This is a genomic window from Noviherbaspirillum autotrophicum (assembly GCF_000818395.1).
GTDB lineage: Bacteria > Pseudomonadota > Gammaproteobacteria > Burkholderiales > Burkholderiaceae_D > Noviherbaspirillum > Noviherbaspirillum autotrophicum.
Map to the genome: position 1 here is coordinate 4,257,918 of NZ_JWJG01000028.1, position 112,502 is coordinate 4,370,419.

General features: G+C 62.6%; 105 protein-coding genes (1 of these 105 only partly in view). 56 read left to right on the forward strand and 49 right to left on the reverse strand.

Annotated features, from left to right (window positions below):
• Positions 1-1,458: response regulator (locus tag TSA66_RS21025; RefSeq protein ID WP_040042824.1), on the forward strand; the 1,458-nt coding region annotated here is incomplete at its 5' end.
• 176 nt (positions 1,459-1,634) lie between these two features.
• Positions 1,635-2,765, forward strand: coding sequence for a hypothetical protein (locus tag TSA66_RS21030; RefSeq protein WP_040041387.1), 1,131 nt, complete (start codon positions 1,635-1,637; stop codon positions 2,763-2,765).
• A 66-nt stretch (positions 2,766-2,831) separates the two neighbouring features.
• On the opposite strand, the gene TSA66_RS21035 is transcribed toward TSA66_RS21030, so the two are convergent.
• Entirely contained in the window at positions 2,832-4,166 is a 1,335-nt protein-coding gene (locus TSA66_RS21035) for a diguanylate cyclase domain-containing protein (protein ID WP_040041388.1), read from the reverse strand.
• A 48-nt stretch (positions 4,167-4,214) separates the two neighbouring features.
• Positions 4,215-5,189: a LysR family transcriptional regulator gene (locus tag TSA66_RS21040; protein ID WP_040041389.1), complete on the reverse strand. Its 975-nt coding sequence runs from the start codon at positions 5,187-5,189 to the stop codon at positions 4,215-4,217.
• 147 nt (positions 5,190-5,336) lie between these two features.
• Here TSA66_RS21040 and TSA66_RS21045 point away from each other — a divergent pair, with 147 nt between their 5' ends.
• Together TSA66_RS21045 and TSA66_RS21050 are read left to right on the forward strand one after the other, a co-directional pair.
• Positions 5,337-5,657, forward strand: coding sequence for a hypothetical protein (locus TSA66_RS21045; RefSeq protein WP_040041390.1), 321 nt, complete (start codon positions 5,337-5,339; stop codon positions 5,655-5,657).
• 16 nt (positions 5,658-5,673) lie between these two features.
• Positions 5,674-5,955, forward strand: a complete 282-nt coding sequence (locus TSA66_RS21050) for a DUF2798 domain-containing protein (protein ID WP_052452485.1) — start codon at positions 5,674-5,676, stop codon at positions 5,953-5,955.
• 77 nt (positions 5,956-6,032) lie between these two features.
• On the opposite strand, the gene trpS is transcribed toward TSA66_RS21050, so the two are convergent.
• A complete protein-coding gene (trpS, locus tag TSA66_RS21055) occupies positions 6,033-7,040 on the reverse strand; it encodes a tryptophan--tRNA ligase (protein ID WP_040041391.1) in 1,008 nt (335 codons plus the stop codon).
• Between the two features lie 225 nt (positions 7,041-7,265).
• Positions 7,266-7,694, reverse strand: a complete 429-nt coding sequence (locus TSA66_RS21060; protein WP_040041392.1) for a hypothetical protein — start codon at positions 7,692-7,694, stop codon at positions 7,266-7,268.
• Between the two features lie 180 nt (positions 7,695-7,874).
• On the opposite strand from TSA66_RS21060, the gene TSA66_RS21065 reads away from it, so the two are divergent.
• Positions 7,875-8,462, forward strand: a complete 588-nt coding sequence (locus tag TSA66_RS21065; protein ID WP_040041393.1) for a LysE family translocator — start codon at positions 7,875-7,877, stop codon at positions 8,460-8,462.
• A 14-nt stretch (positions 8,463-8,476) separates the two neighbouring features.
• Here the strand turns inward: TSA66_RS21065 and TSA66_RS21070 are convergent, their stop codons facing one another.
• Entirely contained in the window at positions 8,477-9,298 is an 822-nt protein-coding gene (locus TSA66_RS21070) for an AraC family transcriptional regulator (protein ID WP_040041394.1), read from the reverse strand.
• Positions 9,299-9,564: 266 nt separating this feature from the next.
• Here TSA66_RS21070 and TSA66_RS21075 point away from each other — a divergent pair, with 266 nt between their 5' ends.
• Together TSA66_RS21075 and TSA66_RS21080 are read left to right on the forward strand one after the other, a co-directional pair.
• Positions 9,565-12,042 (forward strand): penicillin-binding protein 1A, encoded by a 2,478-nt coding sequence (locus TSA66_RS21075; RefSeq protein ID WP_084200053.1) that lies wholly within the window; start codon positions 9,565-9,567, stop codon positions 12,040-12,042.
• 122 nt (positions 12,043-12,164) lie between these two features.
• Positions 12,165-12,638 (forward strand): Dps family protein, encoded by a 474-nt coding sequence (locus TSA66_RS21080; protein ID WP_040041395.1) that lies wholly within the window; start codon positions 12,165-12,167, stop codon positions 12,636-12,638.
• Here the strand turns inward: TSA66_RS21080 and TSA66_RS21085 are convergent, their stop codons facing one another.
• On the reverse strand, positions 12,639-12,875 hold the full coding sequence (locus TSA66_RS21085) for a DUF2061 domain-containing protein (protein WP_040041396.1): 237 nt from the start codon (positions 12,873-12,875) through the stop codon (positions 12,639-12,641).
• Between the two features lie 176 nt (positions 12,876-13,051).
• Positions 13,052-13,723: a hypothetical protein gene (locus tag TSA66_RS21090; RefSeq protein ID WP_408639491.1), complete on the reverse strand. Its 672-nt coding sequence runs from the start codon at positions 13,721-13,723 to the stop codon at positions 13,052-13,054.
• A 263-nt stretch (positions 13,724-13,986) separates the two neighbouring features.
• Between TSA66_RS21090 and TSA66_RS21095 the strand changes: the two genes are divergently transcribed.
• The 4 genes from TSA66_RS21095 (at position 13,987) to TSA66_RS21110 (ending at position 16,289) form a co-directional block, all read left to right on the forward strand.
• Positions 13,987-15,204 carry a lipase family alpha/beta hydrolase gene (locus TSA66_RS21095; protein WP_052452487.1) on the forward strand — a complete coding sequence of 406 codons (1,218 nt, stop codon included), beginning with the start codon at positions 13,987-13,989 and terminating at the stop codon, positions 15,202-15,204.
• Between the two features lie 70 nt (positions 15,205-15,274).
• Entirely contained in the window at positions 15,275-15,694 is a 420-nt protein-coding gene (locus TSA66_RS21100; RefSeq protein WP_232429508.1) for a VOC family protein, read from the forward strand.
• Positions 15,691-15,969: a DUF1294 domain-containing protein gene (locus tag TSA66_RS21105; protein WP_040041398.1), complete on the forward strand. Its 279-nt coding sequence runs from the start codon at positions 15,691-15,693 to the stop codon at positions 15,967-15,969. Before TSA66_RS21100 ends, TSA66_RS21105 begins: the two co-directional genes overlap by 4 nt.
• Positions 15,966-16,289: a 2Fe-2S iron-sulfur cluster-binding protein gene (locus TSA66_RS21110; protein WP_040041399.1), complete on the forward strand. Its 324-nt coding sequence runs from the start codon at positions 15,966-15,968 to the stop codon at positions 16,287-16,289. The genes TSA66_RS21105 and TSA66_RS21110 overlap by 4 nt, the downstream gene beginning before the upstream one ends.
• Here TSA66_RS21110 and TSA66_RS21115 read toward each other — a convergent pair.
• The 5 genes from TSA66_RS21115 to TSA66_RS21135 form a co-directional block, all read right to left on the reverse strand.
• The gene (locus tag TSA66_RS21115; RefSeq protein WP_040041400.1) at positions 16,234-16,836 is read right to left on the reverse strand and encodes a hypothetical protein; all 603 of its coding nucleotides are present in this window, start codon (positions 16,834-16,836) and stop codon (positions 16,234-16,236) included. The genes TSA66_RS21110 and TSA66_RS21115 overlap by 56 nt on opposite strands.
• The gene (locus tag TSA66_RS21120; RefSeq protein ID WP_157691740.1) at positions 16,833-18,773 is read right to left on the reverse strand and encodes a hypothetical protein; all 1,941 of its coding nucleotides are present in this window, start codon (positions 18,771-18,773) and stop codon (positions 16,833-16,835) included. Before TSA66_RS21120 ends, TSA66_RS21115 begins: the two co-directional genes overlap by 4 nt.
• Before the next feature lie 124 nt (positions 18,774-18,897).
• Positions 18,898-19,782: an AraC family transcriptional regulator gene (locus TSA66_RS21125; RefSeq protein ID WP_040041401.1), complete on the reverse strand. Its 885-nt coding sequence runs from the start codon at positions 19,780-19,782 to the stop codon at positions 18,898-18,900.
• 76 nt (positions 19,783-19,858) lie between these two features.
• Complete coding sequence (locus TSA66_RS21130; protein WP_040041402.1) at positions 19,859-20,683, reverse strand: metallophosphoesterase family protein; 825 nt, start codon at positions 20,681-20,683, stop codon at positions 19,859-19,861.
• A complete protein-coding gene (locus TSA66_RS21135; protein WP_052452489.1) occupies positions 20,680-21,657 on the reverse strand; it encodes a diacylglycerol/lipid kinase family protein in 978 nt (325 codons plus the stop codon). Before TSA66_RS21135 ends, TSA66_RS21130 begins: the two co-directional genes overlap by 4 nt.
• 201 nt (positions 21,658-21,858) lie before the next feature.
• Between TSA66_RS21135 and TSA66_RS21140 the strand changes: the two genes are divergently transcribed.
• The 3 genes from TSA66_RS21140 to TSA66_RS21150 are packed head-to-tail and all read left to right on the forward strand — an operon-like array spanning position 21,859 to position 23,458.
• Entirely contained in the window at positions 21,859-22,266 is a 408-nt protein-coding gene (locus TSA66_RS21140; RefSeq protein ID WP_232429509.1) for a MerR family transcriptional regulator, read from the forward strand.
• A 4-nt stretch (positions 22,267-22,270) separates the two neighbouring features.
• Entirely contained in the window at positions 22,271-22,690 is a 420-nt protein-coding gene (locus tag TSA66_RS21145; RefSeq protein ID WP_040041404.1) for a carboxymuconolactone decarboxylase family protein, read from the forward strand.
• A gap of 24 nt (positions 22,691-22,714) precedes the next feature.
• Positions 22,715-23,458: an alpha/beta fold hydrolase gene (locus TSA66_RS21150; RefSeq protein ID WP_040041405.1), complete on the forward strand. Its 744-nt coding sequence runs from the start codon at positions 22,715-22,717 to the stop codon at positions 23,456-23,458.
• 99 nt (positions 23,459-23,557) lie between these two features.
• On the opposite strand, the gene TSA66_RS27150 is transcribed toward TSA66_RS21150, so the two are convergent.
• Positions 23,558-23,722: a hypothetical protein gene (locus tag TSA66_RS27150; RefSeq protein WP_157691741.1), complete on the reverse strand. Its 165-nt coding sequence runs from the start codon at positions 23,720-23,722 to the stop codon at positions 23,558-23,560.
• Between the two features lie 144 nt (positions 23,723-23,866).
• On the opposite strand from TSA66_RS27150, the gene TSA66_RS21155 reads away from it, so the two are divergent.
• From TSA66_RS21155 to TSA66_RS21170, 4 genes are all read left to right on the forward strand, one after another.
• Positions 23,867-24,283: a DUF1924 domain-containing protein gene (locus tag TSA66_RS21155; protein WP_040041406.1), complete on the forward strand. Its 417-nt coding sequence runs from the start codon at positions 23,867-23,869 to the stop codon at positions 24,281-24,283.
• Between the two features lie 35 nt (positions 24,284-24,318).
• A complete protein-coding gene (locus TSA66_RS21160) occupies positions 24,319-24,792 on the forward strand; it encodes a diheme cytochrome c (RefSeq protein WP_040041407.1) in 474 nt (157 codons plus the stop codon).
• Positions 24,764-25,510, forward strand: coding sequence for a cytochrome b/b6 domain-containing protein (locus tag TSA66_RS21165; RefSeq protein ID WP_040041408.1), 747 nt, complete (start codon positions 24,764-24,766; stop codon positions 25,508-25,510). Before TSA66_RS21160 ends, TSA66_RS21165 begins: the two co-directional genes overlap by 29 nt.
• Before the next feature lie 160 nt (positions 25,511-25,670).
• The gene (locus tag TSA66_RS21170; protein ID WP_198358859.1) at positions 25,671-26,906 is read left to right on the forward strand and encodes an MgtC/SapB family protein; all 1,236 of its coding nucleotides are present in this window, start codon (positions 25,671-25,673) and stop codon (positions 26,904-26,906) included.
• A gap of 79 nt (positions 26,907-26,985) precedes the next feature.
• Here TSA66_RS21170 and TSA66_RS21175 read toward each other — a convergent pair whose 3' ends face one another.
• The 3 genes from TSA66_RS21175 to TSA66_RS21185 all read right to left on the reverse strand — a co-directional run bounded on the left by TSA66_RS21175 (position 26,986) and on the right by TSA66_RS21185 (position 30,700).
• Positions 26,986-27,903 (reverse strand): hypothetical protein, encoded by a 918-nt coding sequence (locus TSA66_RS21175; protein ID WP_040041409.1) that lies wholly within the window; start codon positions 27,901-27,903, stop codon positions 26,986-26,988.
• Between the two features lie 439 nt (positions 27,904-28,342).
• On the reverse strand, positions 28,343-29,485 hold the full coding sequence (locus tag TSA66_RS21180; RefSeq protein ID WP_040041410.1) for an acyl-CoA dehydrogenase family protein: 1,143 nt from the start codon (positions 29,483-29,485) through the stop codon (positions 28,343-28,345).
• Positions 29,486-29,521: 36 nt separating this feature from the next.
• Positions 29,522-30,700 (reverse strand): lipid-transfer protein, encoded by a 1,179-nt coding sequence (locus TSA66_RS21185; RefSeq protein ID WP_040041411.1) that lies wholly within the window; start codon positions 30,698-30,700, stop codon positions 29,522-29,524.
• A 131-nt stretch (positions 30,701-30,831) separates the two neighbouring features.
• Here TSA66_RS21185 and TSA66_RS21190 point away from each other — a divergent pair, with 131 nt between their 5' ends.
• Together TSA66_RS21190 and TSA66_RS21195 are read left to right on the forward strand one after the other, a co-directional pair.
• A complete protein-coding gene (locus TSA66_RS21190) occupies positions 30,832-31,467 on the forward strand; it encodes a TetR/AcrR family transcriptional regulator (RefSeq protein WP_040041412.1) in 636 nt (211 codons plus the stop codon).
• A gap of 126 nt (positions 31,468-31,593) precedes the next feature.
• Positions 31,594-32,616, forward strand: a complete 1,023-nt coding sequence (locus TSA66_RS21195) for a DUF2804 domain-containing protein (protein WP_052452492.1) — start codon at positions 31,594-31,596, stop codon at positions 32,614-32,616.
• Between the two features lie 6 nt (positions 32,617-32,622).
• Here TSA66_RS21195 and TSA66_RS21200 read toward each other — a convergent pair whose 3' ends face one another.
• Entirely contained in the window at positions 32,623-32,823 is a 201-nt protein-coding gene (locus TSA66_RS21200) for a DUF2905 domain-containing protein (protein WP_040041413.1), read from the reverse strand.
• A 164-nt stretch (positions 32,824-32,987) separates the two neighbouring features.
• On the opposite strand from TSA66_RS21200, the gene ftsH reads away from it, so the two are divergent.
• From ftsH to TSA66_RS21225, 5 genes are all read left to right on the forward strand, one after another.
• The gene (ftsH, locus tag TSA66_RS21205) at positions 32,988-34,811 is read left to right on the forward strand and encodes an ATP-dependent zinc metalloprotease FtsH (protein WP_040041414.1); all 1,824 of its coding nucleotides are present in this window, start codon (positions 32,988-32,990) and stop codon (positions 34,809-34,811) included.
• A 142-nt stretch (positions 34,812-34,953) separates the two neighbouring features.
• Complete coding sequence (locus TSA66_RS21210) at positions 34,954-35,316, forward strand: hypothetical protein (RefSeq protein WP_157691742.1); 363 nt, start codon at positions 34,954-34,956, stop codon at positions 35,314-35,316.
• 62 nt (positions 35,317-35,378) lie between these two features.
• Positions 35,379-35,768, forward strand: coding sequence for a hypothetical protein (locus TSA66_RS21215; protein ID WP_040041416.1), 390 nt, complete (start codon positions 35,379-35,381; stop codon positions 35,766-35,768).
• Positions 35,769-35,953: 185 nt separating this feature from the next.
• Entirely contained in the window at positions 35,954-37,546 is a 1,593-nt protein-coding gene (ctaD, locus tag TSA66_RS21220) for a cytochrome c oxidase subunit I (RefSeq protein WP_052452493.1), read from the forward strand.
• 24 nt (positions 37,547-37,570) lie between these two features.
• Positions 37,571-38,032 carry a DUF2244 domain-containing protein gene (locus TSA66_RS21225; RefSeq protein WP_040041417.1) on the forward strand — a complete coding sequence of 154 codons (462 nt, stop codon included), beginning with the start codon at positions 37,571-37,573 and terminating at the stop codon, positions 38,030-38,032.
• Positions 38,033-38,124: 92 nt separating this feature from the next.
• Here the strand turns inward: TSA66_RS21225 and TSA66_RS21230 are convergent, their stop codons facing one another.
• From TSA66_RS21230 to TSA66_RS21240, 3 genes are all read right to left on the reverse strand, one after another.
• Positions 38,125-39,441 carry an MFS family transporter gene (locus tag TSA66_RS21230; RefSeq protein WP_040041418.1) on the reverse strand — a complete coding sequence of 439 codons (1,317 nt, stop codon included), beginning with the start codon at positions 39,439-39,441 and terminating at the stop codon, positions 38,125-38,127.
• A gap of 34 nt (positions 39,442-39,475) precedes the next feature.
• Positions 39,476-40,153, reverse strand: a complete 678-nt coding sequence (locus tag TSA66_RS21235; protein ID WP_040041419.1) for a peroxiredoxin — start codon at positions 40,151-40,153, stop codon at positions 39,476-39,478.
• 223 nt (positions 40,154-40,376) lie between these two features.
• Positions 40,377-41,078: a glutathione S-transferase N-terminal domain-containing protein gene (locus TSA66_RS21240; protein ID WP_040041420.1), complete on the reverse strand. Its 702-nt coding sequence runs from the start codon at positions 41,076-41,078 to the stop codon at positions 40,377-40,379.
• Positions 41,079-41,404: 326 nt separating this feature from the next.
• On the opposite strand from TSA66_RS21240, the gene TSA66_RS21245 reads away from it, so the two are divergent.
• The 4 genes from TSA66_RS21245 (at position 41,405) to TSA66_RS21260 (ending at position 46,665) form a co-directional block, all read left to right on the forward strand.
• Positions 41,405-42,544, forward strand: a complete 1,140-nt coding sequence (locus TSA66_RS21245) for an acyl-CoA dehydrogenase family protein (protein WP_040041421.1) — start codon at positions 41,405-41,407, stop codon at positions 42,542-42,544.
• Between the two features lie 8 nt (positions 42,545-42,552).
• Positions 42,553-43,698, forward strand: coding sequence for a CaiB/BaiF CoA transferase family protein (locus TSA66_RS21250; RefSeq protein ID WP_040041422.1), 1,146 nt, complete (start codon positions 42,553-42,555; stop codon positions 43,696-43,698).
• A 46-nt stretch (positions 43,699-43,744) separates the two neighbouring features.
• Positions 43,745-45,394, forward strand: a complete 1,650-nt coding sequence (locus TSA66_RS21255) for an AMP-binding protein (protein ID WP_040041423.1) — start codon at positions 43,745-43,747, stop codon at positions 45,392-45,394.
• 149 nt (positions 45,395-45,543) lie between these two features.
• On the forward strand, positions 45,544-46,665 hold the full coding sequence (locus TSA66_RS21260) for a beta-ketoacyl-ACP synthase III (protein WP_040041424.1): 1,122 nt from the start codon (positions 45,544-45,546) through the stop codon (positions 46,663-46,665).
• A 76-nt stretch (positions 46,666-46,741) separates the two neighbouring features.
• Here the strand turns inward: TSA66_RS21260 and TSA66_RS21265 are convergent, their stop codons facing one another.
• Complete coding sequence (locus TSA66_RS21265) at positions 46,742-48,874, reverse strand: 3-hydroxyacyl-CoA dehydrogenase NAD-binding domain-containing protein (RefSeq protein WP_052452494.1); 2,133 nt, start codon at positions 48,872-48,874, stop codon at positions 46,742-46,744.
• Positions 48,875-48,896: 22 nt separating this feature from the next.
• Positions 48,897-50,102 (reverse strand): acetyl-CoA C-acetyltransferase, encoded by a 1,206-nt coding sequence (locus TSA66_RS21270; protein WP_040041426.1) that lies wholly within the window; start codon positions 50,100-50,102, stop codon positions 48,897-48,899.
• A 175-nt stretch (positions 50,103-50,277) separates the two neighbouring features.
• Between TSA66_RS21270 and TSA66_RS21275 the strand changes: the two genes are divergently transcribed.
• Both TSA66_RS21275 and TSA66_RS27155 read left to right on the forward strand, forming a co-directional pair.
• On the forward strand, positions 50,278-50,895 hold the full coding sequence (locus TSA66_RS21275; protein ID WP_232429510.1) for a TetR/AcrR family transcriptional regulator: 618 nt from the start codon (positions 50,278-50,280) through the stop codon (positions 50,893-50,895).
• A 76-nt stretch (positions 50,896-50,971) separates the two neighbouring features.
• Complete coding sequence (locus TSA66_RS27155; protein ID WP_157691743.1) at positions 50,972-51,133, forward strand: hypothetical protein; 162 nt, start codon at positions 50,972-50,974, stop codon at positions 51,131-51,133.
• 59 nt (positions 51,134-51,192) lie between these two features.
• On the opposite strand, the gene TSA66_RS21280 is transcribed toward TSA66_RS27155, so the two are convergent.
• On the reverse strand, positions 51,193-51,987 hold the full coding sequence (locus TSA66_RS21280; RefSeq protein ID WP_052452495.1) for an alpha/beta hydrolase family protein: 795 nt from the start codon (positions 51,985-51,987) through the stop codon (positions 51,193-51,195).
• Positions 51,974-53,134 (reverse strand): DUF3182 family protein, encoded by a 1,161-nt coding sequence (locus TSA66_RS21285; protein ID WP_052452496.1) that lies wholly within the window; start codon positions 53,132-53,134, stop codon positions 51,974-51,976. The genes TSA66_RS21280 and TSA66_RS21285 overlap by 14 nt, the downstream gene beginning before the upstream one ends.
• Before the next feature lie 248 nt (positions 53,135-53,382).
• Here TSA66_RS21285 and TSA66_RS21290 point away from each other — a divergent pair, with 248 nt between their 5' ends.
• From TSA66_RS21290 to TSA66_RS21315, 6 genes are all read left to right on the forward strand, one after another.
• A complete protein-coding gene (locus tag TSA66_RS21290) occupies positions 53,383-54,342 on the forward strand; it encodes a CBASS cGAMP-activated phospholipase (protein ID WP_052452689.1) in 960 nt (319 codons plus the stop codon).
• 89 nt (positions 54,343-54,431) lie between these two features.
• Positions 54,432-55,124, forward strand: coding sequence for an MgtC/SapB family protein (locus TSA66_RS21295; protein WP_040041427.1), 693 nt, complete (start codon positions 54,432-54,434; stop codon positions 55,122-55,124).
• Between the two features lie 141 nt (positions 55,125-55,265).
• The gene (locus TSA66_RS21300; protein ID WP_040042838.1) at positions 55,266-57,233 is read left to right on the forward strand and encodes a helicase-related protein; all 1,968 of its coding nucleotides are present in this window, start codon (positions 55,266-55,268) and stop codon (positions 57,231-57,233) included.
• A 142-nt stretch (positions 57,234-57,375) separates the two neighbouring features.
• Entirely contained in the window at positions 57,376-57,939 is a 564-nt protein-coding gene (ahpC, locus tag TSA66_RS21305) for an alkyl hydroperoxide reductase subunit C (RefSeq protein WP_040041428.1), read from the forward strand.
• 172 nt (positions 57,940-58,111) lie between these two features.
• The gene (ahpF, locus tag TSA66_RS21310; RefSeq protein ID WP_040041429.1) at positions 58,112-59,689 is read left to right on the forward strand and encodes an alkyl hydroperoxide reductase subunit F; all 1,578 of its coding nucleotides are present in this window, start codon (positions 58,112-58,114) and stop codon (positions 59,687-59,689) included.
• A gap of 215 nt (positions 59,690-59,904) precedes the next feature.
• Complete coding sequence (locus TSA66_RS21315; protein WP_040041430.1) at positions 59,905-60,234, forward strand: DUF3135 domain-containing protein; 330 nt, start codon at positions 59,905-59,907, stop codon at positions 60,232-60,234.
• Positions 60,235-60,294: 60 nt separating this feature from the next.
• On the opposite strand, the gene TSA66_RS21320 is transcribed toward TSA66_RS21315, so the two are convergent.
• Positions 60,295-61,593: an NRAMP family divalent metal transporter gene (locus TSA66_RS21320; RefSeq protein WP_040041431.1), complete on the reverse strand. Its 1,299-nt coding sequence runs from the start codon at positions 61,591-61,593 to the stop codon at positions 60,295-60,297.
• 177 nt (positions 61,594-61,770) lie between these two features.
• On the opposite strand from TSA66_RS21320, the gene TSA66_RS21325 reads away from it, so the two are divergent.
• Complete coding sequence (locus tag TSA66_RS21325; RefSeq protein WP_052452497.1) at positions 61,771-62,016, forward strand: SHOCT domain-containing protein; 246 nt, start codon at positions 61,771-61,773, stop codon at positions 62,014-62,016.
• A 28-nt stretch (positions 62,017-62,044) separates the two neighbouring features.
• Here the strand turns inward: TSA66_RS21325 and TSA66_RS21330 are convergent, their stop codons facing one another.
• From TSA66_RS21330 to TSA66_RS21350, 5 genes are all read right to left on the reverse strand, one after another.
• Positions 62,045-63,658: a GGDEF domain-containing response regulator gene (locus TSA66_RS21330; protein WP_040041432.1), complete on the reverse strand. Its 1,614-nt coding sequence runs from the start codon at positions 63,656-63,658 to the stop codon at positions 62,045-62,047.
• Positions 63,659-63,746: 88 nt separating this feature from the next.
• The gene (locus TSA66_RS21335; RefSeq protein ID WP_408639492.1) at positions 63,747-63,995 is read right to left on the reverse strand and encodes a hypothetical protein; all 249 of its coding nucleotides are present in this window, start codon (positions 63,993-63,995) and stop codon (positions 63,747-63,749) included.
• Positions 63,996-64,053: 58 nt separating this feature from the next.
• Positions 64,054-64,917 (reverse strand): acyl-CoA thioesterase, encoded by an 864-nt coding sequence (locus tag TSA66_RS21340; protein WP_040041433.1) that lies wholly within the window; start codon positions 64,915-64,917, stop codon positions 64,054-64,056.
• 21 nt (positions 64,918-64,938) lie between these two features.
• Positions 64,939-66,513: a class I adenylate-forming enzyme family protein gene (locus TSA66_RS21345; RefSeq protein ID WP_040041434.1), complete on the reverse strand. Its 1,575-nt coding sequence runs from the start codon at positions 66,511-66,513 to the stop codon at positions 64,939-64,941.
• A 162-nt stretch (positions 66,514-66,675) separates the two neighbouring features.
• Complete coding sequence (locus TSA66_RS21350; protein ID WP_052452498.1) at positions 66,676-67,443, reverse strand: substrate-binding periplasmic protein; 768 nt, start codon at positions 67,441-67,443, stop codon at positions 66,676-66,678.
• 308 nt (positions 67,444-67,751) lie between these two features.
• On the opposite strand from TSA66_RS21350, the gene TSA66_RS21355 reads away from it, so the two are divergent.
• The gene (locus TSA66_RS21355) at positions 67,752-69,878 is read left to right on the forward strand and encodes a putative bifunctional diguanylate cyclase/phosphodiesterase (RefSeq protein WP_094299018.1); all 2,127 of its coding nucleotides are present in this window, start codon (positions 67,752-67,754) and stop codon (positions 69,876-69,878) included.
• Positions 69,879-69,949: 71 nt separating this feature from the next.
• Here TSA66_RS21355 and TSA66_RS21360 read toward each other — a convergent pair whose 3' ends face one another.
• A complete protein-coding gene (locus TSA66_RS21360) occupies positions 69,950-71,116 on the reverse strand; it encodes a mandelate racemase/muconate lactonizing enzyme family protein (RefSeq protein ID WP_040041435.1) in 1,167 nt (388 codons plus the stop codon).
• A 110-nt stretch (positions 71,117-71,226) separates the two neighbouring features.
• Between TSA66_RS21360 and TSA66_RS21365 the strand changes: the two genes are divergently transcribed.
• Positions 71,227-72,123, forward strand: coding sequence for a LysR substrate-binding domain-containing protein (locus TSA66_RS21365; RefSeq protein WP_040041436.1), 897 nt, complete (start codon positions 71,227-71,229; stop codon positions 72,121-72,123).
• Between the two features lie 12 nt (positions 72,124-72,135).
• Here the strand turns inward: TSA66_RS21365 and TSA66_RS21370 are convergent, their stop codons facing one another.
• Positions 72,136-72,702 carry an NnrU family protein gene (locus TSA66_RS21370; RefSeq protein ID WP_040041437.1) on the reverse strand — a complete coding sequence of 189 codons (567 nt, stop codon included), beginning with the start codon at positions 72,700-72,702 and terminating at the stop codon, positions 72,136-72,138.
• A 225-nt stretch (positions 72,703-72,927) separates the two neighbouring features.
• Entirely contained in the window at positions 72,928-73,116 is a 189-nt protein-coding gene (locus tag TSA66_RS27450) for a hypothetical protein (RefSeq protein ID WP_198358862.1), read from the reverse strand.
• Between the two features lie 132 nt (positions 73,117-73,248).
• Here TSA66_RS27450 and TSA66_RS21375 point away from each other — a divergent pair, with 132 nt between their 5' ends.
• Complete coding sequence (locus TSA66_RS21375) at positions 73,249-73,440, forward strand: hypothetical protein (RefSeq protein ID WP_040041438.1); 192 nt, start codon at positions 73,249-73,251, stop codon at positions 73,438-73,440.
• A gap of 180 nt (positions 73,441-73,620) precedes the next feature.
• On the forward strand, positions 73,621-74,265 hold the full coding sequence (locus TSA66_RS21380; RefSeq protein ID WP_040041439.1) for a 1-acyl-sn-glycerol-3-phosphate acyltransferase: 645 nt from the start codon (positions 73,621-73,623) through the stop codon (positions 74,263-74,265).
• A gap of 36 nt (positions 74,266-74,301) precedes the next feature.
• Here TSA66_RS21380 and TSA66_RS21385 read toward each other — a convergent pair whose 3' ends face one another.
• From TSA66_RS21385 to TSA66_RS21400, 4 genes are all read right to left on the reverse strand, one after another.
• On the reverse strand, positions 74,302-76,449 hold the full coding sequence (locus TSA66_RS21385) for a DUF1631 family protein (protein ID WP_052452499.1): 2,148 nt from the start codon (positions 76,447-76,449) through the stop codon (positions 74,302-74,304).
• Positions 76,450-76,642: 193 nt separating this feature from the next.
• A complete protein-coding gene (locus tag TSA66_RS21390; protein WP_157691744.1) occupies positions 76,643-77,764 on the reverse strand; it encodes a hypothetical protein in 1,122 nt (373 codons plus the stop codon).
• A 63-nt stretch (positions 77,765-77,827) separates the two neighbouring features.
• Entirely contained in the window at positions 77,828-80,224 is a 2,397-nt protein-coding gene (locus tag TSA66_RS21395; protein ID WP_157691745.1) for a hypothetical protein, read from the reverse strand.
• Positions 80,225-80,529: 305 nt separating this feature from the next.
• Complete coding sequence (locus TSA66_RS21400) at positions 80,530-82,386, reverse strand: phosphoenolpyruvate carboxykinase (GTP) (protein ID WP_040041442.1); 1,857 nt, start codon at positions 82,384-82,386, stop codon at positions 80,530-80,532.
• A 374-nt stretch (positions 82,387-82,760) separates the two neighbouring features.
• Here TSA66_RS21400 and TSA66_RS21405 point away from each other — a divergent pair, with 374 nt between their 5' ends.
• From TSA66_RS21405 to TSA66_RS21415, 3 genes are all read left to right on the forward strand, one after another.
• Positions 82,761-83,750 (forward strand): D-2-hydroxyacid dehydrogenase family protein, encoded by a 990-nt coding sequence (locus TSA66_RS21405; protein WP_040041443.1) that lies wholly within the window; start codon positions 82,761-82,763, stop codon positions 83,748-83,750.
• Between the two features lie 61 nt (positions 83,751-83,811).
• The gene (locus TSA66_RS21410) at positions 83,812-84,984 is read left to right on the forward strand and encodes an MFS transporter (RefSeq protein WP_040041444.1); all 1,173 of its coding nucleotides are present in this window, start codon (positions 83,812-83,814) and stop codon (positions 84,982-84,984) included.
• Positions 84,972-85,562: an MOSC domain-containing protein gene (locus TSA66_RS21415; protein ID WP_040041445.1), complete on the forward strand. Its 591-nt coding sequence runs from the start codon at positions 84,972-84,974 to the stop codon at positions 85,560-85,562. The genes TSA66_RS21410 and TSA66_RS21415 overlap by 13 nt, the downstream gene beginning before the upstream one ends.
• Here TSA66_RS21415 and TSA66_RS21420 read toward each other — a convergent pair.
• The 4 genes from TSA66_RS21420 to TSA66_RS21435 form a co-directional block, all read right to left on the reverse strand.
• Positions 85,519-86,277, reverse strand: coding sequence for a hypothetical protein (locus TSA66_RS21420; RefSeq protein ID WP_040041446.1), 759 nt, complete (start codon positions 86,275-86,277; stop codon positions 85,519-85,521). The two genes, TSA66_RS21415 and TSA66_RS21420, sit on opposite strands and share 44 nt — an antisense overlap.
• A 128-nt stretch (positions 86,278-86,405) precedes the next feature.
• Positions 86,406-87,776, reverse strand: coding sequence for an ATP-binding protein (locus TSA66_RS21425; protein ID WP_040041447.1), 1,371 nt, complete (start codon positions 87,774-87,776; stop codon positions 86,406-86,408).
• Positions 87,773-88,438 (reverse strand): response regulator, encoded by a 666-nt coding sequence (locus TSA66_RS21430; RefSeq protein WP_040041448.1) that lies wholly within the window; start codon positions 88,436-88,438, stop codon positions 87,773-87,775. The genes TSA66_RS21425 and TSA66_RS21430 overlap by 4 nt, the downstream gene beginning before the upstream one ends.
• Positions 88,439-88,593: 155 nt before the next feature.
• On the reverse strand, positions 88,594-89,037 hold the full coding sequence (locus tag TSA66_RS21435; protein WP_052452690.1) for an RrF2 family transcriptional regulator: 444 nt from the start codon (positions 89,035-89,037) through the stop codon (positions 88,594-88,596).
• A 130-nt stretch (positions 89,038-89,167) separates the two neighbouring features.
• On the opposite strand from TSA66_RS21435, the gene TSA66_RS27160 reads away from it, so the two are divergent.
• From TSA66_RS27160 to TSA66_RS21470, 8 genes are all read left to right on the forward strand, one after another.
• A complete protein-coding gene (locus TSA66_RS27160) occupies positions 89,168-89,563 on the forward strand; it encodes a hypothetical protein (protein WP_157691746.1) in 396 nt (131 codons plus the stop codon).
• A 160-nt stretch (positions 89,564-89,723) separates the two neighbouring features.
• Positions 89,724-90,689, forward strand: coding sequence for a lipoprotein (locus tag TSA66_RS21440; protein ID WP_040041449.1), 966 nt, complete (start codon positions 89,724-89,726; stop codon positions 90,687-90,689).
• An 84-nt stretch (positions 90,690-90,773) separates the two neighbouring features.
• Complete coding sequence (locus tag TSA66_RS25820; RefSeq protein WP_052452500.1) at positions 90,774-94,985, forward strand: PAS domain S-box protein; 4,212 nt, start codon at positions 90,774-90,776, stop codon at positions 94,983-94,985.
• Positions 94,986-95,000: 15 nt separating this feature from the next.
• Positions 95,001-96,116: a response regulator gene (locus tag TSA66_RS21450; RefSeq protein WP_040042845.1), complete on the forward strand. Its 1,116-nt coding sequence runs from the start codon at positions 95,001-95,003 to the stop codon at positions 96,114-96,116.
• A gap of 40 nt (positions 96,117-96,156) precedes the next feature.
• A complete protein-coding gene (locus TSA66_RS21455; RefSeq protein WP_084199803.1) occupies positions 96,157-96,612 on the forward strand; it encodes a response regulator in 456 nt (151 codons plus the stop codon).
• Positions 96,613-96,798: 186 nt separating this feature from the next.
• On the forward strand, positions 96,799-97,020 hold the full coding sequence (locus TSA66_RS21460; protein WP_040041450.1) for a hypothetical protein: 222 nt from the start codon (positions 96,799-96,801) through the stop codon (positions 97,018-97,020).
• 624 nt (positions 97,021-97,644) lie between these two features.
• The gene (locus TSA66_RS21465; RefSeq protein WP_040041451.1) at positions 97,645-97,851 is read left to right on the forward strand and encodes a hypothetical protein; all 207 of its coding nucleotides are present in this window, start codon (positions 97,645-97,647) and stop codon (positions 97,849-97,851) included.
• A 108-nt stretch (positions 97,852-97,959) separates the two neighbouring features.
• Positions 97,960-98,226 carry a hypothetical protein gene (locus TSA66_RS21470; protein WP_040041452.1) on the forward strand — a complete coding sequence of 89 codons (267 nt, stop codon included), beginning with the start codon at positions 97,960-97,962 and terminating at the stop codon, positions 98,224-98,226.
• An 11-nt stretch (positions 98,227-98,237) separates the two neighbouring features.
• Here the strand turns inward: TSA66_RS21470 and mnmE are convergent, their stop codons facing one another.
• From mnmE to rpmH, 5 genes are all read right to left on the reverse strand, one after another.
• Entirely contained in the window at positions 98,238-99,620 is a 1,383-nt protein-coding gene (mnmE, locus tag TSA66_RS21475) for a tRNA uridine-5-carboxymethylaminomethyl(34) synthesis GTPase MnmE (protein ID WP_040042847.1), read from the reverse strand.
• 142 nt (positions 99,621-99,762) lie between these two features.
• Positions 99,763-101,412: a membrane protein insertase YidC gene (gene yidC / locus TSA66_RS21480; protein ID WP_040041453.1), complete on the reverse strand. Its 1,650-nt coding sequence runs from the start codon at positions 101,410-101,412 to the stop codon at positions 99,763-99,765.
• Positions 101,413-101,442: 30 nt separating this feature from the next.
• On the reverse strand, positions 101,443-101,697 hold the full coding sequence (gene yidD, locus TSA66_RS21485; protein ID WP_040041454.1) for a membrane protein insertion efficiency factor YidD: 255 nt from the start codon (positions 101,695-101,697) through the stop codon (positions 101,443-101,445).
• Entirely contained in the window at positions 101,694-102,068 is a 375-nt protein-coding gene (rnpA, locus tag TSA66_RS21490; RefSeq protein ID WP_040041455.1) for a ribonuclease P protein component, read from the reverse strand. The genes yidD and rnpA overlap by 4 nt, the downstream gene beginning before the upstream one ends.
• Before the next feature lie 30 nt (positions 102,069-102,098).
• Positions 102,099-102,233 carry a 50S ribosomal protein L34 gene (rpmH, locus tag TSA66_RS21495; protein ID WP_040041456.1) on the reverse strand — a complete coding sequence of 45 codons (135 nt, stop codon included), beginning with the start codon at positions 102,231-102,233 and terminating at the stop codon, positions 102,099-102,101.
• A 489-nt stretch (positions 102,234-102,722) separates the two neighbouring features.
• On the opposite strand from rpmH, the gene dnaA reads away from it, so the two are divergent.
• The 3 genes from dnaA (at position 102,723) to gyrB (ending at position 108,211) form a co-directional block, all read left to right on the forward strand.
• On the forward strand, positions 102,723-104,105 hold the full coding sequence (dnaA, locus tag TSA66_RS21500; protein ID WP_040041457.1) for a chromosomal replication initiator protein DnaA: 1,383 nt from the start codon (positions 102,723-102,725) through the stop codon (positions 104,103-104,105).
• Positions 104,106-104,421: 316 nt separating this feature from the next.
• Entirely contained in the window at positions 104,422-105,528 is a 1,107-nt protein-coding gene (gene dnaN / locus TSA66_RS21505; protein ID WP_040042848.1) for a DNA polymerase III subunit beta, read from the forward strand.
• A gap of 187 nt (positions 105,529-105,715) precedes the next feature.
• Positions 105,716-108,211, forward strand: a complete 2,496-nt coding sequence (gene gyrB / locus TSA66_RS21510; RefSeq protein WP_040041458.1) for a DNA topoisomerase (ATP-hydrolyzing) subunit B — start codon at positions 105,716-105,718, stop codon at positions 108,209-108,211.
• Positions 108,212-108,582: 371 nt separating this feature from the next.
• Here the strand turns inward: gyrB and TSA66_RS21515 are convergent, their stop codons facing one another.
• From TSA66_RS21515 to TSA66_RS21525, 3 genes are all read right to left on the reverse strand, one after another.
• The gene (locus tag TSA66_RS21515; protein ID WP_040041459.1) at positions 108,583-110,787 is read right to left on the reverse strand and encodes an OsmC domain/YcaO domain-containing protein; all 2,205 of its coding nucleotides are present in this window, start codon (positions 110,785-110,787) and stop codon (positions 108,583-108,585) included.
• 306 nt (positions 110,788-111,093) lie between these two features.
• On the reverse strand, positions 111,094-111,831 hold the full coding sequence (locus tag TSA66_RS21520) for a hypothetical protein (protein ID WP_040041460.1): 738 nt from the start codon (positions 111,829-111,831) through the stop codon (positions 111,094-111,096).
• 382 nt (positions 111,832-112,213) lie between these two features.
• Positions 112,214-112,502, reverse strand: the 3' portion of a protein-coding gene (locus tag TSA66_RS21525) for a ComEA family DNA-binding protein (RefSeq protein ID WP_040041461.1). It continues 179 nt past the right edge of the window; only the last 289 of its 468 coding nucleotides appear in the window; its start codon lies beyond the right edge, outside the window — the gene reads right to left on this strand; the stop codon is at positions 112,214-112,216.

Consider the following 112,502-nt stretch of genomic DNA (forward strand, 5'->3'; position numbering starts at 1 on the left):
CTGGCGCGCCTGCTGCGCGGCGAGATCCGCGTCGAAAGCGAGATCGGCGTCGGCAGCATCTTCACGCTGTACCTGCCGTACAGCCGCGAAGGGCTGGTGTGCTCCGACCTGTCGGTGCAGCCGCTCCTGCGGGTGGCGTACGGCAGCCGCGACGGGGAAGCGGCCGCGCCGCAGGTGGAGGCGATTGATGTCGTGCCCTCGCTGCCGGCCGTGCCGGTGGTAGCCGTGTCCGCCGATGCCGACGTGCCGGCCGACGACCGCGCGCTGGTGGCGCCGGGCGACCCCACCGTCCTGATCGTGGAAGACGACCAGCAGTATGCGAAGTCGCTGCTCAACCAGGCGCGCGAACACAACTTCAAGGGCATCGTCGCGCCGCAGCCGGAATCGGCGCTGGCCTTGACGCGCGACTACCTGCCGACGGCGATCCTGCTCGACATCGACCAGCCCGACGCCAATGGCTTGACCGTGCTGGAGCGCCTCAAGCGCGACCCGGCGACGCGCCACATCCCGGTATGCGTGATGTCCGGTCACGACGAGCGCGAACGCGTCTTGCGCCGCGGCGCCATCTCGTATCTGGACAAGCCGCTGAGCCCGGCGCGCCTGCAGGATGAATTCGCGCGCATCCAGCGCTTCAGCACCGGCGGCAAGCGGCGACTCCTGGTACTGGAAGACAATCCGGCGCAACGGCAAGCCATCGTCGACCTGATCGGCTTTGGCGACGTGCATATCGATGCGGTGGGCACCGGGCGCGAGGCGCTGGCGCTGCTGCAGACGGCGCATTTCGACTGCATGGTGCTCGACCTGACCCTGCCCGACATCAGCGGGTTCGATCTGCTCGAGCGGATCGGCGCCGAGCCGCGCCTGGCCGCATTGCCGATCGTGGTCTATACCGCCGCCGAGCTGTCCGGGCCGGATGTCGCGCGCGTGCAGCGCGTTGCCAAGAGCCTCGTCGTCAAGGATGCGCGCGCGCCGGAAAAGCTGCTGGCCGAAACCGCGCTATTCCTGCACCGCTCGCACGACAGCCTGCCGGAACCGCAGCGCCGCATGCTGGAAGAGGCGCAGGCGGCCGACACCGGGCTGGCCGGGCGCAAGGTGCTGGTGGTGGACGACGACTTGCGCAATATCTTTGCCCTGAGCTCGGCGCTGGAACGGCAGGACATGAAGGTGCTGTACGCGGAAAACGGCCGCAACGGCATCGAAGTGCTGCAGTCGGACCCGTCCATCGAGATCGTGCTGATGGATATCATGATGCCGGAGATGGATGGCTACGACACGATGCGCGCGATCCGCAGCATCCCGCAATTCAAGTCGCTGCCCATCATTACCCTGACCGCCAAGGCGATGAAGGGCGACCGCGACAAGTGCATCGCCGCCGGCGCCTCGGACTACATCACCAAGCCGGTCGATATCGGCCAGCTGCTGTCATTGCTGCGGGTGTGGCTGCATAAGAGCCAGTAAGCCCGGCCGCGCTCGTGCGTCGTCCCCGCGCAAGCGGGACGACGGCGATCGCCCGGCATCTCTTCCGATATTGAACTCCGGCAAGTTTTCCCAGACTAACACCACTCGACAGCTTCCGCCCGCCGTGCCCACAGCGCGGGCGGCATGGCAATCGTTCAATTCAACTGGGAAGATCAATGAAAGTAAGACATGTTTTCGCCGCGCTCCTGCTTGCCTGCAGCGTCGGCCAATCGGCGCTGGCACAGGAAGAGACAGCATCGGAGTCCAAGCCGGAAGCATCCGCGGCGCCGGCTTCAGCCGCGCAGGAGCGCAAGCCGCACTCCCACCGTTCGCACCGCACGCGCAAGCATGCTGCGAAAACATCAACCCAGGAACAGGAATCCGGCACGTCCGGCACATCGGGCACCGTCGCCGACGCGCCCGCCAAGGCGGAAAGCGCACCGGCCGAGAAGACCGAGCCAGTCAACGCCGCGCCGGAAAAGAGCGTGGCAGCGAGCCCGGAACAGCGCGCCGCCGTCAGCCCGCCGCCCGCCGGGAATGCGGCTGTGGAAAAGACGGCCGCGCCCGCCGCATCCGCGCAGGACGTGCAGCCGGTCAAGGCTGCCGCCGAGCCGGTGCCGCCCGGGGCGCAGCCGCAGCCGGGATGGCTCGACCACTTCCTGTACCAGATCAAGGCCACCGACGTGCTCCTTGCCCTGTTCGCCGGCTTGCTGGTGATGATCGCGCGCGCCCAGTCGCGCCGCCTGGAGCAGACCGCCCAAGCCACCAGCGACACTGCGCAGGCCGCGCAAAAGACGGCGCGCACCGCGGAAAATGCCCTGGTCGCAGGGCAGCGCTCCTTCATGTTCCTGCGCGAATTCAAGACGTTCCTGCATCTCGACGACGCCACCGGCCAGTACCGCTGGACGCTGCACCCGGTCTGGGAAAACAGCGGCAACACGCCGACCAAGGGATTGGAGATCACCACCACGTATCGCCTGCTCGATGAGCCGCTGCCGCCGAATTATGATTTTCCGAGCAAGCAGCAAGACATGGTGGCCGCCATTGCCGGGCCGCGTGCGCTGGTCGAAGGCGCGCCCGGCAGCATCAGCGCCGAAGAGCTGGCGGCGGTGCAGCAGGGAACAAAGTACTTCTACATCTGGGGCAAGGCCGAGTACCACGACATCTTCGACGGCACCGGCAAGCATGCCACCCGCTTCTGCAACCAGCTCATGCAGGTGATCGGCGACCCGTGCGCGCCGATTGGCGAGCACAACATGGTGCAGATGATGTTCGGCTTTCACGGCGAGAACAACAGCGCGGATTGACGTGGGTTGAAGTAGGCTGAAGCGGAAACGCCCGGGATCTTCCGGGCGTTTTTCATGCGCGGCGCGCTATTTGAAGGTGCGGGCCTTGAATTTTTTATCCAGGTACATCGCCTTGTCGGCTTGCTTGAGGAGCTCTTCCGCCTCCATGCCATGCTCGGGATAGAGCGCCGTGCCGATGCTGGTGCGCGTCTTCAGGGCGAAGCCGTCGACGTGGATCGGCTGCCGAATGGCGTGGCGGATCTTGTCTGCAACAAGCATCACGTCGTCCGCCGTGCGCACGTCCTCCAGCAGCACGACGAACTCGTCGCCGCCCAGCCGGGCGACCGTGTCTTCCTCGCGCACGCAATGCGTTATGCGCTGCGCGACTTCCTGCAGCAACACGTCGCCGGCCGCATGACCGAGACTGTCGTTGACTTGCTTGAAATCGTCGATGTCGAGGTAAAGCAGCGCGATGCGGCCTTGCTTGCGCTTGCAGCGCGCGAGCGCCGACGCCATCCGGTCCTGGAACAGGCGGCGATTCGGCAAGCCAGTCAATTCGTCGTGCCGCGCGGCGCGCAGCAGTTCAACGCTTAAGCGCTTGCGTTCCATCGCTGTCGCCACTTGCGCCGAGACGAACTGCAGCAACCCCTTTTCCTTGTCGGAGTACGTCGTTCCCGGCAAGCTTTTCAGAATCAGGGCGCCGATGGTCTCGTTTTGCGTGATGAGCGGCATCACCAGCCAGGCCCCGCCGGCCGGCATGCTAGTGTCGCCGCCGGGCGTGGCCAGCACGGCATCAGTCAGCAGCATGGGCTGTCCGCTGCAGATCACCTCGATGCAATACTGGCGCGTGGTTGGTTCCTGGATGATCGGCGAGTTGCCATACAAGTCCATTTGGTACGGGAAACCGAGCTGCTTGGTCTTGGGATCGCAGGTGGCGACGGCAAACCCGGCCAGCGGCACCAGGTTGGCGACGATCCGGTGAATTTCCCGGTACATGGCGCCCAGGTCGGTCGCTGCGTGCGCCGCTTCCGACACGGCATAGGTTGCGGCCTGCATTTCTTGCGCGTGCTTGCGTTCAGTGATGTCGCGCGCCACGCCGATGCGCAGCTGGTTTTCTGGCGACCAGCGCGCCGACCACATGACGTGCACCTGGCGGCCGTCTTTTCGGATATAGCGGTTTTCGAATCCGATTCGCGGCCGCCCGGCCATGACTTGCATGGCTTCGTTCCACGTGCGCGCGCGGTCTTCCGGCGCGACGAAATCAATCATGGATCTGCCGATCAACTCGTCCGGCGTGTAGCCGAAAATGCGTTCGCATGCCGCATTGACGTACACCACACGACCGTGAACATCGACCAGGAAGACTGCGTCGAGCAAGAGATCGGCGATATTGGGCAGCAGGGCATGCGCGTTGGGGTCCATATGTTAAGAATATCCCAATATCGCCGGGTGGCACATCGGCACTGATGATTAGGCTACCGGCACGATCCCTGCTTTTGCCATCGTGTCCTTGGTCGTGCCGCTCAGGTGGGCGCGCAGCCACTTGTGCGCCGGGCTGCGCGTATCGCGCTCGTGCCACAGCAAGTCGATATGCATATTCGGCATCGCAAACGGTAATTCCTTCATGACCAGCGAGCCGCCGGGCATGCCGGTCGAGGCGATCAGGTGTTGCGGCAGCACCATGATCAGGTCGGACGTGGCGACGACGCGCCCAGCCGTGAAGAATTGGTTAACCGTCAGCAAGATGCGCCGTTCGCGCCCCAGTTGCGCCAGCGCTTCGTCGACCAAGCCGTGGGCGCGGCCGGAAAAGCTCACCAGCACATGGTTGGCTTCGCAGTAGGAATCGACCGTCAATTCGCGGTTGGCCAGCGGATGGTTCTTGCGCATGACGCATACGTAGCGGCCCGAATACAGCTGTTCATGCCGGATCGGCGAGACCGATACGTTTTGCTGGCCGCCGGCGAGCTGGGCGACCACGCCGGGGAAAAAGCCGACCGCCAAGTCGATGTCGCCTCGCAACAACATCGGACGCGGTTCGCGCGTCGTCAGCGGCACCATGCGCACCATGATACCTGGCGCTTCGCGTTCGATCGAACGGACCAGGGAAGGCAGCCAGAGCGCGGCAGTCGCATCGGCCATTGCCATACGGAATGTTGTTTTGGCGGTAGCGATATCGAAGGTTTGTTCCGGCTCGATCGCTTCTTCCAGTTCCGACAGCGCGCGCCGCACGGATGGCCACAGGTTTTCGGCGCGCGGCGTGGGCTTGACGCCATGAGCAGTGCGGATCAGCAACTCGTCGCCGAGCGCGTCGCGCAGGCGGCGCAAGGCGTTCGAGACAGCGGGTTGCGTCATTGCAAGACGGCTTGCGGCACGCGTCAAGTTTTGTTCGGTCATGACCGCGTCAAACACGCGCAGCAGATTCAGATCCAATGTCAGAAAGCTCATGGCGGCGCAAATGATTGATTATAAAAAGAAAACAAATTTTAAGTTATTCACGAAGATTATAGCTGATATGCGGATTTGGAATTGGATATATAACTTTCGTCTGTCTATAGTGCAATGCAGCAAAGAAAAAGTTGATTGGAGTAAATCATGACTATCCTGACTATCGCCTTCCCCGTCCAAGCCGCCCTGCCGGCCGCCGAAGCGCTTGCCGGCACCGCCATCAGCGTCGCCCGCCCGCTGCTCGGTTTTTCCGTGCTGGCCGCCTTGCTCGTGATGTTCAAGCCGCTGCTGGTGGGCTTGCTGCGCGCCGCGCTGCTGGTCGTCAAGCCGCGCCGTACGCTGGAAGAGCGTAACGCACGCCGCACCATGAAAGGCGTCCTGATGCTCAACCGCCTGGCGCGTGACTATGAAGGAACGCAGCCGGCCCTGGCCGCCGAATTGCGCGCCATCGCCGCACGCGGCAATTGAGTGAGCACGTAGCACCATGACCACGCTGCTGCAGGTATCTGTTGCTCCGACCCAACTGTTGCGCCGTTCGCGCGCATTGGCGTCGATGTTGCCGGCATTGCTGTTGAGCGGTGCGGTCATGCTGGTGACGAGCGCCGTGCTGCGCCTGATGTGGATCGGCGCCGGCAATGATTTCTTCGGCGACTGGATGGAAGCCTGGCTGACGTCCTGGCCGATCGCCTTTCCGCTGACCTATGTGTTGGGTCCGGTCATGCGCAAGCTCGCACGCAACCTGAAGCAGGATCCCTGCGCCACGTAGTACAAAGTGTCTCCTCCTCCCTTCATCGGGTGGATTGAACCCCGCAGGCACGCGCCTCGCGGGGTTTTTTTATGCCGTCAAAAGTAGCGCAGGCCGAGTACCGCCTTGACTTCATCGAGCGTCCTGGCCGCCGCTTCGCGCGCGCGCTCGGTGCCTTGCCTGAGCACTTGCAGGATATGGCCGCGGTCTTGCGCGAGCTGCTGGCGGCGTTCGCGGATCGGCGCCAGCGACTCCTGCAAGCAGGCTTCCAGGCGGCGCTTGACCAGGCTGTCGGCCACTCCTCCGCGCACGTAGTGCGCCTTCAGTTCGGCCAGGCCCGCCTGGTCGGGATCGAAGGCATCCAGATAGGTGAAGGCGACGTTTCCTTCGAGGTGGCCCGGATCCTCGACTCGCAAATGCAGCGGGTCGGTATAGATTTTCTTGACCGCGGCGCGGATCTCGTCGGGCGATGCGCCCAGGTTGATGGTGTTGCCGAGCGACTTGCTCATCTTCGCCTTGCCGTCGATGCCCGGCAGGCGGCCCACCGGCGGCACCAGCGCCGTGGCTTCGACCAGCACGTCGCGTCCGGCGATGCGATTGAAGCGACGCACGATTTCATTGGTTTGCTCGATCATCGGAATCTGGTCTTCTCCCACCGGCACCAGCGTCGCCTTGAAAGCGGTGATGTCGGCCGCCTGGCTCGCCGGATAGCACAGGAAGCCGGCCGGGATGTCGCGCTCGAAGCCGCGCAGGCGGATTTCTTCCTTGACCGTCGGATTGCGCTCCAGCCGGGCGACCGTGACCAGGTTCAGGTAATAGAAAGTCAGTTCGGCCAGCTCCGGCAGCTGCGACTGGATGAACACGGTCGAGCGCGCCGGGTCGACGCCCACGGCCAGGTAATCCAGGGCGACTTCGATGACGTTGCGATGGACCTTGGCGGGGTCGTCCATGTTGTCGGTCAGCGCCTGGGCATCGGCCAGCATGATGAATTGCCGGTAGTCGTGCTGATAGGCCACGCGGTTGCGCAGGCTGCCGACGAAATGGCCGAGGTGCAAGGGACCGGTCGGACGGTCGCCGGTCAGGATGGTGGTATGGGTGGGTGGCATGGAGGCTCCTTAGCTTGCCTCCATCAGATGCGCAACAACAAAAACGCCGCCCGACAGAGGCGGCGTTCATCGAAAATTACGTTGAGAAAATCACATCGCAATCCAACAGCCGCGCTCGATCAGCGCGGCCACCAATGCAATCGGCAGTGTGACGTGAATAATGACATGCGTTAATCCTCGCAGCGCGGCGCCGGCTTGTCAAGCCGCGCTCGCTGGACCGCCCAGCTACAGCGCGCCGATCAGCATCTGGGTATCGATCACGCGCACGCTGCCGCGCGCCAGCACGCCCTCTTCCTGAAACCAGCGCTGGGCGACATAGGGGGCGTAACCGGTTTCTTCGCGAATGGCGAACTGGAAGATGGCATCCCATTCCATATCGCGCGGCATGACCCATACCACTTGCCGCCCGTTGCAGGCGCGGATGCCGGCGTGCCGCAAGTGGGCGCGCATGCGTTCGGCGCGCTGCTCGCGGCTTTTCGCATAGACGCCATGTTCGTCGGGTAAGGGCAACACGGCCGGCACGCGCTTTTGCTCCAGGTCGGCGGCGCCCGTCTTGAACCTGGCCCAGGGACCGATCAGCGTCTGTCTGACGAAGTGCATTTCTTCCTCGTTCAGCGGTTCGTCCAGGTAATAGCAGGGCAGGATCAAGGCCATCGCAATCGCATCCCTTCGGAAAAAGCAGCGTAGCTTGATTTAAACACTTTTGGGTGCGCTTGTGCAGGTTCTGGCCAAGTGTTCAACCTGCGGCAAGGGTAATTTTCTTCAATACGCGACACGCGCTCCTGGATAAGCTTCGGCGCTGGTATTTCAGGATAACGGACGCGAGGTCAACGGATGAGCGGCATTCTTTCCATGGCAGCATTTGCGCTGGCATCATCGATTTCCCCCGGCCCGGTCAATCTCGTTGCGCTCGGCGCCGGCGCCCGCTACGGCTTGGGCCCCAGCATGCAGCATGTGACGGGCGCGACGCTGGGCTTTACGCTGCTGCTCTTGCTGACCGGCCTGGGCTTGTACGAACTGATGCGCCAGTGGCCGCAATTGACCGATGCGGTTCGCTGGGCCGGCATTGCCTTCCTCTTCTTCATGGCCTACAAGCTGGTGAGCGATGACGGAACGCTGGATGCGGGCGGGCCGGCGCAAAGCCCCTCGTTCATGTACGGTGCAGCGATGCAATGGCTCAATCCGAAGGCATGGCTGGCTGCGCTGGCCGGCATGGGCGCGTATGCCATTGATGGAAACCGCATGCTGGTCTGGCAGTTCACGGCGATCTATTTCGTGATTTGCTACGGATCGATCGCGTGCTGGGCCTTGGCCGGTAGCATGCTGCGCAAGTACTTGCATGAGCCCCGGCATGTCCGCTTGCTGAACCGCCTGATGGCCGCATTCATCGCCGTGAGCGCAGCCGGCCTGCTTGCGGCGTAAGACGCCGCGCCCGCTTATCCCCGATACTGGCCGGGCGTGGCTGCCACCAGCCGCTTGAATGCGCGCTGGAAATGCGCCTGGTCGGCAAACCCCGCCTCCAGTGCCAGGTCGGCAATCGCGTGGCCGCGCCGCAGCCGGGCGCGGCAGAACTGGATGCGGCGGTTGAGCAGATATTCATGCGGCGTCATGCCGTAGCGCTGCTTGAATGCGCGGATCAGGTAGGACGCGGAAAGATCGGCCGCCGTGCAAATTTCATCCAGCTTCAAGGCGCGCGTGCAATGCGCGTCGATGTATTCGGCGGCGCGCGCCAGTTTATGGTTCGCTTCGGCCGGCACGCCGGGCGCGGGGTCGAGCTGTCGCTGCACTTCGGCGAAGAAGCTGATGGCAGCGCTATGCTTGTGCAACTGTTCTGCGCGCTCGTCGTTCAATACCGCGCACAGCTGGTTCAGGCCGGCGTACAGGCCGGGGCTGTACGTCACGCGCGTTGAGAATGTCCGCAAGCCCCGGTTCTTGCTGAAGCCCAGTTCATGCTGCAGGCGATTGAGCCAGAGCGCATCCACATAGAGCATGCGATATGACCATGGCTGGTGGCCGAGCGGATTGCAGGCATGGGCATCGCCCGGATTCATCACGACGACGGCGCCGGCTGCAATGCGTTCCCGAACCTTGCCATTGACATAGATGCTCTGCCCGCCAGTGACCGTCCCAATCGAGAACGTTTCGTGCGCATGCCGCGCATAGCAGACGGCGCGGCCGTCGTGAATAGCGCGGGCTTCTAGAAACGGCAGCGCCTCATCGCGCCAGAACTGGTGATTAGGGGGGACAGGAGGGGACACGTCGCTGGTCTTGGTCGGTGGGTATGGTCGATGTGTTGCGCTCACTATAACGCCACTCAAGCCCGCCCGCCAACCGCGGCGAATGTGCAGACAGGTGTCTCGGAGCAATACCGCTGCCGCCCACTAATCGTATCTGTTGCGCAACGCGTCTGCATGCGCCTGGTCGAGTTTCTGTTTCAGCCATAAAACCAAACCTTGCTGCCCTTGTCCAAATTCCCATTAAAAAATCAACAAGGTTATCCAAAGTGGACAGCGAGAATCCGCACATGCCAGATCCCTCCCCTGTTTTCGGAGAAGACAAGCCGCGCGGCAAAACAATCCTGCGCCACATCGCCCACCATCTCGTCAGCCTGTTCGGCGCGCTGTTCATCCTCGGCTTTGCCGCCATCATTGTCGCGGTCGCCTATCTCGCCAAGATCGCGCCGACCACGCCCAGCGTCGCCGCCCTGCTGGCCGCGCGCACGGCCGAGCCCAGCATCCTGCTGTCGGCGTCCGGCACCCAGCTGGCCACCTTTTCGCGCGGCCAGCAGGAGCGCGTCACGCTGGACCGGATTTCGCCCTACGTGGTCCAGGCCCTGATCGCCACCGAGGACCATCGCTTCTACGCGCACCGCGGCGTGGACTTTTCGCGCACGCTGTCGGCTGTCGTGCACACGCTGCAGGGCGACCAGCAGGGTGGCTCGACCATCACGCAGCAACTGGTGCGCAACATGTTTCCGGAAGAGATAGGACGCTCGCGCACGATCGACCGCAAGCTGCGCGAGATCATTACCGCGCTCAAGATCGAACAGGCATATACCAAGGAGCAAATCCTTGAAACCTACCTCAACACCGTGCCCTTCCTGTACAACGTGGTCGGCATTGAAATGGCGGCGCGCACCTATTACGACAAGCCGGCCGCCGAGCTCGACGCGCTCGAAAGCGCGACCCTGATCGGCATGCTGAAGGGCACCAGCTACTACAATCCGATCATCAATCCCGATCGCGCATTAAAGCGCCGCAACGTGGTGCTGTCGCAGATGGTCAAGCGCAACGTGCTGAGCGCGGCGCAGTTCGACGCCATGCGCGACCAGCCGCTGCAGGTCAAGCTCACCCGCCAGCCCGACCCGCTCGGCGTGGCGCCGCACTTCGCCGCCTACGTGCGGCGCTTCTTGATCGAGTGGGCCGACCAGCACGACTACAACCTCTACACCGACGGCCTGGTGGTGGAAAGCACCATCGACGACCGCCTGCAGGACGCCGCCGCCGAAGCCGTCGCGCGCCAGTCGCAAGTGCTGCAGAACATCGCCGATGTCGAATGGGGCCAGAGCGCCGAGCGCGTCGCGTCCCATGCGCCCAGCACCTACGCATCGCTGCGCAAGCGGATCGAGCCGTTCAAGCATTTCTGGCATGCGCGGCGCGACTTGCTCGACACCTTCATCCGCGAGACGCCCGAATACCGCACGGCGCTCGCGCGCGGCCACAAGGATGCGGCGGCGCTGGCGCGCCTGAAAGCCAGCCCGCGCTTCATGGCGCGCCTGCGCGAAGCCAAGACGCGGCTGGAAGCGGGCTTCGTCGCGGTGGAGCCGTTTTCCGGCGAGATCAAGGCCTGGGTCGGCAGCCGCGATTTCGATGTCGACCAGTTCGACCATGTGGCGCAGGCCGAGCGCCAGCCCGGCTCCACCTTCAAGCCGCTGGTGTATGGCGCTGCGCTGGAACAGGGCTTGAGCCCGGAGCGCGCCTACGTCGACCGCACGCTGGAGTTTCGCGCGCCGGACGGCTCGCTGTGGCGGCCCACCGACATGAGCGGCGCGTCGGGCCGGCTCATGAGCATGCGCGAGGGCTTGATCTATTCCAAGAACACCATCACCGCGCAAGTGATGCAGGACGCCGGCATCCCCTCCATCATCACCCTGGCGCGCGCGGCCGGCATCAAGCAAAGCCGGCTCGACCCGGTGCCGTCGCTGGCGCTTGGGACCAGCGCGGTGACACTGTTGGAAATGGTGACGTCCTATGCCACCATCGCGCAGGTCGGCGAGTACCGCAAGCCGGTGTTCATCAAGCGCATCAAGGACCGCGACGGCAACGTGCTGGCCGATTTTCATACCGAAGGCACGCAGGCCATGTCGGAAGACACGGCTGTCGAGCTGATCGACATGATGCGCGGCGTCATCAAGCGCGGCACCGGTACCCTGGTCAGGGAGCGTTTCGGCATCGTCGCCGACATCGCCGGCAAGACCGGCACCACGCAAAACAATACCGATGGCTGGTTCATCCTGATGCATCCGAACCTGGTCGCCGGCGCCTGGGTCGGCTTCAACGATTCGCGCGTGACCATGCGCAGCGACTACTGGGGGCAAGGCGGGCACAACGCGGCGCTGCTGGTGGGCGACTTCTTCCGCGACATGCTCAAACACAAGCTCATCGATACCAAGGCCAAGTTCCCGCAGCCGAAGCGCCCGCCGCCGCTGATCGTCGCCGCTCCGCCCGAGGATGCGGTCGGGACCGGCGTTGCCGCATCGAGCGGCGACAGCGGCGCGGACGACCCAGCGCCGCTCGATACGGCGGCGTTGCCGCCGGGTTACGGCGTGGTCACCACGCGCGACGGCAGCACGACGCTCGTCATCGGCCCGGGCGGCATCGAAGCAGTGCGCCGGCGCGACGAGCAGTCACCCAGTGATGCGCTGGGCAATTTCCTGAGCAAGCTGGGGCGCGGTGGTGCTGGCGGGCAGGCATTGCCGGAATCGGGCACGCCGGTGCGCTAAGGCACTATCCGTGTTGCCCGCTGGTCTGTCCGTCAGGGCGGACATTAAACACATGACATCATCGAACGCGCCGCATCCCGTGCTGTCGTATTGATTATCTTGAACGCACATGGAGTTTGCACATGCAAATCGATATCGGAATTTCCGATCATCATCGGCGTGAAATCGTCGACGGCTTATCGCGCTTGCTGGCTGACACCTACACGGTTTATCTGAAGACGCACAATTTCCACTGGAATGTCACCGGGCCAATGTTCCAGACCCTGCACCTGATGTTCGAGACGCAATACACCGAACTGGCGCAGGCGGTCGACGTGATTGCGGAAAGGATACGCGCGCTCGGCAGCCCGGCACCCGGCACGTATTCGATGTTTGCTGCGCTGACGAGCATTCAGGAGCCGGACGGCGTGCCGACTGCGCAGGAAATGATCCGGCAGCTGGTGCAGGATCAGGAAACGGTGGCGCGCAATGCGCGCGCGATGTTCAAGGCGGTCGACCTGGCCGGCGACGAGCCAACTGCCGACTTGCTCACGCAGCGCATGCAGGTGCATGAAAAGACGGCGTGGATGCTGCGCTCGCTGCTGGAAGAAACCTAGTCAGGCCGGCTGCGCCGAGATCTCACTACCTGGCGCGGCGCGGCGGCGCGCTTCGATCCGTTCGCGGATGTGTTCCCACAGCTTGTCGTGCAAGGGCATCACGATCACATTGCACACCGGTTCAAGGATGGCGGCCAGGCCGCCGAATGCGACCGAGCCGGTGACGAGGTACAAGGTGGCGAATGCCACGCCCATATGAACGGCGATTGTGCTGGTTGTTTTTGCTGCAGTGACCATGCCGGTTTTCCTTCCGTATCTGACTGTGCGCTGACTGAGAACGTCGTAGGCGCGATCCATGTGTCAGATGATAGGTATTCTCATTTGGTCCGGCCAATTGTCTTATTCAACAATTCGGATAGGTCGATCCTATGAGCAATCCCCCGTAATGGACGGCTCCCCTATCGGCTTCATCGTCAGAATTTATAGCTGACGCCGACGCGCAGTACCGGGTAGACCTTGAAGCGGCTGACTTCGTCGGACAGGCGCGCATTTTCCTTTGCTACGTCGGTCGCGAGCTGGTTGCACGCGGCCGCGCCGGCGGTACAGCCTGAACTGCTCAGCGAGGTGTGCGGCGAGCCCTGAAACAGCATGCCGACATCGGTCGAAAACGACCAGCCCTTTTCCGATGCCTTGCTCCAGCCGACGCCGAGATAGGGCGCGACCTTGCCGAAGTCGACCTGGCCGGTGATCTTGCCGGCGGCCGCCGCGCTATAGCTATTGCCGTTGACGGTGTAGTTGCCACCCGAATTCGGGCGCGCCTGGGCATCGATCTTGTTGCCGTTGTAAGCCAGGCCGCCAGTCACATGGAACGAACTATGCTCTCTGGGATACCAGTCGAGCAGCGCGTCATAGGTGCGGGCTTTCATCGACAGGTCGTAATTCATATCGCGCGTGCTGCCGCTGTACGAATAAGTGAGATAGCCCATGCCGAGGCGTGCATTCATGTTCTTGCGTAGCGGAATTACTACGTGTCCGCCGACACCGGTGGTGCCCACTTCCCCGACCAGGCCCACCTCTGCATAAGCCGTATTTGCCAATCCTGCTACCAGAGCCATCATTGCTAATGTTTTCTTCACTGTCTCCATCCTGTCTCGAGTCGCGAATTAACCGCAGCAAATTTTGTAACCAGGAAAAATTGCGTACGGTACAGGGGCTTCTGACTCGGGCAGGCATGCGCGGTTCCAACTATTTTTCCGGTGGTAAAAATCATATGCCGACAAGACATGCCGATGCCGCATCAAAGCATCATTGTTCAAACTCAAGCGACGCTCCTTGCAAACTCTGCTAAGGTGCGCGAGAACCATGGCGAAGGATCATGCCTAATAGCAAGTTAACAGGCAGAAATATCATGAAAAAGACAAGTCATATCCGTCCCGCCGATGTCCGTGCGCTGGCACGGCTGGCGACCGACGCCACGCTCGGCGTCGTCGATCTGGTGGAAGACGTGCATCACCATGTCCTGCATCCGGAGCGCGCCCTGAGGCAAGCGCCGCGTCGCGCGCGCGGCATCAGCAGCTTCGTGTACAGCGCCGTGCGCGGCGTGACGCGCGTCGTCGGCGACGGCGCCGACCGTGCATTGGCGCGCTTTCTGCCGATGTTCGGCGAGCATGCCTCGTCGCCGCAGCGCGAAGCGGTGCTGGCCATCCTGAACGGCATCCTCGGCGACCACATGCTCAAGACCGGCAACTCGCTGGCGCTCCGGATGCAGCTGCGGCGCAACGGCCAGCCATTGAAGCTCGAGCGCGAGGCGCTGAACAACACCATCCCCCAGGCGAGCGGCAAGATCGTGGTGCTGCTGCACGGGTTGTGCATGAACGACCTGCAGTGGCAGCGCCAGGGCCACAACCACGGCACGGCGCTGGAGCACGATTTCGGCTATACCCCGCTCTACCTGCACTACAACAGCGGCCTGCACGTGTCGTCCAACGGGCGCGCGTTTTCCGCGCTGCTCGAGCAGCTGGTCGAACAATGGCCGCAGCCGGTCGAGGAGCTGATGCTGGTGTGCCACAGCATGGGCGGCCTGGTGGCGCGCAGCGCCTGCCATTACGCAGCCGAAGAACAGCTGGCGTGGCTGCCGCGCCTGTCGCGCCTGGTGTGCCTGGGCACGCCGCATCACGGCTCGCCGCTGGAGCGCATCGGCAACTGGGTCGACACCATCTTGCAGGCCCTTCCCTATGCCGCGCCGTTCGCGCGCCTGGGCATGCTGCGCAGCGCCGGCATCACCGACCTGCGGTACGGCAATCTGCTCGACAGCGACTGGGAAGGACGCAACCGTTTCACGCGGGCGGCGGATGGGCGCAGTTTCGTGCCGCTGCCGGCCGGCGTGCACAGCTATGCGCTTGCCGCCATGCGGGGCAAGGATAGCGGCGATATCAGCAAGTTCCTGATCGGAGACGGCCTGGTGCCGCTCGATAGCGCGCTCGGGCGCCACGCCGACCCGGAACGCACCCTGCCGTTTCCCGCGTCGAACCTGTCGATCGTCTACGAGACCGGGCACCTCGACTTGCTCAGCAGCCCGCGCGTGTACGAGAAGCTGCGCGAGTGGATCGGCACGCCTGCCAATTAATGCCGACGCGGCGGCCATCTCCGCCGCGCTACAATCCATCGTGTTACGGAATTGATGCGAGGCGCAGCGCATGCTGCGCCCGCTGACCGACAAGCTTGCCACAACCATGAAGATCGACCGAATCGACCATATCGTCCTCACCGTGCGCAGCATCGATGCGACATGCGCGTTCTATGCCGAGGTGCTCGGCATGGATGTGGTGAGCTTTGGACAGGGTAGGAAGGCGCTTGCCTTCGGCGCCCAGAAAATCAACCTGCACCAGCACGGCGCCGAGTTCGAACCGAAGGCCTTGAAGCCCACGCCCGGCTCGGCCGACCTGTGCCTGATCACCTCGGTGCGGCTGGACGACGTGCTGGCGCACCTTGCGCGCTGCGGCGTGGCGATCGAGGATGGCCCGGTCGAGCGCACGGGGGCGACCGGCCCGATTCGTTCCGTCTATTTCCGCGATCCGGACCAGAACCTGATCGAGGTGTCGAACTACCGCGCATGATCGTACTCGCCTACTACCTCGCCGCCAGCATCGCCACCTTCGCGTTCTATGCGCACGACAAGGCGGCGGCGAGAAAGTCGCAATGGCGCACGCCGGAACTCACCCTGCATGCGCTGGGGCTGCTCGGCGGCTGGCCGGGGGCGCTCGCGGCGCAGCGCCTGCTGCGCCACAAGTCGGCCAAGCGCTCGTTTCTGGCCGTGTTCTGGCTCACCGTCGCGCTGCATTGCGCGGCGGCCGGTGCGCTGTTGTGGACCCAGCGCGCGGTGGCGGCATGAGTGGCGGGGAGCGGTCCTTTTCGGTGCGTATTGCGCCGGCGGGATGGACGTTCGAGGCGCCGCGCGCCATGACGCTGCTCGAGGCTGCCGCGCGCGCCGGGGTGCGCCTGGCCAGCTCCTGCCGCAACGGCACTTGCCGCGCCTGCATGTGCCGCCTGGCGAGCGGGAACGTGAGCTACCGTATCGAATGGCCGGGCTTGCTGCCGGAAGAAAAGGCACAGGGCTTCATCCTGCCGTGCGTGGCGATGGCCGCATCGGACCTCGTCATCGAGGCGCCGCAGGCGGTACGAAACAGCGCTTCTGAGGCGCATCGAGCCTGACGGCGGCCCACGCCGCGCGCGCTTCCTGTTCCTGCGCCAGGCCCGGCTGCGGCCGGGGAACGGCATCGTCGAGCAGGTAGACGCACCAGCGCGCTTGACCAACTCGCACGGATGCGGGCGCACTCGGGCTCAGGACGATGCGCTGCTTGCCGTGCGCGACGCTCCATCCGCGCAACGAACGCTGCAGCCGCCATGGGCCGACGACGGCGGCCGACGGCTGCGCGCCGGCGCCGATTTCCAGCCATGCCGGCTGGTCCGCGCCCCGGCGCAGCGAGATGCGGTCGATCGGGCCGGCCGGATGCGGCTGGCGCGTCGCCATGACCGATTGCGGGCCGAACCGTTGCGGCAGGTAGGCGGGCCAGGGCGCGACGGTGATTGTCTGTTCCGGTGCCACGTCAATGCGCAGCACGCCATTTGCCACCGCCGGTGTGACCCGCTCGGCGGCGACCGGCTCGACGGCGGACAAGCCGGTGATCTGCCATGCCTGCGCCGGCGCCGCTACGGTCCCCATGCAGCAGACGAGCAGGCAGGCAAGGCGTGTCGTCATTGCCAGCGCCTGTCGCAGGCCGCGACGATGTCGCGCAGTTCCGCATGCAGGCTCGCCGGCAGCGGCTCTTCGACGACGTGGTGCAACGGGCGCTGGTTCATCGGATTGGGGCGTGCCTGCTCGACAGCCGAGTCGAGCGCCGCGCCGGAATTGCTGCCGGCATAGACGCGCGCGAACGGCAGCGTCAGGTTGCCCCATTCGTTGTAATCCTTCAGCACGCCCTTGGTAGAACCATCCTGCGCGTTGAGGTTGCGCGCGACGGTCGCGGCGGTGAGCGCATTGTTGTTGTCCCAGTCGGCATACGCGCCGCCGCTGCTGCCGCGGCCGATGTTGGCCGCTTCCGACAGCGCGCGCTCGTCCAGGTCGGCGCCGCTGCCGTCGGAATAGCCGATGATGAAGTCGCTTGAGCACGGCGAGTTGTCGGACAGATTGCAGTAGGTCTTGCCCTTCAAGCCGTTGGCCAGGTAATAGCGTTCCGCCGCGGTGGCGGAGTCGGGCGCAGCGCTCAGGCCGGCGAACTGGTACATGTAGTTCATGACGCTGTAGTGGTTCGGCTTGTAGTTGGCGTCCTCGTTGCCGCCGTGCCGCAGGCCGAGGTTATGGCCGAATTCATGCATTAGCGTGCCGGCCTGCAGGTTGATCAGCATGTTCTGGCTGGCTGCGCTGCTGCCGCCGAGGTTGTAGCCGCCGAGCGTGACGATCACGTCATTGCCCAGCAATTCGGCCACGCCCGACGAGCCGGCGCTGCCGTCGAGATTTTGTGAACTGGCAAACAGCGCGTAGTGAAATGCCAGCCGGCGCCGCACGTCGAAGTGCGCGCTCTTGTAGTCGTAGAACGAGGTGCAGCCGGTGCGCGCGCCGGCGGCTCCCACGTCGAGCTCGATGCACTTGGCAAACTCCACCGCTTCGCCGCCGCCCAGGTTGAAGCGCTGCGCATCGATGGCGTCGCTGTAGAGCTTGCCGGTGTCGACGTGCAGCGCGATGTTTTTCGCGGCGAAGGCGTCGACCACCTTTTGCAATGCCTCGAAGCGCGGCGTGAGCGCCGGATCGCTGCCCTGCATGTAGTCGATTTCCATGAACAGGTCGCGCCGGCCGGCGCGCGCGCCCATCGCGTACAGGTCGATTCCCGCATAGGTGGCGCCGGGCGCCTTGGCGCTGTCGGGAATGCCGTCATGATCGGAATCGACCACGCCGGCGGGCACGTCGTTCGTGCCGGCCGGCGTGGCGAAATTCACCAGGGTCCAGTCGGCGGCGCTGTTGGTGTCTGCCATGCGGTTCGCCGCCAGGCGCACGATGGACTTGCCGTGCTCGTTCGCGCCGGACGGCAGCGCCGCCACGCTCGGGCCCGCCCATTCCGAGGCCGTCGCCGGTGCCGCGCTCGAGTTGCCGAAGCGCACGAAATCGACAGTCCTGCCTTGCGCGGTCAGCTCCAGGGAACCGCTGCCGTTCCAGTACGGCAGCCGCGTGCCGCTCTTGACATACACCATCTGGCTACTGTCCCTGAGCTTGTCATGGACTTTCGACGCCACCACCAGATAACCATGCGGCGGCACGCTCGCGCCCGGCAGCGCGAACGGCGCGGGCGCCAGCGCGCTGGCGCCGGTGGCGGTGTCGAGATAGGAACTGTTCAAGGTATAGTCGGACAGCAGCACCGGCGTGGCATTCGGGTTGTAGACCTCGAACCATGCTACATCGTCACTGTAGTAGTTGCTTGCCACTTCGGAAATCAGCAGCGATGGCGGCGTACCCGCCCCGACGGCGGCATTGGGCGCGGCCGTCGTCAGCGCGGTGTTCGGCTGCGACTGCGGGTCGGCATAGCTGCTCGCCGTCCCGTCGCCGCCCCCGCCGCAGCCGGCCAGCCCGGCAAGGAAAAGGAAAAGCGCATAAGAGGCCGCACGCAAAAGGCCGGTTGGCGTTGCCCGTGTCAAGGAAGTCATTCAAGGTCGACGGAAAGTGCGAATAGTTCCTATCGACAATTGAATGACGGAAAAGTTTCTCCAAGAAAATTAAAATGCGCCGGTCTTGTCAGCGGTGCATGTCATTGCCGCAAGCTGCCGGCTGTTAGCGCAGTGGCAAAAACACATCGGTCACCGCTTCATGCTCCGGCACGTCCGGGAAGAAGCGAATGCGCTGCACATAGACGGGAAAGTCGCGCAGCGCTTCGCCGCTGTGCGGCAGCCATTGCGCATACAGGTAGCGAATGGTTTGCCCCAGCGTTTCGTCGGCGCCGATGTGGCGCAGTACCGCGCAACGTCCGCCGGGGATCACGGCGCCGGTCACACCATATACATTGTCGGCCACGTCGCCGTCGACGGCGGCGCACAGATCGAGGCGAAACTCGTGCGGCGCGACCTGCTGCGGATCGTCATGCAGGATGTTGAAGGTGGCGCTGACGGACGGCGGCAAGCGATGCTGCCGGCGCCAGGCGATAAAGCGGCGCACCGTGTCGCCGATTCGTTGCGGGTCGCCGCGATGAGCCAGCAGCGCCACGCGGATGTCGGCGACGTCGACGATACGCACTTGTGCGGCTTGATGGTCGGGTGTCATGTGATCGGTCCTCAGTTCGCGCAACGGTTGAAAAGCGGCGTGCCACGCTTCCCACTGCGGCTGCTTCCTGAACGCGGACGGCGATTGCCCGACGCTTTTCCGGAACGCGCGCGCAAACGCTTCCGGCGCCTCGTAGCCGGCAGCCAGCGCGACATCGATGACTTGGCTGCCGCTGCGAAAGGCGAGCCGGAACGATGCGCGCTTGAGGCGGCATAGCTGGACGTACTTGTACACGCCGATGCCGAACAGCGCGCAGAACTGCCGGTGAAAGTGGTATTTCGAGCAGGCGGCGACCGCGCCCAGCGTTTCCACGCTCAAGTCCTCGTCCAGATGGGCATCGATGTACGCGAGCACGGCGCGCAGCCGGGCGCGATAGGCTTGTGCGGTGTGTGGATGCAATGGCGTGTCCTCCTTGATCGGTCACAGCATAGCGCGCGTCGGCCGGCAAAGCCTGACCGAAGTTGCTCTCTATGGGCTATGGGCGCGGCGCGGAATCGAGGGTCCAGCCGGTTGCGGAAAAAGCGGCCTGCCGCACGCTGGCGCAGGCGAAGGCTTGCTCATGCGCATTGTAGTCGCGCTGTTCGATGATCATGCGCCGGCTGTCGCGCGGCTCGAAACGCACCAGGTTGAAGGAGTTGGCCTGGCCGCCGCGGCGGCGCGTCGACACGGCCGTGCCGGCCTGCAGGATCACGGCCTTGCGCGATGCCGGGCCGGCCAGGATGCAGTATGGCAAGTGAATGTGGCCGCCGAGGATGAGGTCTGCGCCGGCGTCGATCCACGCGGCCAGCGCATCGTCGGCGCCCCTGGCGCGGTTGCCCGCATCGCCGGCCTCGATGACGGCCAGCGGATGATGCAGCGCCACCACCTTGAAGGCTTGCGGCAGCTCCGCGATCTGCTGCGCCACCTGCCGCACCAGCGCGGCGGATAGCACGCCGTTCTTGTGGCGCAGCACGCGGGTCGAATTGACCCCGACCACGGCCAGCGCCGCTCCTTGCCAGCGCGGCGCCAGCGTGGGGCAGATATGGCGCAGGTAACGCCGGTACGGCCCCGTGAAGCGGGAAAACAGGTCGAACAGCGGCAAGTCGTGATTGCCGGGCAGCGTCAGCACCGGAAGCGGCGCCAGGCTGTCGAGAAAAGCGCGCGCGGCGCGAAATTGCGCGCGCCGCGCGCGCTGCGTGATGTCGCCCGACAGCACCACCAGGTCCGGCGCCGCCTGCAGCAACGCTTGCCGCAGCGCTAGGCACACCGGCGCGTCCTCGGTGCCGAAATGGGTGTCCGAGATATGCGCGATGCACGTCATTGGCGCACCTCTGGCTGCGCCGGGACGATGACTTGCAGCGCATCGGGCACTGACTCGACCACCAGCGGCAGCGTGCAGTCGATCGCTTCGCCGTCGATCGCCACCCGGATACGGCGCGCCGCGCCATCGAGCCAGTCCAGATGCACCCGCTGCGCACAGTACTGCCGCAAGTCCGGCGCGTTTTCCAGGCGCGCGGCGGCGCCGCGCAGGATCAGACCGAGCAGGTCGAGCCGGCTGGCGGGCGGCAGGGCCAGCACGGCCAGCTCGCCGCGCGCCACGCATACCGCCTCGTCCAGGCCGAGCTGTTCCATCTGCAGCGCATTGCGCCCGAAAAACACGGTCAGCGCCGGCAGCGTCATCGGCTGGCCATCGATATCCAGGCGCAGCCGGTACGTCCTGTGCTCGCGCAGCAGGGTGACCAGCGCCGACGCCAGCGCCACCAGGCGGTGGCGCCCGAAGCGATTCTTGTGCACTTCCCGGTGTTCGAGCAGCTTGCGGTACAGGCCGATGCTGGCATTGTTCAGGAACAGCCGACCGTTGACGAGCCCGACCGGCACCCGGCGCAGACGGCCTTCGGTGACGACGCGCGTGGCGGCTGCGGCGTCGAGCGGAATGCCCAGATCGCGCGCAAAGTAATTGAAGGTGCCAAGGGGAATGACGGCAAACGGCAGCGCCCGCGCATGCGCCACCGACGCCACGGTGTTCAAGGTGCCGTCGCCGCCGGCCGCCACCAGGATGCCCGGCCGGGTATCGGCCGCCTGCCTGACCAGCGCCGACAATTCGCGCGGGCGCCGCGCCACAAGCACTTGCACGTCGCGGCCCGACGCCTTCAAGGCCTCGTCGATGGCGCTGCGCGCATCGAACTTATCCTTGCTGCCGGAACGCGCATTCATCAGCACCGTAATCGGCAAGCGCTCGACAGCGATGACCGGCGGCGCCGGTGCGACGGGGGCAGGCGAAGTGTCGGATATCACGGTTTCCTCCGGTATCGGGGCGGCATCGATACAGGGTACTCCGTAACGCGCGAATCGGTTTTGCAAAAAATCTGCCTTGCGGCAGGAATTCTTGCTTGTTCAACACCCGCCTCCTGCTGCGATGCGTGGGCGTGATGGGAGGGCGGCGTCTTTGCTATGCTGCTTGACTTCGACTGCACTCTAAGTCTTAGCATGGGAACCGTGACCAGCAATTTCATTTCCATCGGCGAATTGTCCGGCTTGACGGGCCTGTCCGCGCACACGCTGCGCTTTTACGAAAAAGCCGGCATCCTGCGCCCGGTCGGACGTGCCGCGAACGGACACCGGCGTTATCGCAGCGACGACGTGCTGTGGCTCGAGTTCGTGTTGCGGCTCAAGCATACCGGCATGTCACTGGCCGATATCCGGCGCTATGCGCAATTGCGCGTGCGCGGAGAGGAGACTTTGCCCGCGCGGCTTGCGATGTTGCAGCTCCATCAAGAGCGCCTGGTCGCCAGAATGGCTGAGCTGGAAAACTGTTCTTCTGCACTCGACGACAAGATACGGGCTTACCGGAAAATGATCGCCGCCGCCAGGAAGACAAAGAAACGAGAACCAGGAGAAAGGTGAGCCAATGACATCCGATACAGTCCATGCACAGCAACCCGGCACCCGCTATGCGCGCGGCCTGGAAAAATTGCGCGAGATCGACGGCCGCGCCGGCGAGCGCGTCATCGAGGCGCTCGCCGACATCGCGCCCGACTTCGCGCGCTACCTGATCGAGTTTCCGTTCGGCGATATCTACGCGCGACCGCAGCTCGATCTGCGCTCCAGGGAAATCGTGGTGGTGGCCGCGCTCACGGCGCTCGGCAACGCGGCGCCGCAACTGAAGGTCCATATTCATGGTGCGCTCAATGTCGGCTGCAGCCGCGAAGAAGTGGTCGAGGTCATCATGCAGATGGCCGTGTATGCCGGCTTTCCCTCCGCGCTGAATGGCTTGTTCGCGGCCAAGGAAGTCTTTGCCGAGCGCGCCGCCGTGCCGCCGGCAGAGTGAGCGATTGCCAGTGTCAGGACGAACATGCCTTACGCACACAACGACGGTATCGACATTTATTACGAGACGCATGGCGAAGGGCCGCCGCTGGTGCTGCTGCACGGCTTCACCGCGCAATCGGCGCAATGGCAAGCCTACGGCTATGTCGATGAGCTGCGGCAATCGCACCGCTTGATCCTGATCGACGCGCGCGGCCATGGCAACAGCGCCAAGCCGCATGAGCGCAGCGCCTACCGGCTGGAGCAGCGGTTAGGCGATATCGTCGCGGTGCTCGATGCGCTGGGCATCGCGTGCGCGCACTTCTGCGGCTATTCGATGGGCGGCTGGCTGGCGTTCGGCATGGCCTGCCATCATCCGCAGCGGGTCGCGTCGCTCATCGTCGGCGGCGCCCATCCGTACCAGGAGACTTTCGATACCTTCGAGGGCGTCGACGGCGCCGACCCGGATGCCTTCATCGCGGCGCTGGAAGGCTTCATCGGCGAGCGCATCGGCGCGCGGGCGCGTGCCGTCATTCTCGACAACGACCTGGCGGCGCTCTGCGCGGCAGCCGTCGACCGCGCCAGCTTTGCGGCATGGCTGCCGTCGCTGGCCGTGCCGCTGCTGATGTTTGTCGGCGAACGCGACCAGCGGCTGGCACCCGTGCGGCGCGCCGCCGCCGAACTCGATGCGGCGCTGGTCGTGCTGCCCCACTATGGCCATGGGGGCGCACTGGCGGCGCGCGCAGCCCTCATGCCGCACTTCAGGGCATTCCTGCAGGCGCGGACATGACAGCATGCTCAGTGCCGGGCAAGAACGAATGGTTTGCGGGAGATTCGTGTTCCGCTGGAGGCGGCAGCATCGCGCGCCGGGCTGGAGGAACGCCTGCCGTCACGTCAAATGCCGCTCCACCGCCATCGCGGCCACGCGCGGCTCGCCGGGATTGCCGCCAAGATTGATCGGCACGGTCACAAACGTTGCCAGCACGACCGGCGCCAGTGCTACGGCCACGACGGCGAGGTATTGGTGAATAAAAAGACGAAGAACAGGATGCATCGTGTATTCATTTCATGCAGTGGATCGATGAGCGCATCCTCGGCGCTGGAGCTTAAGAGATGCTTAAGACGGGCAGGCCGCACCGCTTAAGCTCGCCTTAAGATTCGCGCCAGATCATGGCAACTCGTCTACCAAGGAGTTGTCATGAATCCGAATTCCCTGCATCGATCCCGGCTGCTGTCGTGCGCCGCGCTGGCGCTGGCATGCAGTCTGTCTGCCGCCGCGCAGGCGGCGACCCCGGCCGAGCTGCTGGCCGGCTACACGGCCAAGGCCGGGGCGCCCGCGTCGCCCGAGCGCGGCCAGCAGTTTTTCACGAACCGCCATGGCCATGAATGGAGCTGCGCCTCCTGTCATGGCGAAGCCCCCACCCAGACCGGAAAGCATGCGGCAACCGGCAAGCCGATCCGCCCGATGGCGCCGGCCTTCAATCCCGAACGCTTCAGCGATGCGGCCAAGACCGAGAAATGGTTCCGCCGCAATTGCAACGACGTCGTCGGCCGTGAATGCACGCCGGCCGAAAAGGCCGATGTGCTGAGCTGGCTGATGACGCTCAAGCCTTGAGCGTTCCTTCTCTACCCTCTCTCGGAGAACCGATCATGCCATTTCAACTTCGCTGCTTCACCCTGCTGGCCGCCGCGTCCATCGGCAGCGCCAGCGTCGCGCTGGCCGACGACGGGCACCGTGCGCGCGTGCCGCTGCTGCCCACCTATCAGCAGGAATGCGCCTCCTGCCACGTGGCTTACCCGCCCGGCATGCTGCCTGCCGTATCCTGGCAGCGCCTAATGAACAACCTGCCGCACCATTTCGGCACCGACGCATCGCTGGACGCCGCCACCGTGCAGCAACTGTCCGCCTGGCTGACGGCCAATGCCGGCAGCGACCGGCGCGTGCGCGAAGCGCCGCCGCAAGACCGTATTACCCGTTCCGCATGGTTCGTGCGCAAGCACGACGAGGTGCCGCCTGCCGTCTGGAAGCGGGCGGCGGTGAAGAGCCCGTCCAACTGCGCTGCCTGCCATACCCGAGCCGACCAAGGAGATTTCGATGAAGACTACGTCCGTATCCCGCGCTAATGCGTCTGCATCCGCGCCCGCAGCAGTATCCGATCCACAAGCCCGCCGCATCCTGGTGTGGGACGCGCCGGTGCGGGTGTTCCACTGGCTGATGGTGCTGTCGTTCGCCGGCGCCTATCTGACCGCCGAGAGCGAACGCTGGCGGCTGGTGCACGTGAGCCTGGGCTACACCATGGCCGGACTGGTCGTCTTTCGCATTCTGTGGGGACTGATCGGCACCCGCTACGCGCGCTTCTCGGATTTCGTGCGCGGTCCGGGGGCCGTCATGCACTACCTGGGTTCGCTGGTGCGCGGCCGGCCCGAGCACCATACCGGGCACAATCCGGCCGGCGCGCTGGCCATCGTCGCGCTGCTGGCGCTGACGGTGGCGGTGACGGCGGCGGGCTGGGCCACCTACAGCGAAATCGGCGGTGATTGGCTCGAAGAAGTACACGAGGCCGCCGCCAACGTCATGCTGGCCATCGTCGGCGTGCATGTCGCCGCGGTCATCGTCAGCAGCCGCCTGCACCGAGAAAACCTGGTGCGCGCCATGATCACCGGCCGCAAGCAGGGCCGTCCGGAAGAAGGCATCCGCAGTGCCTGGCGTGGCGTGGCCGCGCTGCTGCTGGCTGCCGTGCTGGGCTTCTGGTGGCTGCAGTGGCAGGGCGCGCCCGCTGCCGACGGCAGTGCGGCTGCCGTGTCGTCCCAGGCAGCAGGCCGCGCGTACGACGACGACTGAGCCCGTTGTCCTTCGGAGCTGCTACACTCCGGCACGGTCGCATTTGCGGCCGTGCCGTTTTTGCTGCATGGGGCAATGTGTAGCGTGCGGCGATGACCAGGACAACAACCGAGGTCGGGGGCAAGCCGAGACTGGCGCTCCGGCCGTAATGATTCAGCCCGTGCAAATCACCCCTTCACTGCTTGCCGCATTTGCCGCCGCCCTCGGCGGCGGTCTGCTCGTCGGGATCGAACGCGAGCGCAGCAAAGGCAGCGGGCCGGGCCGCGCGGTGGCAGGCATCCGCAGCTTCGCGCTGGCGGCCGCCGCCGGCGCTGCCGCGCAAGCGGTCGGCCAGCCCTGGCTGGTGGCCGCCGGCGCCGCCCTGATCGCCGCGCTGACCGGCATTACCTACTGGCGCCAGCGTACCGACGACCCCGGCGTGACCACCGAACTGGCCCTGTTCCTGACCTATGTGCTGGGCGTGGCCGCCGTGGGCGATGCGCAGCTGGCCGCCGCCGGTTTCGTCGTGGTAGCGGTTCTGCTGGCAAGCAAGACGCGCCTGCACCGCTTTGCAACCGAGGTGTTGAGCGGCAGCGAAATCCGCGACGGCCTGATCCTGGCCGCAGCCGCGCTGGTGTTCTGGCCCCTGATTCCCGACCAGCCGGTGGCTCTGCTGGCCGGCACCAATCCGCATCATCTGTGGCGCCTGGTGGTGCTACTGATGGCCCTGCAGGCGATTGGCTATATCGCGGTGCGCAGCGTCAGCGCCAGGATCGGCATCGTGCTGGCCGGGCTGGCGTCGGGACTGGTGTCGAGCACGTCGACCGTCGCCGCCATGGGAGCTCGCGCGCGGCGCCAGCCGCAGCTGGCCGCCGCCTGCGCTGCCGGCGCGCTGAGCTCCAATACCTCCTCGATGCTGCTGGTCTTTTCGGTGGCGACCGCGATCCACGCCCCGGTGCTGGCGGTGATCTGGCCGGCGCTGTTGGCCGGCATGGCGGCTTGCCTGGCCGCCGTCGCGATCAATGCGCGCGGGCCGGCCGACGAAGGCGGCGCATCGGCGTCGCCGGGCCCGGTATTCAACATCGGCCAGACCGTCGGCTTCGCGCTGTTTCTGACAGCGCTAACAGGCATCGTCGCGCTCGTGACGCAACGTTACGGCACCACGGTGGCGGGCGCCGTGGCGGCGCTGACGGCGACCGTGGACATGCAAGCCTCGATCGGCGCGTTGTTTTCGCTGGCCGCGCACGGCGAGCTGGGCGACGGCGCGATCATGCAGCCCCTGCTGGCGGTGCTGTCCGCCAACATGGGCTGCAAGGTCCTCATTGCCTGGGTCACCGGGGGCCGCGCGTTCGGCTTGCGCATGGCGGCCGGCCTGCTGGGGACGCTGGCCGCGATGTGGGCAACGCTGCTGCTGTAGCAGCGAAGCTTGCGCCCGCAACGGCCATCGCGCCCTGCGCGAAAGGAAAACCCGGCGCAGGGCGCGATGGCCGCGCTGCTTACTTGGTGGTGAAGTTGGTCAGCCACTGCAGGTTGGTATCAAGCTCCCAGCTGACGGTGCCCGATTGCCAGCCGCTGTCGTTGCTGCTTTGGCTGCCCAGGCAATCGCCGGACTTGCGCATGTAGCAGTGGTCGGCCGAGCCGTCCTGCACTTGCGTGTTCTTGACGATGATCCAGCCGCTGTTGTTGCTGGTCAGGCAGGCGTAGGAGCCGCTCTTGCAAGTCATGCCGGTCACGTTCTGCAGCGACGACTGCACCGCCGATTGCGAACCGCCGGCAAAATTGTCGCGCTCGCCGTCGACCGCGCGCAGACGGTCGCTCTGCAGGGTGCGGTTGCCGTTGGAAACGCAGGAGGACAAGTCGTAGGTCGAGTAGACGTTGCTCATGCCCATGCCGTATGCCGCCTGTACCCGCGCATCGTAATTCTTCGCCAGCAGTGCCAGGACCGATCCTTGGCTGAAGCCGGCCACCACGATGCCCTTGCTGCAGTCGGCCTTGGCGCGCGAGCACAGCTGCGCCACGGCGCTGACGCTGCTGTTGGGCGAGAAGATGCAGCTCGACTTGGAGGACAGGACCGAGCAGTTGCCGAACTGGGACGTGGCGTAATCGACGGTCGCGGCGACATAGCCCTTGTTGGCCATGTTGTTGACGGCGGCCATGGCGGCGGCATTGTTGTACGACTCGCTGGTGCCGACCATGTAGATGAACACCGGGTAGGTGCCGGTCGCCGACGGTTCGACGCCGGAAATATTGTAGGTGCTGCCGCACGAGCCGCCGTACACGCTGGCGCCGTTGTAGCTTGCCGCAAACGTCGTGGTCTGGGCCGCAGCCTGGCCGGCGGATGCCGCGCCGGCCAGCAGGGTGCCGGCGACCGCCAGCATGTGGAAGATGTTGTTGCGCGACGAAGTGTTCCTCATTGGTGTCTCCATGAATGGCAATTGGTTTTTTATGTGATGCACCGCCCTTACCGGCTGGGAAAACGCCAGCGGATACGGCTTGGTTTGACGCATGCAGGGTCGCTGCATGCGGGACGAGGGGCGCGGCGTATGGCGCATGGCGCCGCCTCCCCTCAATGGAGAGCCGAGGGCTGAGTGGGTAAACACACCCTCTTCATGATTCTGCTATGCAGAATCATTTTCTGCATCTTGTGACGGTTTCTGCGCAGGCAAGTTGCACGAGCGCGGTTCTTTTCATTGTTCTTTTATTAAACCGCAAATCGTTACTGCACTGCAGTACTCTCTCTTACTGCCAATATAGGGCGGATTTTGCTTGATGTAAAGCAAGTGGTACAGGTTTAGGCAGACATCGCGAGCCAGACCCAGTGGCCGGCCAGTCATGGCCGGCGTTGCCTGTCCGCTACAGCGAGCGCGCGATGATTTCCTTCATGATTTCATTTGCCCCGCCGTAGATGCGCTGCACGCGCGCATCCGCATACATTTGCGCAATCGGATATTCGAGCATGTAGCCGTAGCCGCCAAACAGTTGCAGGCAGCGGTCGACCACCGTGCATTGCAAGTCCGAGATCCAGTACTTCGCCATCGATGCCAGCACGGTATCCATGCGGCCCTCGACCATGTCGACGATGCAGCGGTCGATGAAGGTGCGCGCCACCGTCGCCTCGGTCTTGATTTCGGCCAGCACGAAGCGCGTGTTCTGCATGTCGAGCAAGGCCTGGCCGAAGGCGCGCCGCTCGCGCGCGTGCTCGACCGTCAGCTGCAGCGCGCGCTCGATCGAGGCCACGCCGGACACGCCGAGGATGGTGCGCTCGTACGGCAGCTCGTTCATCAGCTGCGCGAAACCGCGGCCCTCGACGCCGCCCAGCACGTTCTGCAGCGGCACGCGCACATTGTCGAAGAACAGCTCGCAGGTATCCTGGCCCTTCTGCCCCAGCTTGTCGAGGATGCGCCCGACCTTGAAGCCGGCGCAGTCGCGGGTTTCCAGCAGCAGCAGCGACACGCCCTTGGCCCCGGCTTGCGGCTCGGTTTTGGCGACCATCAGGATCAGGTCGGCCAGGTAGCCGTTCGAAATGAAGATCTTCGAACCGTTGAGCACATAGCTGTCACCCTCCCGCAGCGCGGTGGTGCGGATGCCTTTCAGGTCGGAGCCCGCGCCCGGCTCGCTCATGGCAATCGCCGCCACCATCTCGCCCGACGCCAGCTTCGGCAGATATGTCTGCTTTTGTTCTTCCGTGCCCTGGTTGAGCAGGTAGTGCGCCACGATGGCATGCACGTGGATGCCGAACGCGGTGTCGCCGGCATACGCCAGCTCCTCGAACACGACCGACTGGTGCGCAAAGCTGCCGCCCGAGCCGCCGTAAGCATCGGGGATGTCAGCCAGCAGGATGCCGAGCTCGCCGGCACGGCGCCACAGCGCGCGGTCCACATGCTGCTGCTTGCGCCAGGTGTCCTGGTGCGGCGCGATTTCGGTGGCGACGAAGCGGCGCACCGCGTCTCGGAAGCCGTCCAGCTCCGGCGTCATCCAGGGGGAGGTGTAGGTCATGTCTTGTCTCCGGTTTGATTTATGGAATGGAGGCGCCTATTGCGCGCAATACATCGTCACCACGCAGGCGCCGCCCAGACCGAGGTTGTGCTGCAGCGCGACGCGCGCGCCGGCCACCTGCCGCTCCTGCGCCGTGCCGCGCAGCTGGTGCGTCAGCTCATAACATTGCGCCAGCCCGGTCGCGCCCAGCGGATGGCCCTTCGACAGCAGCCCGCCGGACGGATTGGTCACCACCTTGCCGCCATAGGTGTTGTCGCCGTCGCACACGAATTTTTCCGCGCCACCCTCCGGGCACAGCCCGAGCGCCTCGTAAGTGATCAGCTCGTTCTGCGCGAAGCAGTCGTGCAGCTCCACCACGTCGATGCCGTCCGGGCCGATGCCCGCTTCCCGGTACACCTTGTCGGCCGCCTCTTTCGCCATGTCGAAGCCGACCAGCCGCATCATGTCGCCCGAGTCGAATGTGCCGGGGCGGTCGGTCGTCATCGCCTGCGCAACGATGTGCACGCCGGCCTTCAAGTCGCGCTGTTGCGCGAAGCGCTCGGACACCAGCACGGCCGCAGCGCCCCCGCAGGTCGGCGGGCACGCCATCAGGCGCGTCATCACGCCCGGCCAGATCATCGGTGCGTTCATCACGTCTTCCTCGCTCACCACCTTGCGAAACAGCGCCAGCGGATTATTGGCCGCATGGCGGCTCGCCTTGGCGCGGATCTTGGCGAAGGTCTCGAGCTTCGTGCCGTACTTCTTCATGTGGGACAAGCCGGCGCCGCCGAAATAGCGCAGCGCCAGCGGAACGTCCGGCATGCCGACCAGGCGGTCGGTGACCGCGTCGAAGTCGTCGAACGGCGCCGGCCGGTCGCGAAACACGGAACCGAGCGCGCCCGGGCTCATCTGCTCGAATCCGAGCGCCAGCACGCAGTCGGCCGCGCCAGAGGCGATCGCCTGGCGCGCCAGGAACAGCGCGGTCGACCCGGTCGAGCAGTTATTGTTGACATTGACGATGGGGATGCCGGTCATGCCGACCTGATAGAGCGCCTTCTGGCCGCACGTCGAGTCGCCGTACACGTAGCCGACGTAGGCTTGCTGGATCTCTTCATAAGCGAGGCCGGCATCCTCCAGCGCCAGGCGCGCCGCAGCGGCGCCCATCTCATGGTAGCTGGCGCTCGCTCCCGGCTTGGCGAACGGGATCATGCCCACGCCCGACACACATACCTTCATATCCTGCCTCCATCCTTGAGTGAATTTGCAATAATAGGTCGGACGACCTAAAGCGTTTTATTATAGGTCAGTTGTATGGGTTTGCAACGGGCGTGGGATAATCGCGCCTGCCTTGAACCTGCCGCGCCACCATGACTTCTGCCCTGAAAAGCTCGCTCCAACGGAAAACCTCCAGCACCACCGAAAAGGGGTACGAGCGCGCGCGCGACATCCTGCAGGCGGCGCGTGAAATCTTCGCGGCGGAAGGCTACGGCGGCCTGTCGATGCGGCGCGTGGCCGTCCAGGCCGGCATCAGCCTGTCCAACGTGCAGCACTACTACCACAGCAAGGATGCGCTGGTGGAAGCGGTGCTGCTGGACTCGCTCAACCAGTTCCAGGAAAAGATCGACGGCATCACCGCGTCGATGGCGGGCGCCTCGCGCGTGGACCAGTTCCTGTCGACGGTCGACATGTTCCTCGAAGAGCTGGGCGCGCCGCTCATGCGCGGCATGTTTTTCGAATTCTGGGCGCTGGCCACGCGCAACACGTTTGCGTCGACCCTGATGGAACGCATGCAGGCGCGCGAGAGAAAGGCAATCTTCAACCTGATCCGCGGCATGTCGCCCGCCATCTCCGACCAGGAATACATGGTGCGCGCCGCGCTGATCGTGGCGCAGATCGAGGGCTTGATGCTGTTTCGCGTACGCAACCGGCCCAAGCGCCCGGAGCTCGAAGGCCTGGAGCAGGCGGCGCGCGACGCGGTGCTGCGGCTGGCGACGCAGCCGTAGCGCCGATTACGCACCGCCGATTCCGCGCCGCTGCTTGAGATTTCTCGGCGCGCCGCCCAGGACAATCTGCGATGCTTTTGCTCGCATGCATCAAATTGATTGATTCACCGCCGGAGCTGACCCGCCATGCCCCTCTCGACACCGCTTGCGCCCGCCGCCGACCAATCGCTGCCGCCGGCGCCGACCGCCATTCCTGACCCCGACGGGCATCCGCGCTTCGGCCGATTCGCCGGCGCCACGGCCGCCATCGACTGGACGCGCCTGGCCGCGCCTTACGCCCGCAGCGCGCCGTGGCGCCATTTCCACCACAAGCGCTGGCAGTATGTCGCGCTCGCCACCGAGGAAGTGTTCTGCGGGATCGCGATTGTCGACCTGGGCTGGACCAGCACCGCGTTTGCCTATGCCTTCGACCGCGTCCTGCGCGCGGAAGTCGCGGGCTATTCGCAGAACGGCTTGCCGGGGATGGGCGCGCGGGTGGCTTCGCATGCGAACGGCGACAGCGCCTTCCGCTGGCCGGGCAGCCGCATTCACTATGGCGCGGTTGATGGTCAATACCGGCTGGCCCTGCGCTGCTGCGGCTTCGAGATCGATGCCGCGTTCGCCGCCACGGACGCCCCGCTCTTGCTGGCCGTCGGCCCGGTCGCCGGCGGCGCGGTGCACGCCACCCAGAAGTCGCCCGGCATGCCGCTGGCCGGCGAGGTGCGCTGCGCGGGCCGGCGCTACCGCCTCGACGGCGGCGTGGCCAGCTTCGATTATTCCAACGGCTTGCTTGCGCGCGACACCGCCTGGCAGTGGGCCTCCGCGCACAGCCTGGCGCTCGGCTTCAATCTGCAGGCCGGTTACTTCGGCGAGCACGAAAACGCGCTGTGGCTGGACGGGCGCCTGATCCCGCTCGGGGCGGCGCGTTTCGACTATGATCGCGCCCGCCCGCTCGCGCCCTGGCATGTCCACACCGACGACGGCTTGCTCGACCTGCAGTTCACGCCGGAAGGCGCGCGGCGCGAAGACAAGAACCTGCTGGTGGCGGCATCGCGCTACATCCAGCCGATCGGCCATTTTTCCGGTTGGGTGAAAGCTGCGCCCGGCGCCGCGCCGCGCAGGGTCGAGCGGCTTGCCGGCGTCACCGAAGACCATTATTCGCGCTGGTAAGCCCGATCAGCGCCGGAAAATCCACAGCAGCAGCGACACCAGCACCGACACCACGATGCTGGTCACCACGGGGAAGTGGAAGCTGAATCCTTCCCGCACGATATGGATATCCCCCGGCAGGCGGCCCAGCGGCAGCTTCGACAGCCACGGCCAGGCCAGCCCGGCGATCAGCAAAACCAGTCCGGTAACGATAAGAAAGCGTTGCATGAGAAAAGAATGATCACGACAAGCCAGTTCGGTGGACACCGGGTTGGATACGGCGCGGCATCAATCATTCCCGCAAGGCTGCACTTGCGTCAAGGATTTGCACTGCGGACAATGGAATACTGCGTACCTATCTTGAAAGTCGTGCCCGCCGCACAGGAGTCGTCATGGAGCGTCAAACAAAACTCAATCTCTGGTATCTCGCCTTCGCCCTGATGGGCGTATTGCTGCTGCGTGACGTATGGCTGATGACGCGCGAAGTCGAGCCGCTGCCCTACAGCCAGTTCATCCAGGAATTGAAAGCCGGTAACGTCGACGAAATCGCGGTCGATCCCAATTTCATTCGCGGCACCCTGCGCCGGCCGCTGAAGGGCGGCGGTCCCACGGAATTCGTCACGACCCGCGTGGAAACCGATCTGGCGCGCGACTTGTCGCAGTACAACGTCAAGTTCGCCGGCGTAGTGCAAAACACGTTGCTGCGCGACGTGCTCGGCTGGGTGGTGCCGGTGGCGATCTTTTTCGGGCTGTGGATGCTGGTCATCCGCAAGATGGCTGACAAGAACGGATTCGGCGGCGGCTTGCTCTCCATCGGCAAGAGCAAGGCCAAGATTTATGTCGAAACCGACGTGCGCATCAGCTTCGACGACGTCGCCGGCGTCGATGAGGCGAAGGAGGAGTTGCGCGAAGTCGTCAACTTCCTGAAAGACCCGCAGCGCTACGGCCGCCTGGGCGCGCGCATCCCCAAGGGCGTGCTGCTGGTGGGCCCGCCCGGCACCGGCAAGACCATGCTCGCGCGCGCCGTGGCAGGCCAGGCCGGCGTGCCGTTCTTCTCGATTTCCGGTTCGGAATTCGTCGAGATGTTCGTCGGCGTGGGCGCGGCGCGCGTGCGCGACCTGTTCGAGCAGGCGCGCCAGAAGGCGCCCGCCATCATCTTCATCGACGAGCTCGATGCGCTCGGGCGCGCCCGCAATTCCTACGGCGTGGGCGGCCACGACGAAAAGGAGCAGACCCTGAACCAGCTGCTGGCCGAGCTCGACGGCTTCGATCCCTCCTCCGGCCTGGTACTGCTGGCCGCCACCAACCGCCCGGAAATCCTCGACCCGGCCCTGCTGCGCGCCGGCCGCTTCGACCGCCAGATCCTGGTCGACCGCCCGGACAAGCCGGGGCGGCTGGCGATCCTGAATGTGCATATCCGCAAGATCAAGACGGCTCCCGACGTGAACCGGGAACAGATTGCCGCCCTGACTCCCGGCTTTTCCGGCGCCGACATTGCCAACCTGGTCAACGAGGCGGCGCTGCTGGCCACGCGGCGCGAGCGCGACGCCGTGACGATGGACGACTTCAACGGCGCCATCGAGCGCATCGTCGCCGGCCTGGAAAAGAAGAACCGCCTGCTTAATCCGCAGGAACGCAACATCGTCGCGCACCACGAGATGGGGCATGCCCTGGTCGCGATGTCGCTGCCCGGCACCGACCCGGTGCACAAGGTTTCCATCATTCCGCGCGGCGTGGGCGCGCTCGGCTACACCCTGCAGCGCCCCACCGAGGATCGTTTCCTGATGACGCGCGAGGAACTGGAGCGCAAGATGGCGGTGCTCTTGGGCGGCCGCGCCGCCGAGCAGATCGTGTTCAGCCACCTGTCGACCGGCGCGGCCGATGACCTGGTGAAAGTCACCGATATTGCGCGCAGCATGGTCACCCGCTACGGCATGGACAAGCAGCTCGGCAATCTCGCCTACGAGGAAGAGCGCCACGCGTTTCTCGGCGTGGAGCAGATCGAGCGGCGCGAGCGCAACTACTCCGAACAGACTGCGCGCGAGATCGATTGCGCGGTGCGCGAGATCGTGGAAAAGGCGTATGCGAACGCGCTCGATATTCTCGGCCGACGCCGTCACGTGCTGGAGCAGGCCGCCGCCCGCCTGATGGAAAAGGAAACGCTGGACGAGGAAGATCTGGCAAGCTTGCGCAGCGCGCTGCCGGCGGCGTCCTAAGCCCGGTACTGCGCCGCGCCTGCCCAAGGATGCCGAACAGGGGGGCGCACGTTCCCGTCATCGAAAAGCGCGTAACGGAATACAATATCCATCCTGCCGGCCACTTCGGTGCTCCGGAACCCATCCTGCCTGGTAAGGAACCATGAACAAATCGTTAATGCTGGCCGCGACTTTCTTCAGCGCGGCATATGCATGCAATCCAGTTATGGCCGCGGAAAGCATGGCCAAAGTCCATCCGCAGCAAATCATCCGGTTCAAGACGGAGAGCTATGGCTGCATGAGCAAGGAGGCGCTGGAAGAGGCGTCGCAGTACGCGCATCGGCATGAAGACGCGGAGTTCCGTACCATGTTCAGCAACAAGTTCTGCGTCGCGCTTCCCAAGAACGTCAATTTCAAGATTCTCAGGATTGCCAATATTCACCCGGACTTCGATGTCATCGAAATAACGGACGAAAAAACTCCCGGTGCCATGACCGGCCTGTTCGCTGAATGGGATTACCGATAGTTATTCCGCCAGCCTACCGGACCTGTGCCGGCTAGCGGCGCGGCGCCTACCTTCTGAGTGACATGCTTCCCGACGCGCAAATAGATTTTTCTTCATTACTTCCGTCGAAGCGCCATCTGTGGCGCGTCGCCGCCGTGATTCTGGGTGCTTCGCTCATCGCCGGGCTCATGCTCGGGCTATGCATCTTCTATTGGCCCCATGGCGCGTTAGCGGATGAACTCGGAAAAACGTTCGTCGCCGGCGGCCCGGCAGTGTTCAGCGCGCCGGGAGGCGGCTTGGTCGCGCTGGAAGCTGGGATCGTGTGGGGGATCTGCCTGGCCTTCGTGGCAGCCTTCATGTATACCGCGTGGCTGATTTATAGCGTCACGAAGAGGTATAACGATTTGGTGGCGCAAGAAAAGATGAAGGCCTATCGGCGCACCATCGAAGGCAAGCGGCCGGACCGGAATTAACAGTCTTTTACCTGTCGGCAGGCAGAACTTTCGCCTTCCCTCCTCTCTCCAAGTACTTCTTGCATATCTCGCATCTTCAAGCCGGCCGGGAACGACGCCGCAGATGAATGCTGGTCTGCGCTGCCGCAACGCCCAGGGCGGTTCGATTGCGGGCGGAACGAAGGCACTGGACGGAGGCATTCATCATGGCAGGTGCAACAGGCATCACCGGCGTCGACACGCACGAGCACGCCCACGATCATCCGCACGGCTGGCAACGCTGGTTGTTTGCCACCAACCACAAGGATATCGGCACCTTGTACATGGTGTTTTCCTTCGTTATGTTCCTGATGGGAGGCATCCTTGCCCTACTGATCCGCGCCGAACTGTTCCAGCCGGGGCTGCAATTCTTCCGGCCGGAAGTCTATAACCAGCTCGTCACGATGCACGGGCTGATGATGATTTTCGGTGCCATCATGCCGGCCTTCGTCGGCTTCGCCAACTGGATGATTCCGCTGCAGATCGGCGCCTCCGACATGGCGTTCGCCCGCATGAACAATTTCTCGTTCTGGCTGCTGCCGCCGGCCGCGATTCTCATGACTGCCTCGTTTTTCAGCGCCGGCGGCGCCACCGCCTCGGGCTGGACCATGTACCCGCCGCTGTCGCTGCAGATGGGCATCGGCATGGACATGACCATCTTCGCGGTGCACATCATGGGCGCCTCGTCGATCATGGGCGCCATCAACATCATCACCACCATCCTGAACATGCGCGCGCCCGGCATGACGCTGATGAAGATGCCGATGTTCTGCTGGACCTGGCTCATCACCGCCTATCTGCTGATCGCCGTGATGCCGGTGCTGGCGGGCGCCATCACGATGACGCTGACCGACCGCCACTTCGGCACCTCCTTCTTCAATGCGGCCGGCGGCGGCGACCCGGTGATGTACCAGCACATCTTCTGGTTCTTCGGCCACCCCGAGGTGTACATCATGATCCTGCCGGCATTCGGCATCATTTCGCAGATCATCCCGGCATTCGCGCGCAAGCAGCTGTTCGGCTATGCCTCGATGGTGTATGCGACGGCGTCGATCGCGATCCTGTCGTTCATCGTCTGGGCGCACCACATGTTTACCACCGGCATGCCAGTCACCGGCCAGCTGTTTTTCATGTACGCGACCATGCTGATCTCGGTGCCGACCGGCGTGAAAGTGTTCAACTGGGTGGCGACCATGTGGAAAGGCGCCATGACGTTCGAGACTCCGATGCTGTTCGCCGTCGGCTTCATCTTCGTGTTCACGATCGGCGGCTTTTCCGGCCTGATCCTGGCGGTGGCGCCGATCGATATCCAGGCACAGGATACGTATTACGTGATCGCGCACTTCCATTACGTGCTGGTGGCGGGTTCCTTGTTCGCGCTGTTTGCCGGCTTCTACTACTGGGTGCCGAAGTGGACCGGTTTCATGTATAACGAAGCCCGTGGCAAGTTCCACTTCTGGAATTCGCTGATCTGGGTGAACGTCACCTTCTTTCCGATGCACTTCCTGGGGCTGGCCGGCATGCCGCGCCGTTACGCCGACTACCCGACGCAATTCACGGATTTCAACGTCGTCACCTCGATCGGCGCCTTCGCGTTTGGGCTGAGCCAGGTGTATTTCCTGTTTGCGGTGGTGCTGCCGGTCATCAAGGGCGGCGAAAAAGCGCCGGCCAAGCCGTGGGATGGCGCGGAAGGACTGGAATGGACCGTGCCGAGCCCGGCGCCGTTCCATACCTTTGAAGTACCGCCGGTCGTCAAGTAATTCCCATGCCGAGCGAGGCTGCGAATGGACCGGCACGAATGGATATTGAAGCGTAACTGCTCGCTCACGCCGGCGCAGCTGGTGCGCGCGTACGGCGTGTTGTGCGCGCTGTCGTTCGCCGTCGCCGCTGTCTTTACCTTGCGCGGCGCCTGGGTCGTGCTGGCCTTCGCGACCGTGGAGATGGCGGCGGTCGCGCTCGCGTTCCTGCACTATGCGCGGCACGCCACCGACCACGAACATATCGTTCTGGTCGACGGGTATCTGGTGGTGGAACGGGTCGAGGCCGGCCGGGTGCATCAGGTGCGGCTGGACCGCTGCTGGACCCGGATCGCGCCGCCGTCTGGCACGCAGGATCTGATCCGGCTAGAAAACCGGGGCATGACGGTCCAGGTGGGCCGCTTTGTGACCGGCGCCAAACGCCGGCAGGTGGCGCAGGAACTGCGGCGGGAACTGCACGGCGTGCCCGCTTCCTTCTCCGCTGCCTAATCCCTACTAATGCCGCCTAATCCCTGTTTGCCGCGCTACTTGCGCCACTCAAAAACAGCCGAGGCACCCCATGACGGGCGCCGCCTGCTCACTCAGTGTTCGTGGAGCAGATACGCGGGTTGCCGCGGCAGGCGCAGGCTGACCAGGATCGTGACGAACATGATCACCGTGACATACCAGTAGAAGGTACTTTCGTGCCCGAGTGATTTCAGCCCCAGTGCCACGTATTCGGCCGAGCCGCCAAACACCGCATTGCCGAGCGCGTAGGCGAAGCCCACGCCGAGCGCGCGCACTTCGGTGGGGAACATTTCCGCTTTCACGATGCCGCTGATCGAGGTGTAGAAGCTGACGACGGCCATCGCCAGCAGAATGATAAAGAACGCTTGGTAGGGGCTGGACACGCTGCCCAGGCTGGTCATGATGGGCACGGTCCCGATCATCCCCAGCACGCCGAACAGCAGCATGTTGTTGCGCCGTCCGATGCGGTCCGACAGTGCGCCGAACAGCGGCTGCATGATCATGAACACCAGCAGGCACAGCGTCATCACATAGCTGGCGGTCTTGATCGGCATGTGCGCGGTGTTGACCAGGTATTTCTGCATGTAGGTCGTGAAGGTGTAGAACATCAGCGAGCCGCCCGCGGTATAGCCGACCACCGTGAAAAAAGCCCCTCGATGTTCGCGCAGCAGGCTGAGCAGGCTGCCGGCCGATGCGTTTTCCCGGTCTTGCGCGGTGGATGTTTCATGCAGCGTGCGCCGCAGCAGCAGCGCGATCACGGCGGCAACCGCCCCCACCACGAACGGAATGCGCCAGCCCCATGCCTTCAGTTGCGCCTCGTCCAGGAATTGCTGCAGCACGACGACCACGAGCACCGCCAGCAACTGGCCGCCGATCAGCGTCACGTACTGGAACGACGAAAAAAAACCACGCCGGCCGCGCAACGCTACTTCGCTCATGTAGGTCGCGGTCGTGCCGTATTCGCCACCCACCGACAGACCCTGCACCAGGCGCGCGAACAGCAGCGCGGCCGGTGCCCACGCACCGATGCTGGCGTAGGTCGGCAGACAGGCGATGAGCAGCGAGCCGCCGCACATCATGAGCACCGACACGACCATCGCGTTCCTGCGGCCGCGCCGGTCGGCCAGGCGGCCGAAGAACCAGCCGCCGATGGGACGCATCAGAAAGCCCGCCGCAAACACGCCGGCCGTGTTGAGCAATTGCGCGGTCTGGTCGGACTTCGGAAAGAACGCCGGCGCGAAGTACAGTGCGCCAAATGCGTAGACGTAGAAGTCGAACCATTCCACCAGGTTGCCGGACGAAGCGGCGAAGATGGCAAAAATGCGGCGGCGGGTATCCGCCGCAGAGGAGATCGGTGCGGCAGCGGCGGGGACGTCGTCAACGGTGCGCATGGTCGTCGGTTATCCGAGGGGCGGTGGTTGCACGCTAGCGCGGGCCAGCCTGTCCGCCGGGCTGCTTGACCATGCGCAGATACGGCTTGAGCGTCTTCCAGCCTTCCGGGAACATGCCTTTTGCCTCGTCGTCGCTCACCGACGGCGCGATGATCACGTCGTCGCCCTGCTGCCAGTTGGCCGGTGTCGCCACCTTGCAGGTGGCGGTCAGCTGCATGGAATCGAGCGCGCGCAGGATTTCGTCGAAGTTGCGGCCGGTGCTCATCGGATAAGTCAGCATCATCTTGATTTTCTTGTCCGGGCCGACCACGAAGACCGAGCGCACCGTCGCGTTGGTGGTGGCGGTGCGCCCTTCGGCGGTGCCTGGCTCGTCGGCCGGCAGCATGTTGTACGTCTTGGAGATGGCCAGGTCGCTGTCGGCGATGATCGGATACTTCGGTTGCACGCCCTGCGTTTCCTCGATGTCCTTGGCCCACGCCTTGTGGCTCTCCACCGGGTCCACGGAAAGGCCGATCAGCTTGGTATTGCGTTTGGCAAATTCCGGCTCGATCTTGGCCATGTAACCCAGTTCAGTGGTGCATACCGGGGTGAAATCCTTGGGGTGCGAAAACAGGATGGCCCAGCCATCGCCGATCCATTCATGAAAACGGATCGGCCCTTGCGTCGTCATGGCTTGGAAGTCGGGAGCGGTATCGTTGATGCGTAATGACATGATCTCCTCCAATCGGGTGTCGGGACAGACATGCAACATCAGCGGCAACGCCGAGCCGGCGCGAGGGCTGCGGGAGAAATTCACCTGCGCCGTGGTTTGCCGCTGCCTGATAGATATTCCTTGTGGACAGCGCCCGTGGGCAGAATGCGGCCGGGGCGCACCTAATTATTCAGAATAGGTGCGGCCCCGCACTTCAGTTTGAGATGCATCAACTGGCGCCGGATTACGACGCAGGAATGGCCAGTCCCCTGGCGACTGCCGGCCGTGCAACAAACGCGTCGAGAGTGCGCGTGACATGCGGGAAATCGGCAATCCGCACCAGGTCGCCGGCTTCGTAGAAACCGATCAGGTTGCGCACCCAGGGGAAGATCGCGATATCGGCGATGGTGTAGTCGTCGCCCATGATCCACTGGCGCTTTTGCAGCCGCTGGTCGAGCACGCGCAGCAGGCGCTGCGATTCGGCGACGTAGCGGTCGCGCGGGCGCTTGTCTTCATACTCCTTGCCGGCGAATTTATGGAAGAAGCCGAGCTGGCCGAACATCGGCCCGATGCCGCCCATCTGGAACATCAGCCACTGGATCGTTTCATAGCGCGCGGCCGCGTCGGCCGGCAGGTATTGCCCGGCCTTGTCGGCCAGATAAAGCAGGATGGCGCCGGATTCGAACAGCGCCAGCGGCTTGCCGTTCGGACCGTCGGGATCGAGGATGGCCGGGATCTTGTTGTTCGGATTGAGTGACAGGAATTCGGGCGAGAGCTGGTCATTGGTGCCGAAGTTCACCAGGTGCGGTTCATACGGCAGGCCGGTTTCCTCCAGCATGATCGACGCCTTCACGCCATTCGGCGTGGGCAGCGAATAGAGCTGGATGCGCTCGGGATGGCGGGCGGGCCATTTGCGGGTAATGGGGAAGGCGGACAGGTCGGTCATCGGGGCTCCTGATAAAGAGGGGGCCGGCGTCATGCCGCCGGCCCCCATGTCGTTTCATAAACAGGATGACCAATATAAGCGGTTCCGCCGTTTTCTGTTGAAGTGCCGGGAAAATGGCTTCTATCGGCATGAATGGTAATAATAATTACCTTTGGCTTAGAGCAGCGCCTCTACATGCCGCCTTTGCTTAAAGGATGAAAATTCGACAAGATGTGCGGTAACTGCAATGGTGATGCATATTGCAGAATAAAAGGTAATAACAATTACACCAATGCGCCAGACGACAGGGCGGCGCCTTGCCGCCTCGCCGCACCAAGGAGACAATCATGATTCCACGCCAGATCTTCAATGCCGACCACGACAGCTTTCGCCATAGCTTTCGCCGCTTTCTGAATGCCGAGGTCATGCCGCGGCATGAACAGTGGGAAGAGCAGGGCTTCGTCGACCCCGCCATCTGGCGCCGTGCCGGCGAGCTCGGCTTTTTATGCACCAATATGCCGGAGCGTGTTGGCGGCGCCGGATGCGACCGCCTGTTCAGCGCGATCCTGCTGGAGGAACTGGCGCGCGCCAACGCCACCGGCATCGGCTGGCCGCTGCATTCCGATATCGTCGCGCCATACCTGCTGCGCTACGGCAGCGAGGAACTGCAGCAGGCGTGGCTGCCGAAGATGGCTGCGGGTGAAGCCATCACCGCCATCGCCATGACCGAGCCCGGCGGCGGCTCCGACCTGCAGTCGATGGCGACCGTCGCGCTGGAGGATGGCGACGACTACGTCATCAACGGCTCCAAGATCTTCATCACCAACGGCTACAACTGCGACATGGCCATTGTCGCGGTCAAGACCGGCAGCAGCGCGCGCGGCGCCGGGAATGTGTCGCTGATCGTGGTCGAGGCCGACCGCGCCGGCTTCACCAAGGGCAAGCCGCTGAAAAAGGCTGGCATGAAGGCGCAGGATACCTGCGAACTGTTCTTTGACAATGTGCGCGTGCCGCGCACCAACATCGTCGGCCAGCCGGGCATGGGCTTCATGATGCTGATGCAGGAACTAGCGTGGGAACGCCTGTTGATCGCCATTACCTCGATTGCCAATGCGGAAGCGATGCTGGAAGCCACCATTGCCTATACCAAGGAGCGGCAGGCATTCGGCCGGCCGGTATCGACATTCCAGCACACCCGCTTTGCGCTGGCGGAAATGAAGACCGAGCTGCAGATTGCGCGCGTGTTCGTCGACCGCTGCCTCGAGCTGGAAATCAGGAAGGAATTGCAGGCCGACGCGGCGGCGGCCGCCAAGTACTGGTGTTCCGACCTGCAGGGCAAGGTGCTCGACCAGTGCGTGCAGCTGCATGGTGGCTACGGCTTCATGCTCGAGTACCCGGTCGCGCGCGCCTATGTCGATGCGCGCGCGCAGCGCATTTACGGAGGCACCAATGAAATCATGAAAGAAATCATCGCGCGCGGCATTTGAGACCTTCCATGACCAATCCTCTTCTCTCCGGCATCCGCGTGCTCGACCTCACACGGCTGTTGCCCGGGCCATTCTGCACGCTCTATCTGGCCCAGCTCGGCGCCGAGGTGATCAAGATCGAAGAGCCGCAAGGCGGCGATTACGCACGCCACTTGTCGCCGGAATTGTTTGCGCTGGTTAATCGCGGCAAGCAATCGGTGACGCTCGATCTGCGCCAGGCCGAGGCGGTCTCCGCATTCAAGACGCTCGTCGCCGGCGCCGACGTGGTGATCGAATCGTTCCGGCCGGGCGTGATGGACAAGCTCGGCTGCGGCTACGACGCGCTCAGGGAAATCAATCCGCGCCTGGTGTACGCCGCCCTGACCGGCTATGGGCAAAGCGGCCCGTTCAGCGATCGGGCCGGGCATGACATGAATTATTGCGGGTATGCCGGCGTGCTCGACCAGACCGGCGTAGCGGGCGGGCCTCCCGCCTTGTCGAACTTCCAGGTGGCCGATTTGGCCGGCGGCGCGCTGACTTGTGCGCTGGGCATCTTGGCCGCCGTCATCGGCGCGAAGACGTGCGGCGCCGGCAGCTTCGTCGATGCCAGCATGCTCGACGGCACGCTCGCGCTGCAGGTGATGGCGCTGGCTTCCCTGCGCACCTTCGGCCACGCCCTGCCGCGCGGCAGCGACATGCTGACGGGCGGCTTGCCCAACTACGGCGTCTATAAATGCGCGGATGGCAAGCATGTCGCCATGGCGGCGCTGGAGCCGAAGTTCTTCCGGAATTTTTGTGCCGCGGTAAATCGCCCCGACTTGGCGCGCCTGCCGTTGATGCCGGGCGAGGCCGGCACAGCGTTGCGGAAGGAATTGGCCGCCCTGTTCAAATCAAGAACGCGCGACGCGTGGGAGCATTTGTTAAGCCACAAGGACTGCTGCGTCTCCGCGGTCTACTCTGCACAGGAAGCGCTGGAACAGGCGCACGTGCGCGAGCGCGAACTGGTGGAATCCGATTCTGGCAAGCCAGCTTTCCGGTTTCCCATCCGCTTTTCGGACACTCCGTGCGGTACGGCCGGCAGCCCGGCACTGGGCCAGCATACCCATGCCGTGCTGCGCGCCGCCGGCGTGGGCGAGGCTGTGCTGGCGGCGCTGTCGGCATCGCACGCGATTTGACAACCGATATCGATTCCGGAGTTCACGAGCCGCGAGGAGACAGATCATGAAGGTCGATAAATACCCGGTGCAGATGCTGCACCAGTGGGCGTCGCAGCAACCTGACCGGCGCTGGCTGTTCCAGCCGGTCAATGGCCAATGGAAATCCCTGACCTGGGCGCAGGCCGCAGACCAGATCGCGCGCATGGCCGCCGCCCTACAAGCGATGGGCTGGGAGCCCGGCAGCCGCATCGCGATTTCCGGACGCAATACCGCGCACTGGTTCCTGGCCGATATGGCCATCGCCATGGCCGGCTACGTGAGCGTCGGCCTGTACCCGAAGCAGTCGCAGGAAAACACCCGCTACATCCTCGAGCATAGCGACGCGAAGGCCTTGTTCCTCGGCCCCATGATGGATGCCGACATTTTCATGGGGGCGCTGCCGTCGGGGCTCAAGACGATCGCCTTTCCCTATCCGGAAGCCCCGGCCGGCGACATGAAGTGGGACGAGCTGGTGGCGCAGCATGGGCCGCTGTCGTCGTACCAGCCGCCGGCGCCGGACGCCCTCATGACGCTGGTCTACACCTCCGGCACCACCGGCAAGCCCAAGGGCGTCATGCTTAACTACGGCAACGTGCTGTTTACCGCCAGCGGCGCGCTGTCGGTGATCCCGCCCGAACCCAACGAGCGCTACTTTTCCTACATGCCGCTGGCGCACGCCTTCGAGCGCGTGGCTGTCGAGATGGCCAGCTTCTATACCGGCGCGGAAGTGCATTTCCTGGAGCATGTCGACAAGCTGGCGGAACAGCTGCCGCAGGTGGCGCCGACGCGCTTTTTCGGCGTGCCGCTGGTCTACAGCCGCATCCAGGCCGGCGTCTTGAAGAAGCTGCCGCAGCCGAAGCTCGAGCGCCTGATGGCGATTCCGCTGGTGCGTGGCCTGGTGCGCCGCAAGATCATGAAGGGCATCGGCTTGCAGAATGCGCGCATGTGCGTGGTGGGCGCCGCGCCGATGCCGGTGCCGCTGTTGGACTGGTACCGCAACATCGGCATCGAGATTTACCAGGGATACGGCATGACCGAAGCCTCGGTTTATCCGACCGCCTGCCTGCCCTGGCAAAACCGCGTCGGCTCGGTCGGCAAGCCCCTGCCCGATTCCGGCTTCAGGCTGTCCGAGGAAGGCGAAATCCTGTTCAAGCACGGCGGCCTGATGGCCGGCTATTTCAAGGAGCCGGACCTGACGCGCGACGCCTTCACCGCCGACGGCTTCCTGCGCACCGGGGACAAGGGCCATGTCGACGAGGATGGCTTCCTCTACATTACCGGGCGCGTCAAGGATATCTTCAAGACCGCCAAGGGCAAGTACGTCGCGCCCGCGCCAATCGAATGCGCCTTTGCGCGCAATACCGACATCGACCAGCTGCTGCTGATCGGTTCGGGCCTGACGCAGCCACTGATGTTCGTGACCCTGGGTGAAGAGGCGCGCCGCAAGGACCGCGCCGACGTCGAGCAGCGCCTGATCGCCGACATGGAAACGGTCAATGCCGCCCTGGAGCCGCATGAGCGCATCGCCAAGTGCGTCATCCTGAAGGATGCCTGGAACATCGACAATGGCTTGATGACGCCGACCATGAAAGTGCGGCGCGCCGAGGTCGAAAAGCGCTACCGCGCCTTGATCGAACGCGAAAGCAAGGTGCGCGACGCCATCAGCTGGGAGTGAGCGGCGGACGCCGGCGGACGGCAAGGGCGCGCGGGGAATGAAATTTAGGTTTACTGTACTAATAAATTTACACCCGCGTAATTTCCTTCGTGCAAGAATTAAGCTTCCCCCGGCGTCCGCCGGGATTGTCCCTCTCTGAAAGTTCGCCGATGAAACCAGTTGTCATCAGCGGGACCGGCTTGTTTACGCCGCCGCATTCCATTTCCAACGAAGAACTCGTCGTTTCCTTCAACGCTTACGCGGAAAATTTCAATGCCGAGCATGCCGCCGCCATCGCGGCGGGCGAGGTGGCGGCGATCGAGCCGTCGAGCGTGGGCTTCATCGAAAAGGCCTCGGGCATCAAGGCGCGCTACGTGATGGAAAAGAGCGGCATTCTCGACCCGCAACGCATGGTGGCGCGCATCCCGGAGCGTCCCGACGAGGAACTGTCGGTGCAGGCTGAAATCTGCGTGGCGGCCGCGCGCGAAGCGCTGGAACGGGCCGGCCGCACGCCGGCCGACATCGACATGGTGCTGGTCGCCTGCAGCAACATGCAGCGCGCCTACCCGGCCATTGCCGTCGAAGTGCAGGAAGCGCTCGGCATCGACGGCTACGGCTTCGACATGAACGTGGCCTGTTCGTCGGCCACCTTCGGCATCCAGACCGCGGTTGCCGCCATTCAGAGCGGGCAGGCGCGCGCCGTGCTGGTGCTGAATCCGGAAATCACGAGCGGCCATCTGAACTTCCGCGACCGCGACAGCCACTTCATTTTCGGCGATGCCTGCACCGCCATCGTGCTCGAAGGCGCGGAGACGGCGACGTCGCGCCACCAGTTCGAGATCCTCGGCAGCAAGCTCAAGACCAAGTTCTCGAACAATATCCGCAACAACTTCGGCTTCATGAACCGCTTCGATGAATCGGGCATCGGCAAGCCGGACAAGCTGTTCCGCCAGCAGGGGCGCAAGGTGTTCAAGGAAGTGTGCCCGATGGCGGCCGACATGATCAGGGAAACGGTTGCCGCCACCGGCCTGGAACTGCCGCAAGTCGCGCGCTACTGGTTGCACCAGGCCAACCTGAACATGAACCTGCTGATCACCCGCACCCTGCTCGGGCGCGACGCGCAGGCGATGGAGGCGCCAGTCATTCTCGACACGTATGCCAACACCTCGTCGGCGGGCTCGATCATCGCGTTCCACAAGTACCAGGACGATCTGGCGGCAGGCGCGCACGGCGTGATCTGCTCGTTTGGCGCCGGTTATTCGATTGGCTGCGTGGTGCTGCGCAAGAAGTAACGCGCTTGCCGGCGCGTGACGCGCGCCGGCGTGCATTGCGTTTTCCCTCATGGCGCCGAGGGAAAACGCAGGACTGTCACTCGAAACGCTTCCCTTCCTGCGCCATCTTCACCAGGATATCGGCCGGCGCAAAATACTCTCCGAACCGCTCTGCCAGGTCCTTCGCGCGGCGCACGAAGTGATCCACGCCATAGGCATTGATGTACTGTAGCGCGCCGCCCTGGAAGGGCGCGAAGCCCCAGCCGAAGATGCTGCCGATGTTGGCGTCCGCGACCGTCAGCACGACGTGCTCTTCGAAGCATTTCGCCGCTTCATTGGCTTGCACGAACATCAGGCGCTCGATCAAGTCCTTTTGCGGCAGCTGCCGCTCGGCCAGCGGAAATGCGTCGCGCAAGCCGGCCCACAGCTGCTTGGGCTGACCCTGCGGATAGTCGTAAAAACCCTTGCCCGTCTTCTTGCCGGGACGATCCAGCTCGCACACCATCTTGCGCAGGCCAGCCGCCGCCGGATGCGCGACGAGCGGCTTGCCTTCCGCTTCGAAATCCTTGCGCGTTTGTTCCATGATGTGCCAGGACAGCGACAGGCTCACCTCGTCGTGCAATGCGAGCGGGCCGACCGGCATGCCAGCTTGCAGCCCCGCCATTTCGATGGCGCGCGGATGCTGCCCGTCCATCAACAGCTTCAAGCCTTCCATCACGTAGGTGCCAAACACGCGCGAGGTATAGAAGCCGCGCGCGTCGTTGACCACGATCGGCGTCTTTCTGATCTGCTGCACGTAGTCGAAGCCGCGCGCCAGCGTCTCCTGGCTGGTCTTTTCGCCGACGATGATTTCGACCAGCGGCATCTTGTCGACCGGCGAGAAGAAATGCAGGCCGATGAAGTTGGCCGGGCGCACGCTGGCCTGCGCCAATCCGGTGATCGGCAGCGTCGAGGTGTTGGAGGCGAACACCGCGTCGGCAGCAAGGACCGCCTCGGTCTTCTTCGTCATGTCGGCCTTGATCTGGCGGTCCTCGAACACCGCTTCGATCACCAGGTCGCAGCCGGCGAGGTCTTCCACATTGGCGGTAGTCGCGATCCGCGCCAGCAGCGCCTGCTTTCCTTCCGTGGTTTCGCGCCCGCGCTTGATGGCCTTGTCCAGGAGGCCGGCGGAATACGCCTTGCCCTTTTCCGCATGCTCGACATTCACATCGAGCAGCACCACGTCGATGCCCGCCTTGGCGGATACATAGGCGATGCCCGCGCCCATCATGCCGGCGCCGAGGATGCCGACCTTGTTGACGGTCGATTTCGGCACGCCTTGCGGGCGCGACTTGCCCTTGTTGATCGCATTGAGCTGGAACCACATGGTGCCGATCATATTCTTCGCCTCTTGCGACAGCGCGCCGTTGGCGAAGTAGCGCGATTCGACTTCGCAGGCGGTATCGAAATCGACGATGCCGCCTTCGAACACGCAGCTCATGATGTTGGTCGCGGCCGGGTAGTTGCCGAAGGTTTTGGCGCTGGCCATCGACGGCGCGATCGACCACAGCTGCGCATTGGCCGGGCTCTTCGAGTCGCCGCCAGGCCAGCGGAATTTCTTGTCGTCCCACGGCTGCACGGCTTGCGGATTGGCCAGGCACCACGCCTTGGCTTTCGCCATCATCTCGTCGCGGTCGGTGGCCAGCTCGTGCAGGATGCCCTGCTGTTTCGCCTGCTCGGCGCGCAGTTCCTTGCCTTCCAATAGCAGCGGCAAGGCCGGCTGGATGCCGATCAGGCGCGCCAGGCGCTGGGTGCCGCCGCCGCCGGGCAACAGGCCGAGTTTTACTTCCGGCAGGCCGAACTTGGCTTTCGGATTGTTGAGCGCGATGCGGTGATGGCAGGCCAGCGCCAGCTCCAGCCCGCCGCCCAGCGCCGTGCCGTTCAAGGCTGCGACCACCGGGCGGCCGCAGCGCTCCAGGCGGCGCAGCATCGACTTGAATTCCTGCGCCAGATTGAATGCCTGCTGCGGCTCGGTGATCTGGTACAGCTTGTCGATGTCGGCGCCGGCCAGGAATTCCTTCTTGCCGGAAGTGATGATGATGCCTTTGATGCTCTTGTCCGCATCGATTGCCGCAATCGCTTGCGCGAACGGCCCGGTCAATTCATCGTTGAGCACGTTCATCGATCGGCCCGGCATGTCGATCGTCAGGGTGACGATGTCGTCGGCGTCTTTTTGAAAATGTATGCACATGGTGTCGGTTCCGTCGAAGAAGTTAAACGCGCTCGATGATGGTGGCAATGCCCATGCCGCCGCCGACGCACAGCGAGATCAGCGCGGTCGAGCCGCCGGTGCGCTCCAGTTCGTCGAGCGCGGTGCCGAGGATGATGGCGCCGGTAGCGCCCAGCGGGTGGCCCATGGCGATCGAGCCGCCGTTGACGTTGATGCGCGCCTCGTCGATGTCGAGCTCGCGCGCGGCGCGCATCACCACGGCGGCGAACGCTTCATTGATTTCGAACAGGTCGATGTCCTGCGCCGTCATGCCGGCCTTGGCCAGCGCCTTGCGCGACGCGGGCGCAATTCCGGTCAGCATGATGGTCGGCTCCGATCCGGTGACGGCGGTCGCCACGATGCGCGCGCGCGGCTTGATGCCCAGCCGTTCGCCAATGGCGCGGCTGCCCACCAGCGTGAGCGCGGCGCCGTCGACGATGGCGGACGAATTGCCGGCGTGGTGCACGTGGTTGATGGCCTCGACGGTGGTGTACTTGCGCAGCGCAGTGGCGTCGAATCCCATCTGCCCCATCTGCGCAAACGACGGTTGCAATCCGGCCAGCGTGTCGACGGTGGTGTCGGCGCGGATGGTTTCATCATGGTCGAGCACCACCATGCCGTTCAAATCCTTGACGGGGACAAGCGACTTCGCGAAGCGCCCTTCGGCGCGGGCGCGTGCCGCATTCTGTTGCGAGCGCACCGCAAAGCGGTCGACGTCGGTTCTGCTAAAGCCTTCGAGCGTGGCAATCAGGTCGGCGCCGATGCCCTGCGGCGCAAAGCCGGTCATCTGGTTGACGCGCGGGTCCATGAACCAGGCGCCGCCGTCGGAACCCATGGACCAGCGCGACATGCTTTCGACGCCGCCGGCGACGACCAGCTGTTCCTGGCCGGACATGACTTTCATTGCCGCCAGATTGATCGATTCCAGGCCCGACGCGCAAAAGCGCGATTGCGTCACGCCCGGCACCGCCTGGTCCCAGCCGGCGTACAGCACTGCCGTGCGCGCGATGTCGGCGCCCTGTTCGCCCACGGGCGTGACGCACCCGAGCACGACGTCGTCGACCAGCGCGGTGTCAAGTTGATTGCGTTGCTGCAAAGCTTGCAGCAGGTTGCCGAGCAAATGCACCGGCGTGACCTGGTGCAGGCTGCCATCCTTCTTGCCCTTACCGCGCGGCGTGCGCACGGTGTCGTAAATATAGGCTTCCGTCATGTCCACTCCAACCTGGTTTTATGTGTAAGATTCGTTACTTCGTCTTTCCTCATATCGAAAGACGAATAGCACTGGTTAAGCTATACGATCGGCTCTCGTCCGGTCAACAGACGTTTCATTCTAAACGTGTGTGCCACTATAATTGGTAAAAATAATTACACATTGAGGAAAGCAAGTGGCTTCAGAAAAAAAACGGGATGTGCTCGATCTGGCGCTGCTCGATGCCGGCATTCGCACGCGCATCGAGGAGGCCGTATTGCGGCTGTTTTCCGAGCGCGAATTCCATCGCGTCGGGTTCGGCGAAATCGCCGCCGCCGCCAATGTGTCGCTGCAGACCATCTACAAGTATTACGAGAGCAAGGAAGCCTTGCTGTACTCTTGCCTCGACACTTGGCTGGGCATCCTGGCCTTGCGCATGGTGGACCACTTGCAGGGCATCGAAACCTACCAGGACAAGCTGCGCAAGGTGTTCTGGGTGGTGCTCGATTTCTTCGACCATCACCCGAAGGTCGCGCAGCTGATCATGAGTTCGGTCTACCTGAACACCTGGAGCCGCAACCAGACTTTCCGTCAGCCGCGCCTGATGGGCGGGCTGATGCAGACGCTGGCCGAAGGGCGCGCGCAAGGCATCCTGACCGACGAAGTCGATGAAAAGGTGCTGCTTGACTACTTCCTCGGCGTCATGGAGCGCCTGGTGCACATGCATATCATGCGCGGCGAGCAGGAGCCACTGGCGGCCAAGGCCAATGTGCTGTTCAAGATGCTGTGGCGCGCCATTGCGAAGCCAGCCTGAGCCAGGGGCGAGGCGCGGGTGAAAAAAATGCCCGCGAACCGGAGGGCTCGCGGGCAAAGTCCAATCCAGGAGGCGGATGGAGGAGACAAAATTGCGTTCTCACAGAGAGATGCATCCCTATAAGCAATTACCGGGCCACCTCTTTTTTGCGCTGGCTTCGGGAAAAATGTATATCAAATGCCCGTTTGCGGCGGCCCTCAGCGTGCTTGCCGCTGTTTGCCTGTGGTTGCTTTCCTGAAATCTGGACATGTCTTCCCGAAATCGGGAAGGCCATAATCGAATTGCATTGCTGATGGCCTAGGCCGGGCCGGGTGGCGCCCCCAGCATCGTCGCATTCTGCGTTGGCATGTTGCTCATGCGCGCGCCGAACACCATCTCGGTCATCCAGTTCGTCAGCAGCGCGGTATAGGCGCGCTGGCCCGGCTCCTCGGTCAAGCCGTGATCGGCGCCCTTAATGACGCGGTACGTCAGCGAATGCGCCTGACCGCAGGCGTCCAGATAGCTGGAAATGACCGCATGCGGGATCACGTGGTCGAATTCGGATTCGATCACCAGCACGTCTCCTGCGAAAGCGGCGCATGCGCGCAGCGCGCGGTTCTGCTGCGTCGGCACCGGGCTGCGCCGGTAAGCCACGAGATCCTGATCTTGGTGCAGCTGGCGCTTGGGCGCCTCCCACTCGCTGTCCTTGTACAGCGCCGGTACGCGCAGCGCCAGCCATTTCACCGGCCGCAGCGTGGTCAGGATGGCGGCCAGGTAGCCGCCGTAGCTGCTGCCGACGACTGCGATTGCGGCCGGGTCGACCATCCGGTGGCTGGACAGCACGTCGTAGGCCGCCAGTACGTCGCGCAGATTACTTTCGCGCGACACCGTTTCATGCTGCGCATTGGTGCTGCCATGACCGCGCAAATCGAAGGTCATGCACACGCAGCCGAGTGCCGCGATTTCGTGCGCGCGCGCCAGGTACTGCTCCTGACTGCCGCCCCAGCCGTGCACGAACAGCACGCCCGGGATGCGCGTGGCCGGCGTCACGAGCGTGCCGGCGATCTGGCCGTCGTCGACGGCGATATGGATTTTGTCGTCACGGGTCGGCATGCGGCGCGAGCGTCGAATATTTGGTGATCGGGCCAGCGCGTTCGTCCACGCCCTGGAAGTGAAGAATCGCATTGGCCGGCACGTGCGCGTCCGCGCCGTAGATTTCCATGGTCGAGGCGCGCACCGCATCGAGCGCCGCATCGGCCCGGAACGCGGCCAGCGCCGCCACCTCCGCGCCGCTGGCGCCGCCGATGCGCCAGGACTGCTCCAGCACGCCCGAGTAGCGCCGCCCCGCCTCGTCGCAGCCCTGCGCCACATCGTAATTGCAGCGCGAAGCGAACATGCCGGGATAGGCTTGCAGCACCGCCGCATGGTAGGCGCGCGCCTGCGCGATGGCTTCCAGCGCGGCTGGCGCCAGCGCCAGCCGCAACAGCGCGTCGAAATCGCCGCGCGCCACCACCAGGTCGGAGCCGCCGTACACTTCTTCGCCGGCATTATTCGTGGTCAGCCGCTGCGTTCCGCAATAAGTCGCCAACAGGTCGCCCACGCGCACCTGCCCCACCGAGAGCGTCTCCACCTGCGCCAGGTTGCACTCGCATACTAGGCCGTCGCGCGCCACCTCCTGCGCATCGAGCGCCTGCAGGCACGCGTCGAGCTCGGCGGAATCGGCAACCACCCATTGCCCGAGGCCGCCGATGCCGCTGGCCATCTTCACGCGCAGCGCGCCATGCCGCAGCAGGGCCATGCCGGCGTCGCGCGCATCGTCGATCGAGAATGCCGAGTAGCCCGGCAACACCACATCCCGCACGCGCTGCGCGAGCTCGAACGACCAGCCGGGTGGTGCCTTCGCGCCGGATGCGGGCAGCGCATGCGTGATGGTCTTGGTGGCGATGAAGGGATACGGCACCACGCCGCCGAACAGGTGCTGTTCGGCGTGGATGCCGAGCGTGCGCGCCGATGCGAGCGTGACGAAGGTATCGCTCGGCACGAAATACAGCGGGCCGGCATACGCGCACGAGGCATCGAACAGCCCGCCGTAAGCGAAGCCCTTGATCGCCGCGAGCTGCCGGGCGATCTCGCAATAGGTGGCATTCTCGTGGTCGCACGGGCTGCGCTGCGCATTGCCGGAATAAACCACCACCGTTCCGCCATCCTCCGGCCTCTCGCCGGAGCGATTGGCCTGCCATCGTTCGGCCGCGGGCACCATACCGTCCCCTTTGCTTCCTGTCGACTATAAATGTTGCCGCTGCACACTCTATGCGCTTGCCCATCCGGCACGGCGTGCTGCGGCACTCCTGTTAGAAGCAAAAATTACGCCGCAAGCGGCATGGCCGCGCAAACTCTTTCCGCAGCGTATTCTTTTGCGTGATCAAGCACAAAGGCGTTCACGTTTGGCATGTTTTGTGCCTGATCGTCTCCTATAGTGGCTGCTTGTTCATCGACTCTCCCGATCCCATGCCGTCATCCAACAAATCCAACCCTTTTCGCGTGTTATCGCTGTCTGGCGGCGGCTATCTCGGCCTGTACAGTGCCTGCGTGCTGGAAGAACTGGAAGCGCGCGTCGGCGAGCCGCTCGGGCGGCGCTTCGACTTGATTGCAGGAACATCGATCGGCGGCATCCTGGCGCTCGCGCTCGCCTATGAAGTGCCGATGACGGCTTTGAAGAATTTATTTCTGGAGCATGGGCAGGAAATTTTTCCATTTTCCGGGCATCCCACCGGCGCCATCAGCCGCGTGCTCGACATGGCGCGTTCCGCGCTCGGCCCCAAGTACAGCGGCGATGCATTGCGCGCCGCCTTGACCCGGCAGCTGGGCGAGCAGACGCTGGCGCAGGCCAAGCACAATGTCGTCATTCCCGCTGTTAATGTGAGCAACGGACGCACCAAGGTATTCAAGACGCCGCACGGCAAGAGTTCGCTGGCCGATGGCGAGTTGCTGGCGGTCGATGTGGCGATGGCCACTTGTGCTGCGCCCGGCTATTTCCCGTCGGTGCGCATCCGCGACGAAGTGTTTGCCGACGGCGGCGTGTATGCGACCGCGCCGGACCAGATCGCGCTGCACGAAGCCGAGCACTACCTGGGCGTCGAGCGCGACACTGTGCGCATGCTCTCGATCGGCACGGCCACCGCCGGCTACGTGCCGCGCGAAGAGGTGTCGGAAGAGGCCAGCGCCATCGCCTGGCTGTCGGAGGGGCGCCTGGTGCTCACCCTGATTTCGGTGCAGCAGCAGCACGTCAAGGCGATGATGGAAAACAAGCTGGGCGATCGCTTCCTGCGGCTGGATGCTGCCTGGCAGGAAGGCTCGGGACTCGGCCTGGACGTCGCCACCGACGACGCGACCAACACGCTCATGCGGCAGGCGCGCCAGACCATGCGCGTGGTCGACACCAAGGTGCTGGATACCTTTCTGTCGTGACAGGGTAGCGCGGCGCCGCGGGAGAATTTGCGAATACAAAGCAAGTCAGGCGCAGCGCGGACAGGAACGTTTGTAAAAAGGGGAGCAACGTGGATGCGATTGCCATCACCATCACGATCCATTTGATCGGCGCGCTGTGCGCCGGCGGCATCATCGGGCTGGAGCGCAGCTATCATGGGCGGCCCGCCGGCTTTCGCACGCATGCGCTGGTGTGCTTGGCGTCGAGCCTGCTGATGCTGGTGACGCTGTTTCAGTCGACCTGGCTGCCCGGATCCGGCACCGACACCATCCGCACCGATCCGACGCGCATGGCGCAGGGCATCATGACCGGCATCGGCTTTCTTGGCGCCGGCGTGATTTTTAAAGAAGGTTTCAGCGTGCGCGGCCTGACCACCGCGGCATCGATCTGGATCACCGCCGCCATCGGCATCATGATCGGCATCGGCTTCTACTTTCCGGCCGTGCTGGTCACGGCGCTCACGCTCGGCATCCTGTCGCTGTTTCGCAAGATCGAATCGTGGATGCCGTCGCAGTCCTATGCGCACCACTACCTGCGGTTCGACCGCGACAACGTGCTGCCCGAGAGCGAGGTCAGGAAGATCATGGCGGAGCACGGCTTTAACGTCGCCAACATGAGCTACCGCATCACCGACGACGGCCAGTGCTTCGAATACCGGATGATCCTGCGCTCGTCCGACCCGCGCCACATCGCCGCGCTGTCGGCCTATCTGCTCAGCCACAAAGAGGTGAAGACCTTCCAGCTCTCGCCGACCGGAGACTAGCTGGCATTCCTGCCTCGGTGAATGTTGCCCCGAATTACGGCCGTCCGCCTTCCCGCCGCGCGCACTGCGCAACTTACCGCGCTGCGGGCGGTCCTTCTTCCATGCGACACTTCCGCTTTGTTTCGCCTGACGGCCCGCACGATGACCTCTTCACTTTCGCAATCTTCCCCCGCCCCTACTGACAAAAACGAGTCCATCGCGCCGGAACTGCATGCGCAGGCGCTGGGCGCCGAGCTGGTCAAGCTGGAGGGGCGCGTCTTCCTGCGCTTTTCCGGCGTGGCGCATGCCGGCGGCCTGCGCGTGCCGTATGACCTGGTGCCGAGCAAGGGCGTGCTGGCCAAGCCGGGCAAGTGGCGCAAGATGGCGCAAGACGAGCAGCTGCAGCTGATCTCGGAGCGCGCCCACCCCGCCGCGCAGGAACAATTGCAGCGCCAGGTTGCCGCCTTCGCCGCCGACATGCACGCGCGCGCCGACGATGCCGGGCTCGACGCCCTGCCTTTTTTGCGCACACTGGCGGGCAAGGACACGTCCGATCCGGCCGAATACGTGTTCGAGCGCATCGAGCAGCGCCTGGCGCATGCGATCGAGCGGCAGAACGAGGAGCGGCACGCGGCGCTGACCAAGGAAAGCATCAACCTGGCCGAGTATCCGGCCTCGTTCGAGCTGGCGTATCGCCTGCCGCGCCGCTTCATCGCATTGCTCGGGCCGACCAATTCCGGCAAGACGCATCAGGCGATGGAAGCGCTCGCCAAGGCCAGGACCGGCGTCTATCTGGCGCCCTTGCGCCTGCTGGCGCTGGAAAACTACGAGCGGCTGCAGGAGCCGCGCCCGCACGGCGAGCCGCTGAAGGTCAGTCTCGTCACGGGCGAGGAGCGCCGCATCGTCGAAGGCGCCACGCATGTGGCCAGCACCGTCGAGATGCTCGACACCAAACGCAAGGTCGATGTTGCCGTGATCGATGAAATCCAGATGCTGGGCGACCGCGACCGCGGCGCCGCCTGGACTGCCGCCGTGTGCGGCGCGCCCGCCACCGTGGTCTACCTGGTCGGCGCGTTGGAAGCGCGGCGCGCCATCGAAGCGCTGGCCGAGCGGCTGGAGTGCCCGCTCGAAGTGCATGTCTTGAAGCGCAAGGCACCGCTGACGGTCGAGCCGGCACCGGTGCGCAAGCTGCGCAACCTGCGGCGCGGCGACGCCGTCATCGCCTTTTCGCGGCGCGAGGTGCTGATGTGGCGCGACATGATCACCGAGCAGGGCTTTTCGGTGGCCACCGTCTACGGCAACCTGTCGCCCGAGGTGCGGCGAGCGCAGGCGGCGCGCTTTCGCAACCGGGAAGCCGACATCGTGGTCGGCACCGACGCCATCGCCATGGGCCTGAACCTGCCGATCGAGCGCGTGGTGATGACCACGGCCGTCAAGTTCAACGGCGTCGAGGAGGAGGAACTGGCGGCCGCGCTGGCCAAGCAGATCGCCGGGCGGGCCGGGCGTTTCGGCGTGCACGAGGAAGGCTTCGTCGCCGGCTTCGACGACGATACCCATTACGTCATGCGCGCCTTGTTGAAGGAAAAGATCGCCCCGGTCGCCGCTGCCGGCTTTTCGGTCGCGCCCACGCTGGAGCATCTGCACCGGATCGCGGCGGTGACCGGGGAACAGGCGCTGGCCAAGCTGTTCAAACGCTTCGTGTACAACATCGATGTGCCGGACGGCTTCTTTTTCCCGAGCATTACCGAAGAGCAGCTGGAGCGTGCCGTCTGGCTCGATACCCTGCCGCTGTCGGTGGCCGAAAAGTTCACCCTGTCGCTGGTGCCGATTTCCACCAAGGTGCCTTCCCTGCACCAGGCGTGGCTGGACTGGGCGCATGCGCTGGCCAAGCGGAAGATCTGGGCACTGCGCCACGAAGCGGGCAGCCTGTCGCGCCAAAACCTGCAGGAAGTGGAGGATACCTGCCGCATGTACTCGGCCTATGCCTGGCTGAGCTACCGCTGCCCGGAGTTCTTTCCCAGCGGCGAGGTCGCGCAGGAACTGGCGCGCGAGGCTTCCGAGCGGGTCGATGCGATCCTGCGGGCGCACAATGCAGCCCTGCGCAAGCGGCGCGGCAGCAGGATTGCGTGAAATGCTATTTGGTAATAAACCCAGCCTATCATGCTCATTGAAACTATAGATTTCACATATAAATGAGTTTTCGTTATGATGCAGTTACCAACTTTTTCACCCTGAGTCATCAACCGATTCACTTCATGGAGCGAGTAACGCTATGTCACTGATTAACACGCAAGTCAAACCGTTCAACGCCACCGCTTACCAAAACGGCAAGTTTTTCCCGGTGTCGGATGCCGATCTGAAAGGCAAATGGTCCGTCGTGGTGTTTTACCCGGCCGACTTCACCTTCGTCTGCCCGACCGAACTGGGCGACTTGGCTGACAACTACGACACCTTCAAGTCGCTGGGCGTGGAAATCTACGCCGTGTCGACCGACACCCACTTCACCCACAAGGCATGGGCTGACACGTCCGACACGATCAAGAAGATCAAGTACCCGATGATCGGCGACCCGACCGGCGCGATTACCCGCAACTTCGACGTGATGATCGAGGAAGAAGGTCTGGCGCTGCGCGGCACGTTCGTGATCAATCCGGAAGGCCAGATCAAGCTGTGCGAAATCCACGACAACGGCATCGGCCGCGACGCCAAGGAACTGCTGCGCAAGGTGCAGGCAGCCCAGTACGTCGCATCGCACCCGGGTGAAGTGTGCCCGGCCAAGTGGACCCCGGGCGAGAAGACCCTGGCTCCGTCGCTCGACCTGGTCGGCAAGATCTAACTCTGCAAGACGCGCGTCACGTGTCGTGGCGCGCCCGTTCCCCGGACGCTGTCGGCGTCCGGCGGAAGTACCACTCCCCGATCGGCCCGATTCGATCCGGCAGCACTAGGCTGATCCGGCGGTGGCACTGTTGCCTCGAATTTCTTCAACCCATTTTCAAAGCGAGCCCATCATGTTGGACGATACCCTCAAGACCCAACTGAAAGCCTACCTCGACAAGATCACCCATCCGATCGAGATCATCGCGACGCTGGACGAAAGCGACGCATCGCGCGACATGGCCGCGCTCCTGCACGACATCGACGCGCTGTCGGACAGCATCACGCTGGCCATGGATGGCACGGATGCGCGCGCGCCGTCGTTTTCGCTGAACCGCGTGGGCGCCAATATCGACATCCGCTTCGCCGGCATCCCGATGGGCCACGAGTTCACCTCGCTGGTGCTGGCGCTGTTGCAGGTCGGCGGCCACCCGCCCAAGGTCGACGCCGACGTGCTCGAACATATCCGCAGCCTGCCGGGCCAATACCGCTTCGAAACCTATATCTCGCTGTCTTGCCAGAACTGCCCGGAAGTGGTGCAGGCCTTGAATCTGATGGCGGTGGTCAATCCCAATATCAGCCATGTGATGATCGACGGCGCCCTGTTCCAGGATGAAGTCGCCAAGCGCCAGATCATGGCGGTGCCAACCGTGTTCCTGAACGGCGAAACCTTCGGCCAGGGCCGCATGAGCGTCGAGGAAATCGTTGCCAAGCTCGATTCGGGAGCCGCCCAGCGCGAAGCCGACAAGCTCGCGCAAAAGGACGTGTTCGACATGCTGGTCGTCGGCGGCGGCCCGGCCGGTGCCGCCGCGGCCATCTATTCGGCACGCAAGGGCATCCGTACCGGCGTGGTGTCCGAGCGCTTCGGCGGCCAGGTATTGGACACCATGGGCATCGAAAACTTCATCTCGGTGAAGGAAACCGAAGGGCCGAAACTGGCGGCCGCGCTGGAGCAGCACGTCAAGAGCTATGACGTCGACGTGATGAACATGCAGCGCGCGGCCGCCCTGGTGCCGGGCGACCTCATCGAGGTCAAGCTCGCCAGCGGCGCTTCCCTGAAGGCGAAAACCGTGGTGCTGGCCACCGGCGCGCGCTGGCGCGAACTGAACGTGCCGGGCGAGCAGCAATACCGCAACCGCGGCGTGGCCTACTGCCCGCACTGCGACGGCCCGCTGTTCAAGGGCAAGCGCGTGGCGGTGGTCGGCGGCGGCAACTCGGGCGTGGAAGCGGCGATCGACCTGGCCGGCATCGTGGCGCATGTCACGCTGCTGGAATACGACAGCCAGCTGCGCGCTGACGCCGTGCTGCAGCGCAAGCTCTACAGCCTGCCAAATGTGACCGTCATCACCAGCGCCCAGACCACCGAAGTCACCGGCGACGGCAGCAAGGTCAACGGCATGCGCTACACCGACCGCGCCAGCGGCGAGTCGAGGCACATCGCGCTGGAAGGCATCTTCGTGCAGATCGGTTTGCTGCCCAACACCGACTGGTTGAAAGGGACTGTCGCATTGAGCAACCGCGGCGAAATCGAAATCGATGCGCGTGGCCAGACCTCGGTGCCGGGCGTGTTCGCTGCGGGCGACGCCACCACGGTGCCGTACAAGCAGATCGTCATCGCGATGGGAGAAGGTTCCAAGGCGGCGCTCTCGGCTTTCGACCACCTGATCCGCACGTCCGCCCCGGCCGAAGAAAAGGCAGCGATCGCCGCCTGATATTCGTTGCTGTGCATCATGAAAAAACGCCGGCCTGACCCGCCGGCGTTTTTGTTTTTGACTACACTGAAATGAAACATCGGTGAAAGGAGCCGGCAAAGCACGCCGCCTGTCCTGCCTCAATACCCCGCCTCCTGCGCCTTGAGCGCTCACAACAAGCCGGCGGGCGCTTGGCGCTATACATGCTCTATTGATGATATGGAGCGATTGAGAATATGGGCCGAGAACTCCCGGATTTTGACGAATTGATGGCGTTCTACCAGCGCGACCCGCAGGGATTCGAGGAATTTCGCCGTCAGGCGCTGCGCGCCGCCGTTGATCGCGCGCCGCTGGCGCATCGGCCTGCACTGGATGGATTGCTCGACCGCATCGAGCTGGCGCGCCAGTCTGCAGAGTCGCCGCTGGAGGCGGCGATCATTGCCTCGCGCATGATGCGCGAATCGGCCGAGCAGCTGATGGACGCCTGGGACGACGTGCAGGAGGAAATTGCCGGCCTGCAGGCGGCGGCCGTGATCGAACGCGCGCGCGGATTGCCGGGGAGGTGATGCGTACCGCCATGTGCTGCGCATACCCTTGCGGCACGTAACGTCCGCGCGCAGCCTGATTCAAGCCGCCGGCGTCACCAGCATCGCCAGCACTGCCGCTGCCATCACCGCCGTGGCGAGCCAGCCCAGCGCCTTGAGCCTGCGCCTGGCCACGAGCTGTCCCATGATGTCGGGGCGGGACACCATCAGCATCATGACCGCCATGATGGGCACGGAAATGACGCCGTTGAGCACGGCGCTCCAATACAGGGCCTTGATCGGATCCAGCGCCGTGAAGCCGAGCGCGACGCCGATCAGCGTGGACAGCACGATGATGCCGTAAAAGCGGGGTGCCATCGCCGGCTTGTCTTCGAGGCTGCTTTCCCACTTGAACGCACCGGCCATGGCATAGGCGGCCGAGCCGGCCAGCACGGGAATGGACAGCAGGCCGGTGCCGATGATGCCCATGCTAAAGAGCAGGAAGGCAAAGTCGCCCGCGATTGGCCGCAGCGCCTCGGCCGCCTGGGATGACGTTGCGATCCCGGTCACGCCATGAGCGTTGAGCGTGGCGGCGCTCGTTAGCATGATGAAAAACGCGACCAGATTGGAAAAGCCCATGCCGATGTAGGTGTCGGTCCGAATGCGGCGAAAGGACACGGCGGCATGAGCCGGATCGTCCTTGAGCGGTTGGGCATGCGGCTTGGCGCGCAGCTCTTCCACTTCCTGCGACGCCTGCCAGAAGAACAGGTAAGGGCTGATGGTGGTGCCGAACACCGCGACCATGGTGGTGATGTAGGCCGGCTGCCATGACAGCGAAGAAGGCAGCGCGGCCGTCACTAGGCGGGACCAGGGCACGTGCACGACGAAGGCGGTGGCGACATAGGCCAGCAGCGCCAGCGTCAGCCATTTCAGGACCCGCACATAACGGCGGTAGGGAATGAACACCTGCAAGACGATGGACAGCAGTCCGAAGCCGATCGCATACACATGCGCCGGTCCGCCCGCGACAAGCTGCACGGCTTCCCCCATGGCGGCCAGATCCGCGCCGATGTTAACCGTATTGGCTATTAGCAATAAGAGGACAATGCCATGGAGCAGCCAGGATGGATAAAAGCGGCGGATGTTGGTCGCCAATCCATGGCCGGTGACGCGGCCGATGTGCGCGCTCACGATTTGCACGCCAGCCATGAGCGGATAGGTGAAGAACAGCGTCCACAGCATGCCGTAGCCGAATTGCGCGCCGGCCTGGGAATAGGTGGCAATGCCGCTGGGATCATCATCGGCTGCGCCGGTGATCAGGCCGGGACCGAGCGCCTTGAGCCAGGAAGGGGCTACCGTGCGGCTTGCGCTTGTATCCGGTGTGACACCCGCATCATGCATCTGGCGTTCTCCTTCAAGAAATTGAAAGTGATGCAAGTTTCGATTGGTTATGTAGAGTATTTGTTCCGGGACAGGTTGCGGAATGGCAGAGGGATCGTATTTATTCCGCTATGGCATGAGGAGGCTGCGCCGCGGGATCGCTCTTTCCGCTGGCTGGTCTAATCCACAGGAGGCAACATGATGTGGTGGGGCGACGGATGGGGGGCGATGACATGGGGCTGGATGGCGCTCATGCACATAGTGTGGGGCGTTCTCATCGTCGGCGGGATGGCGGCCCTGCTCCTCTGGGCGCTGGGCCATCTCTTTCGCCCCTGGCGCGGTGGCGGCGAGGATCGCGCGCTGGAAATCCTGCGCGAACGTTATGCCCGCGGTGAAATTTCCAGGGAAGAGTACGAGGAGCGCAGGAAGGTCTTAAAAGGCTGAGGCGGGCCCGGTGCGTACCGAGGCCCGTTTATTGCGGGCGGCAGGCTTGCTCGACCCGGTTGCGTCCCAGCCGCTTGGCTTGCAGCAGCGCGCCGTCGGCCGCTTCGGTCAGCGCCGCAGCGGTATCGGCGAGCGGATACGACGCGATGCCGGCGCTGAAGCTCGCATACAGCGCACCGCCCGGATGGGCATGCGGCAGTGCGGCAAAGTCGTGCCGGATGCGCTCGATGACCGAGCCGGCCTGTTCCGGGCTGATCGCGGGCAGCGCGATCATGAACTCTTCGCCGCCGTAGCGCCCGATCAAGTCGATCGAGCGCAGGCGCCCCTTCAACAGCCAGGCCAGGCCGCGGATCACCTGGTCGCCCACCGGGTGGCCGTAGGTGTCGTTGATGGCCTTGAAATGGTCGATGTCGATCATCGCCACCGTCAATGCGCCGTCCGCTTCCTCGACCATGTCCTTCAGGCGCGACTTGGCGGCGGTGTGGTTCAGTAGGCCGGTCAGGCCGTCTAGGCGCGTCGAGCGGCGCGATTCGCGAAAGCGCTCGATGCGCGTCTTGACCACGGCGGCCAGGAGCACCGGATTGAACGGCTTCATCAGGAACTGGTCGCCGCCCAGGCGCAGCGCCTCGACCTGCATGCCCACGTCCGATTCGCCCGACAGGTAGACGATGGGCAGCGAACTGTACTGCGCCATCTGGCGCAGCACGCGGGTGGCCTCGACGCCGTTAAAGCGCGGCATGTACATGTCCATCAGGATCAGGTCCGGATGGTAGGACTCCAGCACGTCAAGCAGCTTGCCGGGATCGTTGATCGCCTTGGTGTCGATGCCGTGCTGCGCGAGCGTGCGCTGGATCAGCGCCACCGCCACGCGCGAATCCTCGACCACCAGCACGCGGTACTGTTCCTGCTCGTTGGTCTGCACCAGATCGAGCACGCAATTGAGCACCATCGCCGGCTGGTCCCCGGAAGGGATGGTGACGTCGATGCCGGCGCGCATCAGGTCGACGATTGGCTCGATGGCCGACTGCACGCCGAGATAAACCAGCTGGCTGGCGGGGCATCCTGTGCGCACCGTTGCGATGTACTCGAACTCTTCCGGCCGCGCCTGGTCCTGGGCCGGGATGAACAGCACGGCCAGCGGCTTGTCTTCCTGCGCCTGCACCCCGCCCCACGGCATGGCGCATACCTTGAAGCCGAAGAACTGGAGCTGGGACGACAGCGCCTCGGCCATCTCGCGCTTTTCGGGCGCGGCGATCATCCATACCGAACGCGGCTTGATCCAGTCGATGTCGGTCGCCGTGCTGGCGGCTGCTTCCTGGTCGCGTCGGTCAGTGCTGGGCGCACGCGACGAGGCGACCGAACCGAGCAGGGTGTCGATCTGGCGCTGCAGCGACAGGATGTCCTGCTGCGGGACCGGGTGGGTATGCTGGTTGCCGAGCTTGGCCAGCGCGGCGTTTTCCAGCCCCTCGCACAGGCGCACCAGGCCCGGCAGGCGCAGCCGGTTGAAATACTCCGCCAGGCTGTTGACCGCCACCGCGAATTCGATGAACTGCTCGAACTGGCCATCGGCGACATAGCGCTGCCAGCGCGTGCGCAGCACGTAGAGGCGGTCTTCTGTGGCGGATGGCGATGGCAGGGTCATGGCGCGGGGCGGGAATGGTCGGCGCCATTCTATCAATGAGTTCCGGGCATTGTCACGAAGCAGGACTTGACGCCAGCGCCTGCGGCCGTCATTTGCGGCGCTTTTTCCAGTTGTAGTCGGGGCTGGGGTCGGCCACGCCGGGCGGGCCGACCGAGTGCGGGTTTTCCGAGGCCATGGTGACGAAGCACAGCCGCTCGCCGGCACGCTGCCGCGTGCGCAGCTCTTCCATGAACTTGAGCGCCGATGCCATGTCGTCGGAGTCGAACGACTTGCCATGCGCGACGCTCGCATCCTCCTCGATCACGGTCCAGTACACCATGTACATCAGGGTCTCCATGCAGCAGCAACGCCATGCAATTGGTATTGCCGCCGCGCGAAAAGTTCGCTGACCAGTACTACGCCTTCTTGTCGCGCAGCCGGATCAAGCCTTCCTGCGCCGTCGTCGCCACCAGAACGCCGTCCTGGTTGTACACATGCGCAAAGCACAGGCCGCGCCCGCCCGCCGCGTTCGGGCTGTCCATCGAAAACAGCAGCCACTCGTCCATGCGGAATGGCCGGTGGAACCAGATCGTGTGGTCCAGGCTCGCGATCTGCAGGCGCGGGTCGCCCATCTTGATCCCGTGCGGCTGCAGCGAGGTCCACAGCAAGCCGTAGTCGGACACGTAGGCAAACAGCGTCTCGTGCGTCAGCGCGTCATCCGGCAAGGCCATCGGCGCGCGCGTCCAGACCTGCTTGGTAGTGCCGCTTTGGTGGCCGCCGTAGATGTCGCCGGCATGGTCGGCGCGAAAATCGACCGGCACCGGCTGGAACGGGCGCTTGACCAGGTCGGCATTGTCTTTCCATGCCTTGATGCTCGAAGGCAGCGATTCGGGGGCGGCGGCGGCAGGCATGGCTTTCTGGTGCGACAAGCCCTGTTCCTCGTTCTGGAACGAGATCGAGGTGACGAAAATGCGCCGCCCTTCCTGGTACGCCACCACGCGGCGCGTGGAAAAGCTGCCGCCGTCGCGCACCCGTTCGACTTCGTACTCGATCGGTAGCCGGTGGTTGCCCGGCAGGATGAACAACGAATGCAGCGAGTGCGGGCGGCGCTGCTCGACCGTGACGGAGGCCGCATACAGCGATTGCCCCAGCACCTGGCCGCCGAACACGTTCGGGCTGCCCATGAAATGGCTCTGGCCGCGAAAGCGGTCTTCGCCGATCTGTTCGAGCTTCAGGAGGCGGAGGATTTCTTCAGTGTTGTAGAGCGTGGTGTCCAGCATGATGTGAAAAAGTGAAAATGGTCAGTCCACCTGTTTGGCGGAAGAAAATTGATCGCGCAATTCGCGCTTGAGCACCTTGCCGATCGCGCTGCGCGGCAAGCTCACCGTAATGTCGATGGCGGCCAGCCGCTGGGTCTTGCCCAGGCGTTGATTGGCCCAGTCCAGCAATTGTTCCGCATCGACTGATGCGCCTTGCTTGAGCACCACGAAGGCGACCGGCGTTTCGCCCCAGCGCGACGACGGCACGCCGACGACGGCCGCTTCGGCCACCTCGCCGTGCTGCTGCAGCACGCCTTCCAGGTCGCTCGGATAAATGTTGAAGCCGCCGGAAATGATCATGTCCTTCTTGCGGTCCATCAGCGTCAGGAAGCCGTCTGCATCGAAGCGGCCGATGTCGCCGGTGCGGATGAAGCGCTTGCCGGCCGGATCATACCATTCGGCCTCGGCCGATTTTTCCGGCTGCTTATGGTAGCCCGCCATCATCGCCGGCGAATGGCCGACCACTTCGCCCAGTGCGCCGGGCGGCACTTCCCGGCCGGCGTCGTCGATCAGGCGGATGTCGTGCCCCGGTGCGGGCTTGCCCACCGTGTGCAGCTTGTCGGGATGCTCATGCGCGGTCAGCATGCAGGTGCCGCCGCCTTCGGTCATGCCGTAATACTCGATCAGCCCGCCCGGCCAGCGCTGCAGGATGTCGGCCTTCAGCGCGGCGGAAAACGGCGCGCTGGTGCAGAACTTCATGCGGAGCGACGACAGGTCGTAGCGTGCAAAATCCTCGCGCGCCATGATGCGCTGGTACTGTACCGGCACCAGCATCGTATGCGTGACGCGATGCTTTTCGGCCAGCGCGAGATAGGCGCCGGCGTCGAATTTCGCCATCAACACCACGCTGCCACCCAGACCGATGGTCGGGAAAAAACTCACCAGCGTGGTATTGGAATACAACGGCGTCGCAATCAGCGTGACTGCGTCCGGGCCATAGCCGTTGCTGCGGCCGCGCTGTACATGCGTCCAGCGCATCGAATGCGGCTGCACGATGCCCTTGGGCGCACCGGTGGTGCCGGAGGAATAGATGATGTTGAACGGCCAGTCCGGCTCGATGTCGACGGCAGCCGGCGCCGTGCCCGGCGCGGCCAGCCAGTGCGCGAATGCCTGCCCGGCGGTGCTGTCGTCGAGCGTGACGGGCGTCGCCGGCATCGCGGCGCGCACCGGTTTCAACGCCTGCGCCACGGTCTGATCGAGAAACAGCAGGCGCGCGCCGGCGTCTGCCGTCATGTCGGCCAGGCTTTGCGCGGACGATGACGGCGCCAGCGGCGCGACCGCCACGCCGGCGCGCAGGCTGCCGAGGAATAGCGCTGCATAGGCAATCGAGCTTGCCGCGCAGATGGCGATGGTCTGGCCCGGCCCCACGCCGTCGCGCTGCAAGGCCGCCGCCACGCGGTCCATCAGCGCGTCGAGCTCGGCGTACGTGAGCGCCGCACCATCCTGGCGCAGCGCGCACCGCTCTGGGCTGGCGGCCGCGTGCAGGCGGATCAGGTGCGGGATCGTGTTGAAGTTTGCTTCAAGCGCTTTGTCGATGCGCGTTGGTTCAGCACCCATGCGAAGTCATAGCCCCTGGAAAGTGTCGAAGGTCGCGCCGCGGCGGCATGACGTGCCGCGCGGCGCCCATGGACCTAATACTAGTCCAGTTTCGCTATTTTCGTACGATCGTGCGTAAAATTTCCATGGGGAACTTATTTGGGGCAGACGCCGGTACAGGCATCAGGGCAGCGCGCTACTGTCGATGCGCTGGAAGTAATCGTTTTCCATCTTGTGCAGCGGCAGGGAATGCAGCGCCGTGTCGAAGGCTTGCTGCATGGCACGCCCTTCTGCCGTCTTCTGGAAACAGACATGCAGGGATAGCTCGGCCAGCGGCCGTTCGTGAAACACGATGCGGTCGCGCTGCTTGGCCAGTGTCGGCTCGGTCGCCAGCAGGTAACGCAGCACCAGCTTGTCGATCACGACCGTGTCGACCCGGTGCGCCAGCAGCTTGCGCAGGTTTAGCGTGTCGCTGGGCGATGCATCGACCGTCAGCTTGTGCTGCCGCACCCACTCGTCGAAGGATGGGCCGTTGGAAAAGCCGGCGACGACGGCAATGGTGCGCGTGGTGAGGTCTTGCAGCGACTGCCATTGCAGCGGTGCACTTTTCAGGTAGGCAAATCCGATCGTGCTGCTGCCGATCGAGGAGGAAAAATAGCACTTCTGCGCCCGCTCTTTCGTGTAATACGCGGGGAAATAGCCGGCGTACTGCGCGTCTTTCATGCCGAGCTGCATGGCGCGCGTCCAGGGAAAGTACTCGACCTCGGCGCGATAGCCGAAGCGCTTGGCGGCGCTCTCGACCACATAGGAAGACCAGCCTTCGTGCGCCAGGGCGGCGCCGGTATAGGGCAGCCATTCCAGGGTTGCCAGGCGCATGACCGGGCTCCCCTCGGCGGCATGTGCCTGTCCCAGCAGGCACAGCGACAGTAACAGGGCGAACTTGCGGTTCATTGGTTTTGCTTCATCGGCATGACACATAGACAAATGAGTATCCCATATTTATGGGATAGGGAAGGCATGGTAATTCAAACAATATTCGCATTGGTGAATTGATGACTTCGCGGGCGTATTTTTTCTTCGGCGCCGGCTTTCGCCCTCCCTCGCTGTCCATTGGCATTATTATTGCAAGCTGGAAAGTTTATCGGTCGCCTTTTGACGTTTCGTCATGTGCCTGCATTCCTGCAAGCTAAGGCGGTCCGGGAGAGTGTTATGCACTGTGGAGCGAGGCTTGCCGGCACAGTGCATAGCTCTTTTAAGGAATGTCATCAGTGAAACTGGCCAATGCCATTGCATCCCCGCTCCTGTGCGCCGCCCCCGAGGCTGGCATGTTCAGCCATTTGCTGGCCAATTTCGACGGCTTGGTCTACCGCTGCCTGGTCGACAGCAACTGGACCATGCAATTCATCAGCGACGGCTGCCTTGCGCTGACCGGTTACGAGCCCGAGGATTTCATCGCCAACGCCGCGGTCAGTTACGAAGACCTGATCCACCCGGACCACCGGCAGCATGTGCGCCAGGTGGTCCATGCCGCCCTGCAGCGGCACGAGCGGATCAACCTGGAATACCAGATCGTGCGGCGCGACGGCACGGTACGCTGGGTGTGGGAGCGCGCCACCGGCATCAAGGACATGCACGGCGTCTATATTGCGCTGGAAGGCTTCATTCAGGACATCACGCAGCGCAAGCAGGCTGAACAGGCGCTGCACGAAGCCGAGCAGCGCTATCGCAGCATCGTCGAAAACGCCGTCGAGGGCATCTTCCAGTCGACCCCGGACAAGGGATACCTGGCTGTCAATCCGGCGCTGGCGCGCATCTACGGGTACGACTCGCCGCAGCAGATGATCGACCACCTGCGCGACATCGACAGCCAGCTCTATGTCGACCCGCAGCGGCGCGCCGAATTCCTGCGCTGCATGGCCGAGCACGATGGCGTGATCAATTTCGAATCGCAGGTCTACCAGCGCAACGGCAACGTGATCTGGATTTCGGAAAACGCGCGCAATGTGCGCGGCCCCGACCACGCAGTGCAGTTCTTCGAAGGCTCGGTGATCGACATCACCGAGCGCAAGATCTACGAGGCGCAGATCCGCCACCAGGCCACGCACGACGCGCTGACCGGCCTGCCCAACCGCAATCTGCTGCACGACCGCCTGCAGCAGGCAATGGCCAACGCGCAGCGCAACAACCATATCGCGGCCGTCGCCTTCATCGACCTCGACCAGTTCAAGTTCATCAACGACAGCCTCGGCCATCAGGTCGGCGATGAATTGCTGAAGGTGGTCGGCCAGCGCCTGCGTTCCTGCATGCGCGCCGCCGACACGGTGGCGCGCCAGGGCGGCGACGAGTTCGTCATCGTGCTGGACAATCACCGCAGCTGCGAAACCGTCACCGACATCGTGCGGCGCATGATCGCGCTGGTGGCCGAGCCGTGGCTAGCCAAAGGGCTCGAATTGCAGGTGACCTGCAGCGTCGGCGTGAGCGTCTTCCCGAACGATGGGCGCGACGTCGAAACCCTGCTGCGCAATGCCGATTCCGCGATGTACAAGGCCAAGGAACTCGGGCGCAACACCTTCCAGTATTTTTCGGCCGAGATGAACCTGCATGCGACGCAGCGGCTCGAAGTGCTCAACAGCCTGCGCTACGCGCTGGCCCACGACGAATTCATGCTGCATTACCAGCCCAAGGTGCAGCTGGCAACGGGGCGCGTGATCGGCGCGGAGGCATTGATCCGCTGGCACAGCACGACGCGCGGACTGGTCTCTCCCGGCCACTTCATTCCGCTGGCCGAGGAAAGCGGCCTGATCATTCCGATCGGCGAATGGGTGCTGCGCGCGGCCTGCGCGCAGAATATGGCGTGGCAGCGCGCCGGCCACGCGCCGCTCCCGATCGCGGTCAACCTGTCGCCGCGCCAGCTGGCGCGCGACGACATCGTCGACCTGGTGGCCGATGCGCTGCAAAGCACGGGGCTTGATCCGCGCTACCTGGAACTGGAAATCACCGAAAACGATGTCATGCGCGATGTCGACAAGTCGCTCGCCACCCTGATCCGGCTGAAGGAGCTGGGCGTGAAGATCGCGATCGACGATTTCGGCACCGGCTATTCGAGCCTGAACTACCTGAAGCGCTTCCCGGTCGATACGCTCAAGATCGACCGTTCGTTCGTCAACGACATCGCCACCGACGCCGACGACGCGGCCATCGTCAAAGCGGTCATTTCGCTGGCCCATATCCTGAACCTGGACGTCGTGGCCGAAGGCGTCGAAACCGACGAGCAGCGCCGCTTCCTGGTGGAGAACGGCTGCGACGAGGTGCAGGGGTATTATTTCGGCCGGCCCATGCCGGTGCAGGAATTCGCCGGCGCCTGCTTCCATCCCGGCCATGCATGAGCTGGATCGAGCGGCCCCATTTTCGGATTACGCGGGCGTGGCGACGCGCTGGCCGCTTATCGCCGCCGGCGTTAGCTGCTCAGCGCCCGCATTTCGCTGTACAGGTTTGCCTTTCCTTCGAAACCGATGCCGGGCAAATCCGGCATCGTCACGTAGCCGTCGACCACCTGCACGCCATCCGGGAAGCCGCCGAACGGCTGGAACAGGTCCGGATACGATTCGTTGCCGCCCAGGCCTAGCCCGGCCGCGATATTGAGCGACATCTGGTGCCCGCCGTGCGGAATGCAGCGTTCGGCTGACCAGCCGTGCTGGTGCAGCATCTCGAGCGTGCGCAGGTATTCGACCAGGCCGTAGGAGAGCGCGCAGTCGAACTGCAGCCAGTCGCGGTCGGCCCGCATGCCGCCGTAGCGGATCAAGTTGCGCGCATCCTGCATCGAGAACAGGTTTTCGCCGGTCGCCATCGGCTTGTCATAGTAATTGCGCAGCATCGCCTGCAGTTCAAAGTCGAGCGGATCGCCCGCCTCTTCATACCAGAACAGGTCGTACTGCGACAGCGCCTTCGCATAGGCGATGGCGGTATCCATGTCGAAGCGGCCGTTGGCGTCCACCGCGAGCTTCCGCCCGTCGCCCAGCACCGACAGGATCGCGTCGATGCGGCGCAGGTCCTCGTCGAGCGAGGCGCCGCCGATCTTCTTTTTCACCACCGTGTAGCCGCGGTCGATGTAGCTGCGCATCTCGTCTTTCAACGCATTCAGGTCCTGGCCCGGATGGTAGTAACCGCCGGCGGCGTACACGAACACCTTCCTGTCGAACCTGCCGCCGTTGTAGCGCTCGGCCAAGAGGCGGAACAGCGGCTTGTTCTCGATCTTCGCCACCGCGTCCCACACCGCCATGTCGATGGTGCCGATCGCCACCGAGCGCTCGCCGTGCCCGCCCGGCTTTTCGTTGGTAAACATGCAGTTCCAGATCTTGTGCGGATCGAGATTGGTGCCGGTGTCGTTGACCAGGGTGGCAGGGTCGGCCTGCAGGATGCGCGGAATGAAACGCTCGCGCATCAGGTTGCCTTGCCCGTAGCGGCCGTTGGAATTGAAGCCGTAGCCGACCACCGGGCGGCCGTCGCGGATCACGTCGGTGATGACGGCCACCAGGCTCAAGGTCATCTTGGAAAAGTCGATGTACGCATTGCGGATCGGCGAGCTGATCGGAAGGGTTTTTTCCCGGATTTCAACAATTTTCATGACAGTTCTCCTGTAAGGCGCGTCGCGTTGCGCCGGATATCACAGGCGCCAGCATACGCAAGAACAGCCGATCTATAATTCACCGCCACGCAAACCATTATTAACCTGAAGTGAAATACGATACGTCCTCCGAACTCGCGTTCTTCGTGCTGCTTGCCAAAAAGGCCAGCCTGTCGGCCACCGCGCGCGAGCTCAACATCACGCCGCCAGCCGTCACCAAGCGCCTGGCGCAGCTCGAGCAGCGACTGGGCGTGCGCCTGGTCAACCGGACCACGCGCACGGTCAGCCTGACCAACGAAGGCGAGCTGTACCTCGCGCATGCGAGCCGCATCCTCGACGAGATCCGCGAGATGGAAGAGCAGGTGGCGGCCACGCGCGACGCGCCCAAGGGGCTGCTGCGGGTGAATGCCACGCTCGGCTTTGGCCGCACCACGGTGGCGCCATTGATTTCCACTTATGCGCGGCGCTACCCCGACGTCGCGGTGCAGCTGCAGCTGACGGACCGACCGCTGAACCTGGTGGAGGAAGCATTCGATCTCGGCATCCGTTTCGGCGAATTGCCGGACTCGCGTCTGTCGGCGCGCAAGGTGATGTCGAACCGGCGCTTTTTGTGCGCGTCCCCCGCCTACCTGAAACAGTTCGGCGAGCCGAAAACACCGCACGACCTGGTGCAGCACCGCTGTATCCTGCACCGGCAGAACGACGACGCGCACGGCATCTGGCGCCTGACCAAGGGACGCAAGACGGAAACGGTGAAGGTCGATGGCACGCTGTCGAGCAACGACGGCGACGTGGTGCAGAACTGGGCGCTGGACGGCCACGGCATCCTGATGCGCTCGGAATGGGACGTGGCGCGCTACCTGGAAAGCGGCAGGCTGCAGGTGGTGCTCAAGGACTACAGGCCGGCGCCGGCCGACCTGTTCGTGTACTACCCGAACAGGCGCAACCTGCCGGCCAAGGTACGGACCTTCATCGACTTCCTGGCCGACAGCCTCAACGCAAAGTAGGACGGCGCGGCCCTACATGCTCCAGCCCACCGGCGCCACGCCGAACAGCGTGCGGTGAAAGGTCATCACGAGTAATGCGAGCGCCGTTCCCGCCACCACGGCAATGACGTCCTGGCGCGCCGCCGGCACGAACGATTTCACTGCACGCCTGCCCACGGCCGATATCAGGTCGATGACCGCATAGGCGAGGAAGGCGCCAAACAAGATGGTGGCCTTCGCTTCGCCGTTGGCAGCCAGGTGCACTGCGGCCCAGATACCCACGCCGAGCAGCATCGGATGGCGCAGCACGCGGCGGATATGGGTCTTCATGTTGGCGGATGCCAGCAGGATGAAACTGATGATCATCGCCCCCGGCGCGATTCTGAGCGCGGTGGCGGACGGGGCGAACAGCTGCGGCTCACTCGGGGCACGCGCATAACCCACGACGATCAGCACCAGGCCGATGGCAGACATGATCGAGAACATTCCCTTGTACTTGCGCTCGCCGAGCGCGCCAAACAGCCTGTTTCGGACAGGCGTCAGCACGGGCAGCAGGTGAATGCCGAAAAACACGAACAGTCCGAGAATCAGTATCGCCATGGCAGCACTCCTTTCAGCGGGCATGAGTGGCCCAACTTGCCACGCTCGCCCCCCTGCTTCAGGGCGACCGCAAACCCGCACCTTGGCGTCGCGCTGGATACGAACGTTCGTGCGATACAGCGCGTCCAAGCGGGTGGGCCAGAATGCGTTGCATGGCTGCCTGCCCGCAAACAGCATCAACCCAAATGGCATCAGCCGGATGTGAGCGCCTACTGTGCGCCGCTATCAATACGGGATGGCGAATACGGCGGCGACGGTGGCGATGGTTAATACGATAAAAAATGTGATTACGGCGAAATCAGCGCGTTCCATAACGGACCCCAACAGGCTTGATGAAGGGTTGCGCATTGGCTGGGCGTGACTAGCCGGCGCCCGGCACCCGGCACCCGGCACGATGGCCATCAAGCAGTTCATGCGCCCCTCGGTTCTCACGATAGCCGTCGCAGACGATCGCATATTGAGCGTTCTAAAGAGGAAAACCGCCGCATCCTGGTTTATGCATCGCGGTTGAGAAAGCGCAATCCGTTTCGGCAGCCAAGGACTTTAATGGAAAAAACACCGGCCGACCGGGAGGAGGAGAGCGCAATGACTTCAACAATTATTTTGCTATTGGCCGTACTGACTGCCGGATCCATCCTCGGCACGTTTGTCATCGCGATTTTGGAGCTCGATGCGATCGACCAGATCCCCAAAGCGCTGTCGGAATCGCAGGAGGCGCTGAATAACGTCTTGCCTTAGCCGTGCTGCGTTTCCGAGGCATGCACGGGCCGCACACTGCAGGTCCATCACTGGCAACTGCTTGCCGCCGTTCCCATTTCATGCGGTGCCGGTGAGCTGGCCAGTCCGCGTTGTAAATTTCCCACGATCAACATTTCGGCTATTTAGAGGCATAATACCTTGCCTCTTTTGTGCCGAATCATGCCCGACCACTTCCTCACCCCCAGTAATGTTTCGACTCCCTTGCAACGCTTCGCGGTGCGCACGCTGGCCCTGTTCGGCTGGCGCGTTAACTTCGCCCCGCTGCCGGGGCCGCGCGGCGTGGTGATCGTCTATCCGCACACGTCCAACTGGGATGTCGTCGTCGGCTTGCTCGCCAAGTGGGCCGTCGGCGTGCCGTTTCGCTGGCTGGGCAAGGAAGCTCTCTTTCGTGGCGTTTGCGGGATGACGCTGGGACCGATTCTGCGCGCCTGCGGCTGCGAGCCGATCGAGCGCGGCACCTCCACGGGCGCCATCGAGCGCCTGGCGCAACGCATCAGGTCTGCCGATTTCTACTGGCTGGCGCTGGCGCCAGAAGGCACCCGCAAGTATCGCGACGGATGGCGCAGCGGCTTTTATCATATTGCGCTGACCGCCCGCGTGCCGCTCGGGATGGCGACCCTTGATTACCGCAACAAGCAGGTGCGGCTGGTCGATTATGTGATGATGACCGGCGAGCGGGAAACCGATCTGGTGTGCATCCGCAACGTATATCGGGAGTGCCATGGCCTGAAGCCGGAATGCGCGGGTTCGATCGATTTCGCTACCGGCGAACGCCGCGAAAAGCAGCCGGCGCTGCACGAGTGACGAGCAGCCATCCCGCCACCGGCATGGCGGCGATTGTCAGGCGGCTGCCAGGCCGGTAACCGCGCCGTTGTTTGCGCTGTCGCCCGAGAACGCCTGTTCCAGCGCGCGCGCGACCAGTCCTGCTTCCAGCGCGATGTGCGCGCTTCCTTCGCGCAGAGCCCGCGCTAGCTCCTCGTCCGTGACCGACAACGCTTCCTGGCGCGTGCTGGTGGAGAAGATGAACAGGCTGCGCATCGGGCTGATCCATGCCAGCTTGACGGTCATGGGCGGCGTGCCTTCGCGGGTGAATTCCACCCAGGTGCCGCGCGCGAGCTTTTGCACCTGCAGGTCGAACGCATCGGGAGCCGGTTCCGGCTGCTGCCGTGCCTGCCGCTGCAGGCGCCGCTCCGCTGCCTTCTTGGCGACCGCCACCGCGATCATCATCTGGCGCTCCGGCGACAGTTCGAGCGGCGCGCGCACAATCGAGGCATGGCACTTGGCCAGGTCGTCGAAGAACTTGATGCGCGCCGCGTCGTTCCACTTGATCAGATCGAGCCACTTGTTGAGCATCGCGATGATGTTCGGCAGCTTGGCGAGCAGGTTCTTGCGCTCTTCCATCGTGATCTTCGGCTTGACGCTCCAGCACAGGTCGTCCATGGTGCGCAGGGCGCTGTCGAGCGCCTGCGGCTTGTCGTCCTTGACCGTGTAGGCGAGCGTCAGCACCGACACCCACTTGTCTTCCAGGAAGGTCTCGACGAAGGCGACCACTTCCCCGGTGCCCACGCGCAGCGCGATCTCGTTCCTGGCGGCTTGCGCCGCCTGCAGACGCTTTTCCTGTTCCAGCGCTTGCGTGATCGAGCTCGACAGCGTTTCCGCGGCGCTTGCATCGAGCTCGGCGGCGAACGATTCGAGTTCGGCCAGCGCCTCGGCAAACGATGGCAGGCGCTGGTCGGACTGGATGCGCTTGACGTTGCGCAGGATGGTCTGGTACAGCCGGTCGCGCGGCCCGCCCGTGCGGTCCCAGCTGATGCCCAGATGGGCCATCAGCTCGATGACGCGCCGCGCCGGATGGTTGGGCTTGAAGAAGAAATCCTTGTCATGCAAGGTCGCCTTCAGCAGCGGTATCTGCAGCGAACCGATCAGGGTCTTGATTTCCGCCGCGATGTTGCGCGCGACGAAGATGGCTTCGAACACCGTGCTCAGCAACATGATGGTATTGGCATCCTCTACCGACAGCGAACCCTGTGGCGCCCAGCGCTGGATATGCGCCAACAGTGCAGCACCCTGCGCGCCGGGCATGCCGCCGGCCTGATGCGGATCGGGCCCGTTTTTCTGGATCTCGGCCAGGTACGCCAGCAGTTCGTGGCGCGCGCCGGCGTCATGCAGCGTTTCGGCGCCGAACAGCGACGGCAGGTCGTCGTCGGGCACGCGCTCTACGTTGTGGCGGCGCGACTGCGCAGCCGGGAACATGCGCTGCAGCTGCTGCATGACGGGATTGGCGGCGGCTTCGTCCGGCATGACGAGGGGGGCCGGGCGCGGCACTTCCGTCGGTGCGGCCGTGATGCCGCGCCTGACCAGCGTGGCATTGAGCGTATGCAGGATCGGACCCATATCGATGCCCAAGTCCTCGCTCAAGGTGCGAAACGCCAGATGATGCGCCTTTGCGTCGGGATGAAAGTCGCACCATGCATCGTGCAGCGCCGACAGGAACACCTGCGGCCGGAATGGATTTTGCGCTGTCGTCAGTTCATCCCGGTCAAGCAGGCAAGCCAGCCGAGAGTTGAGCACCACCAGGCGGTTCGCATGCTCGTTTTCGATGGCGCGGCTGATCTTGACGAGAGTGAGTTTCTTGTCGATTTCCAGGTCGGGCGCAAGCGGCTTTGCGCTGCCTGATTCGAGGGGGGCTGCCGCACCCGCATCAAGCGCCTGCACCTCGTTGTGCAGCATGGCGCCAAGCCGTTCGGAGGCGACATAATGAAAAAGATAGCGGTTCTTCTTCAGCAGCGCGGCGGCATCCGCACGCAGCTGGAATTCCTCGGCGCTGATCCCCTCCGGCCGTAATAGCAGCGCATTCGCCAGGCGCGTTGCAAGGCTGTCAAGCTGCTTGCCGGCTGCGCTTGACGCAATGTCGACTAGTTCCTGCCAGATAGCTGCCCGCTGTATCGCGGACGGGGCACCGGCAGGCTCGGGGGAAAGGGAGACCATGGCATTGCTGCTTTATATACGGTGGAGAAGGAACGCATCCCATTGTCGGGAACATACCGTATTGTTGCATAATATTGCCGTAGGGCAAGATTTAAATTGTAAATAGACGTTTCTTTTTAAATATTAAATTATTAATCGTTTGCAGGAGATTCCGGAGTTGTGCGCCCTTCTACGTGCGATAGGGGGAGTATGTCTATTGGTTCGCAATGCAGTAGCTTGCTTGCAATCCGAGTGCTTTCGCCTCGTTGAGATGCAAGCTATCTGACTGTACCAGCAGGTGAAACTTGCCCAGTCTGATCCCGATACCGAGGGTTTTGAAACGCGTTTCAACATTGGTGCTGATCTCGCCCCAGCTAAAGTGACGCCCTAGAGAAAGAGTTGGGATTGTTACGCCTGCCCAGCGCTCGACTTGTGCGGCTGCATCCCATGCATTGCGCCGGTACGACAGCATTGCGACGGTTGAGCGCGGAATCGCGAAATTTTCATCGACTTGGGGGGCAATTCCTCTTAGCGTGGGCCGGAAATTCACATCGCCATTGCTGTCGCGGTCGGTCACATTGGAGTTGATGGTCCGTTGCATGACTGGCAGTTTGCTCCAACGGATACGGCTCCATAGATCGTCAAACTGCAGCTTGAGCGAAAGTGACTGCGAGAGCGGCAGGTCCATCTCCAGCGACAGACTGGTGCCTGAAGCGTTTGGTTCACCTCGCATGGGTTGATTGTCGTAGCGATAGCGGCTGTTGGCATCTGTTTGCGCGGCATTGAAGCTATAACTCGCGGTTGGTGTGTACAGCACGCTGCCAGACACAACGTTTTCGCGCAGCTGCGGCCGGGTGTAGAGGGTGCCGCTGATTTTCAGGTGTGGCGTGTTGCCGGCAAGCGTCGGGCCGTCGAAGCTGTGCGCCACTCGCATCCCCTGAGCAGACCAGGACGTCAGCCGGGCACTGGCATCGAATTTCGTGCCAGGCGCTGGATCGATCCTCTGCTTGTACAGCCGTACTGCCTCCAGTGCATCCCGGTTGGCATCCAAGGACGCTTCCTGGCGCACTTCCCAGCCGATGCTCCAATGTTCGTTTTCCATGCCGATACCGGCGCGTAGGCGCATTAGCGAGACGTTGTTGCCATCCTTGGGCGAAAAGCCGCTGGACCAGTCACTGTCGAATTTTTTCACGGCTACGGCATCGGAGACTTCCCAAGCTTGGGCGGCGGTGTATGGGCGCCAGTCGGAAAGGAGCGAGGATACGCTGCTTTGAGCAAGTGCAGCTTGGGGAAGCTGGGCGACGGATAAGAGTATGGGAGCAAGCAGATGACGCATGACAATCTCGAAAAAAAAGCCTGACGGGTGTGCCGTCAGGCTTTGAAGCTAATTACACAACGTTTACTTCAGCGACTCGAACGTGTTGCTATTGTCGATGTAATAGACGATGCCCTTGTCGAGATCGATCGTCCCGACCTTGGCGCTATCTTTCATCACATCGGCAATCTTCTGCCCACGGGCGACCTTGAACGAGACTCCGTTCGCGCTGGAGACATCGAGCAACTCGCCGGCCGCAGCGGTACGTACCATGCTGGCAATGACCACGGCCGTGCCATCGTTGTACTGCGCGTGGATGTCCTCGGCGACGTCGGAGGCAATGCTGCGGGTGGCGCTCACCAGAATGCTCAGTGTCGGACGGCCCGGGACATTGACCTTGCCGATGATCTTGAGAGTGCCCTTGTACTGATTGTCGGCCGATACCTGCTGACGCGGGTCGAAGTTTTCATAGCCCGCTGTACCGAGCGACAAGGTACCCGAGAAGAGCTGTATCAAGTTGTTCGACAGCGTGCCCGTGAAGGAAACGTTGGTTGGCCGGTAATTGCTGAGGCTCTTGTCGACCTTGCCGTCTGACACGGTGAGTGATCCTTCGATCTTGCTGCTGCCGGCTTCGCTCGACACTTGCAGGCTGACCGCCTTCAGGCCGTTGTCGACGCTATTGCCCTTTCCGTCTTCCTGCACGCGGGCGAAGGAGCTGGAGCCGAGGGCCATGTGACCAACAATTTTGCCACCCTTTTTCGACGTGAAATCCCCCGTGAGCGCGTACTTGAACACATTGCTGCCTTCATTGGTGCGCGTGAAAGCCATGTTCCACACTTCGTGGTCGGTGAGGGCCGAACCGTTGAAATAGTCGACGCGTGCCGGCATCATGCCTTTCACCGTGAACCCGGTAATCCCGGATTCAGACTTCGTGTAGGTAATGGTGTTGGTTGTGCTGGCAGTGGCGGGGTCGCCATAGGTGCCGATGGTGACAGGCGCGGACTGCGTGATTTGTGGTGGTTGATACGGGGCCTGCGGCGATTGATTTAGGACCGGTGTTACTGTCGTTGTCATACTCTTCGCCCGCGTCTTATACCAATAGGCGTTGGTTCCATTCGGGATCAGCATGATGCCCTTGCTGACTGTCATGTAGGAGTAGACGCCTGTCGCTGTGTCGTACGTGGACGAGTTGTATACCGACCGATCCCAAAGGCTGCAGCCGATGCTGGCGGCGGTGTCCTTGGAAGTCGCAACAGACTTTCCATCTTGATCGCTAAAGACCGTGCAACCACCGATTGGATATCCGCCGCGATATACCATCCGGGAGGGAGTAAGGGGGCTCACGCCGGGCATGGCGGTCATCATGGGGTCGACCGTCGCGATACCTGCCTTATAGTTCTCGAAAAATTCGATCCCTGCGGGGATGAGCGACATCCAGTCCAGTAATTCGAAATCGACAGGTGCAACCGCCTGGTCGAAATCCCGCTTTATGGCGGTGGCGCTCAAATCCAGCGCACCGCCAGCGGCGCCGGCCGCTTGCAATGCCTGGCTGGTGTTGCGCAGGCTGGTGAACAATTGCTTTGCCGCATCTACGCCGCTTACCGGAGTCTTGGAGGTGCTAACTTCTTGTTGCGCGACGGTTAGAGAGATGGTGTTGCGCACTTCCTCCAGTTTTTTTCCGGTGTTGTTGACCTCGGGCTTGCTGGCAACGGTTTCCGCAGCGGCGACCAGAGTGGAACCCAACACTTCGTTAAACGTGGTTTTGTCTGCGGACATGGTGGCGGGGGCGGTCACCTTGTTGATAGTGCACACCAAATCGTCCAATTGGCAGCCGGTCGAGCCGCTGGCAGACATTTGCGAGACGGCGGCCAGAATCAGGCTCTGAGTTTTTTCATCCTCGCGCGCATGGGCGGCGTCAGAAGAATTGGAGTTGACCGGCTTGGTATTTTCTGGGTCAAAGCCGAACTTAGTGCGGATAGCTTGCTTGGCTTGGGCGATATTGGCCGTCGAGAGTCCACCGGCGGCATTTTCTGCCGTCTTGACTGCCAACTCAGTCAGCGGGGACACATGGCCCGTATACGGACCATCCGGCGCTTGCGTTAATGCAACGACGTTACGCAGTTTCAGGCCGTCCGGTACAGCGATTTCGCCCTTGATCTCGTCCATCATAGTGGCGCCGGGGCCGGTGCTGACTTCGACGATAAAATTAAGTACGCTCTTAGGGATTGCTACCGAATACGTGCCGTCGTCTGCGGTGGTGCCCGTTGCAACCGGGCTGGCTCCCGGCTTGCCATCGGCGCCAATTTCGAAGACCTTCACCGTTCCTTTCTTAATGATGCCCTTCGCTGCCGTGCCTTGAACGGTCAAGTTGCTGCTACCGCTGCTTGTGGGGCTGTCGCTACCCCCACCACCGCAGCCGGCGGCCAATAGCGCCATCGATAATGCGCTCAGACTGAGCACAGTTTTAATCTGTTTATGCATTTTTCTCCCTTTTTTATGAAAGCACAGTGTAGAAAGGCACCGTCCCTAGAAATGGCCGAGCAAATTTGATCGGCATTTTGATTTATCTCAACAAGCGAGCTTAGCATCAATGTTGTTTTTTTCATCTACCATAAATCGGGTATTGACCACTGTGTTTCAGCCGCTTCAGGAGCGCAGGAGAAGTTCTGTGAGGTGCATGGGCAAATAAAAAAGCGCGGTCAGGTTGCCCTGCCGCGCTCTGTTTTTTTGTGTGTCTCCTCCATCCCCGCGTACGGAAGATGCGTTCGTTGCTGCCTACTTCACCTTCATGCTGCCAAACGTTTCTCCAGCTGCTCCATGGTCGCTGCCAGCTCTTTCGGCAAGTGATACTTCAGTTTGTCGAACAGCTCGGCATGCAGTTTCAACTCCGCTTGCCATGCAGCCTTGTCGACCGACGTGATCTTGTTGAACTGCTCTTGCGAGAAGTCCAGGCCATCCCACTTCAGGTCTTCGTAGCGCGGCGTGATGCCGAATACGTTCTCGACGCCGCCGGCGGTACCGGCAATACGGTCGAGCATCCACTTCAGCACGCGCATGTTGTCGCCAAAGCCCGGCCACACGAACTTGCCGTTCTCGTCGGTGCGGAACCAGTTCACGCAGTAGATCTTCGGCAGCTCGGCCGGGGATGCGGCGATCTTCTTGCCCATGTCGAGCCAGTGCTGGAAGTAGTCGCTCATGTTGTAGCCCATGAACGGCAGCATCGCGAACGGGTCGCGGCGCACCACGCCCTGCTGGCCGGCGGCCGCTGCGGTGGTCTCGGAGCCCATGGTCGCAGCCATGTATACGCCTTCGACCCAGTTGCGCGCTTCGGTCACCAGCGGCACGGTCGTCGAGCGACGGCCGCCGAAGATGAAGGCCGAGAGCGGCACGCCGTTCGGGTCGTCCCAGGCCGGGTCGATCACCGGGTTCTGGGTGGCGGCAACGGTGAAGCGCGCGTTCGGGTGCGCTGCCTTGCGGCCGGTTTCCTTGCCGATTTCCGGCGTCCAGTCCTTGCCTTGCCAGTCGATCAGGTGCGCCGGCGCTTCCTTGGTCAAGCCTTCCCACCACACGTCGCCATCGTCGGTCAGTGCGACGTTGGTGAAGATGGTGTTGGCGTTCAAGGACGCCATGCAGTTGGAGTTGGTGATGGTGTTGGTGCCCGGCGCCACGCCGAAGTAGCCGGCTTCCGGATTGATCGCGTACAGGCGACCGTCGCTGTGCGGTTTGATCCAGGCGATATCGTCGCCGATGGTGGTGACTTTCCAGCCGTTGAAGGTCTTCGGCGGGATCAGCATCGCAAAATTGGTCTTGCCGCAGGCGGACGGGAAGGCGGCTGCCACATAGTGCTTCTTGCCTTCCGGCGATTCGACGCCGAGGATCAGCATGTGTTCCGCCAGCCAGCCTTGGTCGCGGCCCATGGTCGAGGCGATGCGCAGCGCGAAGCACTTCTTGCCCAGCAGCGCATTGCCGCCGTAACCAGAACCGAACGACCAGATTTCGCGGGTTTCCGGATAGTGCACGATGTACTTGGTCTGGTTGCATGGCCATGCGACGTCTTGCTCTCCCTTGGCCAGCGGCTTGCCGACCGAATGCACGCACGGCACGAAGGCGCCGTCAGTGCCGAGCACGTCATAGACTGCCTTGCCCATGCGCGTCATGATGCGCATGTTGACGGCCACATACGGCGAGTCGGACAGTTCCACGCCGACATGGGCGATGTGGGAGCCGAGTGGACCCATCGAGAACGGAATCACGTACATGGTGCGACCGCGCATGCAACCGTCGAACAGGCCGTTCAAGGTTGTGCGCATTTCGGCCGGAGCCATCCAGTTGTTGGTCGGGCCGGCGTCTTCCTGCTTGGCGGAGCAGATGAAGGTGCGGTCTTCCACGCGCGCCACGTCGGACGGGTCGGAGCAGGCCAGGAAGCTGTTCGGACGCTTGGCGTCGTTCAGTCTTTTCATGGTGCCGGCGGCAACCATTTCGGCGCACAGGCGATCGTATTCTTCTTGCGAGCCGTCGCACCAGTAGATGCGGTCCGGCTTGGTGAGGGCCGCGATTTCCGCTACCCAGTTGATCAGTTTCTGTTGCTTAACGTAAGTTGGTGCGTTCAAAGATGCAACGCCACCCATAACGGGCTGATTCATAGGAACTACCTCCAATGCCAATAAAGAATTCTGTCTTGTCCCGGCACGGCAGGATCGTCGTCAGCTTGTGGCTCGGCTAGCTAAGGTCTAGCGGTACGGCGGTCTTGTCGGAGTAGTCGTCCGGAGCGGCCTTCGGAGCGCTCTGACGGCGACTGCGCAGCCCGAAAAATGGAATAATGTCCAGGCTGGTGGGCTTGCATTCTTGTAAGAAAGGATGCAAGAAGTAGGGGCCGATTGTACACCGCTGTTCCCTCTTAACTCAATGATTTACAACACAAATGTAGGAATAATTGTTGAGTTTTGTAGTAGGTCATTGGTGTCTGCTCCATATCTGTTGCTTTATTACGTAAATATGACTGGATTTTAAATCGGATATGAAAATTGCCATTCTCGACGACTATCAGGATGGCGTGCGCCACCTTGACTGTTTCCGTCTGCTCGACGGCCACGATGTAAAGATATTTAACAATAGTGCACGCGGACTCGGGCAGCTTGCGGTACGTCTAGGCGTGTTCGAGGCGCTGGTGCTGATTCGCGAACGCACCGTGCTCTCCGCCGCGCTTCTCAACAAGCTGCCCCATTTAAAACTGATTTCGCAGACCGGCAAGGTCTCCGGCCACATTGACGTGGCGGCGGCCACCGCGCGCGGCATTGCCATCGTCGAGGGCGTCGGCGACCCGACTGCGCCGGCAGAACTGACCTGGGCGCTGATCATGGCCGCCATGCGCAAAATCGTGCCGTACGCGACCCATTTGCGCGAAGGCTTGTGGCAGACCGCCTCGATCATGCCCGAACTCAATACGCTGGGCAGCGTCTTGAAGGGAAGAACGCTGGCAATCTGGGGGTATGGGCGCATCGGAAAGCTGGTCGCCGGTTATGGCCGCGCGTTCGGCATGGATGTCGTGATCTGGGGGAGCGATGCCAGCAGGCAGGCGGCCGAGCAGGACGGCTACCGGGCGGCAGCGTCGAAGGAGGCATTCTTTGCCCAAGCCGACGTGCTGTCGTTGCACCTGCGCCTGAACGACGCCACGCGCGGCATCGTCACGGCAGCCGACCTGACGCGCATGAAGCCAAGCGCATTATTCGTCAATACCAGCCGCGCCGAGCTGGTCGCGCCGGGCGCGCTCGAGATGGCATTGCGCATCGGCCAGCCAGGCTTTGCCGCGCTTGACGTGTTCGAAACCGAACCACTGCCGGCCGACTCACCGCTGTTGCGCTATGCCAATGTTCTCGCGACGCCGCATCTGGGCTATGTCGAAAAGGATAGCTACGAGCTGTATTTCCGCGCGGCCTTCCAGAACATCATCGATTTCGCCAGGGGCGAGCCGAAGAATGTGCTGAATCCGGCAGCGCTGGCGCATTAAGCTGCTTTCGGCACGCCCGTTCACTTTTCGCTACACTGGGCGCTCCCCTCAAGGAGCGTTCATGCAATCCAGACTCTGGTCCCTGACACTCGGCAATTTCGCCATCGGCACCGGCGTGATGATCGTGCCCGGCATGCTCAACGAACTGAGCACCGACCTGCACACGTCGCCGGCGGCCATCGGCATGCTGATCTCGGCATTTGCGCTGACGATCTGTATCGGCGGGCCGTTTCTCGCCAGCTGGACCAGCGCCATCGAGCGCCGCACACTGCTCACGGGAGCGCTGCTGCTGTATGCGGCCATGCACCTGATCGCCGCCGGCGCGCCCGGCTACAATACCTTGCTCGCAGCGCGCATGGTCACGGCCGTCGGCGCGGCGCTGTTTACCGCGCAGGCGGCGGCGACCGCCGGCCTGATGGTGCCGCCCGAACAGCGCGGCAAGGCGATTGCGCTGGTATTTCTCGGCTGGTCGATCGCGGCGGTGGTGGGCACGCCGATCGGCGCCTATCTCGGCGCGCATATCGGCTGGCGTCCGACGATGGGGCTGGTCGGCTTGCTGGCGGCGCTGTTCGCCGCCGGCGTGTGGCTGCAACTGCCGCGCGGCCTGTTCGTCGCGCCGATGGACCGCGCAGCGTGGCAGGCACTGTTTGTCAATACGCCCCTGCTGCTGGCCATTTCGGTCACCGCCATCCAGGCGCTGGGCATGTTCACCGTGTTTTCGTATCTCGCGCTGGGGCTGAAGAATTCGATTGGCGCCACGCCCGCCGTCATCAGCATGATGTTCCTGTGCTTTGGCATGACCGGCGTGATCGGCAATGTGCTCGGCGCGCGCGTGATGGACCGTATCGGTCCGGTGCGCGTCGGCATTGCCGCCATGGCCTGCATGCTGAGCGCCATTGCACTGTGGCCGTTCACATACGGCTCGCTGCCGCTGACGGTGGCGCTGACGCTGGTGTGGGGACTGGGCTGCTTTGCCGTCAACGGCGCGCAGCAGGCGCGGCTGGTGGCGATGGCGCCGCCCCTGGCGTCGGCGTCGGTGGCGCTGAATTCCTCGGCGATCTACCTCGGGCAGGCGCTCGGCGCATTCATTGGCGGCATCATCGTATCGTCGCGCGGCACGGCCGACTTGCCGCTTTACGGGGCCGTGCCGATGGCATTGGCGATTCTGGTGTCGCAGCTGGCGGCGAAGATGGCGCGCCGCAGGAAATTTGAAGGAGTGATATGCGAGTCGTGAGCGTGAATCTGGCCGCCGTCGGCGAAATGTTCATTCGCCAGTCGGAGCGCGACCATCGGATCATGACGGCGATTCACAAGCAGCCGGTGGCGGACGCCGTGCGCGTGAAGCGGCTAGGCCTGGCCGGCGACGAGCAGGCCGACCTGACTGTGCATGGCGGGCTCGACAAGGCGGTGTATGCGTATCCGTCGGAGCACTACGCATTCTGGGCAGCGCAGCGGCTGGCCGCGCTGAAGCGCGAAGTGCCGCTGCCGCCCGGCTCCATGGGCGAGAACCTGACGCTGGCGGGTCTCCTGGAGCGCGATGTCTGGGTTGGCGACCGGCTGCACGTTGGCAGCGCCGTGTTGCAGGTGACCGAGCCGCGTCGGCCCTGCTACAAGTTCGCCGCAAAGATGGGCTTTTCCCATGCGGTGAAGATGATGACGCAGTCCGGCTTTACCGGCTTTTACCTGCGCGTGATCGAGGAAGGGGAAATCGCGACAGGCGATGCCGTGACGTTGCTGCCCGGCACGCGCAATGTGTCGATTGCGCAGGTCAACGAACAACGTCTGAAGGGGCGCCAGCGGGATTTGTTTTGAAGCCGGTCGCCACCAGCGCGCTGCCGCCCGTCCACAGCCTCGCCCATCCGGGCGGCCACGGCAAGGGCGGCCCGGAATAGGCCGGCACGCCGCGCCGCACCGGGATGACGGGCAGGTGCTGAGGCACCGGGCCGTCGCGCATATCCCAGCCCAGCGTGTAGGCGTAATTCGGCAGCAGCGCTTCGCACACGGCATCGAACCATGCGCTGTGGTCCTCGTCGCGGCGCAGTGCCTGCGCCAGTCCGTGCGGGTCGAACTGTGCCAGCGAGCGCGCCAGCTCCTGTGCCGTCGCGCCCGGCACATCGCCCCAGCCCATGATCGGATTGAAGTTGTAATCCGCGCCCGAGCCATACCATCCTTCGCGCCACGGCCGCTCGATCCAGTTGCGCTGGCCGGTGAACAAATGCCAGCGCCAATGCAGCCCGGACGGTTTCGGCCAGCTGTACAGGTACAGCTGCTGATAGCCGGCGCGATGCAGTTCGCGCACCATCGCCATCAGGCGCGCATGCGGCATGCGGTCGGGCGCGTCGCGGCGAAAGCGGATCGGCTCGCCGTCGGCGTGCTGCAGTTCGTCGTGCGACAGGTTCAGGTCGAGCGTGCGCACTTCGTCGCCGAAGCGCACCGATACCCAGCCGGTCAACAGGTTGACCGAGGTAACGACGCCATAGCCGCGATGACGGTGAAAAATAACGGTGCCGGGTGCAACAGGCTTCATGAATATCGATGCAATCCTAAAATGCGAATGCTGTCTTCAAATCAATAAAAATGCCGGCGGTACAGCCGGCAACGCAGGTGAAGAGGCATGCGACAAACTGTAAACCATTCGCCGCGACAAATCATCTTTCAGGCGGGCAAGGAAACACTCACCCCCAACCCCCTGCCATGCAATCCGTCCCCGATGTCGATCGTGCCGCGGTAGCGCTGCACGATGCGTGCCACAATCGACAGGCCGAGCCCGCTGCCTTCCACGCCGCTGCCGCTGACGCGATAGAAGCGGTCAGTCACGCGCGCACGCTCGGCCGGCGCAACGCCGGGGCCATCGTCTTGCACGCTTACGACCACGTTCGCCGGCTGGCGTTCGACGCGCAGCAGCACATGCCCGCCGTCGCGGCCATACTTGATCGCGTTGTCGAGCAAGTTGCCGATCAAAACCGACAAGGCGGTCGGATCAGCTGCAAGCAGGCACGCGCCGTGCGTCGCCATCTCGAGTTCGATGCCGCGGCGCTCGGCTTCGCCGGCAAGCTGCGCGGCGCTTTCCGTTGCGATTGCAGCCACATCGACCGGCCCGGTCATTGCCGCATCGGCATGATCGAGGCGCGCCAACAACAGCAATTGCTGGACGAGGTGGGTGGTACGGTGAACACCGGCGATGACTTGCTGGATTGCCTCGGTACGCTGTCGTTCCTCTTGCGCGGCCAGTGCAACTTCGGCCTGCACCTTGATGGCAGCCAGCGGCGTTCTCAGTTCATGTGCCGCATCGGCGGTGAATGAGCGCTCCCTGTCGATGGATTGAGACAATCTGGCAAGCAGATTGTTCAATGAATCGGCCAGCGGCTGTACTTCGGCCGGAATCCGCTCGAGCGCCAGCGGCTGCAAGTTGCCGGCGCTGCGCGCGCCGATGGCGCGCGACATCGCCGTGAGCGGTTGCAAGCCGCGGCCGATGCCGATCCAGATCAGCAGCGCCAGGATCGGCAGCGCCGGCAACAGCAGTTGGGCCATGCGCCAGGCGAGCTTGTGCAGCAGGCCGGTGCGAATGCCCATCGGCTCGAACACGCGCACCTGATAGCCGGTTTTGGGATCGTGCAGCGCAAAGCTGCGCCATGAACCGCCATCGAGTTCCAGCGTGCGATAGCCGTCGCGCGCGTCGAATGCGGCAGCAGGCGAGCCGGGGCCGCGCATGAGCAGCGCGCCATCATGGCTCCACAGCTGGAAATCGACATGTTGCGCATGGTCGTCGTCACCATCGTGATCATTGAAGTGGTGATCGGGGCGGTGGCTGGAATGATGCACCCTGCCCGCATCGGACAGCAGCTGCAATCGTTGCAGATCAAGCAGCAGCAGGGTGCGCGCGCTCTGCTCCATATGCGCGTCGGCCAGCTCGCCGACTTCCTCGCGCATTTCAGCATAGGCGAATGCCAGCATCGCAATCCATACCAGCGACAGGCTGCCGAGCAGCAGCGCCAGCAGGCGGCGCCGTATCGACAGGCGCCTCATGAGGGCTCTTTCCGGATCAGGTAGCCCACGCCGCGGATGGTCTTGATGAGATCGTTGCCGAGCTTCTTGCGCAGGTTGTGGACATGCACCTCGACTGCGTTGCTTTCCACTTCCTCGTTCCAGCCATACAGGCTTTCTTCGAGCCGCGCGCGCGATAACGCGTTGCCGCGATGCTCCAGCAGGTCGACCAGGATCGCGCATTCGCGCGCCGACAGCTGAATGCGATCATCGCCGCGCAGCACGCACTGGCTGTCCGGCTCGACCACCAGGTCGCCGTAGCGGATCACCGAGACGCTGCGCCCATGGGCCCGGCGCAACAGCGCGCGCATGCGCGCGATCAATTCGGCCAGGTCGAATGGCTTGACCAGGTAATCGTCGGCGCCCGCCTCCAGACCGGCCACGCGGTCGCGCACGGTGTCGCGCGCGGTCAGCAGCAGCACCGGCAAGTCGCTGCCGCGCCGGCGCAACTGCTGCAGCAGCTCCATGCCGGACAGGCGCGGCAGGCCGATGTCGAGCACGGCCAGCTCGTATTCGGTCGTCTCCAGCGCCAGTTGCGCCGCGCGCCCGTCCCTGGCCCAGTCGACGGTAAAGCCGGCCTGTTTCAGGCCGGCTTCGATACCGTTGCCGAGCAAGGCGTCATCTTCCACCAGTAATACACGCATGTGCCTTCCTTTGCCTCCAGCCCGCTTTATCGCTTATCTATCTTAAGCTTAACTTAAGCCAGGGAGGAGGCGGGAAGCGCCTTGGCGGCTGAGGCGCGATGCCGCCTGCGGGACGGTGGCGTGCGATGCGTGAGAGGAAAGGTTGAGTCTGGGGCCTAAGCCAGGAGCGGCTTGGTATGCAGGGTCATCGGCTTCCATGCCGTGGTATGCACCGCTTCGGCCAGCGTGCTGCGGTCGAGCACCGCCATGAAGGCGCGATGCGCATCGATCAGCGGGTTCTTCAAGCCGCACTGCTTGCTCACGATGCAGCAATCGCCCTTCGGATCGAAGCATTCCACCAGGTCGAAATTGGGCTCGGTGATGCGCACGATTTCGCCCAGGAAGATCTGGTCGGCAGGACGCGCCAGCTGGATGCCGCCGCCCTTGCCGCGCGTGCTGCGGATCAAGCCGTGCCGGGCCAGGTTGTGCACCACCTTCACGAGATGGTTGCGCGAAACGCCGAAATAGTCGGTGATTTCGGAAATCGTGGTTTGGCTGCCGAGCTGCGCGAGATACGCCATCACGCGCAGGGAGTAATCCGTATATTGGGTAAGCTGCATGTCGATTCCATGGACCTTTCCCCTATTGTATGTATAGGAAATACCCCTTTTCACTTGATGTCGATCAAGAAATTCCGAACTCAAGCGAATTCCCGACTGGCTTACTTGGCTTTTAGCCATTGCCGGATGCATGCCGCTGACCGGGGCATTGGCCCCGCCCGGACGATGCAATTCCGGTGCGCACGCGCTGGTGAGCTGCATCGAAACCGGTGGAGCATCGTCGCTGATCGTGTGCATGCCCGGCACGAACGCATCTGTGCCGTGTGTCGCGGAAAACGTGAAGCAGAATGGCATGGTTGCGGCCATTAGCCTGATACGCAGGATCTTCTTGGCGCTGCGCTTGTGGCACAGGCATTCCTCGCCGTCACCCAACCACACGCACGCCGACAGCGGCAGCTTGGCTGCATTTTTTATTTACGTATTCATCACGCATGCCGGTTCGAGTCCGCGCACAGGTGCGGCAGCCTATGGTCGATCAGCCATTTGTTGTCGAACCCTTGCAGTCTGCTTCCCGGCACCGGCCTGAGGCACAGCGTTGTGAAGGTAATCAGACGAGATCGGCCACATCTCGATTGCACACAATTTTCCGCACGGCTTGCAACTGAACACGCCGACACCCATCTAACTCGACGATTCCGTTGTCGCGATTGCGTCTGCTGCGCTACTTTTTTCTTGAGGAATATTTAATGGGGCGATCCATCCGTCTGTCACTTTCTGCATTACTGGCCGCGCTCGTTCTTGCCGCATGCGGCGGCGGTACCAGCGATTCCAGCACACTCTCGCCATCGGCGGCAACGGCTGCCACCAATGACCCGAGCGCGCCGCAGGCCACAGGCGACACGGCAACGGATGGCTTCAACTGGTTCAACTTCCGCCGCGCACAGCTCGGACTGGCGGCGATGACGCGCAACGGCAAGATCGATGTCGCCTCGCTCGGGCATTCCAATTACCAGAAGATCAACAACGTCATCACGCATGAGCAGACGCAAGGAAATTCCGGCTTCACCGGCGTGCAAGTCAGCGACCGCCTCGCCGCCGCCGGCTATGCCCTGCCGCATGATAACTATGCCTATGGTGAAGTCATCTCCAGCACTTCCAGCACCTCCGGTTTCAAGGCGGCGGAGGACTTGATCGCGGCGATCTATCATCGCTTTCTCGTGTTTGAGCCGATGTTCAAGGAAGCCGGCGCGGGTGCGGCATCGGTGAACGGCGGCTCGACCTACTTCACCAGCGATTTCGCGGCCATCGGCCTCGATGCAGGGCTGGCTCACGCTGGCGTCGTGACCTATCCGTTCCCGGAGCAGCAGCGCGTGCCGGTCAACTTCTTCAGCGATAACGAGTCGCCCGACCCCGTGCCGGACCGGAACGAAGTCGGCTATCCGATCAGCGTGCATGCCAATATCGTATCGACCGTGCTGGTCGACAGCTTCAGCGTGCGCCCGCGCGGCGGCGCGGACGTGCCCGTGCAGTTAATTGTGGGTGCGGCCAATCCGAAAACGCCTGCGGTGGCCGTCGACAGCCATGCTTCGCCGTCGGCCGCCGCCATCATCCCGCTCAGTCCGCTGGCCCACGGCACCACCTACGACGTGCAGTTCGCCGGCACGATCGATGGCGTGCCGGTCAGCCGCTCCTGGTCTTTTACGACTCAGTAAGCCGCTATTCCATGCCGCCGGGCGGCGAATCTGATATTGTTTCCTTGAGTCAATTTTTACAATATCAGAGGCGTGGGCGGCACGATGACCCTCAATCCGATCATTCCGTCGTGCGACGACGGCGAGCTGATGTCCGTTGCCTTCGAGGCAGCGGGCGTCGGCATCTGCTTTTTCGATGAAGACGGCCGCTTCCTCAAGGTGAACCAGGCGTTTTGCCGCATGACCGGCTACGCGATGCAGGAAGTGGTCGGCGCGCCGTGGACGCTGCTGGCGCCGCCGCAGGTGGCGTCGTATGCCGGGCGCTTCATCGCCGCCCTGTTTGCCGAGTCGCCCAAGGTGGCCGACGAATGGCGCCTCCGGCGCAAGGACGGCTCGCTGCTGACCGCCATCGTCAGCTTCAAGCCGATCACCCTGTCGTCCGGTGCGCGCCGCGTGGTGCTGACGTTTACCGACATCGACGAGCGCCAGGCCGCCCAGGACATCGCGCTGCGCCGCTCCCGCGACTTGTATCGCGACGTGGTGGAAAACGTCAGCGAAGCGATCGTGGTGGTGCAGGCCGGCGCCCTCATCTACGGCAACCCGCGCGCCGCCGAGCTGTCCGGCTACACGCTCGACGAACTCAAGAGCATGCCGGTGACAGCCGTGATCCACGCCGACGACATCGATGCCGTCAACGCGCATTACCGGCGCTGCATGGATGGCCAGGCGTCGCAGCAGCGTTATGCGCAGTTTCGCATCGTCCGCAGGGGCGGCAGCGCGCTGTGGGTCGAATCGAGCGTGGTGCGCATCGACTGGGAGGGGCAGCCGGCGGTGCTGGCCTTCCTGTACGACCAGAGCGAGCGCCGGCGCCAGCAGGAAGCGCTGGTCAAGTCCGAAGAACATCACCGGCAAGTCGTCAACAACGCCATCGAAGGCATCCTGGTGAGCCAGGATGGAAAGATCGTGTTCGCCAACCAGCGCATGCTGGAGCTGACCGGCTACCAGCCGCAGGAGATGATCGGGCGCCCCTTGCTGGTCGATGTGCATCCCGACGACAAGGCCTTTGTCATCGAGCGCCATCTGCGCCGCATGCGCGGCGAGCACGTCGATCCGCGCGCGGTCTTCCGCGTCAACAACCGGATCAGCGGCGACACCTCGTGGGTCGAGGTGTCGACCGTCACCATCGAGTGGGAAGGCCGGCAGGCGGCGCTGTCGTTCATCAACGACATCACCGAGCGCAAGCTGCTCGAAGACAAGCTCAAGCAGACGCTCGATGAACGCGAAACGATCCTGGAGCATTCCATCGTCGGCATGGTGTTCCTCAATGCCGCCGGGCGCGTGCATTGGGCCAACAGCGCGATGTTCCAGATCTTCGGCGTCGAGCACGGTGACCCGTTCGGCCGCTCGCTCGAACCGTATTACCCGTCGCGCGAAGCCTATCTGCAAACCGGTGCCGCCGTCGCCGAGGCGGTGGCTCGCGGCGCCTCGTTTGAAATCGAAATGCCGCTGCGGCGCGAAGACGGCAGCCTGTTCTGGGCCTACCTGTCCGGGCGCGCCGTCAACCGCACCGACCTGTCGCACGGCACGGTGTGGGTGGTGATGGATATCACCAAGCGTCGCCAGCTCGAAGCGGACCTGAACAAGTCGGAAGAGCATTACCGGCAGGTGGTCAACAACGTCACCGAGTGCATCCTGGTGGTGCAGCACGGACGCATCGTGTTCGCCAATCCGCGCCTGACGGAACTGACCGGACTGACGCAGCAGGAATTGTTCGAAGTGCCGTTTCTGACCGCGATCCACCCGGACGACCGGCCGCTGGTGCTCGACCACCACACGCGCCGTCTGCGCGGCGAGCCGGCCGAGCAGCACTACCAGTTCCGCGTCGTCAACGGCAAGACCGGCCATGCTACCTGGGTCGAGCTGTCGGCGGTGATGATCGACTGGGAAGGCGCGCCCGCCACGCTGTCGTTCATGACCGACGTCACCGAGCGCAAGATCCTCGAAGACAGCCTGAAGCACAGCGTGGCCGAACGCATCCGGCTGGAGACCTTGCAGATCCAGAGCGAGCTGAAGGAAGCCGAGCTGGCGCGCATGCAGGCCGAAGAAACCACGCGCGCCAAGTCGATGTTCCTGGCTAACATGAGCCATGAAATCCGCACGCCGATGAATGCCATCATCGGCATGGCGCATCTGGCACTGCGCACCGCCTTGAATCCGAAGCAGCGCGACTACGTTGAAAAGATCCGCAGCGCCGGCATCTCGCTGCTTGGCATCATCAACGACATTCTCGACTTTTCCAAAATCGAGGCCGGCAAGCTGAACATGGAGTACGTCAGCTTCAGCCTCGAGGATGTGCTGTCCAACGTGGCCACCGTCACCGGCGCGAAGGCGCACGAAAAGGGGCTGGAATACCTGTTCCGCTTTCCGCTCGATATTCCGCGCGGTTTGATCGGCGATCCGCTGCGCCTCGGGCAGGTGTTGATCAACCTGATCAACAACGCCATCAAGTTCACCGAGCAGGGCGAAATCGCGCTCGCCTGCCGCCGCGTCGACACCAGCGCCGACAAGATCCAGCTGCAGTTTACGGTCAGCGACACCGGCATCGGCATGACGCCCGAGCAAACCGCCAGGCTGTTTCGCGCTTTTTCCCAGGCCGACGAATCGACCACCCGCAAATACGGCGGCACCGGCCTTGGCCTGTCGATCACCAAGCGCTTGGTCGAACTCATGGGCGGCACGGTCTGGCTCGATAGCGAATCGGGCGTGGGCACCACCATCTGCTTCACCGCCTGGTTTGGCCTGTCCGAAGCGCCGGAGCGGGCGCACCATGCACCGCAGGCAATCCACGGCATGCGTGTTCTGCTGGTGGACGACAATCCGAGCGCGCGCGCGGTGCTGGCCGAAAGCCTGGCGGCGCTACCGCTCGAAATCGATCTCGCCGCCGGCGGCGCCCAGGCGCTGGAAATGATTCACCTGGCCGACGCCGAGCGCCCCTACGGCGTGGTGTTTACTGACTTGCACATGCCGGGCATCGATGGCATCGACCTGATCGATACCGTCAAGAGCGACGCCACGCTGGCGGCGCCGCCGCGCATGGTGCTGCTCAGCTCGGCCGGCCGCGACGAGGCGCGCTTTCGCCTCGAGAACGTGCAGGCCGACGCTTTCCTGACCAAGCCGGTAAGCGCGTCGGTGCTGGTCGACACCATGGTGGAACTGTTCGTGCCGAGCGCGCAGATGGAAATGGCGCGCAATGGCGAGAGCGCCCCGCGCTTCGACAACCTCACCGTCCTGCTGGTGGAAGACAACGAAATCAACCAGCAGATCGCCGGCGAACTGATGCAGCTGGCCGGCATCGCCGTGGACGTCGCCGGCAACGGCCGCATCGCGCTGGACCAACTATTGGCGGCCGGCCCCGGGCACTACGGCATGGTGTTCATGGACGTGCAGATGCCGGAAATGGATGGGCTGGAGGCGACGCGCCGGCTGCGCGCCGACGCGCGCTTCGCCGACCTGCCGGTGGTGGCGATGACCGCGCACGCGATGGCCGAGGAGCGCGACCGCTGCTTTGCCGCCGGCATGAACGATCACCTGACCAAGCCGATCAGTCCGTCGGAACTTTACCGCGCCATCGGCCGCTGGTGCCCGCAGCACGTGGTGCTGCAAGATGAAGGCGCGGCGGTGCAGGCCGGCGGCGCGGACGAGCCGGAGCTGGTCATCGCGGGGGTCGACGTGCAGGACGGTCTGTCGCGCACGCTGGGCAACCGCGCATTCTATCTGGAGATGCTGGAACGCTTCTGCGAAGGGCAGCGCGACACGGTGGCGGGCATCCGCCAGACGCTGGAACAGGACCGCGTGCTGGCCGAGCGCATGGCGCACACCTTGAAGGGCGTGGCGGGCTTGCTCGGCGCTTCCGAGGTGCAGCAGCTGTCGGCCAGGATCGAAGCCGGCATTCGCGGTGGCGCCTTGCTGGACGAGTTGCAGCCCGTGCTGCATGAGCTGGACGCGGTCATGCGCGCATTGTTCGACGCAATCGCCGCCGCGCTGCCCAAATCCGTCGCGCCGGGGCAGGCGCGCCCGGCCGCGAGCGCAGCGGTCGACCGTGATGAGGCGCAGGCACTCATCAGCGAGTTTGCGCTGCTGCTGCGCCAGTGCGATAGCGAAGCGCTCGACGTACTGCAGCGCGGCGGTGCCCTGCTGGCGGCTGCACTGGACGACGACACTTGCCGGCTGATTGAACGCGCCGCCCGGCAATACGATTTCGACGCCGCACTCGACGCGCTGGCCAGCGGCGCGAAAGCGGGCGGCTATGCCGTGTAAAGGATGAGCCAGAACATGAACAGCCCGCGCAACCTCGAACCGAAGCCGACCATCCTGATCGTCGACGACACGCCCGACAACATCACCCTGCTGTCGGCGCTGCTCAAGGACCAGTACAAGCTGAAGATCGCCACCAGCGGCATGAAGGCCCTGCAGATCGCCTGTGCCGCGCCGCATCCGGACCTGATCCTGCTGGACGTGATGATGCCCGAACTCGACGGCTACGAAACCTGCCGGCGCCTGAAGGCCGACCGCGCGACGGCCGACATTCCCGTAATCTTCCTGACCGCGAAGATCCGTCCGGAAGACGAGGAAATGGGGTTGAGCCTGGGGGCCGCCGACTACATCGCCAAGCCGATCAGCCCGGCCATCGTGCGCTCGCGCGTGGCGACCCAGATCAACCTGCGCCATGTGCGGCTGTGCCTGCAGGACCAGAACCGGCTCCTGGAACATCTGGTCGCCGAGCGCACCCGGGAGCTGGTCAAGATGCAGGACGCGACCATCCTGGCCATGGCCCTGCTGGCCGAGACGCGCGACAACGAAACCGGCAACCATATCCGCCGCACCCAGCACTATGTCGTCGCGCTGGCGCGCCGGCTGGCGGCGCATCCGCGCTTTTGCAGCCAGCTCACGCCGGAAAACATCGAGCTGCTGTTCAAGTCGGCGCCGCTGCACGACATCGGCAAGGTCGGCGTGCCGGACCGCATCCTGCTCAAGCCCGGCAAGCTCGATGCCGATGAATTCGAGCTCATGAAGCTGCATACCGTGTACGGGCGCGACGCGATCGTGTCGCTGGAAAAATATCTCGGCGGCAGCAACGACTTCCTGCGCTTTGCGCGCGAGGTCACCTATTCGCATCAGGAGAAATGGGATGGCAGCGGCTATCCGCAGGGTTTGAAAGGCGATGCCATTCCGATCGCGGCGCGTCTGATGGCAGTGGCCGACGTGTATGACGCCCTGATCTCGCGGCGCATCTACAAGCCTCCGTTCAGCCACGAGAAGGCGGTCGGCATCATGAAGGAAGGCCGCGGTACGCATTTCGATCCGGACGTGCTCGACGCCTTCCTGGAGGTCGCGGCATCGTTCCGCGATATTGCCAAACAGTTCAGAGATGACGAAGACGAATTTTGAGTAGATAATTGCCTGACAGCAATATCAACAAGGGATCGCCATGCCCACCCTGAACGACGTTACCTTCCTCATCATCGACGACAACGATATCAGCCGCTCGATGATGCGTCATCTCCTCAACGCCAGCAAATATCATGTCGTCGGCGAGGCGGGCAAAGGGCAGATTGGTCTGGCGCTGATCGAAAAGCTGCAGCCGAACATCGTTTGTCTCGACGTCGTGATGCCCGACCTGAGCGGGCTGGAAGTCTTAAAGCGCATCAAGGCGCAGGCACCGCATATTGAAGTGCTGATGGTGACCGGTAACAAGGATCGGGATACCGTCATGGAAGCCGTCGAGCACGGAGCCTGCGGCTACATCGTCAAACCCTTCAATCCCGAAACCCTGCTGCGCACGGTCGAAAAGGCGGTCGCGAAAGTGCTCGCCCAGCCTGCCGCGCAACGCGCTGCCCAGACCGTTTTGCCGCAGCAATCCGACCCTGCACCCAGCCAGGCGTGAACGCCGGCCCGAACTGCCCACATTTGATGTGGTCAAGATTGTGGATAAGCATGAATAACCATGCTTATCTTCATGATTTGCAAGGCATTTCTCCTGTTGATTAAAATCAAGGCACACTCTGCCGCGCGCTTGACGAACATCTGGCCGTTTCCATAGTCCTAACCGAGAAATTCAGCAGGAGGCACTATGGCTGCAGTGAAGTACACCAAGGCAAACTGGGTGGCGCAAGCCGATATCCAGGAACTCTCCGATGGCAAATACCGGGGCGTGGTCATGATCAGTCGGGAAAGCGGCGCCGGCAGCGACGATGCCGAACACACCGTCGACGCGGTATCGGACAGCCCGGAAGAGGCGCTGGAAGAAGCCAAGGCACTGGCGCATCGCATCCTGGCCGAATTCGAGGCATAGAGCCTTGCCGCCGTGGCAGGCCGGTCGGCCCGCAGCACCTCGTTTCAGCGGCGGACAAAAAAAACCGCACTGCTTGCGCAGTGCGGATCAGTCCGATTCACGAAGAACAGGAGGAAACGGAATTCAATATATCGAAGAACTTGGCCTTGGGCCATCCCATGTGCATGGTAGGTCCCTCCCCGTGTTTTCAGTCCCGCCACTTGCCCACATTTGCTGTGGTTAATGTTGTGGATAACGCAGGGCAATGGATGCTAACTGGATGATCCTAAAGGAAATTTTTCCTCTGATCAAAATCAAGGCAAGCAGCCCGCGCGTTAAGAAATATCGTCAAGCCGGTCCAGCTTGATGACTGCCAGAATAAAACTGGCGGCAATCGTGCCCGTGACGAGGACCCCAAGCAAAGAAATCAGTGCAGCCAGCATCTTGTCTCCTTTGAGCGCATAGCCCGATTGTTGTGTTTTTATTAAAGCACTCCAATCGGCTGAGGCGTTGACTTAACTCAGTTCCTGATAGGAAAGAACTCGTGTCGCTTCAGCGGGCGGCGATAAGCTTTCCATGAAGGAACAATTGCTTGAAATCATGGTCTAGGCTTCTTCTGATTTATTCTTTCCGGGACCTATACCGATGCTTGACGATCAATTTCATGAAGAACTGCGCGCGCTCCGCAACTTGGAGAAGGCAGTTCGCGCTTATGGTGTAACTTCCAAGGTAGTGTCGGCGCCGCAGCGTATGGAAATGCTGGCGATTGCCCTCAAGGGTGTGGTCGAGGCGCGCAAGTCAGCCATCCGCAAATCGAAACTGAGCCCCTCCAGAAAATCGACTGAACGCTAAGCCCGTACTTTTTGCCAATGATCCATGGAGCTTTTATTCTCTGGCAAGGTCTAACGTATCGATTGCCGCAGCAATGCGGCCGACGTTAAACCGTGAAAAGGAGTTTGCATGAAAGCCCAGCTTATCGCACTATCCATGATGGCCTCGTTGGCCATGGCGCCTGGCGTCGCCAGTGCCAAAGGATGCCTGAAGGGGGCGGCCGTCGGCGGCGTGGCCGGTCATGTGGCCGGCAAACACGGTGCCCTAGGCGCTGCAGCGGGATGCGCGATCGGACACCACAAGGCCAAGAAGCAAGCCAACGAGCAAGCCGCTGCGCAAAGCAGCGGCGACACCGGCCAGAGCACGCAGCCCAAGAGCGCCGCCGGCAACAAATAAGTTACGCCGGCTTACTTTCCAATACAGAAGCGGCTGAAGATCACGCCGAGCAAATCATCCGATGTAAATTCACCGGTGATGCTGTTCAAGCGCTCCTGCGCCAGCCGCAATTCTTCCGCCAGCAGGTCGAGCGCGGCGTCATTGATCTGGCTATCTTTGGCGGCATGCAGCGCGGCCATCTCCAGATGATCGCGCGCCGCCTTTAACGCCAGCAAGTGTCGCTCGCGCGCCAGGAAGCGCGATTCTCCAGTCTGCTGCCATCCCGCCACCCGCAGCAGTTCGGCGCGCAGCAGGTCGATGCCGATGCGCTCCGACGCCGACAGGTAGATGTGCGTCGCATCCGGCATGCGATCGATCGCCGGCTTGTGTCCCGACACGTCGATCTTGTTCCAGACACGCAGCACCGGCACGTCGTGCGGCAGACGTGCCAGGATGTCTTCGTCGCCGCGCGTCGGGCCGCGGGTAGCGTCGAGCAAATGCACGATCACATCCGCCTTGCGCACTTCGCCCCAGGTGCGTTCGATGCCGATGCGCTCGACTTCGTCGCCGGCGTCGCGGATGCCCGCCGTGTCGATGATGTTCAGCGGCACGCCTTCCATCTGGATCGTTTCCGTCACCTTGTCGCGCGTGGTGCCGGCAATCGGCGTAACGATGGCCACGTCAGCGCCGGCCAGCGCATTCAACAGCGAGGACTTGCCCACGTTCGGCTGGCCTGCCAGCACTACGTTCAAGCCGTCGCGCAGCAGTGCGCCCTGCGCGGCTTCCGCAAAGATTTGGTCGAGGCTGGCGCGGATGCGTTCGAGCTGGCCGCGCGCATCGGACTTTTCGAGGAAATCGATTTCCTCTTCCGGAAAATCGAGTGTGGCTTCAACCAGCATGCGCAAGTGGACCACCTTGTCGACCAGGTCGTGGATGGTTTTCGAGAACACGCCCGACAGCGATTGCGAGGCCGACTTGGCCGCTGCCTCGGTCGATGCCTCGATCAGATCGGCGACCGCTTCGGCCTGCGCCAAGTCCAGCTTGTCGTTGATGAAGGCGCGGTGTGTGAATTCACCCGGCTGCGCCATGCGCAAACCGATATCCTTGCCGGCCGCCAGGCAGCGCTGCAGCAGCATCTGCATAACGATCGGCCCGCCGTGGCCCTGCAGCTCCAGCACGTCCTCTCCGGTGTAGGAATGCGGCGCCTTGAAGTAGAGCGCGATGCCCTGGTCGATGGCGCTGCCGTCTTCATTCAGGAACGGCAGGTAGGTCGCATAGCGCGGTTTCAGTTGCGTACTGCCGCATACGGCCTGCATCACGCAGCTCAAGTCTTTGCCGGATACGCGCACGACGCCGATGCCGCCGCGCCCTGGTGCGGTCGCGATGGCCGCGATGGGGGAAGAGTCGTAATTCATGTAAATGATTGTAATGTCCGCATGGGACAAATGCTGTTGCTGTACGTCAACAATATGCAAGAGCCGGAGCGGAATGGCTTTTTAACCACAGTAAAGTAAAAAGCCCGCGCAAGGCGCGGGCTTGTCATGAACGCGGCGGGCGTTACGCGGTCTTGCCGCCTTCGATCTTCTTCGTGATCACCCACTGCTGCGCAATCGACAGCACGTTGTTCACGACCCAGTACAGCACCAGGCCGGCCGGGAAGAAGAAGAACATCACCGAGAACACGATCGGCATGAACATCATCACCTTGGCTTGCACCGGGTCCGGCGGCGTCGGGTTGAGCTTGGTCTGGATGAACATCGACACAGCCATCACGACCGGCAGGATGTAGAACGGATCGGGCGCGGCCAGGTCGTGGATCCAGCCCAGCCAAGGCGCGTTGCGCATCTCGACCGAGGCCAAGAGCACCCAGTACAGCGCGATGAATACCGGGATCTGCACCACGATCGGCAGGCAGCCGCCGAGCGGGTTGATCTTCTCGGTCTTGTACAGCTCCATCATCGCCTGGTTCATCTTTTGCGGATCAGACTTGTAGCGCTCGCGGATGGACTGCATCTTCGGGGTCACGGTCTTCATCTTCGCCATGCTGCGGTAGCTGGCCGCCGACAGCGGGAAGAACGCGAGCTTGATCAGGACGGTCAGCGCGATGATGGTCCAGCCCCAGTTGCCGAGCACCTTGTGGATCTGGTTCATCAACCAGAAGATCGGCTTGGCGACGATGGTCAGCCAGCCATAGTCCTTCACCAGTTCCAGGCCGGGAGCAATTTTTTCCAGCACGGCCGATTCTTCCGGGCCGGAATACAGCACCGTGTCCATGGTCTTGGTCGCGCCCGGTGCAATCGTGCCCAGCGGCAGGATGGTGCCGACGGCGTACAGGTTGGTGTCGAGCTTCTTCGTGAAGATTTCACGCGGCGCTTTTTCCGGCGGCACGATGGCCGACACAAAGTAATGCTGCACCAGCGCGATCCAGCCGTTGTCGGCCTTTTTCGCGTGCTCCGCCTTGCCTTCCTCGATCTTCTTGAAATCGATCTTCTGGAATTTCTCCCCCTCGGTGTAGACGGCCGGGCCGGTGAAGGTGCTGTAGAAACGCGATTCGCCTTCCGGTTTGTTGCCGTCACGCACCAGTTGCACATACAGCGACGGATTGATCGGCGCATTCTGCGCGTTGGTCACCGCATGCTTGACGTCGACGATGTACGAGCCGCGCTTGAACACGTAAGTCTTGGTCAGCTTGACGCCGTCCTGCTCGGATTCCAGCACCAGCTGCAACTCGTTGTTACCGTCCAGCGTGCGCGGCCCGGGTTGGGCGACGAAGGTGGACTTGTGGTTCGGCAAGGAAATGTCTTGCGCGCCGATCAGCCCGCTTTGCGCGAGATAGACATGGTTTTGCGCAGCATCGAACAGCACGACATTCTTGTTTGGATCGATGGTGTCCTTATGCTTGAGCAGCTCCAGGTACTTCAGCTCGCCACCCAACGTATCGATCTGCGCCTTAATGACGTCGGTCGTGATGGTGATGGTTTCGCCCTTGAGCGGGGCTGCCGCGCCCGGCACGGTAGCTGGTGTCGCTGTCGTCGCGCTGGCCTGCGGTACGTCCGACTTGGGAGTGCTGCTTGCAGCGGGCTGGGTTTGCGGGGTCGGCGTCGGGAAGAACATCGACTGCTTGCCGTTATAGCGCATCCAGTTGTCCCACAACAGTAGCAGGGACAACGAGAATACAACCCACAGAACGGTACGTTTGATATCCATAAGTGTATATATGAGAAAGTAGTCTGGAATTCAGCGGTGGCGGCAGGCTGGCGCAGCCGGCTTGCCGGATGGGTTCTGCGGAACCGGATCCAGTCCGCCCGGGTGCCACGGATGGCATTTGCACAAGCGCTTCGCCGCCAGCAATCCGCCCGCAGCTACGCCATGGTCGCGGATCGCTTGTGCGGCGTAGTCCGAGCAACTCGGATAAAAACGGCAATTCTGGCCGAGGAAGGGGCTGATGCCCAGCTTGTACGCGCGCAATAGTAACAGCAAAAGTGTTTTCATTGCCGCTCTTCCCGGATAGCTTGCGAGCGCAGCAATTGCGCCAGCTCGCTGCGCAGTTCTGTCTTGAGCCGGGCAGTAGTGGCCGGCCCAGCCTTCGAATTCACTGGCTTGGACAGCCGCACGATGCAATCGATCGCCGGCAGGGCCGATTGGCGGAACAATTCGCGCGTGACGCGCTTGATCGTGTTGCGCGTGACTGCGCGCGGCGCGAAGCGCTTGGCGGCAATGACGCCAAGGCGCGCACGATCCAACTGGTTGCGGCGGGCATACAGCACGAAATGTGCGCTGCGTTGCACGGGCCGTAAACGAAAAACGGATGAAAAATCATCCGTTTTAACGATACGCCGGTCGCGTGAATACGCTTCGCTCACGCCAGCAGCTTTTGCGGGGCAGTGCTTGGCTTAGACAGCCAGGCGCTTGCGGCCCTTGGCGCGACGTGCATTGAGCACAGCGCGGCCACCGCGGGTTGCCATACGCACGCGGAAACCGTGGGTGCGCTTGCGGCGGACGACGGAAGGTTGGTAAGTACGTTTCATTATTGGTCTCGCTAATCAGCAAAAATGGGTTGGATCATCACGTCAGCCCATTCTTGTTTTGCGCGCGCAAAACGCAACAGGCAGTGAACCCGCAATTAGACACCGATTTCCGCTTGTCTGTCAATTACTTAGATTCGATTGACGGGTTGTGGACACAAGGCTGCGCATGGCCGCCGGCGCAAGGGATAAAACCATTGTCTAGGCAATAAGCTGCTTCTCAGCAGCGGTTCCTTACGCCCAAATTATCCACATTGGCAAGCATTTTTTGTGTGAGGAAAATGACGAGCCCTGTGGATAACTTGCCCTGCCGGAGTTAGAATACCGCTCCCGTGTGAACACTCCCTGGTGCCGGCGTCTCCGTTTGGTACTCCCGCGTACAGACCGTCAAGTTCTCTTGTTCGTGTGTATGGCGGATTGTCTGTGCAACGGGTTTGCGCGCGCCAAGACCGCGTGTTCCGTTTCCACGCACACTATCATTAGAAGAAATTCATGGAAAATTTTTGGCAGAGTTGCTCCGCAAGATTGGAGCAGGAACTGACGCCTCAGCAATTTAGTGCATGGATTAAACCGCTGGTCCCGCTCGATTATGAAGATGGGCGGCTACGCATCGCCGCGCCGAACCGGTTCAAGCTCGATTGGGTGAAGACTCAGTTCGCCAGCCGCATTACCACTTTGGCGGCGGAACACTGGCAAATGCCGATCGATGTGCAATTCGTGCTCGATCCTCGCTCCGGCATCAAAAAGCCGGCGCCGATGCCAGCGTCGGCTGCCAATCATAGCGGTCCCATTGTCGACATGCCGGAAGTACATGACCGTGTCGATATTGCAATGGAAGTAACGACGCGCCGCGACCAGAGCAAGATTAACGAAGCCTTGACCTTCGAGAGCTTCGTGACCGGTAAGGCCAACCAGTTGGCGCGCGCCGCAGCGATTCAGGTGGCCAACAACCCCGGCATTTCCTATAACCCGCTGTTCCTGTACGGTGGCGTGGGGCTGGGTAAAACCCACTTGATTCATGCCATCGGTAACCAGCTGCTGGCTGAAAAGCCAAACGTCAGGATTCGTTACATTCATGCAGAACAGTATGTTCGCGACGTAGTGACTGCTTACCAACGCAAGGGTTTTGACGACTTCAAGCGCTATTACCACTCGCTGGACATGCTGCTGATTGACGATATTCAATTCTTTGCAGGCAAGAGCCGTACGCAGGAAGAGTTCTTCTATGCGTTCGAGGCGTTAATTGCTGCTAAGAAACAAATTATCATCACTAGCGATACTTATCCGAAAGAAATCAGCGGCATGGATGACCGCCTGATTTCCCGTTTCGACTCAGGCTTAACGGTCGCGGTCGAGCCGCCGGAGCTGGAAATGCGCGTCGCGATTCTGCTGAAAAAAGCGGCATCCGAAGGCGTCGTGTTTTCCGATGATGTGGCATTTTTCGTTGCCAAGCATTTACGTTCGAACGTGCGCGAACTGGAAGGTGCGCTGCGCAAGATCCTCGCGTACTCGCGTTTCCACGGCAAGGATATTACGATCGATGTTGTCAAGGAGGCATTGAAAGATTTACTTTCAGTCCAAAATAGACAGATATCAGTCGAGAATATCCAGAAGACAGTCGCCGACTTTTTTAATATCAAAGTCGCTGACATGTACTCCAAGAAGCGGCCAGCCAATATTGCCCGGCCACGTCAGATCGCGATGTACCTTGCCAAGGAATTAACGCAAAAGAGCTTGCCGGAAATCGGCGAATTGTTCGGTGGCCGCGACCATACGACCGTGCTGCACGCGGTGCGCAAGATTGCCGCCGACCGCTCCAAGAATCCGGAAGTCAACCATGAATTGCACGTACTGGAACAAACATTGAAGGGATGAGACGCTGCCTATTGGCTTGTGGATAACTAAGTAAGGACCTGTGCTTAATTTTTGAGCAGTGGCTGGCCGGCGATCCGAAAGCATGGAATGCACCGGTATTTTGGAGTATTTCAGCTATGTTGCCATAGGGAAATAAACGGATCCTGCCCTGCTTGAAGTGAGGGCAAAACCCACACTTAGTTGTCTTGGAAAGGGGCCTTTTCTGTCAAAATAGAGGCTTGGGTAAACCGGTGGATGTCTGCCTTTTTTAGACATGCCTTTTTCCGGCTATCCCGCATCCAGGCATTGTCTCAACTATTACTACAAGGACAAAAGCATGCAATTGGTTAAAACCCAACGAGACACGCTACTCCGGCCTTTGCAGATCGTGAGCGGTATTGTCGAGCGTCGGCACACGCTGCCGATTCTGGCCAATATCCTCATTCGCAAGGACGGCGAAAAAGTGTCTTTCCTGTCCACCGATATCGAAGTGCAGATCACCACGCACGCCGATGTCGGCAGCGGCCCTGAAATCGCCGCGACTACCGTGGCTGCACGCAAGCTGCTCGATATCCTGCGTGCGCTGCCCGACTCCGGCGATGTGTCGCTGACGCTGGCCAACAAGCGCATGACGGTCCAGTCCGGCAAGTCGCGCTTTGCGCTGCAAACGCTGGCTGCCGAAGAATTCCCGACGGTGGCGCAAGCCGAGCAGTTCAACGCCAAAGTCACGCTGCCACAAAAGACGCTGAAGCACCTGTTCAACATGGTGCACTTCTCGATGGCGCAGCAGGATATCCGTTATTACCTGAACGGCATGCTGCTGGTGGTCGACGGCAAGAATGTGATTGCGGTCGCGACCGACGGCCACCGTCTCGCGTTCTGCCAGGTCGAGACGGACCAGGATTTCGCGCGCCAGGAAGTGATCATTCCGCGCAAGACAATCCTGGAATTGCAGCGCCTGCTGGAAGACCTGGACAACCCGGTCGACCTCGAAATCGCGACCAACCAGGTGAAGCTGACGTTTGCCGATATCGAACTGATTTCCAAGCTGGTCGAGGGCAAGTTCCCCGACTACACGCGCGTGATCCCGAAGGGGTACAAGAACAACTTCACGATCGACCGTCAGACGCTGCTGCATTCGCTGCAGCGCGCGGCGATCATGACCAGCGATAAGTTCAAGGGCGTGCGCTGCATTATCAGCCCGGGCAGCCTGAAGATCAGCTCGACCAACGCCGATCAGGAAGAAGCAGTGGAAGAACTCGAAATCGATTACGGTGGCGACAGCATCGATATCGGTTTCAACGTTACCTACCTGCTCGATGTGCTGAACAACCTCAAGTGCGACAATGTGAACGTCGCGCTGGGCGACGCCAATTCATCGGCGCTGATTACGATACCGGATAACGCCGACTTCAAGTACGTCGTGATGCCGATGCGTATTTGATTGACGCATTTGGCCGGTTTATTAACGTAAATCGCAAGGGGGCCGCTGTGGGTGAAGCGCGCCCCTTTGCCGCATTTTTGGAATCTTAATTTTTCGCTGATCGGCTTTCTTCTCTTGGTAGAGAGTGAAGACAAGACCTCCAGCGTTTCGTTCTTTTTGTCGTATATCGTTTTATCAGAAGGCAGCCATGTCCGCGATCCCTCAAGAAAACTCCCAGCCGCAACAAAGCCAGTACGGTGCGTCCTCGATCCAGATCCTCGAAGGCCTGGAAGCGGTGCGCAAGCGCCCCGGCATGTACATCGGTGACACGTCGGACGGCACAGGCTTGCACCACCTGGTATTCGAAGTGCTCGACAACTCCATCGACGAAGCGCTCGCCGGCCATTGCACCGAAATCCACGTCACCATCCATGCCGATAACTCGATTTCCGTGACCGACAACGGCCGTGGTATCCCGACTGGCATCAAGTGGGACGACAAGCACGATCCCAAGCGCAGCGCGGCCGAAATCGTGATGACCGAACTGCACGCTGGCGGCAAGTTCGACCAGAATTCGTACAAGGTGTCGGGTGGTCTGCACGGCGTCGGTGTGTCTTGCGTGAACGCACTGTCCAAGCTGCTCAAGCTCACCATCCGTCGCGATGGCAAGGTGCACCAGATGGAATTCGCCAAGGGCGTGGTGCAGAACCGCGAACTTGAAACGCAGGAAGGCGCCACGGTTTCGCCGATCAAGGTAACCGGCGAAACCGACAAGCGCGGTACCGAAGTCCACTTCTGGGCCGATGAAGAAATCTTTACGCATGTCGAATTCCACTACGACATCCTTGCCAAGCGCATCCGCGAACTCTCGTTCCTCAACAACGGCGTGCACATCAAGCTCACCGACCAGCGCACCGGCAAGGAAGAAGACTTCGCGTTCGAAGGCGGCACGCGCGGCTTCGTCGAGTACATCAACAAGAACAAGAACGTGCTGCACCCGACCATCTTCCAGGCCACCGGCGAGAAGGTTTCCGATCAAGGCACCACCATCGGCGTCGACGTCTCGATGCAATGGAACGACGCATTCAACGAACAGGTTCTGTGCTTTACCAACAACATCCCGCAGCGCGACGGCGGCACCCACCTGACTGGCCTGCGCGCCGCGATGACGCGTGTGATCAACAAGTACATTGAAGAACACGACTTCGCGAAAAAAGCCAAGGTCGAAATCGCGGGTGACGACATGCGTGAAGGCCTCACCTGCGTGCTGTCGGTTAAGGTGCCGGAGCCGAAGTTCAGCTCCCAGACGAAAGATAAACTGGTGTCGTCCGAAGTGCGCGGCCCGGTCGAGGAAATCGTCGCCAAGACGCTGACCGACTTTTTGATGGAAAAGCCGAATGACGCCAAGATCATCTGCGGCAAGATCGTCGAAGCCGCACGTGCGCGCGAAGCCGCGCGCAAGGCGCGCGAACTGACGCGCCGCAAGGGCGTGATGGACGGCCTGGGCTTGTCCGCCAAGCTCGCGGATTGCCAGGAAAAAGATCCGGCGCTGTGCGAACTGTACATCGTCGAGGGTGACTCCGCAGGCGGCTCCGCCAAGCAGGGCCGCGACCGCAAGTTCCAGGCGATCCTGCCGCTGCGCGGCAAGGTGCTTAACGTCGAAAAGGCGCGCTTCGAGAAGATGCTGTCGTCCGAGCAGATCACTACGCTGATCGCCACGCTCGGCACCAGCATCGGCCCGGATGAATTCAACGTCGAAAAGCTGCGCTACCACCGCATCATCATCATGACCGACGCGGACGTCGACGGCGCGCACATCCGTACCCTGCTGTTGACGCTGCTGTATCGCCAGATGCCGCAGCTCGTCGAGCGCGGCCACGTGTACATCGCGCAGCCGCCGCTGTACAAGGTCAAGCACGGCAAGGACGAGCGCTATCTGAAGGACGATGTCGAAGAAGCGCAGTACATGATGCAGATCGCGCTGCACGATGCGGCGCTCATTCCAACCGAAGGCGCGAACCCGGTCGTCGGTGATGCGCTGGCAGAACTCGTGCGTCAGTACAACACTGCCAACGCTATCATCATGCGCCTGTCGCGCGCCGTAGACGAAGCAGCGCTGTCGGCCATCATGACCGGCGTTGTGCTCAACCTCGACGATGCAGCCAACGCCGAAAGCTCGGCGCAGGCGCTGACCAAGGCAATCAACGACCCGTCGGTCGCAGTGGTCGTCAAATCCGACGAGCTGTCCGCCAAACATCTGCTCTCCATCCAGCGTCGCCATTTCGGCAATCTGAAGATCAGCACGATCGATGCCGATTTCGTGCATGGCCCCGACTACCAGGTGCTGGCCAATGCCGCTGCCACATTCAAGGGGCTGGTTGGCCCCGGCGCGATGGTGCGCCGCGGCCAGGGCGACAAGGCCAAGGAATTCGCGATCCGCGACTTCCACGAAGCGATGACTTGGCTGCGCGACGAAGCCGAGCGCGGCGTGTCCAAGCAGCGCTACAAAGGCTTGGGTGAAATGAACCCGGAACAGCTGTGGGAAACCACGATGGATCCGACCGTGCGCCGCCTGCTGAAGGTGCAGATCGAGGATGCGATTGCCGCGGACCAGATCTTCACCACGCTCATGGGCGACGACGTGGAACCGCGCAGGGCATTCATTGAGTTGAATGCGCTGCAGGCCGGGAATATTGACGTTTAATTTTGTGTCGGGCGTAGAGCGCCAAAGTAAATGCGCCTGGCGTCACAAATGTACAACTGGTTGGCGCTAGTTAATGCAACTGGGCTAAGCCGTGTTTAATGGGCTGGAAAAGAGAAAGGGCTAATCGTCGATTAGCCCTTTTTTACTGAAGCCTTTCACCAATGGCTGCTTCTGTTGCAGTATCAGCCGGTGCCAGAACTGTCCAATATGTCTTCAGCGACCCAAAGCGGCCGCATGCTCTTAAGGGAGAACGTGTCTCTCTCCATGCTGCAATCGGGTGTTCACCACAAAGTTCTTGACGCTCTGGTATCGAACATAACGTTGTGCTGGAGGATGAATGACATCATCGCATCCAGCCATAACGTGTAACCCTAACTGGCTGTCGCCGCACCATTGGCCCGCGCCGTATGCAGTTTTTTGTAGCTGTCGATCAGGCGGCTGTGCCGGTCGAGCCCCTCCAGTTTCATACTGGTTGGCGTCAAGCCAAAGAAGCGCACGCTGCCGTCCACCGAGCCCAGCACCGCGTCCATCCGCGCAATGCCAAACATCCGGCGGAAATTGACCACGTAATCGTCCAGTTCAAGGTCGTCGTCGAGCAGCACCTCCAGCACCACGTTCAAGGCTTGATAAAACAATCCGCGCTCGACCGTGTTGTCGTTGTATTGCAAGAACGCGCCCACCAGCTCGTGCGCCTCCTCAAGTTGCTGCAAGGCGAGGTGAATAAGGAGCTTCAACTCGAGAACGGTCAGCTGCCCCCATTCCGTATTCTCGTCAAACTCGATGCCGATCAACGTGGCGATGTCGGAGTATTCATCGAGCTCGTTGTTATTCAAACGTTCAAGCAGCGCTTCCAGACTGGCGTCGTCCAAGCGATGCAAGTTCAGGATATCTTCGCGGAATAACAGCGCCTTGTTGGTGTTATCCCAGATCAGATCCTCGACAGGATAGACTTCCGAATAGCCGGGCACCAGAATCCGGCACGCGACGGCGCCCAGCTGGTCATGCACCGCGATGTACACCTCTTTGCCCATGTCTTCGAGAATGTCGAGCAAGGTCGCGGCTTCCTCGGAATTGGAATTTTCGCCCTGGCCAGAGAAATCCCACTCGACGAAATCGAAATTCGCTTTGGCGCTGAAAAAGCGCCACGACACCACCCCGCTGGAATCAATGAAGTGTTCAACAAAGTTGTTTGGCTCAGTCACCGCGTTGCTTTCAAAGGTGGGCTGAGGCAGATCGTTGAGGCCTTCGAAGCTGCGCCCCTGCAGTAATTCCGTGAGACTGCGTTCCAGCGCTACCTCGAAGCTTGGGTGCGCGCCGAACGAAGCGAAGACACCGCCAGTGCGCGGGTTCATCAAAGTGACGCACATCACCGGGTAGACGCCACCCAGCGACGCATCCTTCACCAGCACCGGAAAGCCTTGCTCTTCCAGCCCCTGAATGCCGGCCAGAATGCGCGGGTATTTCGCCAGCACCTCCTGCGGCACGTCCGGCAGTGCCATTTCGCCTTCCAGGATTTCACGCTTTACCGCGCGTTCAAAGATTTCGGAAAGACATTGCACTTGCGCTTCGGCCAGCGTATTACCGGCACTCATGCCGTTGCTGGCGTAGAGGTTTTCAATCAGGTTGGACGGGAAATACACCACTTCACCGTCCGACTGCCGCACAAACGGCAGCGAACAGATGCCGCGCTCCACATTGCCGGAGTTGGTGTCGATCAGGTGCGAGCCCCGCAACTCGCCATCGGGATTGTAAATTTGCAGGCAGTATTCATCGAGAATTCCAGCCGGCAGCGCATCTTTGCGACCCGGCTTGAACCAGCGCTCGTTCGGATAATGGACAAACGCCGCATTGGCAATGTCTTCGCCCCAAAACGACCCGGCGTAGAAATGGTTGTTGTTGAGTCGTTCGATATACTCGCCCAAGGCCGACGCCAGCGCGCTTTCCTTGGTCGCGCCCTTGCCATTGGTGAAACACATCGGCGAGTGCGCATCGCGGATATGCAGCGACCACACATTGGGAACGATATTGCGCCAGGAAGCGATCTCAATCTTGATGCCCAGGTCTGCCAGAACGCCCGACATATTGGCGATGGTTTGCTCCAGTGGCAGATCCTTGCCCAGAATAGTGGTGCTGGCGTCAGGAGCCGGCTTCAAGGTCAGCAAGGCCTGCGCATCGGCATCCAGATTCTCGACCTCTTCAATCACAAACTCGGGTCCGGTCTGCACTACTTTTTTCACCGTACAACGGTCAATGGAGCGCAAGATACCCTGGCGGTCCTTCTCAGAAATATCCGCCGGCAACTCGACCTGGATCTTGAAAATCTGCTGGTAACGGTTTTCCGGATCAACAATATTATTCTGCGACAGGCGGATATTCTCGGTCGGGATGTTGCGAGTGTTGCAGTACAACTTCACGAAGTAAGCCGCACACAAGGCCGATGAGGCCAGAAAGTAATCGAAGGGACCAGGCGCCGAGCCATCGCCTTTATAGCGGATAGGCTGGTCGGCTACGACCGTGAAATCATCGAACTTGGCTTCAAGACGAAGCTTGTCGAGAAAATTGACCTTAATTTCCATGGGGGAATTCCAAAAGCGGTGCGCAAAATGATGTGGCCGTCATTATCCGTCAAGTGGGCGTCCCACAAAGAAAAAGGCGAGCAAGGAGTGGTCGCTTTTTAATGTGGTCGCATGTCTTTTGGCCGCACTGAGTCCGATTCATTACCAGGGACGCCGGCGGCTATAGGGAACCTTCCGGCCGGTCACCAAGAGAGGGTGACATGGAACGTCCGACCCAAACCGGCCGGCTGCATCTCTAAAAAGCAGACGCTCAACGCCGGGTTGACCAGCACGCTTACGTCTCAGCGTCGAGTAAGAAGTTAATTTTCATGGCATTTTCTGCAGGTGGCGAAACATCGTCGCCACATTGAACTCATTCCCCTTTTCACGCCTGCGGTACTCGACCATGTCCCCCTTACGAAACGTCGTTCCAGCAAAATCAAAATTCTTTTCGACGACAAAGAGATCCCATTCCTCAAAGTCATTGGGAGCATCAGTTCTGTCTACTCGTATGCGGCCGTCCCGGATAAACGACCATGACTCCCCCTTGGGCTGGGCTTCCAGTTTTCTCATTTTCTCTGAGGTGGGGCAGGCAGCGCTTCCGACAGCTTGATCGATTGCCATTCTGCCGTTTGCACCATAGACAATTGCCTCGCATCTGATCGGAGGAAGCCCTGCTCGGGATTCCCACAATGGAGATTGGGGCCCATACCGGTATCGTTGAGACGCTACAGGAAACAGCCACATTCCTTTGATGTCTTCAATTCTTGCCGGCCGCAATTCTGGCCGATCGGGCGAGAAAGGACATGGGAACTTGGTGTAGATCACTTTCGAAATAGTATCTTGCGAAGCCTTGTCCTTGAGATCGACGCCTTTCAAGCTGTTCATCACCGTAGTGCGGATCGTTGCATGGGACTCATTTTGCGATAAGCAAAGGAATTTCCCACTTTGCTTCGCAAACAAACTGGCGATCACTTTGTCAACCGCGTCGGCATTACGTTCTTGAGCATATGAAAGCGAAGCTGCCCAAAACAGCGATATTGCAATAACGAATCTGCAGAGCATCAATCCCCCTATCGCACGAAAATGTGAGAAAGCCCGGCTTGCTTCACCGGCGGCAGTGCTTAAAAACCGTAAGACCCCATCCTTCTCTGGAAGAAGACTTTATATTCTCGGCCTCTCCTGTTGCAGAATAACTGCGAGGAAGGGCAGCATCGCATCATCGGTCTGAGTCCATATTCAAAACCCATGGGCGAAGGCGATGTCGTGGAAACGGTAGACAATACAACCGTCTGGGCAAAGACATCGAGAATCATGCAGGTCAAATAAGTTTGATCGCCGGCGCGATCTAGCGCAGGCTCACCGGAAGACAACACGCGCACAGCCATTCCTTTTCGCTCAGTGACTGACGTGTGAGCGAGGGCTGCCGGCCTCGGCGCGCAGTGTGCTATTGCGTAGCGGAAGCGCCCGATTGTGGCTTCTTGTCTGTTCTTGAACCGCCCTTGCCACTCGCGGCAGAGCCGTCGCTGTTCATGCTCGCGCTGTTGGATCTGGCTGCTTTCTTACTGCTGGAAGAAGACGAAGACGTGGCTGCTGGGCTGGATGCGCTCGTTTTTGACTCTTTTGATGCAACTGTGGTGCCCGGCTTGGACTTGCCGTCGATCGTCAGTCCCGCTTCGGACATCTTCGTGGAGTTCTTATCGCCGATACCTTTGACCCGGCTTTCGAAATCGTTC

What these genes read in the sequence shown, in the direction of transcription:
- TSA66_RS21030 (WP_040041387.1), top strand. Translation starts at nt 1,635, where the DNA reads ATGAAAGTAAGACATGTTTTCGCCGCGCTCCTGCTTGCCTGCAGCGTC.
- TSA66_RS21035 (WP_040041388.1), bottom strand. Translation starts at nt 4,166, where the DNA reads ATGGACCCCAACGCGCATGCCCTGCTGCCCAATATCGCCGATCTCTTG.
- TSA66_RS21040 (WP_040041389.1), bottom strand. Translation starts at nt 5,189, where the DNA reads ATGAGCTTTCTGACATTGGATCTGAATCTGCTGCGCGTGTTTGACGCG.
- TSA66_RS21045 (WP_040041390.1), top strand. Translation starts at nt 5,337, where the DNA reads ATGACTATCCTGACTATCGCCTTCCCCGTCCAAGCCGCCCTGCCGGCC.
- TSA66_RS21050 (WP_052452485.1), top strand. Translation starts at nt 5,674, where the DNA reads ATGACCACGCTGCTGCAGGTATCTGTTGCTCCGACCCAACTGTTGCGC.
- trpS (WP_040041391.1), bottom strand. Translation starts at nt 7,040, where the DNA reads ATGCCACCCACCCATACCACCATCCTGACCGGCGACCGTCCGACCGGT.
- TSA66_RS21060 (WP_040041392.1), bottom strand. Translation starts at nt 7,694, where the DNA reads ATGGCCTTGATCCTGCCCTGCTATTACCTGGACGAACCGCTGAACGAG.
- TSA66_RS21065 (WP_040041393.1), top strand. Translation starts at nt 7,875, where the DNA reads ATGAGCGGCATTCTTTCCATGGCAGCATTTGCGCTGGCATCATCGATT.
- TSA66_RS21075 (WP_084200053.1), top strand. Translation starts at nt 9,565, where the DNA reads ATGCCAGATCCCTCCCCTGTTTTCGGAGAAGACAAGCCGCGCGGCAAA.
- TSA66_RS21080 (WP_040041395.1), top strand. Translation starts at nt 12,165, where the DNA reads ATGCAAATCGATATCGGAATTTCCGATCATCATCGGCGTGAAATCGTC.
- TSA66_RS21085 (WP_040041396.1), bottom strand. Translation starts at nt 12,875, where the DNA reads ATGGTCACTGCAGCAAAAACAACCAGCACAATCGCCGTTCATATGGGC.
- TSA66_RS21090 (WP_408639491.1), bottom strand. Translation starts at nt 13,723, where the DNA reads ATGGAGACAGTGAAGAAAACATTAGCAATGATGGCTCTGGTAGCAGGA.
- TSA66_RS21095 (WP_052452487.1), top strand. Translation starts at nt 13,987, where the DNA reads ATGAAAAAGACAAGTCATATCCGTCCCGCCGATGTCCGTGCGCTGGCA.
- TSA66_RS21100 (WP_232429508.1), top strand. Translation starts at nt 15,275, where the DNA reads ATGCTGCGCCCGCTGACCGACAAGCTTGCCACAACCATGAAGATCGAC.
- TSA66_RS21105 (WP_040041398.1), top strand. Translation starts at nt 15,691, where the DNA reads ATGATCGTACTCGCCTACTACCTCGCCGCCAGCATCGCCACCTTCGCG.
- TSA66_RS21110 (WP_040041399.1), top strand. Translation starts at nt 15,966, where the DNA reads ATGAGTGGCGGGGAGCGGTCCTTTTCGGTGCGTATTGCGCCGGCGGGA.
- TSA66_RS21115 (WP_040041400.1), bottom strand. Translation starts at nt 16,836, where the DNA reads ATGACGACACGCCTTGCCTGCCTGCTCGTCTGCTGCATGGGGACCGTA.
- TSA66_RS21120 (WP_157691740.1), bottom strand. Translation starts at nt 18,773, where the DNA reads ATGACTTCCTTGACACGGGCAACGCCAACCGGCCTTTTGCGTGCGGCC.
- TSA66_RS21130 (WP_040041402.1), bottom strand. Translation starts at nt 20,683, where the DNA reads ATGACGTGCATCGCGCATATCTCGGACACCCATTTCGGCACCGAGGAC.
- TSA66_RS21145 (WP_040041404.1), top strand. Translation starts at nt 22,271, where the DNA reads ATGACATCCGATACAGTCCATGCACAGCAACCCGGCACCCGCTATGCG.
- TSA66_RS21150 (WP_040041405.1), top strand. Translation starts at nt 22,715, where the DNA reads ATGCCTTACGCACACAACGACGGTATCGACATTTATTACGAGACGCAT.
- TSA66_RS27150 (WP_157691741.1), bottom strand. Translation starts at nt 23,722, where the DNA reads ATGCATCCTGTTCTTCGTCTTTTTATTCACCAATACCTCGCCGTCGTG.
- TSA66_RS21155 (WP_040041406.1), top strand. Translation starts at nt 23,867, where the DNA reads ATGAATCCGAATTCCCTGCATCGATCCCGGCTGCTGTCGTGCGCCGCG.
- TSA66_RS21160 (WP_040041407.1), top strand. Translation starts at nt 24,319, where the DNA reads ATGCCATTTCAACTTCGCTGCTTCACCCTGCTGGCCGCCGCGTCCATC.
- TSA66_RS21165 (WP_040041408.1), top strand. Translation starts at nt 24,764, where the DNA reads ATGAAGACTACGTCCGTATCCCGCGCTAATGCGTCTGCATCCGCGCCC.
- TSA66_RS21175 (WP_040041409.1), bottom strand. Translation starts at nt 27,903, where the DNA reads ATGAGGAACACTTCGTCGCGCAACAACATCTTCCACATGCTGGCGGTC.
- TSA66_RS21180 (WP_040041410.1), bottom strand. Translation starts at nt 29,485, where the DNA reads ATGACCTACACCTCCCCCTGGATGACGCCGGAGCTGGACGGCTTCCGA.
- TSA66_RS21185 (WP_040041411.1), bottom strand. Translation starts at nt 30,700, where the DNA reads ATGAAGGTATGTGTGTCGGGCGTGGGCATGATCCCGTTCGCCAAGCCG.
- TSA66_RS21190 (WP_040041412.1), top strand. Translation starts at nt 30,832, where the DNA reads ATGACTTCTGCCCTGAAAAGCTCGCTCCAACGGAAAACCTCCAGCACC.
- TSA66_RS21195 (WP_052452492.1), top strand. Translation starts at nt 31,594, where the DNA reads ATGCCCCTCTCGACACCGCTTGCGCCCGCCGCCGACCAATCGCTGCCG.
- TSA66_RS21200 (WP_040041413.1), bottom strand. Translation starts at nt 32,823, where the DNA reads ATGCAACGCTTTCTTATCGTTACCGGACTGGTTTTGCTGATCGCCGGG.
- ftsH (WP_040041414.1), top strand. Translation starts at nt 32,988, where the DNA reads ATGGAGCGTCAAACAAAACTCAATCTCTGGTATCTCGCCTTCGCCCTG.
- TSA66_RS21210 (WP_157691742.1), top strand. Translation starts at nt 34,954, where the DNA reads ATGAACAAATCGTTAATGCTGGCCGCGACTTTCTTCAGCGCGGCATAT.
- TSA66_RS21215 (WP_040041416.1), top strand. Translation starts at nt 35,379, where the DNA reads ATGCTTCCCGACGCGCAAATAGATTTTTCTTCATTACTTCCGTCGAAG.
- ctaD (WP_052452493.1), top strand. Translation starts at nt 35,954, where the DNA reads ATGGCAGGTGCAACAGGCATCACCGGCGTCGACACGCACGAGCACGCC.
- TSA66_RS21225 (WP_040041417.1), top strand. Translation starts at nt 37,571, where the DNA reads ATGGACCGGCACGAATGGATATTGAAGCGTAACTGCTCGCTCACGCCG.
- TSA66_RS21230 (WP_040041418.1), bottom strand. Translation starts at nt 39,441, where the DNA reads ATGCGCACCGTTGACGACGTCCCCGCCGCTGCCGCACCGATCTCCTCT.
- TSA66_RS21235 (WP_040041419.1), bottom strand. Translation starts at nt 40,153, where the DNA reads ATGTCATTACGCATCAACGATACCGCTCCCGACTTCCAAGCCATGACG.
- TSA66_RS21240 (WP_040041420.1), bottom strand. Translation starts at nt 41,078, where the DNA reads ATGACCGACCTGTCCGCCTTCCCCATTACCCGCAAATGGCCCGCCCGC.
- TSA66_RS21245 (WP_040041421.1), top strand. Translation starts at nt 41,405, where the DNA reads ATGATTCCACGCCAGATCTTCAATGCCGACCACGACAGCTTTCGCCAT.
- TSA66_RS21250 (WP_040041422.1), top strand. Translation starts at nt 42,553, where the DNA reads ATGACCAATCCTCTTCTCTCCGGCATCCGCGTGCTCGACCTCACACGG.
- TSA66_RS21255 (WP_040041423.1), top strand. Translation starts at nt 43,745, where the DNA reads ATGAAGGTCGATAAATACCCGGTGCAGATGCTGCACCAGTGGGCGTCG.
- TSA66_RS21260 (WP_040041424.1), top strand. Translation starts at nt 45,544, where the DNA reads ATGAAACCAGTTGTCATCAGCGGGACCGGCTTGTTTACGCCGCCGCAT.
- TSA66_RS21265 (WP_052452494.1), bottom strand. Translation starts at nt 48,874, where the DNA reads ATGTGCATACATTTTCAAAAAGACGCCGACGACATCGTCACCCTGACG.
- TSA66_RS21270 (WP_040041426.1), bottom strand. Translation starts at nt 50,102, where the DNA reads ATGACGGAAGCCTATATTTACGACACCGTGCGCACGCCGCGCGGTAAG.
- TSA66_RS27155 (WP_157691743.1), top strand. Translation starts at nt 50,972, where the DNA reads ATGGAGGAGACAAAATTGCGTTCTCACAGAGAGATGCATCCCTATAAG.
- TSA66_RS21280 (WP_052452495.1), bottom strand. Translation starts at nt 51,987, where the DNA reads ATGCCGACCCGTGACGACAAAATCCATATCGCCGTCGACGACGGCCAG.
- TSA66_RS21285 (WP_052452496.1), bottom strand. Translation starts at nt 53,134, where the DNA reads ATGGTGCCCGCGGCCGAACGATGGCAGGCCAATCGCTCCGGCGAGAGG.
- TSA66_RS21290 (WP_052452689.1), top strand. Translation starts at nt 53,383, where the DNA reads ATGCCGTCATCCAACAAATCCAACCCTTTTCGCGTGTTATCGCTGTCT.
- TSA66_RS21300 (WP_040042838.1), top strand. Translation starts at nt 55,266, where the DNA reads ATGACCTCTTCACTTTCGCAATCTTCCCCCGCCCCTACTGACAAAAAC.
- ahpC (WP_040041428.1), top strand. Translation starts at nt 57,376, where the DNA reads ATGTCACTGATTAACACGCAAGTCAAACCGTTCAACGCCACCGCTTAC.
- ahpF (WP_040041429.1), top strand. Translation starts at nt 58,112, where the DNA reads ATGTTGGACGATACCCTCAAGACCCAACTGAAAGCCTACCTCGACAAG.
- TSA66_RS21315 (WP_040041430.1), top strand. Translation starts at nt 59,905, where the DNA reads ATGGGCCGAGAACTCCCGGATTTTGACGAATTGATGGCGTTCTACCAG.
- TSA66_RS21320 (WP_040041431.1), bottom strand. Translation starts at nt 61,593, where the DNA reads ATGCATGATGCGGGTGTCACACCGGATACAAGCGCAAGCCGCACGGTA.
- TSA66_RS21325 (WP_052452497.1), top strand. Translation starts at nt 61,771, where the DNA reads ATGATGTGGTGGGGCGACGGATGGGGGGCGATGACATGGGGCTGGATG.
- TSA66_RS21330 (WP_040041432.1), bottom strand. Translation starts at nt 63,658, where the DNA reads ATGACCCTGCCATCGCCATCCGCCACAGAAGACCGCCTCTACGTGCTG.
- TSA66_RS21335 (WP_408639492.1), bottom strand. Translation starts at nt 63,995, where the DNA reads ATGGAGACCCTGATGTACATGGTGTACTGGACCGTGATCGAGGAGGAT.
- TSA66_RS21340 (WP_040041433.1), bottom strand. Translation starts at nt 64,917, where the DNA reads ATGCTGGACACCACGCTCTACAACACTGAAGAAATCCTCCGCCTCCTG.
- TSA66_RS21345 (WP_040041434.1), bottom strand. Translation starts at nt 66,513, where the DNA reads ATGGGTGCTGAACCAACGCGCATCGACAAAGCGCTTGAAGCAAACTTC.
- TSA66_RS21350 (WP_052452498.1), bottom strand. Translation starts at nt 67,443, where the DNA reads ATGAACCGCAAGTTCGCCCTGTTACTGTCGCTGTGCCTGCTGGGACAG.
- TSA66_RS21355 (WP_094299018.1), top strand. Translation starts at nt 67,752, where the DNA reads ATGTCATCAGTGAAACTGGCCAATGCCATTGCATCCCCGCTCCTGTGC.
- TSA66_RS21360 (WP_040041435.1), bottom strand. Translation starts at nt 71,116, where the DNA reads ATGAAAATTGTTGAAATCCGGGAAAAAACCCTTCCGATCAGCTCGCCG.
- TSA66_RS21370 (WP_040041437.1), bottom strand. Translation starts at nt 72,702, where the DNA reads ATGGCGATACTGATTCTCGGACTGTTCGTGTTTTTCGGCATTCACCTG.
- TSA66_RS27450 (WP_198358862.1), bottom strand. Translation starts at nt 73,116, where the DNA reads ATGAACTGCTTGATGGCCATCGTGCCGGGTGCCGGGTGCCGGGCGCCG.
- TSA66_RS21375 (WP_040041438.1), top strand. Translation starts at nt 73,249, where the DNA reads ATGGAAAAAACACCGGCCGACCGGGAGGAGGAGAGCGCAATGACTTCA.
- TSA66_RS21380 (WP_040041439.1), top strand. Translation starts at nt 73,621, where the DNA reads ATGCCCGACCACTTCCTCACCCCCAGTAATGTTTCGACTCCCTTGCAA.
- TSA66_RS21385 (WP_052452499.1), bottom strand. Translation starts at nt 76,449, where the DNA reads ATGGTCTCCCTTTCCCCCGAGCCTGCCGGTGCCCCGTCCGCGATACAG.
- TSA66_RS21390 (WP_157691744.1), bottom strand. Translation starts at nt 77,764, where the DNA reads ATGCGTCATCTGCTTGCTCCCATACTCTTATCCGTCGCCCAGCTTCCC.
- TSA66_RS21395 (WP_157691745.1), bottom strand. Translation starts at nt 80,224, where the DNA reads ATGCATAAACAGATTAAAACTGTGCTCAGTCTGAGCGCATTATCGATG.
- TSA66_RS21400 (WP_040041442.1), bottom strand. Translation starts at nt 82,386, where the DNA reads ATGAATCAGCCCGTTATGGGTGGCGTTGCATCTTTGAACGCACCAACT.
- TSA66_RS21405 (WP_040041443.1), top strand. Translation starts at nt 82,761, where the DNA reads ATGAAAATTGCCATTCTCGACGACTATCAGGATGGCGTGCGCCACCTT.
- TSA66_RS21410 (WP_040041444.1), top strand. Translation starts at nt 83,812, where the DNA reads ATGCAATCCAGACTCTGGTCCCTGACACTCGGCAATTTCGCCATCGGC.
- TSA66_RS21415 (WP_040041445.1), top strand. Translation starts at nt 84,972, where the DNA reads ATGCGAGTCGTGAGCGTGAATCTGGCCGCCGTCGGCGAAATGTTCATT.
- TSA66_RS21420 (WP_040041446.1), bottom strand. Translation starts at nt 86,277, where the DNA reads ATGAAGCCTGTTGCACCCGGCACCGTTATTTTTCACCGTCATCGCGGC.
- TSA66_RS21425 (WP_040041447.1), bottom strand. Translation starts at nt 87,776, where the DNA reads ATGAGGCGCCTGTCGATACGGCGCCGCCTGCTGGCGCTGCTGCTCGGC.
- TSA66_RS21430 (WP_040041448.1), bottom strand. Translation starts at nt 88,438, where the DNA reads ATGCGTGTATTACTGGTGGAAGATGACGCCTTGCTCGGCAACGGTATC.
- TSA66_RS21435 (WP_052452690.1), bottom strand. Translation starts at nt 89,037, where the DNA reads ATGCAGCTTACCCAATATACGGATTACTCCCTGCGCGTGATGGCGTAT.
- TSA66_RS27160 (WP_157691746.1), top strand. Translation starts at nt 89,168, where the DNA reads ATGCCGCTGACCGGGGCATTGGCCCCGCCCGGACGATGCAATTCCGGT.
- TSA66_RS21440 (WP_040041449.1), top strand. Translation starts at nt 89,724, where the DNA reads ATGGGGCGATCCATCCGTCTGTCACTTTCTGCATTACTGGCCGCGCTC.
- TSA66_RS25820 (WP_052452500.1), top strand. Translation starts at nt 90,774, where the DNA reads ATGACCCTCAATCCGATCATTCCGTCGTGCGACGACGGCGAGCTGATG.
- TSA66_RS21450 (WP_040042845.1), top strand. Translation starts at nt 95,001, where the DNA reads ATGAACAGCCCGCGCAACCTCGAACCGAAGCCGACCATCCTGATCGTC.
- TSA66_RS21455 (WP_084199803.1), top strand. Translation starts at nt 96,157, where the DNA reads ATGCCCACCCTGAACGACGTTACCTTCCTCATCATCGACGACAACGAT.
- TSA66_RS21460 (WP_040041450.1), top strand. Translation starts at nt 96,799, where the DNA reads ATGGCTGCAGTGAAGTACACCAAGGCAAACTGGGTGGCGCAAGCCGAT.
- TSA66_RS21465 (WP_040041451.1), top strand. Translation starts at nt 97,645, where the DNA reads ATGCTTGACGATCAATTTCATGAAGAACTGCGCGCGCTCCGCAACTTG.
- TSA66_RS21470 (WP_040041452.1), top strand. Translation starts at nt 97,960, where the DNA reads ATGAAAGCCCAGCTTATCGCACTATCCATGATGGCCTCGTTGGCCATG.
- mnmE (WP_040042847.1), bottom strand. Translation starts at nt 99,620, where the DNA reads ATGAATTACGACTCTTCCCCCATCGCGGCCATCGCGACCGCACCAGGG.
- yidC (WP_040041453.1), bottom strand. Translation starts at nt 101,412, where the DNA reads ATGGATATCAAACGTACCGTTCTGTGGGTTGTATTCTCGTTGTCCCTG.
- yidD (WP_040041454.1), bottom strand. Translation starts at nt 101,697, where the DNA reads ATGAAAACACTTTTGCTGTTACTATTGCGCGCGTACAAGCTGGGCATC.
- rpmH (WP_040041456.1), bottom strand. Translation starts at nt 102,233, where the DNA reads ATGAAACGTACTTACCAACCTTCCGTCGTCCGCCGCAAGCGCACCCAC.
- dnaA (WP_040041457.1), top strand. Translation starts at nt 102,723, where the DNA reads ATGGAAAATTTTTGGCAGAGTTGCTCCGCAAGATTGGAGCAGGAACTG.
- dnaN (WP_040042848.1), top strand. Translation starts at nt 104,422, where the DNA reads ATGCAATTGGTTAAAACCCAACGAGACACGCTACTCCGGCCTTTGCAG.
- gyrB (WP_040041458.1), top strand. Translation starts at nt 105,716, where the DNA reads ATGTCCGCGATCCCTCAAGAAAACTCCCAGCCGCAACAAAGCCAGTAC.
- TSA66_RS21515 (WP_040041459.1), bottom strand. Translation starts at nt 110,787, where the DNA reads ATGGAAATTAAGGTCAATTTTCTCGACAAGCTTCGTCTTGAAGCCAAG.
- TSA66_RS21520 (WP_040041460.1), bottom strand. Translation starts at nt 111,831, where the DNA reads ATGCTCTGCAGATTCGTTATTGCAATATCGCTGTTTTGGGCAGCTTCG.